The organism is Cupriavidus phytohabitans, assembly GCF_017815025.1.
Taxonomy (GTDB): domain Bacteria; phylum Pseudomonadota; class Gammaproteobacteria; order Burkholderiales; family Burkholderiaceae; genus Cupriavidus.
In genome coordinates this window covers 1-110642 of record NZ_JAGIQB010000005.1, presented here as the reverse complement: position 1 = coordinate 110642, position 110642 = coordinate 1, and the positions used below count along the sequence as shown (strand labels likewise).

At 66.9% G+C, this 110642-nt stretch carries 110 protein-coding genes, 2 tRNA genes and 1 riboswitch (1 of these 113 running past the window's edge); of the genes, 69 read left to right on the top strand and 43 right to left on the bottom strand.

Translation table 11 applies throughout. The features are described 5' to 3' along the window. The 5 genes from J8I34_RS05165 to J8I34_RS05145 form a co-directional block, all read right to left on the bottom strand. Positions 1-58 carry the beginning of an NUDIX domain-containing protein gene (locus J8I34_RS05165; protein WP_029045527.1) on the bottom strand. It extends 527 nt beyond the left edge of the window, so the window shows 58 of its 585 coding nt (coding positions 1-58); it begins with the start codon at positions 56-58; its stop codon lies beyond the left edge, outside the window. 50 nt (positions 59-108) lie between these two features. Next, positions 109-1152 carry a threonine aldolase family protein gene (locus J8I34_RS05160; RefSeq protein ID WP_209774127.1) on the bottom strand — a complete coding sequence of 348 codons (1044 nt, stop codon included), beginning with the start codon at positions 1150-1152 and terminating at the stop codon, positions 109-111. A gap of 22 nt (positions 1153-1174) precedes the next feature. Continuing rightward, positions 1175-1363, bottom strand: a complete 189-nt coding sequence (locus J8I34_RS05155) for a 4-oxalocrotonate tautomerase (RefSeq protein WP_029045525.1) — start codon at positions 1361-1363, stop codon at positions 1175-1177. A 53-nt stretch (positions 1364-1416) separates the two neighbouring features. Continuing rightward, positions 1417-2193 carry a class II aldolase/adducin family protein gene (locus J8I34_RS05150; protein ID WP_029045524.1) on the bottom strand — a complete coding sequence of 259 codons (777 nt, stop codon included), beginning with the start codon at positions 2191-2193 and terminating at the stop codon, positions 1417-1419. A gap of 139 nt (positions 2194-2332) precedes the next feature. After that, complete coding sequence (locus J8I34_RS05145; protein WP_029045523.1) at positions 2333-3595, bottom strand: YbfB/YjiJ family MFS transporter; 1263 nt, start codon at positions 3593-3595, stop codon at positions 2333-2335. A gap of 141 nt (positions 3596-3736) precedes the next feature. On the opposite strand from J8I34_RS05145, the gene J8I34_RS05140 reads away from it, so the two are divergent. The 3 genes from J8I34_RS05140 (at position 3737) to J8I34_RS05130 (ending at position 6964) form a co-directional block, all read left to right on the top strand. Further along, positions 3737-4633 carry a LysR family transcriptional regulator gene (locus J8I34_RS05140; RefSeq protein ID WP_209805500.1) on the top strand — a complete coding sequence of 299 codons (897 nt, stop codon included), beginning with the start codon at positions 3737-3739 and terminating at the stop codon, positions 4631-4633. A gap of 94 nt (positions 4634-4727) precedes the next feature. Then, positions 4728-6197: an NfeD family protein gene (locus J8I34_RS05135; protein WP_209805499.1), complete on the top strand. Its 1470-nt coding sequence runs from the start codon at positions 4728-4730 to the stop codon at positions 6195-6197. Between the two features lie 2 nt (positions 6198-6199). After that, complete coding sequence (locus J8I34_RS05130) at positions 6200-6964, top strand: slipin family protein (RefSeq protein WP_029045520.1); 765 nt, start codon at positions 6200-6202, stop codon at positions 6962-6964. Between the two features lie 60 nt (positions 6965-7024). Here J8I34_RS05130 and alaS read toward each other — a convergent pair whose 3' ends face one another. Then, positions 7025-9658, bottom strand: coding sequence for an alanine--tRNA ligase (gene alaS / locus J8I34_RS05125; protein WP_209805498.1), 2634 nt, complete (start codon positions 9656-9658; stop codon positions 7025-7027). Between the two features lie 307 nt (positions 9659-9965). On the opposite strand from alaS, the gene J8I34_RS05120 reads away from it, so the two are divergent. The 3 genes from J8I34_RS05120 to J8I34_RS05110 all read left to right on the top strand — a co-directional run bounded on the left by J8I34_RS05120 (position 9966) and on the right by J8I34_RS05110 (position 12792). Then, entirely contained in the window at positions 9966-11186 is a 1221-nt protein-coding gene (locus J8I34_RS05120; RefSeq protein ID WP_209774117.1) for a CaiB/BaiF CoA transferase family protein, read from the top strand. Between the two features lie 126 nt (positions 11187-11312). Then, positions 11313-11768, top strand: coding sequence for a DUF2214 family protein (locus J8I34_RS05115; protein ID WP_029045517.1), 456 nt, complete (start codon positions 11313-11315; stop codon positions 11766-11768). 28 nt (positions 11769-11796) lie between these two features. Then, the gene (locus tag J8I34_RS05110; RefSeq protein ID WP_029045516.1) at positions 11797-12792 is read left to right on the top strand and encodes a tripartite tricarboxylate transporter substrate binding protein; all 996 of its coding nucleotides are present in this window, start codon (positions 11797-11799) and stop codon (positions 12790-12792) included. Positions 12793-12928: 136 nt separating this feature from the next. Here J8I34_RS05110 and J8I34_RS05105 read toward each other — a convergent pair whose 3' ends face one another. Further along, complete coding sequence (locus tag J8I34_RS05105; protein ID WP_209805497.1) at positions 12929-14710, bottom strand: potassium/proton antiporter; 1782 nt, start codon at positions 14708-14710, stop codon at positions 12929-12931. A 373-nt stretch (positions 14711-15083) separates the two neighbouring features. On the opposite strand from J8I34_RS05105, the gene J8I34_RS05100 reads away from it, so the two are divergent. The 3 genes from J8I34_RS05100 (at position 15084) to J8I34_RS05090 (ending at position 17712) form a co-directional block, all read left to right on the top strand. Continuing rightward, positions 15084-15545: a tripartite tricarboxylate transporter TctB family protein gene (locus J8I34_RS05100; RefSeq protein WP_029045514.1), complete on the top strand. Its 462-nt coding sequence runs from the start codon at positions 15084-15086 to the stop codon at positions 15543-15545. 13 nt (positions 15546-15558) lie between these two features. Continuing rightward, positions 15559-17061, top strand: a complete 1503-nt coding sequence (locus J8I34_RS05095; protein ID WP_029045513.1) for a tripartite tricarboxylate transporter permease — start codon at positions 15559-15561, stop codon at positions 17059-17061. Positions 17062-17238: 177 nt separating this feature from the next. Next, a complete protein-coding gene (locus J8I34_RS05090) occupies positions 17239-17712 on the top strand; it encodes an aminoacyl-tRNA deacylase (RefSeq protein WP_029045512.1) in 474 nt (157 codons plus the stop codon). Between the two features lie 135 nt (positions 17713-17847). On the opposite strand, the gene katG is transcribed toward J8I34_RS05090, so the two are convergent. Further along, positions 17848-20112 carry a catalase/peroxidase HPI gene (katG, locus tag J8I34_RS05085; RefSeq protein WP_209774115.1) on the bottom strand — a complete coding sequence of 755 codons (2265 nt, stop codon included), beginning with the start codon at positions 20110-20112 and terminating at the stop codon, positions 17848-17850. A gap of 374 nt (positions 20113-20486) precedes the next feature. Beyond that, complete coding sequence (locus J8I34_RS05080; RefSeq protein WP_029045510.1) at positions 20487-21371, bottom strand: LysR substrate-binding domain-containing protein; 885 nt, start codon at positions 21369-21371, stop codon at positions 20487-20489. A gap of 171 nt (positions 21372-21542) precedes the next feature. On the opposite strand from J8I34_RS05080, the gene J8I34_RS05075 reads away from it, so the two are divergent. The 4 genes from J8I34_RS05075 to J8I34_RS05060 all read left to right on the top strand — a co-directional run bounded on the left by J8I34_RS05075 (position 21543) and on the right by J8I34_RS05060 (position 25943). After that, a complete protein-coding gene (locus J8I34_RS05075) occupies positions 21543-22520 on the top strand; it encodes a Bug family tripartite tricarboxylate transporter substrate binding protein (protein WP_209805496.1) in 978 nt (325 codons plus the stop codon). A gap of 70 nt (positions 22521-22590) precedes the next feature. After that, positions 22591-24216: a gamma-glutamyltransferase gene (gene ggt, locus J8I34_RS05070; RefSeq protein ID WP_209805495.1), complete on the top strand. Its 1626-nt coding sequence runs from the start codon at positions 22591-22593 to the stop codon at positions 24214-24216. Positions 24217-24385: 169 nt separating this feature from the next. Beyond that, on the top strand, positions 24386-25246 hold the full coding sequence (locus tag J8I34_RS05065; RefSeq protein WP_209805494.1) for a PhzF family phenazine biosynthesis protein: 861 nt from the start codon (positions 24386-24388) through the stop codon (positions 25244-25246). 79 nt (positions 25247-25325) lie between these two features. Further along, on the top strand, positions 25326-25943 hold the full coding sequence (locus J8I34_RS05060) for a pyridoxamine 5'-phosphate oxidase family protein (protein WP_209805493.1): 618 nt from the start codon (positions 25326-25328) through the stop codon (positions 25941-25943). On the opposite strand, the gene J8I34_RS05055 is transcribed toward J8I34_RS05060, so the two are convergent. After that, positions 25940-27376, bottom strand: a complete 1437-nt coding sequence (locus J8I34_RS05055; protein WP_209805492.1) for a CoA transferase — start codon at positions 27374-27376, stop codon at positions 25940-25942. The two genes, J8I34_RS05060 and J8I34_RS05055, sit on opposite strands and share 4 nt — an antisense overlap. 260 nt (positions 27377-27636) lie before the next feature. Between J8I34_RS05055 and J8I34_RS05050 the strand changes: the two genes are divergently transcribed. From J8I34_RS05050 to J8I34_RS05020, 7 genes are all read left to right on the top strand, one after another. After that, positions 27637-29394, top strand: coding sequence for a glutamine--tRNA ligase/YqeY domain fusion protein (locus J8I34_RS05050; RefSeq protein WP_029045504.1), 1758 nt, complete (start codon positions 27637-27639; stop codon positions 29392-29394). Beyond that, complete coding sequence (locus J8I34_RS05045) at positions 29394-29630, top strand: RNA-binding S4 domain-containing protein (protein ID WP_029045503.1); 237 nt, start codon at positions 29394-29396, stop codon at positions 29628-29630. Before J8I34_RS05050 ends, J8I34_RS05045 begins: the two co-directional genes overlap by 1 nt. Positions 29631-29693: 63 nt before the next feature. After that, entirely contained in the window at positions 29694-30077 is a 384-nt protein-coding gene (locus J8I34_RS05040; protein ID WP_029045502.1) for an MAPEG family protein, read from the top strand. Between the two features lie 3 nt (positions 30078-30080). Then, positions 30081-30674, top strand: a complete 594-nt coding sequence (locus J8I34_RS05035) for a YceI family protein (protein ID WP_029045501.1) — start codon at positions 30081-30083, stop codon at positions 30672-30674. A 100-nt stretch (positions 30675-30774) separates the two neighbouring features. Then, complete coding sequence (locus J8I34_RS05030; RefSeq protein ID WP_209774108.1) at positions 30775-31083, top strand: hypothetical protein; 309 nt, start codon at positions 30775-30777, stop codon at positions 31081-31083. Between the two features lie 139 nt (positions 31084-31222). Further along, the gene (locus J8I34_RS05025; protein WP_029045499.1) at positions 31223-31771 is read left to right on the top strand and encodes a YaeQ family protein; all 549 of its coding nucleotides are present in this window, start codon (positions 31223-31225) and stop codon (positions 31769-31771) included. A gap of 73 nt (positions 31772-31844) precedes the next feature. Next, positions 31845-32192, top strand: a complete 348-nt coding sequence (locus J8I34_RS05020) for an FKBP-type peptidyl-prolyl cis-trans isomerase (protein ID WP_018008195.1) — start codon at positions 31845-31847, stop codon at positions 32190-32192. A 73-nt stretch (positions 32193-32265) separates the two neighbouring features. Here J8I34_RS05020 and J8I34_RS05015 read toward each other — a convergent pair whose 3' ends face one another. Next, positions 32266-32586, bottom strand: a complete 321-nt coding sequence (locus tag J8I34_RS05015) for a hypothetical protein (protein WP_029045498.1) — start codon at positions 32584-32586, stop codon at positions 32266-32268. Between the two features lie 276 nt (positions 32587-32862). Here J8I34_RS05015 and J8I34_RS05010 point away from each other — a divergent pair, with 276 nt between their 5' ends. After that, positions 32863-33654, top strand: a complete 792-nt coding sequence (locus J8I34_RS05010) for a gamma-glutamylcyclotransferase (protein ID WP_245175785.1) — start codon at positions 32863-32865, stop codon at positions 33652-33654. 17 nt (positions 33655-33671) lie between these two features. Beyond that, positions 33672-34469 (top strand): ankyrin repeat domain-containing protein, encoded by a 798-nt coding sequence (locus J8I34_RS05005; RefSeq protein WP_084402364.1) that lies wholly within the window; start codon positions 33672-33674, stop codon positions 34467-34469. Between the two features lie 63 nt (positions 34470-34532). Here the strand turns inward: J8I34_RS05005 and J8I34_RS05000 are convergent, their stop codons facing one another. Beyond that, the gene (locus J8I34_RS05000) at positions 34533-36248 is read right to left on the bottom strand and encodes a long-chain fatty acid--CoA ligase (RefSeq protein ID WP_209805490.1); all 1716 of its coding nucleotides are present in this window, start codon (positions 36246-36248) and stop codon (positions 34533-34535) included. Positions 36249-36438: 190 nt separating this feature from the next. On the opposite strand from J8I34_RS05000, the gene trxA reads away from it, so the two are divergent. Continuing rightward, positions 36439-37284 carry a thioredoxin gene (gene trxA, locus J8I34_RS04995; RefSeq protein WP_209805489.1) on the top strand — a complete coding sequence of 282 codons (846 nt, stop codon included), beginning with the start codon at positions 36439-36441 and terminating at the stop codon, positions 37282-37284. A 17-nt stretch (positions 37285-37301) separates the two neighbouring features. After that, positions 37302-37679, top strand: a complete 378-nt coding sequence (locus J8I34_RS04990) for a cupin domain-containing protein (protein WP_209805488.1) — start codon at positions 37302-37304, stop codon at positions 37677-37679. Between the two features lie 21 nt (positions 37680-37700). On the opposite strand, the gene J8I34_RS04985 is transcribed toward J8I34_RS04990, so the two are convergent. After that, positions 37701-38138: a bacteriohemerythrin gene (locus J8I34_RS04985; RefSeq protein WP_209805487.1), complete on the bottom strand. Its 438-nt coding sequence runs from the start codon at positions 38136-38138 to the stop codon at positions 37701-37703. A 124-nt stretch (positions 38139-38262) separates the two neighbouring features. On the opposite strand from J8I34_RS04985, the gene J8I34_RS04980 reads away from it, so the two are divergent. Beyond that, positions 38263-38841, top strand: coding sequence for a P-loop nucleotide/nucleoside kinase family protein (locus J8I34_RS04980; RefSeq protein WP_029045492.1), 579 nt, complete (start codon positions 38263-38265; stop codon positions 38839-38841). Between the two features lie 14 nt (positions 38842-38855). On the opposite strand, the gene tcdA is transcribed toward J8I34_RS04980, so the two are convergent. After that, positions 38856-39749 (bottom strand): tRNA cyclic N6-threonylcarbamoyladenosine(37) synthase TcdA, encoded by an 894-nt coding sequence (gene tcdA, locus J8I34_RS04975; RefSeq protein ID WP_029045491.1) that lies wholly within the window; start codon positions 39747-39749, stop codon positions 38856-38858. A gap of 240 nt (positions 39750-39989) precedes the next feature. Between tcdA and J8I34_RS04970 the strand changes: the two genes are divergently transcribed. The 5 genes from J8I34_RS04970 to J8I34_RS04950 all read left to right on the top strand — a co-directional run bounded on the left by J8I34_RS04970 (position 39990) and on the right by J8I34_RS04950 (position 47191). Next, the gene (locus J8I34_RS04970) at positions 39990-42338 is read left to right on the top strand and encodes an AsmA family protein (RefSeq protein ID WP_209805486.1); all 2349 of its coding nucleotides are present in this window, start codon (positions 39990-39992) and stop codon (positions 42336-42338) included. A 335-nt stretch (positions 42339-42673) separates the two neighbouring features. Then, on the top strand, positions 42674-43864 hold the full coding sequence (locus J8I34_RS04965; RefSeq protein ID WP_029045489.1) for an MFS transporter: 1191 nt from the start codon (positions 42674-42676) through the stop codon (positions 43862-43864). Between the two features lie 157 nt (positions 43865-44021). Beyond that, complete coding sequence (gene pdxH / locus J8I34_RS04960) at positions 44022-44660, top strand: pyridoxamine 5'-phosphate oxidase (protein ID WP_029045488.1); 639 nt, start codon at positions 44022-44024, stop codon at positions 44658-44660. Between the two features lie 212 nt (positions 44661-44872). Then, positions 44873-46114 carry a class I SAM-dependent methyltransferase gene (locus J8I34_RS04955; protein WP_209805485.1) on the top strand — a complete coding sequence of 414 codons (1242 nt, stop codon included), beginning with the start codon at positions 44873-44875 and terminating at the stop codon, positions 46112-46114. 42 nt (positions 46115-46156) lie between these two features. Next, on the top strand, positions 46157-47191 hold the full coding sequence (locus tag J8I34_RS04950; protein WP_209805484.1) for a DUF72 domain-containing protein: 1035 nt from the start codon (positions 46157-46159) through the stop codon (positions 47189-47191). Between the two features lie 7 nt (positions 47192-47198). On the opposite strand, the gene msrA is transcribed toward J8I34_RS04950, so the two are convergent. The 5 genes from msrA to J8I34_RS04925 all read right to left on the bottom strand — a co-directional run bounded on the left by msrA (position 47199) and on the right by J8I34_RS04925 (position 52614). Further along, positions 47199-47741 carry a peptide-methionine (S)-S-oxide reductase MsrA gene (msrA, locus tag J8I34_RS04945; RefSeq protein ID WP_029045485.1) on the bottom strand — a complete coding sequence of 181 codons (543 nt, stop codon included), beginning with the start codon at positions 47739-47741 and terminating at the stop codon, positions 47199-47201. A gap of 115 nt (positions 47742-47856) precedes the next feature. Next, positions 47857-49398 (bottom strand): class I adenylate-forming enzyme family protein, encoded by a 1542-nt coding sequence (locus tag J8I34_RS04940; protein ID WP_209805483.1) that lies wholly within the window; start codon positions 49396-49398, stop codon positions 47857-47859. Next, on the bottom strand, positions 49395-50648 hold the full coding sequence (locus J8I34_RS04935) for an acyl-CoA dehydrogenase family protein (RefSeq protein WP_209774096.1): 1254 nt from the start codon (positions 50646-50648) through the stop codon (positions 49395-49397). The genes J8I34_RS04940 and J8I34_RS04935 overlap by 4 nt, the downstream gene beginning before the upstream one ends. 80 nt (positions 50649-50728) lie before the next feature. Next, entirely contained in the window at positions 50729-51547 is an 819-nt protein-coding gene (locus tag J8I34_RS04930) for an alpha/beta fold hydrolase (protein ID WP_209805482.1), read from the bottom strand. After that, positions 51544-52614 (bottom strand): 2,5-dihydroxypyridine 5,6-dioxygenase NicX family protein, encoded by a 1071-nt coding sequence (locus J8I34_RS04925; protein WP_209805481.1) that lies wholly within the window; start codon positions 52612-52614, stop codon positions 51544-51546. Before J8I34_RS04925 ends, J8I34_RS04930 begins: the two co-directional genes overlap by 4 nt. A 153-nt stretch (positions 52615-52767) precedes the next feature. On the opposite strand from J8I34_RS04925, the gene J8I34_RS04920 reads away from it, so the two are divergent. Then, positions 52768-53328, top strand: coding sequence for a flavin reductase family protein (locus J8I34_RS04920; RefSeq protein WP_209805480.1), 561 nt, complete (start codon positions 52768-52770; stop codon positions 53326-53328). A gap of 17 nt (positions 53329-53345) precedes the next feature. Then, on the top strand, positions 53346-53783 hold the full coding sequence (locus J8I34_RS04915) for a MarR family winged helix-turn-helix transcriptional regulator (protein WP_209805479.1): 438 nt from the start codon (positions 53346-53348) through the stop codon (positions 53781-53783). Here the strand turns inward: J8I34_RS04915 and J8I34_RS04910 are convergent. Then, positions 53780-54265, bottom strand: coding sequence for an Lrp/AsnC family transcriptional regulator (locus J8I34_RS04910; RefSeq protein WP_209805478.1), 486 nt, complete (start codon positions 54263-54265; stop codon positions 53780-53782). The genes J8I34_RS04915 and J8I34_RS04910 overlap by 4 nt on opposite strands. Before the next feature lie 148 nt (positions 54266-54413). Between J8I34_RS04910 and kynB the strand changes: the two genes are divergently transcribed. Genes kynB through kynA form a run of 3 tightly spaced genes read left to right on the top strand, consistent with a single transcriptional unit; the run spans position 54414 to position 57256 of the window. Then, positions 54414-55064 (top strand): arylformamidase, encoded by a 651-nt coding sequence (kynB, locus tag J8I34_RS04905; protein WP_209805477.1) that lies wholly within the window; start codon positions 54414-54416, stop codon positions 55062-55064. A 36-nt stretch (positions 55065-55100) separates the two neighbouring features. Continuing rightward, the gene (gene kynU, locus J8I34_RS04900; protein ID WP_209805476.1) at positions 55101-56357 is read left to right on the top strand and encodes a kynureninase; all 1257 of its coding nucleotides are present in this window, start codon (positions 55101-55103) and stop codon (positions 56355-56357) included. A gap of 14 nt (positions 56358-56371) precedes the next feature. Next, positions 56372-57256, top strand: coding sequence for a tryptophan 2,3-dioxygenase (gene kynA / locus J8I34_RS04895; RefSeq protein ID WP_209805475.1), 885 nt, complete (start codon positions 56372-56374; stop codon positions 57254-57256). 94 nt (positions 57257-57350) lie between these two features. On the opposite strand, the gene J8I34_RS04890 is transcribed toward kynA, so the two are convergent. Next, positions 57351-58160 carry an IclR family transcriptional regulator gene (locus J8I34_RS04890; protein ID WP_209805474.1) on the bottom strand — a complete coding sequence of 270 codons (810 nt, stop codon included), beginning with the start codon at positions 58158-58160 and terminating at the stop codon, positions 57351-57353. 223 nt (positions 58161-58383) lie between these two features. Between J8I34_RS04890 and J8I34_RS04885 the strand changes: the two genes are divergently transcribed. Beyond that, positions 58384-59577 carry an acyl-CoA dehydrogenase gene (locus J8I34_RS04885; protein ID WP_209805473.1) on the top strand — a complete coding sequence of 398 codons (1194 nt, stop codon included), beginning with the start codon at positions 58384-58386 and terminating at the stop codon, positions 59575-59577. A 168-nt stretch (positions 59578-59745) separates the two neighbouring features. On the opposite strand, the gene J8I34_RS04880 is transcribed toward J8I34_RS04885, so the two are convergent. Continuing rightward, positions 59746-60387 (bottom strand): peroxiredoxin, encoded by a 642-nt coding sequence (locus tag J8I34_RS04880; RefSeq protein ID WP_209805472.1) that lies wholly within the window; start codon positions 60385-60387, stop codon positions 59746-59748. A 251-nt stretch (positions 60388-60638) separates the two neighbouring features. On the opposite strand from J8I34_RS04880, the gene J8I34_RS04875 reads away from it, so the two are divergent. The 3 genes from J8I34_RS04875 (at position 60639) to J8I34_RS04865 (ending at position 62027) form a co-directional block, all read left to right on the top strand. After that, the gene (locus J8I34_RS04875; protein ID WP_022536174.1) at positions 60639-60965 is read left to right on the top strand and encodes an ElaB/YgaM/YqjD family protein; all 327 of its coding nucleotides are present in this window, start codon (positions 60639-60641) and stop codon (positions 60963-60965) included. 172 nt (positions 60966-61137) lie between these two features. Further along, positions 61138-61518, top strand: a complete 381-nt coding sequence (locus J8I34_RS04870; RefSeq protein WP_209805471.1) for a phage holin family protein — start codon at positions 61138-61140, stop codon at positions 61516-61518. Further along, on the top strand, positions 61515-62027 hold the full coding sequence (locus J8I34_RS04865; protein ID WP_029045470.1) for a DUF3318 domain-containing protein: 513 nt from the start codon (positions 61515-61517) through the stop codon (positions 62025-62027). Before J8I34_RS04870 ends, J8I34_RS04865 begins: the two co-directional genes overlap by 4 nt. Positions 62028-62923: 896 nt before the next feature. Here the strand turns inward: J8I34_RS04865 and J8I34_RS04855 are convergent. The 10 genes from J8I34_RS04855 to ybgC all read right to left on the bottom strand — a co-directional run bounded on the left by J8I34_RS04855 (position 62924) and on the right by ybgC (position 70638). Next, positions 62924-62999 (bottom strand) — tRNA-Lys (locus tag J8I34_RS04855). 58 nt (positions 63000-63057) lie between these two features. Continuing rightward, the gene (locus J8I34_RS04850) at positions 63058-64173 is read right to left on the bottom strand and encodes a YeeE/YedE family protein (RefSeq protein ID WP_209774047.1); all 1116 of its coding nucleotides are present in this window, start codon (positions 64171-64173) and stop codon (positions 63058-63060) included. A gap of 46 nt (positions 64174-64219) precedes the next feature. After that, complete coding sequence (queC, locus tag J8I34_RS04845) at positions 64220-64903, bottom strand: 7-cyano-7-deazaguanine synthase QueC (protein WP_209774044.1); 684 nt, start codon at positions 64901-64903, stop codon at positions 64220-64222. A gap of 126 nt (positions 64904-65029) precedes the next feature. Beyond that, complete coding sequence (ybgF, locus tag J8I34_RS04840; RefSeq protein ID WP_029045466.1) at positions 65030-65788, bottom strand: tol-pal system protein YbgF; 759 nt, start codon at positions 65786-65788, stop codon at positions 65030-65032. A gap of 18 nt (positions 65789-65806) precedes the next feature. Further along, positions 65807-66313, bottom strand: a complete 507-nt coding sequence (gene pal / locus J8I34_RS04835) for a peptidoglycan-associated lipoprotein Pal (protein WP_029045465.1) — start codon at positions 66311-66313, stop codon at positions 65807-65809. A 15-nt stretch (positions 66314-66328) separates the two neighbouring features. Next, positions 66329-67681, bottom strand: coding sequence for a Tol-Pal system beta propeller repeat protein TolB (gene tolB / locus J8I34_RS04830; RefSeq protein ID WP_209805470.1), 1353 nt, complete (start codon positions 67679-67681; stop codon positions 66329-66331). 206 nt (positions 67682-67887) lie between these two features. Next, positions 67888-68976 carry a cell envelope integrity protein TolA gene (gene tolA, locus J8I34_RS04825; protein ID WP_209805469.1) on the bottom strand — a complete coding sequence of 363 codons (1089 nt, stop codon included), beginning with the start codon at positions 68974-68976 and terminating at the stop codon, positions 67888-67890. 70 nt (positions 68977-69046) lie between these two features. Beyond that, the gene (tolR, locus tag J8I34_RS04820) at positions 69047-69490 is read right to left on the bottom strand and encodes a protein TolR (RefSeq protein ID WP_029045462.1); all 444 of its coding nucleotides are present in this window, start codon (positions 69488-69490) and stop codon (positions 69047-69049) included. 63 nt (positions 69491-69553) lie between these two features. After that, positions 69554-70237, bottom strand: coding sequence for a protein TolQ (gene tolQ, locus J8I34_RS04815; protein WP_195427295.1), 684 nt, complete (start codon positions 70235-70237; stop codon positions 69554-69556). Beyond that, on the bottom strand, positions 70234-70638 hold the full coding sequence (gene ybgC, locus J8I34_RS04810; RefSeq protein ID WP_029045460.1) for a tol-pal system-associated acyl-CoA thioesterase: 405 nt from the start codon (positions 70636-70638) through the stop codon (positions 70234-70236). The genes tolQ and ybgC overlap by 4 nt, the downstream gene beginning before the upstream one ends. Before the next feature lie 154 nt (positions 70639-70792). Next, a riboswitch (ZMP/ZTP riboswitch) is annotated at positions 70793-70894 on the top strand. Between the two features lie 133 nt (positions 70895-71027). Between ybgC and glyA the strand changes: the two genes are divergently transcribed. The 15 genes from glyA to J8I34_RS04735 all read left to right on the top strand — a co-directional run bounded on the left by glyA (position 71028) and on the right by J8I34_RS04735 (position 83802). After that, positions 71028-72275 (top strand): serine hydroxymethyltransferase, encoded by a 1248-nt coding sequence (gene glyA, locus J8I34_RS04805; protein WP_029045459.1) that lies wholly within the window; start codon positions 71028-71030, stop codon positions 72273-72275. A gap of 157 nt (positions 72276-72432) precedes the next feature. Next, entirely contained in the window at positions 72433-72900 is a 468-nt protein-coding gene (nrdR, locus tag J8I34_RS04800) for a transcriptional regulator NrdR (RefSeq protein ID WP_029045458.1), read from the top strand. Positions 72901-73238: 338 nt separating this feature from the next. Next, positions 73239-73397 carry a hypothetical protein gene (locus tag J8I34_RS04795; protein WP_245175784.1) on the top strand — a complete coding sequence of 53 codons (159 nt, stop codon included), beginning with the start codon at positions 73239-73241 and terminating at the stop codon, positions 73395-73397. A 129-nt stretch (positions 73398-73526) separates the two neighbouring features. Next, positions 73527-73886 carry a type IV pilus modification PilV family protein gene (locus J8I34_RS04790; RefSeq protein WP_029045456.1) on the top strand — a complete coding sequence of 120 codons (360 nt, stop codon included), beginning with the start codon at positions 73527-73529 and terminating at the stop codon, positions 73884-73886. After that, positions 73883-74797 (top strand): PilW family protein, encoded by a 915-nt coding sequence (locus J8I34_RS04785; protein WP_245175783.1) that lies wholly within the window; start codon positions 73883-73885, stop codon positions 74795-74797. The genes J8I34_RS04790 and J8I34_RS04785 overlap by 4 nt, the downstream gene beginning before the upstream one ends. Then, positions 74791-75396, top strand: a complete 606-nt coding sequence (locus J8I34_RS04780; RefSeq protein WP_209774035.1) for a pilus assembly protein — start codon at positions 74791-74793, stop codon at positions 75394-75396. Before J8I34_RS04785 ends, J8I34_RS04780 begins: the two co-directional genes overlap by 7 nt. Then, positions 75393-77183, top strand: coding sequence for a pilus assembly protein (locus tag J8I34_RS04775; protein ID WP_209805467.1), 1791 nt, complete (start codon positions 75393-75395; stop codon positions 77181-77183). Before J8I34_RS04780 ends, J8I34_RS04775 begins: the two co-directional genes overlap by 4 nt. Then, the gene (locus J8I34_RS04770) at positions 77180-77638 is read left to right on the top strand and encodes a type IV pilin protein (RefSeq protein ID WP_209805466.1); all 459 of its coding nucleotides are present in this window, start codon (positions 77180-77182) and stop codon (positions 77636-77638) included. Before J8I34_RS04775 ends, J8I34_RS04770 begins: the two co-directional genes overlap by 4 nt. Beyond that, entirely contained in the window at positions 77638-78204 is a 567-nt protein-coding gene (locus J8I34_RS04765) for a GspH/FimT family pseudopilin (RefSeq protein ID WP_209805465.1), read from the top strand. Before J8I34_RS04770 ends, J8I34_RS04765 begins: the two co-directional genes overlap by 1 nt. A 62-nt stretch (positions 78205-78266) precedes the next feature. Next, positions 78267-79382: a bifunctional diaminohydroxyphosphoribosylaminopyrimidine deaminase/5-amino-6-(5-phosphoribosylamino)uracil reductase RibD gene (gene ribD, locus J8I34_RS04760; RefSeq protein WP_029045450.1), complete on the top strand. Its 1116-nt coding sequence runs from the start codon at positions 78267-78269 to the stop codon at positions 79380-79382. Between the two features lie 38 nt (positions 79383-79420). Beyond that, positions 79421-80041 (top strand): riboflavin synthase, encoded by a 621-nt coding sequence (locus J8I34_RS04755; RefSeq protein ID WP_209774029.1) that lies wholly within the window; start codon positions 79421-79423, stop codon positions 80039-80041. A gap of 238 nt (positions 80042-80279) precedes the next feature. Beyond that, positions 80280-81389, top strand: a complete 1110-nt coding sequence (gene ribBA / locus J8I34_RS04750) for a bifunctional 3,4-dihydroxy-2-butanone-4-phosphate synthase/GTP cyclohydrolase II (RefSeq protein ID WP_209805464.1) — start codon at positions 80280-80282, stop codon at positions 81387-81389. Positions 81390-81472: 83 nt separating this feature from the next. Then, entirely contained in the window at positions 81473-81970 is a 498-nt protein-coding gene (ribH, locus tag J8I34_RS04745) for a 6,7-dimethyl-8-ribityllumazine synthase (RefSeq protein WP_029045447.1), read from the top strand. Further along, entirely contained in the window at positions 81963-82502 is a 540-nt protein-coding gene (nusB, locus tag J8I34_RS04740; RefSeq protein WP_209805463.1) for a transcription antitermination factor NusB, read from the top strand. Before ribH ends, nusB begins: the two co-directional genes overlap by 8 nt. A 118-nt stretch (positions 82503-82620) precedes the next feature. Continuing rightward, entirely contained in the window at positions 82621-83802 is a 1182-nt protein-coding gene (locus J8I34_RS04735) for a pyridoxal phosphate-dependent aminotransferase (RefSeq protein WP_209805462.1), read from the top strand. An 88-nt stretch (positions 83803-83890) separates the two neighbouring features. On the opposite strand, the gene J8I34_RS04730 is transcribed toward J8I34_RS04735, so the two are convergent. Beyond that, positions 83891-84961 carry a lytic transglycosylase domain-containing protein gene (locus J8I34_RS04730; RefSeq protein WP_029045444.1) on the bottom strand — a complete coding sequence of 357 codons (1071 nt, stop codon included), beginning with the start codon at positions 84959-84961 and terminating at the stop codon, positions 83891-83893. A gap of 672 nt (positions 84962-85633) precedes the next feature. On the opposite strand from J8I34_RS04730, the gene ubiD reads away from it, so the two are divergent. Together ubiD and J8I34_RS04720 are read left to right on the top strand one after the other, a co-directional pair. Then, the gene (ubiD, locus tag J8I34_RS04725) at positions 85634-87163 is read left to right on the top strand and encodes a 4-hydroxy-3-polyprenylbenzoate decarboxylase (protein WP_029045443.1); all 1530 of its coding nucleotides are present in this window, start codon (positions 85634-85636) and stop codon (positions 87161-87163) included. Between the two features lie 120 nt (positions 87164-87283). Further along, on the top strand, positions 87284-89308 hold the full coding sequence (locus J8I34_RS04720; protein WP_209805461.1) for an acetoacetate--CoA ligase: 2025 nt from the start codon (positions 87284-87286) through the stop codon (positions 89306-89308). 15 nt (positions 89309-89323) lie between these two features. Here the strand turns inward: J8I34_RS04720 and J8I34_RS04715 are convergent, their stop codons facing one another. Further along, positions 89324-89977: a glutathione S-transferase family protein gene (locus J8I34_RS04715; protein WP_209805460.1), complete on the bottom strand. Its 654-nt coding sequence runs from the start codon at positions 89975-89977 to the stop codon at positions 89324-89326. Positions 89978-90227: 250 nt separating this feature from the next. Between J8I34_RS04715 and J8I34_RS04710 the strand changes: the two genes are divergently transcribed. Both J8I34_RS04710 and J8I34_RS04705 read left to right on the top strand, forming a co-directional pair. Beyond that, a complete protein-coding gene (locus J8I34_RS04710; protein ID WP_209805459.1) occupies positions 90228-91442 on the top strand; it encodes a polyhydroxyalkanoate depolymerase in 1215 nt (404 codons plus the stop codon). Between the two features lie 80 nt (positions 91443-91522). Then, positions 91523-92425, top strand: a complete 903-nt coding sequence (locus tag J8I34_RS04705) for an aldose epimerase family protein (RefSeq protein ID WP_209805458.1) — start codon at positions 91523-91525, stop codon at positions 92423-92425. Positions 92426-92447: 22 nt separating this feature from the next. Here J8I34_RS04705 and J8I34_RS04700 read toward each other — a convergent pair whose 3' ends face one another. The 3 genes from J8I34_RS04700 to J8I34_RS04690 all read right to left on the bottom strand — a co-directional run bounded on the left by J8I34_RS04700 (position 92448) and on the right by J8I34_RS04690 (position 94474). Continuing rightward, a complete protein-coding gene (locus J8I34_RS04700) occupies positions 92448-92825 on the bottom strand; it encodes a DUF5594 family protein (protein WP_209774009.1) in 378 nt (125 codons plus the stop codon). 440 nt (positions 92826-93265) lie between these two features. Continuing rightward, positions 93266-93502: a hypothetical protein gene (locus tag J8I34_RS04695; protein WP_209774005.1), complete on the bottom strand. Its 237-nt coding sequence runs from the start codon at positions 93500-93502 to the stop codon at positions 93266-93268. 111 nt (positions 93503-93613) lie between these two features. After that, positions 93614-94474, bottom strand: a complete 861-nt coding sequence (locus tag J8I34_RS04690) for a phage integrase N-terminal domain-containing protein (protein WP_209774159.1) — start codon at positions 94472-94474, stop codon at positions 93614-93616. A 1613-nt stretch (positions 94475-96087) separates the two neighbouring features. Between J8I34_RS04690 and J8I34_RS35455 the strand changes: the two genes are divergently transcribed. The 5 genes from J8I34_RS35455 to J8I34_RS04665 all read left to right on the top strand — a co-directional run bounded on the left by J8I34_RS35455 (position 96088) and on the right by J8I34_RS04665 (position 100098). Beyond that, complete coding sequence (locus tag J8I34_RS35455; protein WP_348635757.1) at positions 96088-96438, top strand: helix-turn-helix domain-containing protein; 351 nt, start codon at positions 96088-96090, stop codon at positions 96436-96438. A 258-nt stretch (positions 96439-96696) separates the two neighbouring features. After that, a complete protein-coding gene (locus J8I34_RS04680) occupies positions 96697-97419 on the top strand; it encodes a S24 family peptidase (RefSeq protein WP_209774000.1) in 723 nt (240 codons plus the stop codon). Between the two features lie 674 nt (positions 97420-98093). Then, positions 98094-98384, top strand: coding sequence for a hypothetical protein (locus J8I34_RS04675; RefSeq protein WP_209805457.1), 291 nt, complete (start codon positions 98094-98096; stop codon positions 98382-98384). Between the two features lie 1235 nt (positions 98385-99619). Further along, the gene (locus J8I34_RS04670) at positions 99620-99787 is read left to right on the top strand and encodes a hypothetical protein (RefSeq protein ID WP_371748042.1); all 168 of its coding nucleotides are present in this window, start codon (positions 99620-99622) and stop codon (positions 99785-99787) included. A gap of 32 nt (positions 99788-99819) precedes the next feature. Further along, the gene (locus tag J8I34_RS04665) at positions 99820-100098 is read left to right on the top strand and encodes an XRE family transcriptional regulator (protein ID WP_209773991.1); all 279 of its coding nucleotides are present in this window, start codon (positions 99820-99822) and stop codon (positions 100096-100098) included. Positions 100099-100180: 82 nt separating this feature from the next. On the opposite strand, the gene J8I34_RS04660 is transcribed toward J8I34_RS04665, so the two are convergent. The 3 genes from J8I34_RS04660 to J8I34_RS04650 all read right to left on the bottom strand — a co-directional run bounded on the left by J8I34_RS04660 (position 100181) and on the right by J8I34_RS04650 (position 101631). Beyond that, a complete protein-coding gene (locus J8I34_RS04660; RefSeq protein ID WP_209773988.1) occupies positions 100181-100420 on the bottom strand; it encodes a hypothetical protein in 240 nt (79 codons plus the stop codon). A 67-nt stretch (positions 100421-100487) separates the two neighbouring features. Then, entirely contained in the window at positions 100488-100961 is a 474-nt protein-coding gene (locus J8I34_RS35390) for a pilin (protein ID WP_280920670.1), read from the bottom strand. A gap of 238 nt (positions 100962-101199) precedes the next feature. Next, positions 101200-101631, bottom strand: a complete 432-nt coding sequence (locus J8I34_RS04650; RefSeq protein WP_209805455.1) for a lysozyme — start codon at positions 101629-101631, stop codon at positions 101200-101202. A gap of 106 nt (positions 101632-101737) precedes the next feature. Between J8I34_RS04650 and J8I34_RS04645 the strand changes: the two genes are divergently transcribed. The 3 genes from J8I34_RS04645 (at position 101738) to trmB (ending at position 103038) form a co-directional block, all read left to right on the top strand. Next, entirely contained in the window at positions 101738-102022 is a 285-nt protein-coding gene (locus J8I34_RS04645) for a site-specific integrase (RefSeq protein ID WP_209773982.1), read from the top strand. A gap of 77 nt (positions 102023-102099) precedes the next feature. Continuing rightward, positions 102100-102174: transfer RNA gene (locus J8I34_RS04640), tRNA-Gly, on the top strand. Positions 102175-102249: 75 nt separating this feature from the next. Then, a complete protein-coding gene (gene trmB / locus J8I34_RS04635; RefSeq protein WP_209805454.1) occupies positions 102250-103038 on the top strand; it encodes a tRNA (guanosine(46)-N7)-methyltransferase TrmB in 789 nt (262 codons plus the stop codon). 70 nt (positions 103039-103108) lie between these two features. On the opposite strand, the gene J8I34_RS04630 is transcribed toward trmB, so the two are convergent. From J8I34_RS04630 to J8I34_RS04620, 3 genes are all read right to left on the bottom strand, one after another. Further along, entirely contained in the window at positions 103109-103990 is an 882-nt protein-coding gene (locus tag J8I34_RS04630; RefSeq protein ID WP_209805453.1) for an undecaprenyl-diphosphate phosphatase, read from the bottom strand. 88 nt (positions 103991-104078) lie between these two features. Next, entirely contained in the window at positions 104079-104639 is a 561-nt protein-coding gene (locus J8I34_RS04625) for a DUF1439 domain-containing protein (protein WP_209805452.1), read from the bottom strand. Positions 104640-104691: 52 nt separating this feature from the next. After that, positions 104692-104997, bottom strand: coding sequence for a YkgJ family cysteine cluster protein (locus J8I34_RS04620; RefSeq protein ID WP_209805451.1), 306 nt, complete (start codon positions 104995-104997; stop codon positions 104692-104694). Between the two features lie 312 nt (positions 104998-105309). Between J8I34_RS04620 and J8I34_RS04615 the strand changes: the two genes are divergently transcribed. The 3 genes from J8I34_RS04615 to J8I34_RS04605 are packed head-to-tail and all read left to right on the top strand — an operon-like array spanning position 105310 to position 110538. Next, positions 105310-106149, top strand: a complete 840-nt coding sequence (locus tag J8I34_RS04615; RefSeq protein ID WP_209805450.1) for a TetR/AcrR family transcriptional regulator — start codon at positions 105310-105312, stop codon at positions 106147-106149. After that, positions 106146-107258: an efflux RND transporter periplasmic adaptor subunit gene (locus J8I34_RS04610; RefSeq protein WP_209805449.1), complete on the top strand. Its 1113-nt coding sequence runs from the start codon at positions 106146-106148 to the stop codon at positions 107256-107258. Before J8I34_RS04615 ends, J8I34_RS04610 begins: the two co-directional genes overlap by 4 nt. A 43-nt stretch (positions 107259-107301) precedes the next feature. Continuing rightward, complete coding sequence (locus J8I34_RS04605) at positions 107302-110538, top strand: efflux RND transporter permease subunit (protein ID WP_209805448.1); 3237 nt, start codon at positions 107302-107304, stop codon at positions 110536-110538. The last annotated feature ends 104 nt before the right edge of the window (positions 110539-110642 follow it).

The window sequence follows — 110642 nt, the reverse complement described above, 5'->3', positions numbered from 1 at the left end:
CGGACAGCGGCAGCACCTCGAGCGGCGCGCCGCATTGCGGGCAGAATCGGTATTGCATTTGGTGGCTCCTGTAGGGGTCTCGTTATCAGTATGATCGCGCTGCCGTGTTCAGGCACCCATTGAGGCACCACATGCGGCGCGCATGTCGGCGGCCAGCGCCTCTACGGTCTGCGGCTGCAGGTCCCACGAACACATGAAGCGGCAGCCGCCGGCGCCGATGAAGGTATAGAAGCGCCAGCCCCTGGCGCGCAGCGCCTCGATCGCCGGCAGCGGCAGCTCGGCAAAGACGGCATTGGACTGCGTCGGGAACATGATGCGCACGCCGGGGATATCGGCAATGCGCTGCTGCAGCAGTTGCGCCATCGCGTTGGCATGGCGCGCGTTGGCCAGCCACACATCGTTCTCGAGCAGGCCCAGCCATGGCGCCGAGATAAACCGCATCTTCGACGCCAGCTGCCCGGCCTGCTTGACGCGGTAGGCAAAGTCCTCGGCCAGGCGGCGGTCGAAGAACACCACCGCCTCGCCCACCGGCAGGCCGTTCTTGGTGCCGCCGAAGCACAGCACGTCGACCCCCGCGCGCCAGGTGATCTCGGACGGATGCACGCCCAGCGACGCCACCGCATTGGCAAAGCGCGCGCCGTCCATATGCACGCGCAGCTGCCGGCGCTTGGCGATCGCGGCGATCGCGCGCACTTCCTCCACGCTGTACACCGTGCCGACCTCGGTCGACTGCGTCAGCGACACCACCTTGGGCTTGGGGTAATGGATATCCGAGCGGCGCGTCACCAGCGCCTCGATCGCATCGGGCGTGAGCTTGCCGTCCTCGCCCGGCGCGGTCAGCAGCTTGGAGCCGTTGGAGAAGAACTCCGGGCCGCCGCACTCGTCGGTCTCGATATGCGCCAGCTCGTGGCAGATCACCGAGTGGTACGACTGGCACAGCGCCGACAGCGCCAGCGAGTTGGCCGCCGTGCCGTTGAACACGAAGAACACTTCGCAATCGGTCTGGAACAGGTCACGGATGCGGTCGCAGACCTTCTGTGTCCAGCTGTCGTCGCCATAGGCCTGCTCATGGCCGCTGGCATTGGCTTCCAGGAAGTATTTGAGCGATTCCGGGCAGAAGCCGGCGTAGTTGTCGGAGGCGAAGTGCTGCATGGTGTTCAGGCCGTTCAGTGCCTTACTTCTTGTCGGCCCACAGCTCGCCGCCGGTAGCCCAGTTCTCGCGCTTGACATCCGTGATGATGATGTCGACGGCCGAGGCCGAACAGCCCAGCGTCTCGCAGGTGACGCGCGTCACTTCCTCGACGAACTTGCGCTTCTGATCGATGGTACGGCCCTCAAACATTTCAACGTGGAAAGTCGGCATGCAATGCTCCTTGTGATGATTGGTGTTCTGGAAATTCGCCGGGGACGCGGAAATCAGTCCCGGTAGGAAGGATCGATTCTATCGAGTTTGCGCAGCAACGCGGGCCACTCCATCACGCCCTCGACCGCGCCGTTGTCGAACAGTTGCTCGGATGTCTTGTGCGCGACCGCGTCATCCGGCTGCACCAGCGCGCCGCCCGCCTGCGCGGCGATCTGGATTTCGCAGGCCTTGACCAGCGTCGCCATCAGCACGTAGGCCTCGGCCACGGTGCGGCCGACGGTCAGCGTGCCATGGTTGCGCAACAGCATGGCGGGGTGCTCGCCCAACGACGCGGTCAGCCGCCCGCCTTCGGCCGGGCTGAAAGCCAGACCCTCGTAGTCGTGATAGGCGATGCGGCCGTAAAAGCGCATCGCGTGCTGCGACAGCGGCAGCAGGCCGGCGGCCTGCGCCGACACCGCGATGCCGGCGGTGTTATGCAGGTGCATCACGCACATCGCGTCGGGCCGGGCCGCGTGCACGGCGGCATGCAGCGCGAAGCCGGTGACGTTGACCGGGTGCACCGTCTCGCCGACGACCTCGCCGCGGCCGTTGATCTTGACCAGGTCGCCGGCGCGGATCTCGTCGAAGGCAAAGCCGAACGGGTTGATCAGGAAGTGGTCGGGCTCACCGGGCACGGTGGCGGAGATATGGGTGTAGATCAGGTCATCCCAGCCCTCGCGCGCAGCCAGCCGGTAGGCTGCGGCAAGGTCGACGCGCACGCGCTGCTCGTCGGCGGAGACAGGCTGCGGGGAGGCGCCCGCGGCACGCGCGGGCTGCAAGGCAAAAGACATGGGGCTCGCTCCTGCGCCGCCCGGTCTCGCGTGCCGGGATCGGCCCCGGCCTTCCGTGCTGCGCCACGGGCTGCGGCGCACGCGCGGCAGCCGCGATGCGTGGCGCGTCAGGCGGCAAAAGCGATACTGTAGCGCACCTTCACGATCCGCTCCGTGCGGGCGCCAGCGGCCAGGCGCGGCGCATCCAGGCAAACACCAGCGCACCCGCCAGCAGCGACGCCGCCGCGCATGCCAGCGAGCTGGCGAAGCCGCCCGTGCGCGCCACCAGCGCGGTCGCCAGCGGCGGTCCGGCGATCTGGCCAAGGCCGTACGACGCGGTCATCAGCCCCATCAGCCGCGGCGCGTGCGGGCCCCACAGCCGCCGGGCCTCGCGCATGGCGAAGGCCACCAGCGCGGTGAACGGCAGGCCGGCCAGCAGGCTGCTCAGCGCGAACCCGGCCACCGTCGGCCACAGCACCGCGATCGCCACCCCCAGCGCCTGCATGCCGTAGGAGAGCGTCAGCAGCTTGCGGCTGTCGTGGGCCATGCTCACCCGCGTCGCCAGCAAGGCGCCGAGCGCCACGCCGGCGCCGAAGATCGGCCAGAACAGGTCGGCCCAGACCGTGCCCGGCAGCGCTTCGCGCGCGATCACCGGCAGGAAGGTGGCGGTGATGATGTAGCCGAAGCCGGCCAGGCCGTAGGCCAGCGTCAGGGCCCAGGTCTGGGCGTCGAGGCGCGCGGCGGCAGTGGCTGGCGGCGCTGCGCCAGGTGCCTGGCTGGCGTCCGTGGCCATCGGGGTGGACACGAGGATGCGCCACACCGGCGCCACCAGCACCGCGGCCAGCACGGTGAAGGCCAGCCAGCCATGGTCGGCATGCCAGCCCACGCCAACCATGCCGGAGGCGCCCAGGCCCGTGGCGACGATGCCCAGCCCCGGGCCGCAGAAGATCAGCCCGCCCAGTTCCGGCGTGCCCAGTTCGGCCAGCCGCTGCAGGCACCAGCCGGCGGTATAGACCATCACCACCGCGCTGACCACGCCAGCGGCGAAGCGCCACAGCGACCACACCGGCATGCCGCCCGGCAGCGCCATCCCCAGCGTCAGCAGCACCGTCGCCACCAGGCCCCAGCGCACCATGCGCACGGCGTCGGGGCGGATAAACAGGCACAGCGCGGCGCCAAGGAAGTAGCCGATGTAGTTGACCGTCGCCAGCCAGCCGCCCTGATGGAGGTTGACGATACCGTCGTGCAGCATCATCGGCAGCAGAGGTGTAAAGGCGAAGCGGCCGATTCCCATCACCACCGCCAGCGACACCAGGCCGGCCATCGCTACCGCCACCGGACCAGCGTGACGCATCTGCGCGGCCGGTATCGGGCTGGCCGCGCCGGCGGCCTGGTCGGGGTCGAGGCTGTTGAGCTTGGACATTGGCTCTGGCTGTTGGGGCAGCGGTTGCATTGCGGTCCCTGTATGCTACGCTGTGCAAACCATCCCGAAAAATGAATTATGTAGATGCAATGCATTCTGAGTCGAGATGGATATCGGATTCACGCTCCGGAGCCAGTGGCCATGGACCTTGCCGCACTTGAAATCTTCCGAGCCGTCGTCGAAGCCGGCGGCATCACCCGCGCTGCCGAGCGGCTGCACCGGGTGCAATCCAATGTCACCACGCGCATCCGTCAGCTGGAGCAGTCGCTAGGGGTCGAGCTGTTCGTGCGCGACGGCCGGCGCATGGTGCTGACGCCGGCGGGACAGACCCTGTTCGACTACGCCTGCCGCATCCTGCAGCTGACCGAGGAGGCGCGCCAGGCGGTGCTGCCGGCACGGCCGAGCGGCCGCCTGCGCATCGCCTCGATGGAAAGCACCGCCGCCAGCCGGCTGCCCAATGTGCTGGCGGCGTATCACCAGGCGTGGCCCGAGGTGCAGCTCGAGCTGGTGACGCTGGCGACACGGCAGGCGCTCGATGCACTGGCGCGCTTCGAGGTCGATTGCGCCTTTGTCGCCGAGCCGATATCCGAAGCCGGACTGGAGGCCATTCCGGCCTTCGAGGAAGAGCTGGTGGTGATCGCGCGTGCGGGCCATCGCCCGATCCACGCCTCCGCCGACCTGGAAGTGCCGACGCTGCTGGCGTTCGAACCAGGCTGCAACTACCGCGCGCGGGTCGAGGCCTGGTATGCCGGCGGCGGAAGCGCGCCGCCGCCCCGCGTGCTGGAGCTGGGCTCCTACCATGCCATCGTCGCGTGCGCGGCGGCCGGCATCGGCGCCGCGATCGTGCCACGTTCGGTGCTGAGCCTTTACCGGGACCTGCCCGCCATCAGCCAGCACAGCCTGGGCCGCGCGGGCCGTGTGCGCACCATGCTGGCCTGGCATCCGGCCATGGCCGGCGCCGCATTGCATGCGCTGGCCGACATGCTGCCCGCTCCCGCGCCGGGGCCGCGGGGCGAGGCCGGACTCGCCGCCGCCTGAATCGGCCGTCACGCATCGCCGCCATACAAGATGTGCCCGGTGGCCTACACTGAAAGTGGCGCCACCCCGGCACCCTGCGTGCCCCGCCCTTGCGATGAAACCTGTCACCGCGCCCATGCGGGCGATTCGGCTGCTGGCCGGCCTTGTATTGGCGTGCAGCGCTGCATTGGCCGTCGGCTTCGCCGCCCTGCATGCGCGGGCCGCACCCGCTTCCGCTCCTGCGCCCGCCGCCACGGCCACCGCGCCGGTCTACGTGATCCCGCTCAAAGGCGCGGTCAGCCCGGCCAGCGCGAGCTTTATCGTGCGCGGCATGGCGCGTGCCCGCGAGGCTGGCGCGCAGCTGGTGGTACTGGAGATGGACACCCCGGGCGGGCTCGATGCCTCGATGCGCGAAATCATCCAGGCGGTCCTGGCGTCACCGGTGCCGGTGGCCAGCTACGTCTATCCGGGCGGGGCACGCGCAGCCAGCGCGGGCACCTACATCCTCTACGCCAGCCACATCGCGGCCATGGCGCCGGGCACCAACCTGGGCGCGGCCAGCCCGGTGCAGATCGGCATCGGCGGGCCGCAGAAGCCGGACGCCCTGCCGGGCGCGACGCCCGCCTCGGCGCCCTCCAGCGAACCCGCCGCGGCCGACACCATGGCCCGCAAGCAGATGCACGATGCCTCGGCCTATATCCGCGGCCTGGCCCAGTTGCGCGGGCGCAATGTCGAATGGGCCGAGCGCGCCGTGCGCGAAGCCGTCAGCCTGTCGGCCGACGAAGCACTGGCGCAGAAGGTGATCGACGTGGTCGCGCCAGACCTGCCGGCGCTGCTGCGCCAGGTCGAAGGCCGCAAGCTGGCCACCGCTGGCGGCAAGGCCAGCGAACTACGCACGCGTGATGCGCCGGTGGTAACGCTGGAACCTGACTGGCGCAACCGCTTCCTGGCCGTCATCACCGAGCCCAGCGTGGCGCTGATGCTGATGATGATCGGCATCTACGCGCTGATCTTCGAGTTCTCCACTCCCGGCATGGTGGTGCCCGGCATCGTCGGCGCGATCTGCCTGCTGCTGGCGCTGTTCGCGCTGCACATGCTGCCGGTCAACTATGCGGGGCTGGCGCTGGTGGTGCTCGGCATCGGCTGCATGGTGGCCGAGCTGTTCCTGCCGACCTTCGGCGCGCTGGGCGTCGGCGGCATCATCGCCTTTGCCTTCGGCGCGGTGATGCTGATCGACACCGACATGCCGGGCTTCGGCGTGCCGCTGTCGATGGTGGCGGCGCTGTCGGCGATGTCAGCGGTGTTCGTGTTCGGCATGTCGGCGCTGCTGCTGCGCTCGCGCAGGCGGCCGGTGGTCAGCGGCGCCGACACGCTGGTCGGCAGCCGCGGCGAACTGCTCGACGACATGCCTGGGGCACCCGGCCAGGAAGGCTGGGCCTCGGTGCGCGGCGAACGCTGGCGCGTGCGCAGCGCGAGTCCGCTGGCGCGCGGCACGCCGGTGGTGGTGACCGCGCGGCATGGGCTGGTGCTCGAAGTGGTCGCCGCGCCCTCTTCTGCTCAATCGACTCCAGACAAGGGAGCTTGAACATGGCATTCGGATTCAGCTTCGGCGGTTTGATCTTCCTGCTGGCATTGCTCATCATCACGTCGTTCCGCGTGCTGCGCGAATACGAACGCGGCGTGGTCTTCATGCTTGGCCGCTTCTGGAAGGTGAAGGGCCCGGGCCTGGTGCTGATCATTCCCGCCGTGCAGCAGATGGTCCGGGTGGACCTGCGCACGGTGGTGATGGACGTGCCGCCGCAGGACGTGATCTCGCACGACAACGTTTCGGTCAAGGTGAACGCGGTGGTGTATTTCCGCGTGGTCGATCCGGAGCTGGCGATCATCCAGGTGGCGAACTTCCTCGAGGCCACCAGCCAGCTTGCACAGACCACACTGCGTGCGGTGCTCGGCAAGCACGAACTGGACGAGATGCTGGCCGAACGGGAAAAGCTCAACCTCGATATCCAGAAGGTGCTGGATGCGCAGACCGATGCGTGGGGGATCAAGGTCTCGAACGTCGAGATCAAGCACGTCGACCTGAACGAGTCGATGGTGCGCGCGATCGCGCGGCAGGCCGAAGCCGAGCGCGAGCGGCGCGCCAAGGTGATCCACGCCGAGGGCGAGCTGCAGGCATCCGAGAAGCTGCTGGAAGCGGCGCAGATGCTCGCGCGGCAGCCGCAGGCGATGCAGCTGCGCTATATGCAGACGCTGACACAGATCGCCGGGGACAAGAGCTCGACGATCGTTTTTCCGATGCCGATCGATTTGTTGACGGTGTTGCGAAGTATTACGGAGAACACCAAGAAGTAGAAAAGCAGAAGGGGCGCCACTGGCGCCCCTTCCTCATCGGCTTGCGGTACGCTCAGGCCATCAGACCTTCGCCGCCACCCACTCGCTGACACCCGCCAGCGCCTGCGGCAGCTTGGCCGGCTCGGTGCCGCCGGCCTGCGCCATGTCCGGACGGCCGCCGCCCTTGCCGCCCACCTGCTGGGCGACAAAGTTGACCAGCTCGCCGGCCTTGACCTTGCCGGTCGCATCGGCGGTGACGCCGGCGATCAGGCTGACCTTGCCGTCGGCCACGGCCGCCAGCACGATCGCCGCGCTCTGCAGCTTGTCCTTGAGCTTGTCCATGGTCTCGCGCAGCGTCTTCACGTCGGCGCCGTCGAGCTGGGCAGCCAGCACTTTCAGGCCCTTGATGTCGACGGCCTGTGCCGCCAGCTCATCGCCCTGCGAAGCCGCCAGCTTGCTCTTCAGGCGCTCCAGCTCCTTCTCCAGCGCGCGCACCTGGTCCTGCACCTGGCCGATGCGCGGCACCAGCTCGGACGGCTGCGCCTTCAGCACGGCGGCGGCTTCATTCAGCTTCGCATCCAGGTTCTGCAGGTAGTGCAGCGCGTTGTCGCCGGTGATCGCTTCCACGCGGCGGATGCCGGCAGCCACGCCGCCTTCCACCACGATCTTGAACAGGCCGATGTCGCCGGTGCGGTGAACGTGCGTGCCACCACACAGTTCCTTCGAGGTGCCGATCGACAGCACGCGCACGTCGTCGGCGTACTTCTCGCCGAACAGCGCCATCGCGCCGCTCTTGACGGCGTCATCGAACGGCATGATCTCGGCGTGCGTATCTTCGTTGCGCAGGATCTCGGCGTTGACGATCTCTTCCACCCGGCGGATCTGGTCTTCGGTCAGCGCCGCGTTGTGCGAGAAGTCGAAGCGGGTCTTGTCCGCATCCACCAGCGAGCCCTTCTGCTGCACGTGCGTGCCCAGCACTTCGCGCAGGGCTTTGTGCATCAGGTGGGTGGCCGAGTGGTTGCGCACGGTGCGCGCGCGGCGCAGCGCGTCGACCTGGGCCGACACGGCGTCGCCCACCTTCAGCGCGCCGCCCGCCAGCGTGCCCTGGTGGCCGAACACGTCAGCCTGGACCTTGGTGGTATCGGCCACGGCGAAAACAGCACCATTGCCATTCGCGGCCTTCAGTACGCCCTGGTCGCCGGCCTGGCCGCCGGACTCGGCATAGAACGGGGTGTTGTCGAGCACCACCACGCCGGTCTGGCCCGGCTGCATGGCGTCGACTGCGGCGCCATCCACATACAGCGCGGTAACCGTTGCCTGCGGCAGTTCCAGCTTTTCGTAGCCATGGAACACGGTCTTGTCGCCCGTGTACTCCAGGCCGGCGGCCATCTTGAACTTGCCGGCGGCACGTGCCTGCTCGCGCTGGCGGCTCATGGCGGCGTCGAAAGCGGCTTCATCCACGCCGATTTCCTGCTCGCGGCACACGTCCTGCGTCAGGTCCAGCGGGAAGCCGAAGGTGTCGTGCAGCTTGAAGGCCAGTTCGCCGTCCAGCGTCTTGCCGCCCTTGAGCTTCAGCTCGGCCAGCGCGGCATCCAGGATCGACATGCCGTTCTCGATGGTCTCGAAGAAGCGCTCTTCCTCGGCCTTCAGCACTTCGGTCACGCGCGACTGGGCTTCGGCCAGTTCCGGATAGGCTTCGCCCATCTGCGCGACCAGGTCCGGCACCAGCTCGTGGAAGAACGGGGTCTTCTGGCCCAGCTTGTAGCCGTGGCGGATGGCGCGGCGCACGATGCGGCGCAGCACGTAGCCGCGGCCTTCGTTGCCGGGGATCACGCCGTCGACGATCAGGAACGAGCACGCGCGGATATGGTCGGCGATGACCTTCAGCGAGTTCTGGTTCAGGTTGTCGATATGCGTCTCGCGCGCGGCCGCCTTGATCAGTGCCTGGAACAGGTCGATCTCATAGTTGCTGTGCACGTGCTGCAGCACCGCGGCGATGCGCTCCAGGCCCATGCCGGTGTCCACGCACGGCTTGGGCAGCGGCGTCATGTTGCCCTGCTCGTCGCGGTTGAACTGCATGAACACCAGGTTCCAGATCTCGATGTAGCGGTCGCCGTCTTCCTCCGGCGATCCCGGCGGGCCGCCCCACACGTCCGGGCCGTGGTCGTAGAAGATTTCCGAGCACGGGCCGCAGGGGCCGGTGTCGGCCATCTGCCAGAAGTTGTCCGAGGCGTAGCGCGCGCCCTTGTTGTCGCCGATGCGCACGATGCGCTCGGTCGGCACGCCCACTTCCTTGGCCCAGATGTCGTAGGCCTCGTCGTCTTCCGCGTAGACCGTCACCCACAGCTTCTCCGCCGGCAGCTGGTAGGTCTTGGTCAGCAGTTCCCACGCGTACAGGATGGCGTCGCGCTTGAAGTAGTCGCCGAACGAGAAGTTGCCCAGCATCTCGAAGAACGTGTGGTGGCGCGCGGTGTAGCCCACGTTCTCCAGGTCGTTGTGCTTGCCGCCGGCGCGCACCGAACGCTGCGACGAGGTCGCGCGGGTGTACGGGCGCTTGTCGGTGCCCAGGAACACGTCCTTGAACTGCACCATGCCGGAATTGGTGAACAGCAGCGTCGGGTCGTTCGCCGGCACCAGGCTGGACGAGCGGACCACGGTATGGCCCTTCGATTCGAAGAACTGCAGGAACTTGCTGCGAATGTCTGAGACTTTCATGGGATGGCGGACGCTGCTGCGGCTGGGCCGGGCGCGACGAGTCAGTTTTGGATTTGCAAACCGTTGATTATACGGGCAAGGCAGCGCCAGCAGGGCATGCCGGGCAGGCCCGGCGCCATACCCCGGCACCGGCCGGCTATCGCCCAAATCAAATACTGAGGAGAGGCTTTTGCATCACCTCATGGCTTGCCTCGCCGGGCCCGGGTGATACAGTGCAGGCACCCCGCGCCGGCCCGTTGCGCGCCGCGGCGCCGGCAGCCGGTTTTCCGATTCTTCCCCGCACCACCTCAGAATTTCTTCTACCGCCATGGGAGCTTTAAGCCATCTCCGCGTGCTCGACCTGACCCGCGTCCTCGCCGGTCCCTGGTGCGCCCAGAACCTTGCCGACTTCGGCGCCGATGTGATCAAGATCGAGCGCCCCGGCGCCGGCGACGACACCCGCACCTGGGGCCCGCCCTGGCTCAAGGACGAAGACGGCCGCGACACCGCCGAGGCCGCCTACTACCTGGCCGCCAACCGCAACAAGCGCTCTGTCACCTGCGACATCAGCACGCCCGAGGGCCAGCAGATCGTGCGCGACCTGGCCGCGCAGAGCGACGTGGTGCTGGAGAACTACAAGGTCGGCCAGTTGAAGAAATATGGCCTGGACTACGACTCCCTGAAGCAGGTCAAGCCCGACCTGATCTACTGCTCGGTCACCGGCTTCGGCCAGACCGGCCCGTACGCCGCGCGCCCCGGCTATGACTTCATCATCCAGGGCATGGGCGGTTTCATGAGCCTGACCGGCGAGCGCGACGACCTGCCCGGCGGCGGCCCGCAGAAGGCCGGCGTGGCGATTTCCGACCTGATGACCGGCCAGTACGCCACCATCGCCGTGCTGGCGGCGCTGGCGCACCGCGACCGCACCGGCGAGGGCCAGTACATCGACATGGCGCTGCTCGACGTGCAGGTGGCCATGCTCGCCAACATGAACACCAACTACCTCGCCAGCGGCGAGGCGCCGCGCCGCTGGGGCAATGCGCACCCCAACATCGTGCCCTACCAGACCTTCCAGGCCGCCGACGGCTGGATCATCGTCGCGGTGGGCAACGACGGGCAGTTCCGCAAGTTCGTCGCCGACGGCGGCCAGCCCGAACTGGCCGACGACCCGCGCTTTGCCACGAACCCGCAGCGCGTGGCCAACCGCGACATCCTGGTGCCGATCCTGGCCGAGATGGTGCGCCCGCGCACCCGCGCGCAATGGATCCGCGACCTGGAAGCCGCGGGCGTGCCGTGCGGCCCGATCAACACGCTCGACGACGTGTTCGAGGACGACCAGGTCAAGGCGCGCGGCCTGCGCGTGGACCTGCCCCACCCGAGCGCCGGCGAGGTCAAGCTGGTCGGCAGCCCGATCAAGATGAGCGCGACGCCACCGCAGGCGCTGCGCCACCCGCCGCTGCTGGGCGAGCACACCGACGCGGTGCTGGCCGGGACCCTGGGCTACAGCGCCGGGCAGATCGCCGCACTTCGCGCAAAAGGTGTGCTGTAAGATTCTCCTCCTGCCTGCGGCGGGCCAGCCCTGCCGCAAGTGCTTTCCGGAAGTTCAGTTCCCACTGAAGTACTTTCCCCGGGCCCGCGCCGCCCGCGCTGGCCTGCGCAAAGCAAAGGAGAACCCATGCTGACCGACGCCATCCTGGCCTTCCTGCATTTCCTTGCGATCTTCGTGCTGATCACGCTGATGGCCGCCGAGGCCGTGGCGCTGCGCCCGGACCTCAACCCGGCCACCGTGCGGCGCCTGTCGCTGTACGACCTCTTCTATTTCCTGTCGGCGATGCTGGCACTGGCGACCGGCCTGCTGCGCCTGTTCTACGGCGCCAAGGGCGTCGACTTCTACCTGCACAACCCGTGGTTCCACGCCAAGATGGGCGTGTTCGTGCTGATCGCGCTGTGCTCGCTGCCGCCGACCTTTGCCATCGCGCGCTGGCGCAAGCAGGCGCGCAGGCTGCCCGATTACGTGCCGCCGCCGTCCGAGATCAAGGCGGCGCGGCGCTGGGTCATGATCGAATCGCATCTGGTGATCCTGCTGCCGCTGTGCGCCGTGATGATGGCGCGCGGCATCGGGGCCCGCTAGGAATCCCTATTCTTCTGTCATCCATAACATGCTGAAAAAACTGCTTGCCGCCGCGCTGACCGCGGCGCTGATGCCCGCCGCCGCCGTGGCGGCCACCAACGCCTATCCCACCAAGCCCGTGCGCTTCGTGGTGCCCTATCCCGCCGGCGGCCCGCTCGACACCGTGGCGCGCGCCATCGGCGACAAGCTGCGCGACAGCCTCGGCCAGCCGGTGGTGGTGGAAAACAAGCCGGGCGCCGGCGGCAACCTGGGCGCGGACTACGTCGCCAAGCAGCCGGCCGACGGCTACACCATCGTCATGGGCGCGGTGGCCACGCATGCCATCAACCCGACGCTGTTCAGCAAGATGCCGTATGACCCCGTGAAGGACTTCGCGCCGATCACGCTGGTCGCCGACGTGCCCAACGTGCTGGTAATGCACCCCGGCAAGGCCGCCGAGCTGCATATCAACAATGTGCGCGACCTGGTTGCCTACGCGCGCAAGAATCCGGGCAAGCTTGACTATGCCTCGGGCGGCAACGGCAGCGCCGGGCACCTTTCGGGCGAGCTGTTCAAGAGCATGGCGAAGATCAGCATGGTCCATATTCCCTACAACGGCGCGTCGCCCGCGCAGCTGTCGGTGCTGTCGGGCCAGACCGACCTGATCTTCGACAACCTCGCTTCGGCATCGGCCAATATCAAGGCGGGCAAGCTAAAGGCCTTCGCCGTGACCACCGCCGGCCGGGCGGCGGCGTTCCCGGACTTGCCGACCATTGCCGAGGCCGGCAAGGGGCTGGGGCTCGAAGGCTTCGATATCTCGACCTGGTTCGGCGTGTTCGCGCCGGCCAATACGCCGCGCGAAATCGTGGAGAAGCTGAACCACGAGATCGTGGCGATCCTGAAGACGGACGACATGAAGGCGCGCCTGGCCCGCATCGGGGCACAGCCGGCCCCAACTACGCCGGAGCAGTTTGGCGCGTTGGTGCAGAAGGAACTGAAGAAGTATGCGCAGATCGTGAAGGTGTCGGGGGCGAAGGTCGACTGAGGACAAGCACTCGCGGCACCAACGGTTTGGGGTGCTCCCAGGCCGCGCGAGCTTGCCTAAGTAAGGTAAGGTGTTCTCCCTCTCCCCCAGCCGCTCTCCCTCTCCCGCAGGCGGGAGAGGGGAGACAACCGGCGCATTACGTGCGCTCGCGGCCCGCTTCTTCCCTGCGCCGCCGCACCCACAGTTTCCCGCCGGAATCCCCCTCCAGCCGCGGCAGCAGCAATCCCACCTGCACGATCTCCGCGCCTTCCATCCGCGTGACCGTCAGCGGCACCCCCGCGATCACGACGCTGTCGCCCTCCACCGGCGGCGACGTGAACATGCGCTGCATCGCTTTTTCCAGCGTCAGCGGCTCTTCCTCCGGCGTCAGCTCGCGCGTGCCATAGAGCGCAGCCACGTCGCGCAGCGGCGCATCGCCTGACAGCAGGAAATCGTGCGACACCTGTTCCCACGTGGGCGCCCGGCCCGGGGTCTGGAACAACGCCGACAGCGTCGGCAACGAGGTGGCCGGCGCCAGCACGCAGACCGCGTCACCTGCGCGCAATACCGTCTGGCCCGGTTCGGCCAGCGTGTCGTCGCGCGCCACCGTCAGCAGGCGGCTGCGCGGCGGCAGCTCAAGCTGGTCGGCGCGTACGTTTTCCACTGGCGCGTTCGGGCCCACGCAGAACTGCATCACTTCCAGGATCGGCGCGCGCGTGCCGCGCAGCCGCGAACGCGCCACCGGCTCCGGATAGCCTGGCCGGCGCACGCGCGCCAGCCGCGCCGCGACCGATACGGTGGTGCCCTGGAACAGCAGGCTGGCCAGCACCACGGCAAAGGCGATGCGGAACAGCAGGCCAGCCTCCGGGGCCTGGCGCAGCAGCGGGAACAGCGCCAGCACGATCGGCACCGCGCCGCGCAGGCCCATCCACGCGATAAAGCCCTTTTCACGCGCATTGAAGCGGAACGGCAGCAGCGCCACCCACACCGCCACCGGGCGCGCCACCAGCATCAGGAACGCGGCGACCGCGACAGCGGGCCCGGCCACTTCCAGGATCCGATGCGGCGCCACCAGCAGGCCCAGCAGCAGGAACATCGCCGACTGCGCCAGCCAGGCCATGCCGTCCATCGCGCGCATCACGTCGGCGGTGACCGCGCGCTCGCGGTTGCCGATCAGCATGCCGGTCAGGTACACCGCCAGAAAGCCGCTGCCGCCGGCGGTCTGCACCAGCGCGAACACCATGGCCCCGCCTGCGCACAGCAGGATCGCCTGCAGGCCTTCGGCCACCTGGATGCGCTCCAGCACATGCGCCAGGCAATATCCCAGCGCCAGCCCGAGCGCACCGCCCACGCCGAACTGGACCAGCAGCCTCATCACCAGACCCAGCGGCGTCAGCCCGCCAGGTGCGGTGACCCATTCGATCAGCGTCAGGGTCAGGAAAATCGCCATCGGGTCATTGATGCCCGACTCGATCTCCAGCACGCTCGCGACCCGGTCCTTGAGGCGGATGCCACTGCTGTGCAGCATCGAGAAAACCGCCGCCGCATCGGTCGAGCCGACGATGGCACCGAGCAGCAGCCCGAGCCGCCAGTCGATACCGAGCAGCCACGCCGCGAACACGCCCACCAGCCCCGCCGTCACCAGCACGCCCACGGTCGCCAGCGACAGTGACGGCCTGAGCGCAACCCGGAAGGTGGCAAAGCGCGTGCGCAGGCCGCCGTCCAGCAGGATCACCGCCAGCGCCAGGTTGCCGACCAGGAAGCTGAGCCAGGTGTCGTTGAAGCGGATGCCACCCGGGCCGTCCACGCCGGCCAGCATGCCGACGGCCAGGAACACGAGCAGGAACGGCACGCCGAAGCGTGCCGAAAACGCCCCCAGCACGATGCCCAGCGACATCACGATGCCGCCGATCAGGATGACGTGGTCGATGCTCTCCAAGCTGCTCCTTGCCTCACCTATGTGTCCTTGCCGAAACCTTTCAAACCTTACAGGGCTTTCAGGCCGGCGCTCCCGCGGAGACCGCCATGCGAAGGCGCGGGCTGCTCCGGATGATAGCGCAGCACTTCCGCCACCTCACCCGCCAGCCCGCCTCCAGACTGGCTTTGCGAACCGGCGAGGCGCCTTTTAAGCGCCATCTCACTAGGGGATACCCGAACCATGACCCTGTTTGCAGACATCTGAAAGGTCGCTGAAAGGTCGCCCCCTTAACTTCCACCCTGCCCGCAGGAGGGCCCTTCGTTGCAGACCACATTGATGCGGCGCAACAAAGGGTCAACCGCAGATTTCAAGCGTCTTTTCGAGGAGATTCACTTTGCGCATACGTAGCCAAAAGGACTTCGCCTCCGGCCTGATGTTCATCCTGGTCGGATTCGGCTTTTCCTGGGTCGCACGCGGCTATTCCATGGGAACCGCCGCAAAAATGGGACCCGGATACTTCCCGTTCTGGCTCGGCATCGTGCTCGCCCTGCTGGGCGTGCTGGTGCTGTGGGGCTCGCTGTCTTCCAAGGCTGAGGAAGACCAACTGGCCCGCTGGGACATCAAGACGCTGTTGTGGATTCTCGGCTCGGTCGTGCTGTTCGGCCTGCTGCTCAAGCCGCTGGGCATGGTGCTGTCGGTGCTGGTGCTGGTGCTGGTGTCGTCGATGGCCAGCCACGAGTTCAGCTGGAAGGGCGCCATCCTGAACGCCATCATCCTGGTGCTGATCAGCCTGGGCGCGTTCGTGTACGGCATCAACCTGCAGATGCCGGTGTGGCCGGCTTTCCTGGCAAGCTAAGGAGGCCGCCAACATGGAACTACTCACTAACCTGGGCCTGGGCTTCTCCACCGCCCTGACCTTCCAGAACCTGGCCTACGCCTTCCTGGGCTGCGTGCTGGGTACCCTGATCGGCGTGCTGCCGGGCCTGGGGCCGCTGGCGACCATCGCCATGCTGCTGCCGGTGACCTACACGCTGCCGCCGGTGGCCGCGCTGATCATGCTGGCCGGTATCTACTACGGTGCCCAGTACGGCGGCTCGACCACTGCCATCCTGGTGAACCTTCCGGGTGAATCGTCCTCGGTGGTGACAACCATCGATGGCTACCAGATGGCAAGACGAGGGCGAGCGGGGGTGGCGCTTGCCACCGCCGGCCTGGGCTCGTTCTTCGCCGGCTGCGTGGCCACCATGATCCTGGCCGCGTTTGCCGCGCCGCTGTCGGAACTGGCCTTCAAGTTCGGCCCCGCCGAGTACTTCTCGCTGATGGTGCTGGGCCTGATCGGCGCCGTGGTGCTGGCCTCGGGCTCGCTGGTCAAGGCGATCGCCATGATCGTGCTGGGCCTGCTGCTGGGCCTGGTGGGTACCGACGTGAACTCGGGCGCAGCGCGCTTCTCGTTCGACGTGCCGGAACTGACCGACGGCCTGAACTTCGTCTCGGTGGCAATGGGTATCTTCGGCTTTGCTGAAATCATCGCCAACCTGGAGCAGAAGGAGCAGCGCGAAACCTTTACCGACCACATCACCAACCTGTTCCCGACCAAGGACGACTTCAAGCGCATGATCCCGGCCGTGCTGCGTGGCACCGCGCTGGGTTCGGCGCTGGGCATCCTGCCGGGCGGCGGCGCCTCGCTGGCTTCGTTCGCGGCGTACTCGCTGGAGAAGAAGACCTCCAAGTTCCCGCAGGAATTCGGCAAGGGCGCGATCGAAGGCGTGGCGGGTCCGGAATCGGCCAACAACGCGGCTTCGCAGACCTCGTTCATCCCGCTGCTGACGCTGGGCATTCCGCCCAACGCGGTGATGGCGCTGATGGTGGGTGCGATGACCATCCACAACATCCAGCCCGGCCCGCAGGTGATGACCAGCAATCCGGCGCTATTCTGGGGCCTGATCGCCTCGATGTGGATCGGCAACCTGATGCTGATCGTGCTGAACCTGCCGCTGATCGGCATCTGGGTGAAGCTGCTGAAGGTGCCTTACCGCTACCTGTACCCGGCCATCCTGACGTTCTGCTGCATCGGCGTGTACTCGGTCCAGAACACCACCTTCGACGTGTTCCAGACCGCCGCCTTCGGCGTGGTGGGCTACCTGTTCATCAAGCTGCGCTGCGAACCCGCTCCGCTGCTGCTCGGCTTCGTGCTGGGGCCGATGATGGAAGAAAACTTCCGCCGCTCGCTGCTGCTGTCGCGGGGTGACTTCAGCGTGTTCGTGACGCGTCCGCTGTCGATGGGCCTGCTGATCGCCGCCGCGGTGCTGGTGGTGATCGTGGCGCTGCCTTCGATCAAGGCCAAGCGCGAAGAAGCGTTCCAGGAAGAATAAGCAGGACTTGCCGCCGGCCTGTGGGCCGGCTCGCAATGCAACACTGAGGGCACCGCATGGTGCCCTTTTTTTGTTGCCCGGAATGGACACGGCGACACGCCTCCACCGGGCCCGCAGCGACCTATAGTATTAGCACCCGGACAACTGTCGCGATGAGCGCGTCGGAGGTTTGAGATCATGACCATGGCTAGTACGCTGGCGAAATGCCTGAGCACCAGGCACAGCCAGTTCGACACCGTTCGGCACCCCTACAGCCTGAGCAGCATGGCCACTGCACACGCTGCACACATTCCCGGAGACCGCCTGGCCAAAACCGTCCTGCTGGAAGACGACAGCGGCTATGTCGCTGCGGTGATTCCTTCCACGCACCACCTGAAACTGGCGGAGATCCGCGAGCAGACCGGACGCAACCTCTCGCTGGCGCACGAGGATGGCGTGCGCGAAGTGTTCAGGGACTGCGACCACGGCGCGATCCCGCCGGTCGCCATGGCGTATGGCACGCAGACCTGGCTTGACGACAGCCTGCTGACGCATGCCGACGTCTATTTCGAAGCGGGCGACCACCAGGAACTGGTGCACATGAGCACCGACCAGTTCATGGAACTGATGGCCGATGCAAAGCGCGGCCACTTCGCGCACAGGATGATGTAGGGCAATGCCACACCACCGCGGCCGGCGCATGCCGGCCGTTTTTTTTCGCGCCGCCTGTTGATGACGGCGCGCATGCGCCGACCCCGCCACGGCATGACACCGTGACAGGGTCGCGCTGCGCTCAAACAGCGGGCGTCAATCGAGCAGGTCGAAGCGGTCGAGGTTCATCACCTTGGCCCAGGCCGCGACGAAATCCCTGACGAATTTTTCCTGCGCATCCTCGCTGGCATAGACCTCGCAAAGGGCTCGCAACTGCGAGTTCGAACCGAACACCAGGTCGACACGCGTGCCGGTCCACTTCTTGTCGCCGGTCTTGCGGTCGCGCGCTTCAAACAGGTCGCGCTCGTCCGACAGCGGCTTCCATTCCAGTCGCATGTCGAGCAGGTTGCGGAAGAAGTCGTTGGTCAGCGTTTCCGGGCGGTCGGTGAGGACGCCATGCGCATCAGGCCCGGTATGCACGTTCAGCACGCGCAGGCCGCCGATCAGCACCGTCATCTCGGGCACGGTCAGCGTCAGCAGCTGGGCCTTGTCGATCAGCAGGTGCTCGGGGGGAATGCTGTACTTCGCCTTGACGAAGTTGCGGAACCCGTCCGCCTTCGGCTCGAGCGACGCCATCGCCTCCACATCGGTCTGTTCCTGCGAGGCATCCGTGCGGCCCGGCGAGAACGGCACTGTGACCTTGTGGCCCGCCTTCTGCGCCGCCTGCTCGATGGCCGCGTCGCCGGCCAGCACGATCAGGTCCGCCAGCGAGATCTTCTTGCCGCCCGACTGCGCGCCGTTGAATTCGGCCTGGATGCCTTCAAGCGCCTTGAGCACCTTGCCCAGTTGCTCGGGCTCGTTCGCGGCCCAGTCCTTCTGCGGCGCCAGCCGGATGCGGGCGCCATTGGCCCCGCCCCGCTTGTCCGAACCGCGGAAGCTCGATGCCGACGCCCAGGCGGTCTGCACCAGTTGCGAGAGCGGCAGGCCTGATGCCAGCACCTTCTGCTTGAGCGCGGCGACATCCTGGTCGTTGACCAGCGGATGGTCGACCTTCGGCACCGGATCCTGCCAGAGCAGATCTTCCTGCGGGACTTCCGGGCCCAGGTAGCGCGCGATCGGCCCCATGTCGCGGTGGGTCAGCTTGAACCAGGCGCGGGCGAAGGCATCGGTGAGCTCCTCGGGATGTTCCAGGAAGCGCCGCGAAATCTTCTCGTACTCGGGGTCGAAGCGCAGCGACAGGTCCGTGGTCAGCATCGTCGGCCGCAGCTTCTTCGACGGATCGAACGCATGCGGGATGGTTTCGCCGCCATTCTTGGCCACCCACTGGTTGGCGCCCGCAGGGCTCTTGGTCGGCTCCCAGTCATGGCCGAACAGGTTTTCCAGGTAGCTGTTGCCCCACTGCGTCGGCGTCTTGCTCCAGGTGACCTCCAGCCCGCTGGTGATGGTATCGGCGCCCTTGCCGGTCTGGAAGCTGCTCGACCAGCCCAGGCCCTGCAGTTCGAGATCCGCGCCTTCCGGTTCGGCCCCGACGTTGTCCGCCGGTCCGGCACCGTGCGTCTTGCCGAAGGCATGCCCGCCGGCGATCAGCGCGACGGTTTCCTCGTCGTTCATGGCCATGCGTGCGAAGGTCTCGCGGATGTCGTGCGCCGCGGCAAGCGGGTCCGGGTTGCCTTCCGGGCCTTCCGGGTTCACGTAGATCAGCCCCATCTGCACCGCGGCCAGCGGGTTCTCCAGGTTGCGGCCTTGATCGGTGCGGCTGGCCTCGGCGCCATGCATATCCTCGTCGGCGACAAGCACGCCGGCGTCATCGTACTTGCCCGCCGCACCCTTGCCGTAGCGCAGGTCACCGCCGAGCCAGGTCTTTTCATCGCCCCAGTACACATCGCCGTCAGGCTCCCAGGTGTCCTCGCGGCCACCGCCGAAACCGAAGGTCTTGAAGCCCATGGTCTCGAGCGCGACGTTGCCGGTCAGCACCAGCAGGTCCGCCCACGAGATGTTCTGGCCATATTTCTGCTTGATCGGCCATAGCAGGCGGCGCGCCTTGTCCAGGCTGACGTTGTCCGGCCAGCTGTTGAGCGGCGCGAAACGCTGCTGGCCGCGCCCGGCGCCGCCGCGGCCATCGCCGATGCGATAGGTGCCGGCGGCGTGCCACGCCATGCGGATGAACAGCGGGCCATAGTGGCCGAAGTCCGCCGGCCACCAGTCCTGCGAGTCGGTCATCAGCGCCGCCAGGTCCTTCTTCACCGCGGCGAGGTCCAGGTCCTTGAACGCTTTACGGTAGTTGAAGTCCGCGCCCAGAGGGTTGGACTTGCCGGAGTGCTGGGAGAGCAGGTCCAGCCGCAACTGCTTCGGCCACCACTCGCGATTGGTCGTACCGCCGCCAGCGGTATGCGTGAAGGGACACTTTGCTTCGTTAGACATACGTTCTCTCCTTGGTGGGGACGTACTGCATACGCCTGCCGCGATGGCGTCAGCGGTCGCTCGATTGCTTGTTGTTGCCCGATAGCTGCCTGACTTCGATGATCCCGCTCCGGCGCTTCGCTTCTTGCCGGACCTTCCTGCAATGCAGCCCGGCTGGTTGCCGCCGGTGCGCGGACGCGCGCGGGCGCGCACCGGCGTGACGATCCGGGCGCGCGCAGGGCGAAGCCGCAATGGTCTGACTGACTTCCGCGGCAGCTGTCCGCAACCAAAATATACGCACAGCCCGGCCCGAGGAGAATGCGATTCTGTCTATCTGGCCGATAGACCGTGCTTATGGCGCCAGGGCGACCTGCTCAGGTGGCACTCCGGTGCATTCAGGCGCCAAACAGTTCGCTGCACGCCGCCCGCACCGCAGCCGTCACCTGCCCGCGCGCGTGGTCGCGCCGCTCCAGCATGCCGATGTGGCGCATGACCGGCTCGCCGTTGACCAGCAGCGGCAGGATGCGCAGCGCCTCGTCGTCGTGCCAGCGCGCGCGCCGCAGCAGCGGCACCACCGTCACGCCCACCTCCTGGCGCACCAGCTCGACCAGCGCCTCGATGGCGTTCAGTTCCAGGAACTCGTTGACCTTCACGTGCGCGCGGCGCAGCGCGCGCTCGACCAGCACGCCGGTGCGCTGGCTGCGGTCGAAGCGCAGGTATGGGTTCTGCGCAAGCGCCTCGCGCGCGTCCCGGCCGGGACTGCCGCGTGCGGCGATCGCCACCAGCGGCTCCTGGTACAGCGGCGTCCAGCGCAGCGTGCCGGGAATCCGCGTGGCGCCTTCCACCAGGATCGCCGCATCGAGTTCGCCGGCCTCGACCTGTGCCGCCAGCTCGATCGACTTGGCGCCGACCAGGCGCACGTCGAGCGCCGGGTAGGTGCGCTTCATGCGGGCCACCGCGTGCGACAGGCCGCCCATCACCGAAACCACCGCGCCCACGGCCACGGCACCGGCCATGGCCTGGTCCGATGCCAGCGGCAGCCGCATCTCGTCGTACAGCGCGAGCAGGCGCCGCGCTTGCGGCAATAGCGCGCGGCCATCGGCATTGAGTACCGCAACGCGGCCGTTGCGGTCGAACAGTTCACGCCGCAGCTCGCTTTCCAGCGCGCGCATCTGCAGGCTGACAGCGGCCTGGGTCAGGGCCACCTGCCCGGCGGCCGCGGCGAAGGAGCCCTGCTCGGCTACGGCGACGAAGGTGCGGAGGAATCGGATAGTGCTCATCGGTGTTCGTGCGCAACGCCGGCGAAGCCGCGCCGATACTTAAATTTTTCTTGTGACATCGGAAAGAAATATTAGCTTTCTTTGTGACCGACGGCGCGGAATAATTAAGCCGGCTCATCAATTCCTGCCCGCTTATCCTTGCCCGCCCCAAGCCTGACTCCGGAGACAAGCATGAAATCCTGGCTGCGCCTCGCCGGCATCGCCGCCGCCTGCGGCATGTGCCTTGCCGCCACGCCCGCACTGGCCGACAACTATCCCGGCAAGCCGATCCGCCTGATCGTGCCGTTCCCGGCCAGCGGTGCGACCGACCTGCTGGCGCGCGCCATTGCCCAGAAGGTGGGCACCGACATCGGCCAGCAGATCGTGGTGGACAACCGCCCGGGCGCCGGCGGCGCGATCGGCTCCGACATGGCGGCCAAGGCCGCGCCGGACGGCTACACGCTGCTGATCGCGACCACCAGCACGCACGCGATCGGCCCGTACATCAACACCCGCCTGCCGTACAACACCGAGACCGACTTCACCCCGATCAGCCAGGTGGCGATCGCCACCAACGTGCTGGTGGTGCCGAACGGCCTGCCGGTGAAGAACGTGCGCGAGCTGGTGGACTACGCCAAGAAGCATCCCGGCGAGCTCAACTACGCTTCCAGTGGCAACGGCACCGTGGTGCACCTGACGGCCGAGGCGTTCAAGGCACAGGCGGGCGTGTTCATCACCCATATCCCGTACCGCGGCACCGCGCTGGCCGTGCCCGACCTGATCTCGGGCAAGGTGCAGGTGCTGTTCGACAGCATCGTCTCGGGCCTGCCGCACGTGAAGGACGGCAAGCTCAAGGCGCTGGCCGTGACCAGCGCGAAGCGCTCGCCGCTGGCACCGGAGATCCCGACGGCCAGCGAGTCGGGGCTGCCTGGCTTTGAGTCCGATACTTGGTTCGGCATCTACGGGCCCAAGGGAATGCCGGCGGATATCGTCAGCCGGCTCAATGCCGAGTTCAACAAGGCAATCCAGTCGCCGGAAGTCAGGGAGCGCCTGGGCAAGCTGGGCGCCGAGCCAGTCGGCGGCACGCCGGCACAGTTCGCCGCCATGGTAAAGAAGGACAGCGCCCGCTGGGGCAAGCTGATCAAGGATCGCAAGATCACGGCAGAATAACGGCGCCGCGTGCGCCCATGCGGCCGCCCCGACAATGGCCCCGGCCGCTTCCTGAAACGAAGACAAAGCCATGCAGAAATTCAACTGGACCAACCCCTACCCCTCCGTGCGCATCCCGCTGTTTGCGCGCAACGTGGTGTCCACCTCGCACCCGCTGGCCGCTCAGGCCGGCCTGCGCATGCTGCTCAAGGGCGGCAATGCCGTCGATGCCGCCATCGCCGCGGCGGCCGCCATCACCATCGTCGAGCCGGTATCGTGCGGCCTGGGCAGCGATGCCTTCGCCATCCTGTGGGACGGCAAGGAACTGCATGGCCTGAACTCCTCTGGCGTGGCCCCGGCCGCCTGGAACCCGGAGTACTTCAAGAACAAGTACGGCACCGACGCCAACGGCCTGGCCAACCGCCCGATCCGGGGCTGGGACTCGGTCACCGTGCCCGGCGTGATCGCCGGCTGGGCGGCGATGCACGAGCGCTTCGGCAAGCTGCCCTTCGCCGACCTGATGGAGCCGGCGATCGAGATCGCCGAGCGCGGCTACGCCGTGCCGCCGGTGGTGGCGCACAAGTGGGCCGCCGCGGTGCCCGAACTGAAGGACCAGCCGGGCTATGCGGAGACCTTCATGCCCAAGGGCCGCGCGCCGCTGGTCGGCGAGAAGTTCACGATGAAGGCCGCCGCCGACACGCTGCGCAAGATCGGCGAGACGCGCGGCCGCGCCTACTACGAAGGCGAAATCGCCGAGAAGATCGCCGCCTTCAGCAAGCAGTGCGGCGGCGCGATGACCCTGGACGACCTGCGCAACTACCGCCCCGACTGGGTCAAGCCGATCAGCAAGAGCTACCGCGGCTACGAGTTGCACGAGATCCCGCCCAACGGCCAGGGCATCGCCGCGCTGGTGGCGCTGGGCATCCTCAGCCAGTTCGACATGGCCTCGATCCCGGTCGACTCGGTCGATTCGCAGCACCTGCAGATCGAAGCGATGAAGCTCGCCTTCGCCGACCTGTACCGCTACGTCGCCGATCCGCGCAGCATGGAGGTCACGCCCGAGCAGATGCTGGACGATGCTTACCTCAAGTCGCGCGCCAAACTGATCGACATGCAGCGCGCCACGCACTTCAACTTCGGCATGCCCAAGGTGGGCGGCACCATCTACCTGACCGCCGCCGACGAGAATGGCATGATGGTGTCGTTCATCCAGTCGAACTACATGGGCTTCGGCTCGGGCGTGGTGGTGCCGGGCACCGGCATCAGCCTGCAGAACCGCGGCGTCGGCTTCTCGATGGATCCCAGGTCTGCCAACGCTGTGGCCGGCGGCAAGCGCCCGTTCCACACCATCATCCCGGCCTTCCTGACCAAGAACGGCCACCCGGTGATGAGCTTCGGCGTGATGGGCGGCGACATGCAGCCGCAGGGCCACCTGCAGACGGTGGTGCGCATGCTGGACTACAACCAGCAGCCGCAGGCCGCATGCTGCGCGCCGCGCTGGAAGGTCAACCGCGATTTCACGCTGGACGTGGAAGGCACCATGGACCCGGCCACGGTCGAGGGGCTGAAGGCGCGCGGGCACCAGTTGAAGTCGGTGGACGATCCATACATGGACTTTGGGTCGGGCCAGTTCATCTGGCGCCTGTCGGACGATCCCGAGCAAGGGTACGTGGCAGCCAGCGACAGCCGGCGCGACGGGCAGGCGGTGGGGTTCTGAGCCCGCCGGGCCTGCGCTGCCAGCGACATGCGGAACGCCCCGAAAGGGGCGTTCTTGCTTTCCGCCCCCCATCCCACAACTGGCCCGCTCGCGATCGCAGCAACTGTGCATGGCGCGGGCGCCACGGCTCCGTACACTGGTTCGCCGACAAGCCTCCGGAGCCCGCACCATGACCACCTACGCCTTCCGCCTGCTCAACGTCTTCGCCGAATCCACCTTCGGCGGCAATCCCCTGTGCGTGTTCGAAGACGCGCGCGGCATGGACGAAGCCACCATGCAGGCGCTGGCGCTGCAGTTCAACCTGTCGGAGACCACCTTTGTCCTGCCGTCGGACAATGCCAGCGCGCGCGTGCGCATCTTCACGCCTGGCTATGAGATGCGTTTCGCCGGCCATCCGACGCTGGGCACCGCGCACGTGGTCCGCGAACTGGCCGGCACCGGCGATGCGCTGACGCTCGAATTCCTCGCCGGCGTGGTCCCTGTGACGGCGCAGGGCGATGTCTGGACCTTCACCGCGCCGCACAGCGGCGAGCCGAAGACCGCGCCGGCCGGCCTCCCCGATGCCGACATGGCAGCCCTGCTCGGCCTGCACGAAAGCGACTTGCTGATTTCTCCGATGTGGGTCGACACCGGCGCCGACCAGCTGCTGGTGGCCGTGCGCAGCACCGATGCCGTGCGGCGCGCCAATCCTGACAGCGCGCGGCTCGACATCTGGCCGCAGAGCAGCCTCGGCCGCAAGACCGCGTACGTGTTCGCCCTCGATCCCGAGCAGCCGGGCGGCATCCTGTCGCGCTATTTCTTCACCAAGCAGGGCGGCGGCGTGGCCGAGGATCCCGGCACGGGCTCGGCCTGCGCCAACCTGGGTGGCTGGCTGCTGGCCACCAGCCGCGCGCTGCCGGCGGAATACATCATCGACCAGGGCGAGGCCGTCGGCCGCCCGTGCCGGCTGCGCCTGTCGGTCGGCTCGGACGGCGCGATCCGCGTGGGCGGGCGCGTGCTCGAGATTGGCCGCGGCACCGTGACACTCTGAGGGCCCTGCGCAGCCCTGCCGGCTGCGCTACATTGTCGGCTTGCCCCGCCAATCTCCCCGCCCATCGCCCCGATCCGCCATGACCTCGCACGCCATCACCTCCCTGGCCGAACTGGAAGCGCTCTACGCCCAACCCGCGGCGCCGTCGCTGTCCAAGGAAGTCGACTACCTGCACCCGCATTACCGCGCCTTTATCGAGGCCGCCCCGTTCTGCCTGCTGTCGACCGTCGCCGCGGGCTGGGCCGAATGCTCGCCGCGCGGCGACACGCCCGGTTTCGTGCAGGTGCTGGACGAGCGCACGCTGCTGCTGCCCGACCGGCGCGGCAACAACCGCATCGACAGCCTGCGCAATATCGTGGTCGACCCGCGCGTGGGCCTGCTGTTCGTGATCCCCGGCGTCAACGAGACCATCCGCGTCAACGGCACCGCGCAGATCAGCGTCGAGCCGGCGCTGATCGCGCGCTGCGTGGCCAACGGCAAGGCGCCGACCACGGTGCTGGTGATCACGGTGCAGTCGGTGTTCTTCCAGTGCGCCCGGGCGCTGATCCGCTCGCGGCTGTGGTCCGCGGATGCGCAGGTCGCACGGCAGACACTGCCAAGCAATGGCGAGATCCTGGCCATGCTGAGCGAGAACGCCATCGACGGTGCCGCCTACGACCGCGAACTGCCCGAGCGGCAGCGCAACACGCTTTACTAACGCGGCAGCCACTCCGGCGCGTGGGTGCCGAGCGGCTCGGACGGCAGCGTCCAGCGCGCCGGCGTCTCGGACAGCTGCGCCGCGTGGCGCACCACGGTCAGCATGCCGAAGCCGGACGGCACCGCTTCGAGCAGGTCGGCGACATCGTCGATCTTCTGCTCGGGCGCCTTCAGCCCCTGCGGCACCCGCCCCAGCCCGCGCAGCCACTGCCCCACCTGCGCCAGCGATACGCGCACGTGCCAGCTGCCACCTTCCAGCGCGCGCCGGTGCAGCGCGGCCATCGCGCCGAATGCCAGCAGATAGCCCGCGGCATGGTCCAGCACCTGTGCCGGCAACGGGCGCGGCGTGTCGCCGCCGGCCGCTTCCGCCTCGGCCTGGTTGAAGCCGGTGGCGGTCTGCACCAGCGAATCGAAGCCGCGCTTGTGCGCCCACGGCCCGACGTGGCCATACGCGCTCAGCGACACATAAACGATGCCCGGCCGCGCCCGTGCCGCGGCTTCCGGGCCGATGCCCAGTTCGGCCAGCCCGCCAGGCCGGTAGCCCTGCACCATCACGTCGGCGCCGTGCAGCAGCTTGTGCAGCGTGCGCTTGTCGTCGGGATCGCGCAGGTCGAGCTGGCAGCTGCGCTTGCCGCGGCCGGTGTCGATCACCAGCGGCGCGATCGACGGCAGGTGCGCGGCGGTCACCAGCAGCACATCGGCACCGTGCGCGGCCAGCGTGCGCCCGGCGACCGGGCCGGCGATGATGCGGGTGAAATCGAGCACGCGCACGCCTGACAGCGGTTGCGCATCGGTCGACGCGGGCGGTGGTAATGGCTGTGGCGGTGCGTCGCCGATACGCTCCAGCGTCACCGGCGGCAAGCCGCGCAGCGCCGCGGCCTGCGGATGGCGGTCCCATTCGTCGAAGCTGCGCAGCGCGGCGACCACCAGGCCGGCGTCGGACGCGGCGGTTTCGAAAGTCTCGGCTTCCCACTTTTCCAGCGCCGCCTGCACCGCCGCCTTGTCATAGGCACAGCCCAGCAAGCGCAGCACGCCGTCACGGTGGTGCGGGAAATTGGTGTGCAGCCGGACCCAGCGGCCGTCGCCGCAGCGGTAGATGCCGGCGATCTTGTCCCACAGCTCGGGCGCTGGACCGCCGTCGACGCGCAGGTAACGCTCGCTGCGGAACTCGGTGATGGCATGGCGCATGTCAACGCTGACGTCCTGCCAGCGGCCGCCGCGGCCTTGCCACAGCGTGGCGGCGGCCAGCGCCGAAGCGGCGAGGCTGGCCTGCGCAGCGGTCCCCACGGCAAAGCTTGAAGGCAGCACCGGATCGGCGCCGTCCAGGCGCAGGTGGGACAGCGCCTCGGCCGGCAGGCCGGCATCGCGCCACAGCGCGGCAACGACATCGTGGGGCATGGGCGGCACTTGTGCCGCATCGGGGTGGGCGTTCATGGGCGTTCCTGCAGCGATGGGTGACTGGTGGCCGTAGCCGGCCGGCACGGGTCTCCATGCTACTCCGACACATCACTTTCGGTGCGGCCAACCTGTGCCGGCGGCGGACAAGACCATAAATGAGCCGAGGCTCACGGCGTGCGGCGCCGCCGGCACGGTAAAATCCCCTTATTGGCATTCCGCCACGCAATCTGACGACCCGACCGGCCACCGTATCGATCCCTACCATCGATCCATCCGGCCGGCCAACCGGCGCCACCATGAGCCACGACAACAAGCCTACCGACAGCACCCCAGCCGCCTCCAACTTCCTGCGGAGCATCATCGACCAGGACCTCGCCGCCGGCACCTACGCCGGCCGCCAGGACAAGCAAGGCGAGCCGCTGCCGACCGTCATCACCCGCTTCCCGCCGGAGCCCAACGGCTACCTGCATATCGGCCATGCCAAGAGCATCTGCCTGAACTTCGGGCTGGCGCGCGACTACGGCGGCCGCTGCCACCTGCGCTTCGACGACACCAACCCGGTCAAGGAAGATACCGAATACGTCGATTCGATCATCGACGCCGTGCACTGGCTCGGCTTCTCCTGGGACAGCGAAGGCAAGGACGGCCAGAAGCAGCCGCACCTGTACTACGCCAGCGACTACTTCGACCAGCTCTACGCCTTTGCCGAGACGCTGATCGAGCGCGGCGCCGCCTACGTGGACAGCCAGTCGGCCGAGCAGATCGCCGCCAGCCGCGGCAACTTCTCCGAGCCGGGCAAGCCCTCGCCCTACCGCGACCGCACTGTCGAGGAAAACCTGCAGCTGTTCCGCGACATGCGCGCGGACAAGTACGGCGACGGCGAGCACGTGCTGCGGGCGAAGATCGACATGACCGCCCCCAACATCGTGATGCGCGACCCGGTGCTCTACCGCATCCGGCACGCCCATCACCACCGCACGGGCGACAAGTGGTGCATCTATCCGATGTACGACTTCACCCACTGCATCTCCGACGCGCTGGAGAACATCTCGCACTCGCTGTGCACGCTGGAGTTCGAGAACAACCGCCCGCTGTACGACTGGGTGCTGGAGCACCTGCGCGACGCCGGCGTGTTCCGCGACCCGCTGCCGCACCAGTATGAGTTCGCGCGCCTGAACCTGACCTACGCGATCACCAGCAAGCGCAGGCTCAAGCAGCTGGTCGACGAGAACCGTGTCGACGGCTGGGACGACCCGCGCATGCCCACGCTGGTCGGCGTGCGCCGCCGCGGCTATACGCCGGAGTCGATCCAGCTGTTCTGCGACCGCGTCGGCGTGGCCAAGGCCGACAGCTGGATCGACATGAGCACGCTCGAAGGCGCGGTGCGCGACGACCTGGACGGCCGGGCCGCGCGTGGCGTGGCCGTGCTGGACCCGCTCAAGCTGATCATCGACAACTACCCCGAAGGCCAGAGCGAGGAATGCTCGGCCCCGGTCCATCCGAAGAAGCCGGAACTGGGCAAGCGTGTGTTCCCGCTGTCGCGCGAACTGTGGATCGAGCGCGAGGACTTCAACGAGACCCCGCCCAAGGGCTATTTCCGCCTGTTCCCGGGCAACAAGGTGCGGCTGAAGTACGGCTACGTGATCGAGTGCACCGGCGTGGACAAGGACGCCGACGGCAACGTCGTCGCCGTGCACGCCAGCTACCTGCCCGACACCAAGAGCGGCACGCCGGGCGCCGACAGCGTCAAGGTCAAGGGCGTGATCCACTGGGTCAGCGCCGCTCACGGCTACGAGGCCGAGGTGCGCCTGTACGACCGCCTGTTCAACGACCCCAACCCGGACGCTGGCGGCAAGAACTTCCTGGATGCGCTCAACCCCGACTCCAAGAAGGTGGTCACCGCCTACCTGGAGCCGGGCCTGCGCGAGGCGCGGCCGGAAGACCGGTTCCAGTTCGAGCGCCACGGCTACTTCGTTGCCGACCGCAATGATTCGCAGCCGGGCAAGCCGGTCTTCAACCGCATCGTCGGGTTGAAGGACAGCTGGGGCAAGTGATGGGCAAGGCAACTCCGGTACAGACCATCACCTTCCCGCTCGAGGGCGAGTTCATCGCCCTCAACGACCTGCTCAAGCTGGCTGGCGTGTGCGACAGCGGCGGCGCCGGCAAGGCGCTGGTCGCCGCCGGTGAAGTCTCGGTGGACGGCGCGCCCGAATCGCGCAAGACTGCGAAGATTCGCGCCGGACAGGTGGTAGGCCTGGCGGGCATCGAGATTCGCGTGGTCGCCGCCTGACCGCGCTACCGGCCGCAGCGGCAGCTGAGCCGCTCCGGCGCTGTAACGGAGAGGACCGAAACCATGCCGATCGCGTTCTGGTGCGTCTTGTTGGCCGGCGTGCTGCCGCTCGCCACGGTAGCCATCGCCAAGGCCAGCGCGCCCGGTTTCGACAACCACGACCCGCGCGGCTGGCTCGACAAGCAGTCCGGGCGCGCGCGGCGCGCCGACATGGCGCACCGCAACCATTTCGAGGCCTTCCCTTTCTTTGCCGCAGCGGTGCTCACCGCCAGTTTCCTGCAGGCGCCGCAGGCGCGCATCGACGAGCTGTCGATGGTCTTCATCCTCACCCGCATCCTCTACACCGCGTGCTACGTGACTGACCGGGCCACGCTGCGCACGCTGTGCTGGACCATCGGGTACCTGTCGGTGGTGGGGATTTTCCTGCTGCCGGTGTTCGTGCACTGAGCCATGGCGGCACCCGTTCGTCTTCTGGCCGCCGTTGCGATCGCCATGCTGGGCAGCGCCAGTGCCGCGCCGGTGGAATACACGCTTGACCCGGTCCACACCTCCGTCTATTTCGGCGCCAGCCATTTCGAGCGCAGCTCGGTGCGCGGGCGCTTCGGCAAGATCGACGGCCGCATCGTCTACGACGCCGACAGCGGCGCCGGCGCGATCGACGTGACCGTCGAGCTGGCCTCGGTCGACACCGGCAACCGCACGCTCGACGGCGTGCTGCGTTCGGCACAGTTCTTCGATATCGCGCAGTTTCCGCAGGCGCGGCTGCGCGCCGATCGCTTTATCAGCGACGGCGGCCGGCTTGTGGCGGTAGAAGGCGAGCTGAGCCTGCACGGCGTCACCCGTCCGGTCCGGCTGCAGGCCGAGCGCTTCCGCTGCGGCGAGGTCACGCTGTTCGGCGTGACGCGGCAGGTGTGCGGCGGCGACTTCCGCGCCGAAGTGCCGCGCAGTGCCTTCGGCATGACCCGCTTCGTGCCCGATGCGGGCGACATCGTGACGCTCCATGTGGCGGTCGAGGCATCGCCGGCGAGCAACGCCGCGCGCTAGCCCAATGCGTCACCTGCCGGACAGATTTCTCTTGTAGAATCAGCGCTTTGTCGAATCCCTGCCACGCCCGCCGCGTGTGCGGCAACGCGAGACAGAGACCATGTTCGAAATCCATTCCGGCGACATCGTCGCGGCCGCCCTGGCTGCCGCTGGCGCCTGCCTGCTGTGCAGCATTCCGGGCGATTTCCTGCGCCGCTTCCCGCTGTGGGCGGTGCGCACCTATGGCCGCGGTGCCCTGCTGATGCCGTTCCTGGCCATGATGGTCGGGACCTGGCTGTTCCGCCTGGGCGTGGCCGGCCAGCTCGATACCGATGCCGGCCAGGCGCTGGTGGTGGCAGCCGGCTTCCTGACCACGCTGCTGCTGTCGGCGCTGCTGCGCTTCTACCTGAAGGAATACCGCAAGCGCTGAGGCGTCTCCGGCCGGCCGTTTGTGCCGGCTGGCCCACCTTGCCCTGCCCACGCGCGTACGGCGGCGCCGCCGAATCGCGTATGATGCGGCCTTTCGCGTTCCGCGCCGCCGTGCCGGACGCAGCCGCAGACCTCACTTCATGGCGCTCAAGTCCACCATCTTCAAAGCCGAGCTGGCCGTCTCCGACATGGACCGGCCCTACTACGGCAGCCACAGCCTCACCATTGCCCAGCATCCGTCCGAGAACGACGCGCGCATGATGGTGCGCCTGCTCGCCTTCGCCTGCGAAGCCACCGAGACGCTCGCCTTCACCCGCGGCCTGGACGAGCCGGACGAGCCCGACCTGTGGGACAAGCGCCTGACCGGCGACATCGCCCATTGGGTCGAGCTGGGCCAGCCCGACGAAGCGCGCCTGAAGCGCGCCGCCGCCCGCTCCGAGCGCGTGACCGTCTACACCTACAGCGGCGCCAGCGCGCGCGAGTGGTGGAAAGGTATGGCGGGCAAGGCCGGCAAGCTGCGCAACGTCACCGTCTACAATGTCCCGACGGAAGCGGTCGACGCGCTCGCCGCGCTGGCGCAGCGCGCGATGCGCCTGTCGGTGACGATCCAGGACGGCGATATCTGGGTCGCCGACGACGACCGCAACGTGCAACTGCAACTGGACGTGCTGCAGCGCGCCCAGGATTGAACGAGGCGGCCACCGCCGCGCTCCCGATTCACCTCGACTGGTCCCTGCCAGTCTTTATCGGAAGGAAATCACCATGCAAACCACGCCCTCTGGCCTGCAATACGAAGACACCACCGTCGGCTCCGGCGCCGAAGCCACCGCCGGCAAGCACGTCACCGTGCACTACACCGGCTGGCTGTACGAGAACGGCCAGGCTGGCCGCAAGTTCGATTCGAGCAAGGACCGCAACGACCCGTTCGTGTTCCCGCTGGGCGCCGGCCACGTGATCCGCGGCTGGGACGAAGGCGTGCAGGGCATGAAGGTCGGCGGCGTGCGCCGCCTGGTGATCCCGGCCGATCTCGGCTACGGTGCGCGCGGCGCCGGTGGCGTGATCCCGCCGAACGCGACGCTGCTGTTTGAAGTGGAACTGCTGGCGGTTTAACGACTGTGGCTCCCGCGAAGGCGGGAGCCACAACCAAGGGTCTTGTCAGATCCGGGGGCCTGCCCAGGCCCCCTCAGAAACCGATGGCGGCGTTGCCGACGTCGACGCGGACCTTGTCGCGGTCCAGCAGCCGCGCCGCATGGCGCGCATATTCCTGCGCCCAGGCAGGATCGCCGGAGAAGCGTGACTCTCCGGAAAACTTGGCGACGTTCAGGATCTTGTCGATGACCAGCACCTTGCCGACCGGGCTCGACGCCTGGCAATCCAGCTCGGTGTACTCGCGGTCGAACCAGCGCCACGCCGCATCCTCGGCCACCGCGGCCAGCTCGTCCGCGCCGATCGTGAAGTCATATTCCTTGCCGCTGCCGAACACCACCGTAAGCGTACGCGTCATCGCAGGTTCCTCCTGGTCGGATGAAGCTCCCATTGTAAAGACTGCCCGCCACCGCGTGCCAGCAAAACGCCCCGGGCTGACCGCGGACAAGCTTGCGCGGGCACGCATCGGTCCCGGCATCGCGCGGGGTGGCAAGAGTGGCAAGGCCGCCGTGCGGCGGCGACCGTTGCCTAACACCCACACCGATGCCGCCGGCTCAGGCATTTCCGGGAAAAACTGGCACTTATGTCATTTTCCCCACCTGCCCGGGACGCTGCTTTGATTTATGCTTGCAGCATGGCCATTACGCGACAGGACCTCGAATCCGACCGGCTGCGCACCTCGCTGTGCAGTACCCCGGTCGCGTCCTCGCTGTTGCCCGAGCACGTGCTGGAGCAGTCCCTCTGCGACGCGCTGGCACGCAAGCCCGACGACCCCGCGCTCGACGGCGATGTCTGGGTGTTCGGCTATGGCTCGCTGATCTGGAACCCGATGGTGGTGCACACCGAGCGCCGGCGCGCAACCGTGCATGGCTACCACCGCGGCTTCTACCTCTATTCCCGCATCAACCGCGGCACGTGGGACAACCCGGGGCTGGTGCTGGGCCTGGATCGGGGCGGCTGCTGCCACGGCATGGTGTTCCGGATCCCCAGCCACGTGGTCGAGCAGGAGTTCCGCGTGCTATGGCGCCGCGAGATGCTGACGGGCGCCTACCACCCGCGCTGGCTGCGCATCCGCACCGGCGGGGATGGCCATGGTGATGGCGATGAGGGTCCGGAGCAACGCGCCCTGGCCTTCGTCATGAACCGCGCGCACGAGTCCTACGCCGGCCGGCTGCCGGACACCAGCGTGGTCGAGCGGCTGCGCCACGCCGCCGGACTGTACGGCCCGGCGCGCGAATACCTGCAGCAAACCCTGCTGGGGCTGGCCACCAACGGCGTCGACGATCCCTACCTGGGACGGCTGTGGCGCCAGCTCCAGGCGGGCGATGCCGCCGACGCCGAAAGTGCCGCCGCCAAAACTGGCCCCGCCGGCACCCGCGCGGACGATACCCCGCCCTTGCCGGCCCGGCCTCGCGAAACCGCCTGAGCCCAGGAGCTGCCGCCATGACGCGCCCCGCCACCCGCAGCCGCAGACAAGCACTCAATGAGATGCTGGGCCTGATGGGCTTGCTGGTCGGGGGCAGCCTGCTGGCGGCACAGGGCGGCCAGACTTTGGCGGCACGCCCCGGGGCCGGCGCCGCCAGCCAGCCCGGCGCCGCGCGGCCGCGCGGCACGGCGCGCGCCCCCGTGCGCAGTGAAGGCCTGAGCGCACTCGACCGCAACCTGATCACCGCCGCCGGTATCGGCGACCAGGACATGGTGGCGCGCCTGCTGGCCGCGGGCGCCACCGCGCGCGCTGCCGACGAACGCGGCCGCAGCGCGCTGCTGGCCGCCGTGCAGAGCCGCCACGTCGAAGTCGCGCGGATGCTGATGCTGGCCGGCGCGGACGTGAACCACAAGGACGCCGACGCCAACAGCCCCTTCCTGCTGGCCGCCGCCAGTGGCCAGGCCGAGATCGTCCGGCTGGCGCTGGCGCATGGCGCGGACCTGGCCAGCACCGACCGCTACGACGGCACCGCGCTGATCGGCGCGAGCCAGCAGGGCCATGTGGAAGTGGTGAAGCTGCTGCTGAAAGCGGGCATTGCCGTCGACCACGTCAACAACCTCGGCTGGACGGCACTGCTCGAGGCGGTGGTGCTGGGCGATGGCAGCACGCGCTACGAGGAAACGGTGCAGCTGCTGCTGGATGCCGGCGCCGACGCCAACCTGGCCGACCGCGAAGGCGTGACCCCGACTCGCCACGCGCGCGAGCGGGGGTACAAGACCATGGTGAAGATGCTGATGCGGGTGCGGGGGCATTGAGCCTTGCCCTGGGCGGTTCGCATGCGATGGGAACCCGCCCCGGGCATAGGCTGGCAGCATAGATCAGGCCGCTGCGGGCTTCTGCTCTCCCTCAGCCCGAGCGTTTTCGCTCTCCTGCAGTTGCCGCCACATCACCTTTCCGGTTCCCGACTTTGGCAGCGCGTCCACGAGTTCCACCACCCGCGGATACTTGTACGCGGCCATGTTCTCCTTGGCCCAATCGATGATCTCGTCCGGCGTGGTCTTGCCCCTGGCATGGGCGCGCAGCACTACCACCGCCTTGACCGTCTCGCCGCGGTACGGGTCGCGCGTGCCGATGATGCAGGCCTCCTGCACGTCGGGGTGCTTGTACAGCAGGTTCTCCACCTCGGCCGGCCATACCTTGAAGCCCGACGCGTTGATCATGCGCTTGAGGCGGTCGGTGATGAAGTAGTAGCCCTCCTCGTCCATGCGCCCCAGGTCGCCGGTGCGGAAGAAGGTCTTGCCCTCGAATTCGATGAAAGACTCGCGCGTGGCGTCTTCCTTGCCCCAGTAACCCTTGAACACCTGCGGGCCGCAGACGATGATCTCGCCGATCTCGTTGGGCGGCAGTTCCTTGAGCGTGACCGGGTCGATCACGCGCGCGTCGGTGTTGAAGGTCGGCACGCCCAGGCACTGCAGCTTGGGCCGGTCCGACGGATTGCTGTGCGTCGGCGCCATGGTTTCTGACAGCCCGTAGCCTTCCAGGTAGCTCAGCCCGAACTGCTCGCGCAGCCGTTCGGCCACTGCCTGCGGCATGGCCGCGCCGCCACCGCCGATATAGCGCAGGCTGGACAGGTCGAACTGCTCCAGGTTGGGGCTGGCCAGGAAGTCGATGACCATGGTCGGGATATTGGTCCAGTGCGTGACCTGGTAGCGCGAGATCAGGCGGCCGGCCACCTCGCGGTCCCAGCGCGGCAGCATCACCACGGTGGCGCCGCTGTAGATCGGGCCGTTCATGCCGTACTGCATGCCGGTAACGTGGAACAGCGGCAGCACCGACAGGATCACCGACTCGGCGCCCGAGCCCGACCAGGTCGCGCCGCCGACGATGTTGTGCATGACCGAGCGATGCGTATGGATGCAGCCCTTGGGAAAGCCGGTGGTGCCGGAGGTGTACGGCATCACGGCCATGTCGTCAGGCCCGGCGGTATGCGGCCCCGGCTGCAGGCCGGCGCCCAGCGCTTCGGCCCATGCGGTCGCGCCGGCGGGCAGCGCGTGCGGCGTGGCCAGCCACGCGGGCGGTGCGTCTTCGGGATGCTCGTGCGTGGGCGGCAGCGCGTCGGCGTACTGCGTCACCAGCAGGTGCTGCAGGCGCTCGGCCGGCGCCAGTTCCGCCACGGCCTGATCCACGCCGGCGGCTAGGTCGGCCGTGCAGATCGCCACGCGCGCCTGACCATCGGTGACGTAGTGCTTGAATTCCTCGGTGCGGTTCATCGGGTTGACCGGCACCACCACCGCATCGGCGCGCAGGATCGCGTAGTAGCTGACGATGAACTGCGGGCAGTTCTGCATGTACAGCAGCACCCGGTCGCCCTTCTTCACCCCAGCCCTCTGCTGCAGCCAGCCGGCCAGCGCGGTGGCCTGCGCTTCCAGTTCGCGGAAGGTGATGGCGTTGCCGAAATAGCGGATCGCCGCCTTGTCGGCATAGCGCAGCGCAGACACTTCCAGGTTGTACCAGAGCGACGTTTCGGGCAGCACAATGGCGGTCGGCAGGCGCTTTGGCCAGAACTGCAAATGCGGGCGGGCTGGGTTCTGCATGAAACGTCTCCTGTGCGTCGGTCTTCGGACCGGGTCTGTCGGTATGGTCAAGGACTATAACCGAACGATCGTTCTATTTTCAACCGGTGGCTTTCCCGAACGCCAGGTGTGCGGCGACTGCGCGCAGCCGTTGTATTTGGCGCCTCCGCCCTCACAATAGAAGGATCTCCGCCTCTTTCCAGGACTGTTCATGAGCGACGTCAACCTGCAGAATTTCGAGACCGAAGTGATCGACGCCTCCCACCAGGCGCCGGTACTGGTCGATTTCTGGGCACCCTGGTGCGGCCCCTGCCGGACGCTGGGCCCGATGCTGGAACGGCTGGAGGCCGAAGCGGAAGGCCGCTGGAAACTGGTCAAAGTCAATGTCGACGAGAACCAGGAGCTGGCCGCGCATTTCGGCGTGCGCAGCATCCCCCATGTGGTGGCGATCGCCGGCGGCCAGGCCGTGGACCAGTTCACCGGCGTGCTGCCGGAGTCGGGGCTGCGCGAGTTCCTGGACCGGCTGGCGTCCGGCCAGGCCAGGTCGCCGCTGGCCGAGGCGCAGGAACTGGCCGCCGCCGGCAACCGCGACGGCGCCGAGACGCTGTTCGCCGACGCGATTGCCGCGGATCCGGAATCGGACGCCGCGCGGCTGGCGTATATCGGCTTCCTGCTGGACGGCAACGCCGTCGACCGGGCCAGGGCGGAGTTCGCGGCGCTGTCGCCGCGCGCCGGGCAGGAAGATGGCTACGGCGCACTGCGCACGCGCATCGAAGCCATGGAAAACGCCGCCGGCCTGCCCGACGAAGCCACCCTTGCCGGCCGCATCGACACCGATCCGCGCGACCTCGCGGCGCGGATGGACCTGGCGCGGCTGATGATCGCGCGCCAGCAATACGAGCCGGCGCTGGAGCAGCTGCTGGCGATCGTACGCACCGACCGCGGCTTCGAGGACGATATCGGCCGCAGGACCATGCTGTCGGTATTCGAGATGCTGGCCGACCGGCCCGAGGTGGTGTCGCGCTGGCGCCGCCAGCTAAGCACGTCGCTGAACTGAGCGGGGAGCCAATCGCCATGTCCACGCCCCGCCTGGTCGATTTCAAGACCGAACCCGCCCCGACCCACGACCGCCCGCGGCCCGACCGGCTGGTGTCGGGCAACCCCGACCGCACCACCTGGACACACTACAGCGCCGAACAAGGCGATTTCGACTGCGGCATCTGGGCCTGCGAGCCCGGCGCGTGGCGCATCGCCTTCCCGGCAGGCAAGGAAGAGTTCTTCCATGTGATCAGCGGCCGCATCCGCATCAGCGACGAGGCGGGCGAGGCCCGCGAATTCGGCCCGGGCGACGCCTGCGTGATCCCGGTGGGCTTCACCGGCCTGTTCCAGGTGCTGGAGCCGGTGCGCAAGTATTTCGTGGTGATCGACCGCGACGCGGCGCGGCCTGCCTGATCCCGGCTGGCTTCGCGGGCGTCAGGCCGCGGCCGGCCCTTCCACCAGCGTGAAGCCGTGCTCGCGCATATGCTCGACCATCATCGTGTCCATCGACTTGACGTGATGGTCGAACCAGCCTGACAGCTCGGACACCAGCCGGCGGCCCAGCCCGAATTCGCCGTCGGTATGGACCTTGTCGCGCACGGCGACGGCCACGGCCAGCACCTGCTTGTGCTCGCCCGCGTGGCAATGGCGCGGGCCGAAGCCCATCGCCTCCATCCACTGTTCTTCCTGCGCGAAATGGTGGCGCGTATGGTCGATCCACTCGTCCATCGCGGCCAGGAAGCCGGCATCGTCCGCACTGGCCACTGCGGCCAGCAGTTGCACGAACTCGGCGTGGGTGGCATCGGTGACCGGTTCGCCGAGATGGAGGTCTTCGGGCAGGCCGGCGGAGGAGAGCTGGTCTTTGGCGTCCATGGGGAGCGGCGGCAATCGTTGGAAAACGGCAAGGATACCGAATCGACGCGGCCCGGACCTGATCTTGCGCAAGCCGGGCGGGTATGCTGTGGGGTATGCGCCCCGCCCGCCACCTCTATCGCCCATGCCACGACTGATCTTCTTCTGCGGCCATGCCGGCACCGGCAAGACCACCCTCGCCCACCGCCTGATCGGCCCGCTGATGCAGGCCACCGGCGAGCCCTTCTGCCTGCTCGACAAGGACACGCTGTACGGCCGCTACAGTGCCGCGGCCATGGCCGCCATCACCGGCGACCCCAACGACCGCGACAGCCCGGCCTACCTGGACAATCTGCGCGACCCCGAATACCAGGGCCTGCTCGATACCGCGCGGGAAAACCTGGCGCTGGGCATCAGCGTGCTGGTGATCGGCCCGCTGTCGCGCGAGATTCGCTCGCACCTGCTGAGCGACCCGGAATGGCTGCAGGTGCCGCAGGGAACCACCGTCCGCATCGTGTGGGTGCACCTGCCGGAAGACGAGGCGCACGCGCGCATCATCCGGCGCGGCAACCCTAACGACGCCTACAAGCTGCAGCACTGGGACGCGTACCGCACGCGGCGCTTCATGCCGAGCGCGGACGAATTTCCCGAACTGATCTTCTTCGACAACCTGGCGCCGGGCGAGGCCGAGGTCGACGGCCTGCTGCGCGCGTTGAGCGCCTGAACGTCGGCCCGGCTTCAGCCGCGCGCGATCGCGCCGATCGCCGCCGACGCCGCCACGAAACCGAACACGGCCGTCACCGCCACCGACGAGCCGAAGCCCGCACAGGCCAGCCCCTGCGGCCCGCTCGCAGCCGGATGGCCGGCGTGCCCATCGTGCGGCGGCGCCTCGTCGATCTCGCAGGCCTGCTGCCCGGGCTCCGGATATTGCAGCGGCTCGTCGGAATAGACCGCGGCAATGCCGAACTTCTTTTTGGGGTCGCGGGTGAAACCCCACTGCTTGCGCAGCCCGGCGCGCACCTTGGACAGCAGCGGATCCTGGATCGTACGCGCCAGGTCGTCGATGCGCACGCGCGTGGGATCGAGCTGGCCGCCGGCGCCACCGCAGGTGATCACCGGCACGCCCTGGCGCCGCGCCCAGCCCAGCATTTCGGTCTTGACCCGCACGGCGTCGATGGCGTCGATCACGTACTCATAGCCGGCACCGAGCAGCGCGGGCACGTTGTCGGTGGTGACGAAGTCGTCGACCTGCGTCACCCGGCAGCGCGGGTTGATGTCAACGATGCGCTCGGCCATGGCCTCGACCTTGGCGCGCCCGTAGGCATCGCCCAGGGCGTGGATCTGCCGGTTGGTGTTGGACAGCGCGATATGGTCGAGGTCGATCAGGGTGATGCGCCCGACCGCGTTGCGCGCCAGTGCCTCGGCGGCCCAGCTGCCCACGCCGCCGATGCCGACCACGCACACATGGGCCGCTTCCAGCCGCGCCAGCCCCGCGGCGCCATACAGCCGCGCGACGCCGCCGAAGCGGCGGTGGTAGTCGTCGTCGGCCGGGCTTTCATGGGTCAGCGGCTCGGGCAGGCCAGGCAGATGGCCGGGGAGATCGCCGGGCAAGGGGTGTGCGGCATCGTTCATGCTGAGGGCTCGGAGCGTGGGGGACGAGGCGGCCGCGGCCGGGGCCGCGCCGGCGAAAAAATCCGGCATTATCCGGCGGCGATGTCAGCCAATCCCCGACAAAGACGGGAAGCGCGCAACTATACAATAGACCTGCAGTGTTCCGTTCGCCGCCCCACGCAAGCCCAGGCAAGCCTTTGAGGGCCCATTGAGGGCCGGCCGGTACCAGCGGACCTGCCCCGCCATAGAGGAGCCCGCCTCATGCCCGTGCGCCGCAAGGTCGTCCTGTGGAGTGTGCTGACACCGATCGCGCTGATCGCGCTGCTGTTGGTCCTGTTCCTGACCTTTGACTGGAACCGCGCCAAGCCCTGGCTCAACAACAAGGTTTCCGAGGCCATCGGCCGTCCCTTTGCCATCAACGGCGACCTGACCGTGACCTGGCGCCGCGGCGAAGGCGAGACCGGCTGGCATACGCTGGTACCGTGGCCGCGCCTGTCGGCACGCGACATCACCATCGCCAATACCGACTGGGCCAGCCAACCCAACCTCGCCACCGTACGCGAACTGATCTTCGTACTGCGCCCGATCCCGCTGCTGGCGCACCAGATCGCCGTGCCCACCATCGTCGTCGACAGCCCGGCGGTATGGCTGGAGCGGCTGGCCGATTCGCGCAACAACTGGACGCTCGAGTTCGGCCCCAAGAAAGGCCCGTCGAAATGGGAGCTGGATATCGGCGAGATAGTGCTGGCGCGCGGCAACCTGGCGCTGTCCGACCAGCTCAAGAAGATCGAGTTGCAGGCCCAGCTCGATACCATCGGCGAAAACCCGCTTTATGACAAGGCGCGCGACGGCGCGCTGGTCGGGCCGCAGGCGTCCGCCGTGCCGCCCGGGCCGCCGGCCAGCGCGGCGGCGGCATCCGCGCGGTCCGCGTCGGCCCCATCCGCATCGGGGCCGCCGGCTTCGGCCACTGCCGGCACCGACCGCTACGGCTTGCGCTGGAAAGCCACCGGCCGCTACAACGATGCCACCATCAATGCCAGCGGCAAGGCAGGCACCGTGCTGAGCCTGCGCAATACCGATGTGCCGTTCCCGTTCCTGGCCGATGTGCGCGTGGGCACCACGCGCGCGCTCATTGAAGGCACCGTGACCAATCCCGCCCACCTGGCCGCTGTCGATGTACACCTGACGCTGGCCGGCGACAGCATGGCCAGGCTGTACGCGCTCACCGGCGTGGTGCTGCCGTCGACGCCGCCTTATGAAACCCGCGGCCGGCTGATGGCCACGCTGCGCAAGGAAGGCTCGATCTACGAGTACCAGAAGTTCACTGGCCGTGTCGGCGGCAGCGACCTGTCCGGCACGCTGACCTTCACCAAGCGCGAGCCGCGCCCGCTGCTGGCCGGCACCCTTCTGTCGAACCAGTTGCGCTTCGTCGACCTGGCGCCCCTGATCGGCGCTGACGCCAAGCCCGGGCGCCCGGCCAAGGACAGCGCGGTCCGGCAGCCGCCCGACAAGGCACTGCCGGCGGCGCCGTTCCATACGGAACGCTGGGACAAGATCGATGCCGATGTGCACTTTGCCGGCAAGCGCATCATCCGCGACGCGGAGTTGCCCATCACCAACCTGGTCACCCACCTGAAGATGCAGGATGGCGTGCTGCTGCTCGATCCGCTCAACTTCGGCGTGGCCGGCGGCAACCTGGTGTCGACCGTGCGCCTGGACGGCAAGCGCGAGCCGATGGGCGCGGTGCTCGACATGACCGCGCGCCACATGAAGCTCAAGCAGTTGTTCCCCACCATCGACCTGATGCGCGCCAGCATCGGTGAACTCAATGGCAGCGCCAAGCTGACGGCGACCGGCAATTCGGTCGGGGCGCTGCTAGGGTCGTCCAATGGCGAGGCCAAGCTGCTGGTAGAGAACGGCACCGTCAGCAAGTTCATCCTGGAAGCGATCGGCCTGAACGTGGGCAGCCTGGTGATCAACAAGCTGTTCGGCGACAAGCCGGTGCAGATCAACTGCGGCGTCAGCGACTTTGCCTTTACCAACGGCATCGCGCGCGCGCGCACCTTCGTGCTCGATACCGACGACGCAGTCATCGAGACCACCGGCGGCATCGACCTGCGCAGCGAGCGGCTGGCACTGACCATCCACCCGGACTCCAAGGGCCTGCGCGTCTTTTCCCTGCGCTCCCCGCTGTACGTGGGCGGAACCATGAAGAAGCCGACGGTCAGCCCCGACATCGGCGTGCTGGCGCTGCGCGCCGGCGGCGCGCTGTCGCTGGCGCTGCTGGCGCCGGTCGCCACCGCGGTGCTGCCGCTGGTGGACCTGTCGCCTGGCGGCGACAGCAGCAAATGCGCCGCATTGCTGGCTGATCTGCGCAAGCGCCCGGTCGCGCCGCCTCCCGGCAAGACCTATAAGGATCCAAAGACAGGCGGCACCGCGGGCATGACCGCCGGCAAGCCGATTCCGCCGGAAACGCCCGGCACTGCCGCACAGGCGGAGGCGCAGGCCGGCCGCGCTGAACGCCCGGAACGCCCGGAACGCCCGGCCGAGCGCGAAGCGCGCAAGCCATTGCGCCCGGACAACGAGGCGGCGCTGTACAAGGGCGGTTGAGCAGACGCCACCACCGGCTCCTCGCCGGGAATGTCGCCGCGTGGCGACATGTCTGCAGTTGTCTGAAGCGAAACCGCAACACTTCCGCTGGCTGCGACATCCCGTCGCAGTTTGCCGTTGTAACTCGCCCACATGCGGCGCATAATTAAACGGCCATTTACAAGAAGTTTAAGCATGGCAAGCATCGGATGCGATGCGGGTTCGCCCGTCCGCATCCTTCGGAAGGCGCGGCTGCGGCCGCCCTTTGTTTCCGCTTCTTTCCGTTTTGTTGTCCGCCTCGGCGCGGCCGCCGGCCACCCGCGAGCGCGGTCCCACGACGCCACTCGCCCGCCCCCATGTCGCTGCCGCACGCCGCCGTCCCGCCGATCACCTGGCTGATCGCGCTGACGGTGTGCAACCACGTGGCATTCAACGCCAGCCGCGTGGTGGTGTCGCTGTTCGCGATTTCCCTCAAGGCTTCCACCGTCACGCTCGGCGTGCTGATGTCGCTGTACGCGCTGCTGCCGATGCTCCTGGCCATTCGCGCCGGCAAGCGCATCGACGAGATCGGCCCGCGCAAGCCGATGACCGCCGGCTCGCTGATGGTAGTGGCCGGCACGCTGCTGCCCGCGGTGTGGCATGAACTGGATGCGCTGTACCTGTCGTGCGCACTGATCGGAGTGGGTTTCATGCTGGTCCAGGTGGCCATGCAATTGCTGATCGGCCAGGTCTCTACCAACGACACGCGGCTGCGCAACTACACCTGGCACGCGCTCGGGCTGTCGGTGTCGGGCACGCTGGGACCGGTGGCGATGGGCTATGTCATCGAGCATGCCGGCTTCCGCCCCGCCTTTGCCGTGCTGGTCGCGGTGGCGCTGGTCGGCCAGGCCGGCCTGCAGTGGGTGCGGCCGCGGCTGCCGGCGCAGGGCGGCAATGCCAGCCGCATCGCCATCGAGGACGGCACCCGCCGTTCCACGCTGGGCCTGCTGCAGTATCCCGAACTGCGCGCCGTCTTTGTCGCCAGCGCGGTGCTGTCGGCGGCCTGGGACCTGCATGCCTTCCTGATCCCGATCCAGGGCTCGCGCATCGGGTTGTCGCCGTCGTCGATCGGCTGGGTGCTGGGCGCCTTTGCCATGGCAACCCTGATCATCCGCGTGGCGATGCCGGTGGTGTCGCGCCGCCTGTCGGAGTGGAAGATCATCCGCACCGCGCTGCTGGTGGGCGCGCTGGCCTACCTGGCCTACCCCTTCATCACGCATTTCTGGCTGATGTGCGGCCTGGCCTTCGTGCTCGGGCTGGCGCTGGGCAGCGCCCAGCCCAATGTCATGAACATCCTGCACACGGTGTCGCCGCACGGACGCGCCGGCGAGGCGCTGGGCCTGCGCTCGGCGGTGCTCAATACCAGCCAGGTGGTGTGGCCGCTGACCTTCGGCGTGGTCGGCACGGCGCTCGGCATGCTGCCGATCTTCCTGTCGATGGCCGGCGCGATGGGCGCGGCCGGCTACTACTCGCGGCGCCAGGGACGCAGGACGCTGCCACCGGCGTGAACACCGGCGCGCCCCCTGGCCGCTGTGACGCCGCCGGCACGCCTTGCCGGCGCGCAAATGCGGCCCCCGATGCATTCGCTATACTCGAATCAGCCGGACCTGCGCCCCCGCCCCCGGGCACGCCGCGCACCCCGACCGATTCTTTGATGATTGCGACATGACTCAACTCGCCGACCTCCGCCGTACCTATGTCCTGGGCTCGCTGTCCGAAACCGACGTGGCCCCCGACCCGATGAGCCAGTTCAAGCGCTGGTTCGACGAGGCGGTCACGGCCAAGCTGCCCGAACCCAATGCCATGACGCTGGCCACCGTCAGCGCCGATGGCCAGCCCTCGGCACGCATCGTGCTGCTCAAGGGCATCGACGACCGCGGTTTCACCTTCTTCACCAACTACGAGAGCCGCAAGGGCCTGGACCTGGCGGCAAACCCCCGCGCCGCGCTGCTGTTCCACTGGGTGCAGCTGGAGCGCCAGGTGCGGGTGGAAGGCATCGTTGAAAAAGTTGCCGACGACGAGAGCGACGCCTATTTCGCCTCGCGCCCCCTCGGCTCGCGCGTGGGAGCGTGGGCTTCCGAACAAAGCCGCGAAGTACCCGGCCGCGACGTGCTGGAACAGCGCGAGCTGGAATACCGCAGCAAGTTCGGCGACAACCCGCCGCGCCCGCCGCACTGGGGCGGCTACCGGCTGGTGCCGACCGCACTGGAATTCTGGCAGGGGCGTCCGTCGCGCCTGCATGACCGCATCGTCTATCGCGTCCACCCGGGCGGCGCCTGGCAGATCGTGCGCCTCTCGCCCTGACGCGCTGGCCGCGGAGGTCCGAACGGGTCTGTCCCGGGGGCTTCCCGAGGGTGCGCTGCACTGCCCGCAGAATTCGACTAAAGTGGGACTGGCGTCGCTTGGTGATTTTTACGCAAGCGCTCGCGACGGACTCGGGTCAAGGCTCGGGGCAGTACCTGCCTTGTCCGGAGGATCGGTCGAGCGTGTGCCGCAACCATCGGGAGGTGAAACGCATGTTCTTCAAGCAAGCCCTGGAAAAGCAACTCGACAACTGGATCGCCGACCTGCGTGACAATGCCAACCTGCCGGTCTGCTTGCGCCTGTGGGATGGCACCGAATATGCCCTTGGCCATTTCGACAAGCCGCAGGTCACGCTGACCGTGCGCGAGGCCGCAGCACTGCCGCTGCTGCTGACGCCAAGCCTGGACAACCTGGGCGAGGCCTACGTGCAGGGCAAGATCGACTTTGACGGCAGGCTGGCCGACATCATCAAGGTCGGCTACGGCCTGTCGGCGGCCGCCACGCGGCGTGCCGGCGGCGCGCTGGCCAAGGTGGCGCAGCATTTCTCGCACACCAGGCAGGAAGACAGGAAGTCGATCCAGTATCACTATGACGTCTCGAACGACTTCTACAAGCTCTGGCTCGATCCCAACATGGTGTACTCGTGCGCCTATTTCGAGAACGGCGACGAGGACCTGGCCACTGCGCAGCTCAAGAAGATCGACCATATCCTGACCAAGATCCAGGTGCAGCCCGGGCAGACACTGCTGGACATCGGCTGCGGCTGGGGCGCGCTGGTGCTGCGCGCCGCGCAGAAATACGGGGCGCGCTGCGTGGGCATCACGCTGTCGCAGAACCAGTTCGACCTGGCCACCGAGCGCGTCAAGGCGGCAGGGCTGTCCGACCGTATCGAGATCCGGCTGCAGGATTACCGCGACACTTCTGGCACCTTCGACCGCATCACCAGCGTCGGCATGTTCGAGCACGTGGGCAAGGACAACCTGCCCGGGTATTTCCGCCGCATGCGCGAACTGCTGGCCGATGACGGCTATGCGATGAACCACGGCATCACCTCGCCCGACCCCGACAACGGCCATACGCCGATGGACGGCGCCGAGTTCATGGACCGCTACGTGTTCCCGCAAGGAGAGCTGCCGCACATCGGGCTGGTGCTGAAGACGATGGAGCAAGGTGGCCTGGAAGCGCTCGACGTGGAACTGCTGCGCCGCCACTACGCGCAGACGCTGCGCCACTGGGCCGATAATTTCGAGGCAAAGGGCGAGACCATCCGTGATATGGTCGGCGAGAAGAAGTACCGCATCTGGCGCGTGTACCTGGCCGGCTGTTCGCATGCCTTCGAGACCGACAAGATGTCGATCTACCAGGTGGTCTGCCACAAGGCGGGGATGTCGTCGGCCATGGTGCCGTGGTCGCGCCGCTATATCTATGAGCAGCCCATCGGGGGCAACGGCTGAACGATACCGAACCCGACATTGACCGATTGACCGATTGACCGATTGACCGAAGACCTCTTTGGCGGGCTGCCCGTGCCCGCCCCGCAACAAGCTCCCGCCCCTCCCGCAAAGGCAGTCCGTGCCCAGGGCGTGCAACCCGCGCCGCCGGACGAGGCACTGCGCGCGCTGTCGGCGCGCCTGCCCGCCAACCTTTACTTCGGCACCTCGTCGTGGGCGTACCCCGGCTGGGACAAGCTGGTCTACGACGGCGAGTATGGTGACAGCATGCTGTCGCGCAAGGGGCTGGCCGCGTACTCGCGCCATCCGCTGCTGCGCGCGGCGGGCATCGATCGCGGCTTCTACGGGCCGATCCCGCTGGCGGACTACCTTTTCTACGCAGGGCAAGTGCCGGACGGTTTCCGCTTCGTGGTCAAGGCGCCGGCCAGCGTCTGCGACGCCTGGCTGCGCGGCTCGGACGGCGCAGGCCGGCTCGCCAATGCGGCGTTCCTGGACACGGAGATTGCGGTGCGCGACTTCATCGCCCCGGCGACCGCAGGCCTCGGCAGCAAATGCGGGCCGCTGCTGTTCCAGCTGTCGCCGATGGGCAGCCTGGCGGACAGCGGCATGTTCCTGGAGCAGCTCGACGCGTTCCTGGGCGCGCTGCCGCCGCTGGACCCGTCCATCACCCCGCATGCCTGCTATGCCGTCGAGCTGCGCGACCCGGCGCTACTGACGCCGCGTTATATCAAGCTGCTGCGCCGCCATGGCGCGCGCTTCTGCCTGTCGGCGCGCGACCGGCTGCCGGCGGTGCCGCGCCAGGCCGCGGCGCAGGCCTTGATGGATGAAGCCGGCCCAGGGCCGCTGCTGCTGCGCTGGATGCTGCACGCGGGCCGGCCATACGCGTATGCCGAGAAGCTGTACACGCCGTTCGACCGCATCGTCGACGACGATCCCGGCACGCGCGACGCCATCGCCGACGTGGTGGCGCGCACCGTGCGCGCCGGCCAGCCCGCCATCGTCATCGTCAGCAACAATGCCGAAGGTTGCGCGCCGCTGAGCATCGCGCGGCTGGCCGAGGCCATCGCCGCACGGCTGTAGGCGCCGGCTACACCCGCAGCCTGGCGGCGAACTGCTTGCGGAACTTGGCCAGCTTGGGCGAGATCACGAAGGCGCAGTAGCCCTGGCTCGGATGGTCCTGGAAGTAGTTCTGGTGGCCCTCTTCCGCGCGCCAGTACGGCTGCTCGGGCTCGACCTGGGTCACGATCGGGGCATCGTAGACCTTGGCCGCGGCCAGTTCGCGCATGACGTACTCGGCAACGGCGCGCTGCGCTTCCGAATGCGTGAAGATCACCGAGCGGTACTGCGGCCCGACGTCGTTGCCCTGCCGGTCCGGCGTGGTCGGATCGTGGATGGCAAAGAAAATCTCGACGATCTCGCGGAAAGTGATCACGGACGGGTCGAAGGTGACGCGCACCACTTCGGCGTGGCCGGTATCGCCTTCGCACACCTGCTGGTAGGTCGGATGATCCACATGGCCGCCGGTATAGCCCGACTCCACCGCGACTACACCCTTGACCTGCTGGTAGACCGCCTCCAGGCACCAGAAGCACCCGCCCCCCAGCGTGGCCGTTTCATATCGATGTTCCATGTTGCGCCGCCCCCTTGGCTGGTCTATGTCAATGTCGTGATTGTCCGGTGTCACGGACCTCAAGCATAAGCGCAGTCGGGCGCGCGCGCATCGGCCATGCGGCTGGACTGCCGCGTCAGCCGGGTTGCCGTTGCGATTCCAGCAGCGCCCGCAGCTGGGGCTTCATCACCTTGCCCAGCGCGCTGCGCGGCAAGTCATCGAGCAGCACCACCTCCCGCGGCAGCTTGAAGCGGGCGATGCGGGCGGCCAGCGCCTCGCGTACCGGCGCCGGGGCCAGCGGCGCGCGGTCGGCGCCCGGCGCCGGCACGATCACCGCCACCGGCACCTCCCCCCAGCGCGCGTCGGCCACCCCCACCACCGCGCACTCCTGCACGCCGGGCAGCCCGAGCAACACGTTTTCGATCTCGGCCGGATAAATGTTCTCGCCGCCGGAAATGATCATGTCCTTGCTGCGGCCGACCACTTCGATGCAGCCGTCGGCATCGCGGTGGGCCAGGTCGCCGGAATGGAACCAGCCGCCGGGCAGTCCGCCGGCAGGCTGGTTCCAGTATCCGGCCATGACGTTGGCGCCGCGCACCCACAGTTCGCCGACCTCGCCCTGAGCTACCTCGGCGCCGTCGGGGCCGGCCAGCCGCACCGTCACCTCCGGCACCGGCCAGCCGGCATAGCCTGGCCGCGCCATGGCGTCTTCCAGCTTCAGCACCACCGACACCGGTCCGGTCTCGGTGGCGCCATAGACCTGGCCGAGCGGCACCCCACGCGCGTGGAAAGCGTCGATATAAGACAGCGGGATCGTCGACGAACCGGCCATCACGCCGCGCAGCGGCGACAGGTCGGCGCTGTCCCAGCCGGGATGCTCCAGCACCGCCCGCAGCGTGGCCGGCACCATCAGCGACAGGCTCGGTCGCGCTTGCGCGACCGACGCCAGCCATGCGCCGGGCGCGAAGCGGTCATGCAGCGTCACCTGCGCCCCGGCCAGCAGCGCCGGCAGCGTCTGGATGCACAGGCCGCCGACATGGAAGGTCGGCAGCACCGACAGCACATGGTCGTCCCGCGTCATGCCGTGCGCCCACCAGCTGGCCCGCGCATTGGCCAGCAGCCCGGCCTGCGTATGGACCGCGCCCTTGGGCTTGCCGGTGGTGCCGGAGGTATAGGCCAGCAGCAGCGGCACGGCGCCGGCAACGTGCGGGAAGCTGGCAACGAGCGGCGCCGGGTGATCGACGATGCGTTCCAGATGCGCCAGCCGGCACTGGCCATCGCTGGCTTCCTGCGCCAGCGCGGCATGCGCGTCGTCGTGGAACAGCAACGCCAGCTGCGCATGGCCGGCGATGGCGTGCAGTTCGGCCGCGGCGAGCCGGTAGTTCAACGGCACGAACATCGCTCCGACCCGCGCGCAGGCGAACAGCAGCACCAGCTGCAATTCATGGTTCAGGCACAGCGTGCCGACGCGGTCGCCGGCGCGGATGCCCCAGGTCGCCGCCAGGTGGGCGCTGGCGCGCTCCACGCGGCGCCACAGCTCGCCGTAGCTCAACGTGCGGCCGAGGTAATGCAGCGCGGGCCGCTGCGGCGCCGCGTCGGCGTGCGCCCACAGCAGGGATGGCAGCGCGCCGGGTCCGGCGGCGCCGCAACGGGACGGGCCAGTGCTGGCGCCGCTCATTCGTCGCGCTCGCCGGATTCGTACAGCGTTTCGCGGCCCATGCGGTCCAGGATCAGCTCGGCGGTCCAGGGCAGCATCAGCGCACCGCAGCGCGAATCGCGGTACAGGCGCTCCAGCGGCAGGTCCTTGAGCATCGACTGCCCGCCGCAGGTACGGATCGCCAGCCGCGCGATATCGTTGGCGCCTTCCATCACGGTGTAGTGCGCGGCGTACAGGCGCAGGCGCTCGTCCCTGGAGGGGTTCGGCTTCGCTTCATGGATCACGCGCCAGAAGATCGAGCGCATGGTCTCGAGCTGGATGCGCATCTGCGCCACCGCGATCTGCTTGGTCGGGTACATGCGGCGCTTGACCGGCGGCTGGCCCGGCACCTCGCCGCGCAGGTACTGCACGGTGAAGTCGTAGGCGGCCTGCGCCACGCCGAGGTAGGTCGGCGACAGCGTGAAGAACATGGCCGGCCAGGTCTGCGCGGCGCGGTAGTAGACCCCGCGCGGCATCAGCTGCTCCTGGTCGGGCACGAACACGTCCTTGAGCAGCAGCGTGCGCGAGACCGTGCCGCGCATGCCCATCGGATCCCATTCGCCGGTGACGGTGAGGCCGTCGGCCTTGCCCGGCACGGCGATATAGAGGGTATCGCGCATGTCGGGATGCTGGTCGCCGCGGTCCTCGGTGCAGAGGATGCCGTAGTAGTCGGCGGCGCCAGACAGCGAGGCGAAGATCTTGCGGCCGTTCAGCACCCAGCCGCCTTCGACCTTGCGCGCGGCGGTGCCGAACGGCGCCTTGCCGGCGGCCGCGGCCGAGCCTTCCGAGAACGGCTGCGCGTAGACCGCGCCGTCGCGCACCACGCGCGCGAAATGCAGGGCGCGGCGGGCCTCGTGCTCGGCACGCTGTCCGGGCGTCATCTCGATGCCATCGGACAGCGTGCCGGTCCACATGGTCGAGCAGATATGCATGTTGTACGTCAGCGCGGTCGCGCCGCAGAAGCGGCCGATCTCGGCGCCCACCATGCAATAGGTGGCGAAGTCCGCGCCTTCGCCGCCGAAGGCTTCCGGCACGCACAGCCCCAGCAGGCCGGCTTCGCGCAGGTCGTCGTAGTTGGCGAAGGGAAAGCTGGCCTCGCGGTCCCAGGTGGCGGCGCGCGCGGCGAAGCGTTCGCGGCCCAGGCGGTTGGCCAGCGCCAGCAGGCGCGCCTGGCGCGGGGTGAAATCCGCCGTACCGACGGCAGGGATGAAGTCGAGCTGGCCGGATGGCATGTCGCGGTCTCCTTGGCGCCGGTCGATATGAACCTGCGCCGTTGATCTGGTTTTCAGGGACTTCGGGACCGGCGCGCGCGTCAGCGCACCGGGAAATGCCGTTGGAGGAAAGCGAGTACGGGAGCGTTGAAGGCCGCCGGCCGCTCCATGCAGGCCAGGTGGCCGACATCGCGCAGGCAGTGGTATTCGGCGCCGGGGATGCGCTGCGCCATGCGCTGCATCACTTCCGGCGAGGCGTTGGTGTCGTGCTGGCCGGCCAGCGCGAGCACCGGCACGGCGATGCGCGCAAGCGCGTCGCGCTGGTTGAAGCGCACCAGCGCACCCAGCGCGGCGCGGTAGGCGGGCGCGGGCACGGCAGCCATTACCGCGGTGGCGAAGGCCACGGCGGGCGCATCAGCATCCGGCGCGACCATGGTGCGCACCAGCCCTGCCGCCATCTCGGCCATGCTCTTGCCGGCATCCAGCGGCGCGGTGCGCGCGGCGACGAACTCGCGCTGCCACGGCCCGTCGCCCTTGCCGAACGCGGGCGAGGTGCCCGACAGCACCATGCCGTCGACCAAGGCCGGCGTGGCGGCATACGCCTGCTGCGCCACCATGCCGCCCATGCTGTGGCCGAGCAGCACCACGCGCCGGCCGGCATCGCGCTCGGCCTGTAACAGCGGCGCCAAAGCGCGGGCCAGGCCGTCGAAATCGTAAGGATCGATCATGGCGCTGTCGCCATAGCCGGGCATGTCCCACGCCAGCGCGCGGTAGCCCGCCTGCGCCAGCGCTTCGCCCTGCGCCGGCCACGCGGCCTTGCCGCCGCCGATGCCGTGCAGCATCACCACCACCACCGGGCCGTCGCCCCAATCAAGCGTGGCGATGCCATTGGGGTGCTTATGGAGGGTGGGCACGCTCATGCCGGCACCTCCACCAGCTGGCCTGCCTCGACTTCATTGCGGCCGTCGAGCGAGACCGTGCAGTTGCGCAGGGGCAAATCGAAATGGCCCAGCGTATGGCGGCCCGCCACCTCGTTGGCGCCCGTGGAGAACAGGAAGTTGCCGCCGAATGCGCGCAGCTCGGTGCCGTTGCAGTCGCGCTTGTCGTAGAAGGTCAGCGCATCCCAGCGCGCCGCCCGGTTCAGGCCCCAGCCGACGTGCGAGACCGCGTAGGCGTCGCGCGTGCCCTCGCGGTCGGCCCAGGCCTGGTAATAGCCGCGCATCATGTCGGCGTCGACGCCCTGCCCTTCCACGGCGACGATGTAGTCATCCTCGATATGGCAGACCACGGTGTCGCGCAGGTAAGTCTTGAAGGTCAGGTTGACGTCGCCCGGTGCCAGCACCAGCGTGCCGTTGACCTGGCGGCTGGCCGGGAACGCCAGGCACAGGCCGCCCGGCCAGTGCGAGACCTGCCCCGGCTTGTTGCAGAAGCCCCAGACGCCACCCACGCGGGCGTCGGCCAGGCCGATACGCAGCTCGGTGCCGGCCGCGGAATGCACGCGCATTTCCTTCGCGCCGCGCAGACGCTTCATCGCGGCGCGCACGGTGCCTTCCAGCGCGGGGTCGGGCTGGCAGCGCTCCAGGATCTCCGGGTGTTCGTTGCTGACCATCAGCATGCGCGGCATGACGCCGTCGGCGCCGCGCAGGATCAGCGGCAGTTCGGGGGCGTGCAGCAGGCCTTCGACGGTGCAATCGAGCACCAGGTGGCAGCGGGACAGCGCGGCGACGACCGGCGCGAGGTTTTGCAGGGCATCGCTGGCGCCGGTCGAACGTACCGGGGCGGGCGCACTGAGTGCCGGTGTCGGCACCTGGATCCGCACCGGCGTGGCACCCAGCGAGTGCACCGCCAATTCGGCCAAGGCCACGTTGACAGGGCGGGATTGCGACTCCGTTACAATTCCAACGACTTCCGCGCCTTGCAGGGCACAGAGTTCCAGAGTGCGCCGGAACGCCGCCAGCCAGCGGTGTTCGATCTGCTCGATGAGCATGTCTTGTCTCCTGCTTGTTATCCTGGCGGCATGCGCCGCGCTGTTTTTTGCGCCTCGACCGACACCCGCCGCAGGCGGCGTATCAGCGGACTTGGTTGAAGTCCCTGGCGCGAATAATATATATGAAATTTCATGAACTCCAGTGGAGCCCCCATGGGCATGCCTGAGGCCCAGCCACGGATCGCCAGCGTCGCCGCCGCACCGGACTTCGATACGCAGCATTTCCGCCGCACGCTGTCACAGTTCGCGACCGGCGTGACGGTCATCACCACGCGTGCCAGCGCTGAATCGGTCGCGGCCGGCGCGCCGCCGTTCATTGGCATCACCGCCAGTTCGTTCAACTCGGTGTCGCTGGATCCGCCACTGGTGCTGTGGAGCATGGCCACGCGCGCCAACAGCCTGCCGATGTTCCGCGACGGCACCCACTACATCATCAATGTGCTGTCGGCATCGCAACTGGACCTGTGCCAGCGCTTCGCCACGCTGAAGGGCGACCGCTTCGCGGGCGTCGACTACCGACTGTCGGCCACCGGCCTGCCGATCCTGGCCAATGCGCTGGCGTGGTTCGAATGCCATAACCGCAGCCGCTACGACGAGGGCGACCATGTGATCTTCGTCGGCGAAGTAGAGCGCTGCGGCGTGCTCGAAGGCCCGGACGGACCGCTGGTGTTCCAGGGCGGGCAGTTTTCCACCACCACCCCGATCGAGCCCTGAGCGAGCGCGGCTCCATCATGGCGGACCAGCCTTTTGTCGACGGCTACCTGGCCTACCTGCTGGCCCGCGCCAGCCACCTGATTTCCGGCGAATTCCACCGCGAGGTCGAAGCCCGCGGCCTGTCCGTGCCGGAATGGCGCGTGCTGGCGACGCTGGCCGACCGCGCCGACTGCACCATCGGCGCGCTGGCCGAAATCACGCTGACCAAGCAGCCCACGCTGACCAAGCTGGTCGACCGCATGGCCGCCGAGGGGCTGGTCAGGCGCACCGCCGGCACCGCCGACCGCCGCCATGCGCTGATCTCGATCACGCCGCGCGGGCTGGCGCTGGCCGGGCCGCTGCTGGAGCGCGCCGCGCAGCATGAACGCGCGGTGCTGAACGATTTCGGCCCCGACCAGGGGGCGCAGCTCAAGGAAACGCTGCGGCAGCTGATCGCGCTGCACACGCGGCGTTAGGCCTCCTCCCCGCCCGCCTTCAGGATCGCCAGCGGCGAGCTGTCGGTCTTGATCCGCTGCAGCACGATGTTCGAGCGGATATCCATCACGCCCTTGGTGCGGTACAGCCGGTTCACGATGAAGTCCGAGTAGTGCTTCAGGTTGCGCGCCTGCACACGCAGGATGTAATTGCTGTCGCCGGTGATGATGTAGGCCGACAGCACTTCGGGCCAGGACTGCACCGCGGCGATAAAGGTGTCGTGCCAGCCCTCCACGTCATGGCGCATCGACACCTGCACGATGGCCTCCAGCTCCAGCCCGAGTTGCTCGGCAACGAACCAGGCGCGGTAGCCGCCGATCACCCCTGACTCTTCCAAGAGCCGCACGCGGCGCAGGCATGCCGAAGGCGACAGCGCCACCCGGTCGGCAAGATCCTGGTTGCTGATGCGGCCGTTCTCCTGCAGGCACGCGAGGATGCGCAGATCGATAGGATCGAGGGTCATTCGAATTTCCTGCGATGAATTGTGTGATATTAGAATTTTATGCGAAAGATGACGTACCGGACCGCTCATTTCGCAAGCCTCTTCCCGGGGAATTTGTCTAATATGCCGACATCGAGGCAGACAATAAACGGCACCGCCGCCCCATTCCATGATCGCCCCCAGACAAGACCCGCGCCAGCTGTGGGACATCAGCCCGCCGCTGTCACCGGCCACCCCGGTGTGGCCTGGCGACACCCCATTCCAGCAAGCGCCCGCTTGGCAGATGGACGAACACTGCCCGGTGAATGTCGGCCGCATCACGCTGTCGCCACATACCGGAGCCCACGCCGACGCGCCGCTGCACTACGCCGCCGATGGCGCACCGATCGGTGACGTGCCGCTGGCGCCCTACCTCGGCACCTGCCGGGTGATCCACTGCATCGGCGCGGCGCCGGTGGTGGAGCCGCGCCATGTCGAACACGCGCTGCAGGACCTGCCGCCGCGCGTGCTGCTGCGCACCTACCGGCAGGCGCCGCTGGCGCACTGGGATCCCGCTTTCTGCGCCGTTGCCGCCGAGACCATCGCGCTGCTCGCATCGCATGGCGTGCAGCTGGTCGGGATCGATACCCCGTCTCTCGATCCGCAGGAATCCAAGACCATGGACGCGCACCGCGCCGTGCGCCGGCATGGCCTGGCGATCCTGGAAGGCATCGTGCTGGACGACGTTGCCGAAGGCGACTACGAACTGATCGCGCTGCCACTGCGCTTTGCCGGGCTCGATGCCAGCCCGGTGCGCGCCGTGCTGCGCAGCCTGGACTGAACGCCTCAGAATTTCACGCCTACCCACTATCAAGACATGACGACCATTGACCGCGAGCACTGTCTACAGCTCGACCAGCAAGACCCGCTGCGCCCCCTGCGCGAGCAGTTCGCCCTGCCCGAGGGCGTGATCTACCTCGATGGCAATTCGCTCGGCGCCCGCCCGCGCGCCGCCGCCGCGCGCGCTGCCCAGGTAGTGGCCGAGGAATGGGGCGATGGCCTGATCCGCAGCTGGAACACCGCCGGCTGGTTCGAACTGCCGCAGCGGCTGGGCAACAAGCTCGCCCCGCTGGTCGGCGCCGGCGAGAATGAAGTGGTGGTGACCGACACCACCTCGATCAACCTGTTCAAGGTGCTCGCCGCCGCGCTGCGCGTGCAGCAGACGCGCGATCCGGCGCGCAAGGTGATCGTCTCCGAATCCAGCAACTTCCCGACCGACCTCTATATCGCCCAGGGCCTGGCCGACCTGCTGCAGCAGGGCTACTCGCTGCGACTGGTCGACTCGCCGGCCGAGATCGACGCCGCCGTCGGCGCCGATACCGCGGTACTGATGCTGACGCACGTCAACTACAAGAGCGGCGAGATGCTCGACATGGCCGCGCTCACCGAACTGGCCCATGCCCGAGGCGCGCTGACCGTCTGGGACCTGTGCCACTCCGCCGGCGCCGTGCCGGTCAACCTGAAGGCATCCGGCGCCGACTACGCCATCGGCTGCACCTACAAGTACCTGAACGGCGGCCCGGGCTCGCCCGCGTTCGTGTGGGTCGCGCCGGCGCTGCGCGATGCGTTCTGGCAGCCGCTGTCGGGCTGGTGGGGCCATGCCGCGCCGTTCGCGATGGAACCGCAGTACCGCCCGGTGGAAGGCGTGCGCCGCTTCCTGTGCGGCACGCAGCCGGTCACGTCGCTGGCGATGGTCGAATGCGGGCTGGACATCTATGCCCAGACCAGCATGCAAGTGCTGCGCGCCAAGTCGCTGCTTCTGACCGACCTCTTTATCGAACTGGTGGAAGCACGCTGCGGCCAGCATCCGCTTACGCTGGTCACGCCGCGCGAGCACGCGCGCCGCGGCAGCCAGGTGAGCTGGGAGCATCCGGAAGGCTATGCCGTGGTGCAGGCCCTGATCGAGCGCGGCGTCATCGGCGACTACCGCGAGCCGCGCATTGCGCGCTTCGGCTTCACGCCGCTGTACACCAGCTTTACCGAAGTCTGGGATGCGGTGGAAATCCTGCGTGATGTGCTGGACAGCGGCACGTATCGCGATGCGCGCTTCCAGGTGCGCGGCCAGGTGACCTGATCGGGAGTTCCATCATGAGTGAAATCAAGGGATGCCCGTTCTCGGGCGCGGCGAGCGTATCGCAAACGGCATCGCAGGGCGATGACTGGCATGGCGCGCAGATGGATTTCGCCAAGGACATGAGCTATGGCGATTATCTGGGCCTGGACCAGATCCTGAGCGCGCAGCACCCGCTGTCGCCGGACCATAACGAGATGCTGTTTATCGTGCAGCACCAGACCACCGAGCTGTGGATGAAGCTGATGCTGCATGAGCTGCGCGCGGCGCGGGAATCGGTCAAGACCGACAGCTTGCCGCCGGCATTCAAGATGCTGACGCGCGTATCGCGGATCATGGACCAGCTGGTGCAGGCGTGGAACGTGCTGGCGACGATGACGCCGCCAGAGTATTCGGCGATGCGGCCTTATCTGGGGATGTCGTCTGGCTTCCAGTCGTACCAGTATCGGGAAATCGAATTCATCCTCGGCAACAAGAATGCGGCCATGTTGAAGCCGCATGCGCATCGGGCCGAGCATCTGGCGCTGGTGGAGACCGCGTTGAAGACGCCTTCTCTTTATGACGAAGCGATCCGGCTGATGGCGCGGCGTGGGTTTGCCATCGATTCGCAATGCGTCGAGCGCGACTGGACCCAGCCTACCGCCTACAACGCTTCGGTTGAGGCGGCTTGGCTTGAGGTCTATCGCAATCCTTCTGCGCATTGGGAGCTGTATGAACTTGGCGAGAAGTTCGTCGACCTGGAGGATTCGTTCCGGCAATGGCGATTCCGGCATGTGACTACGGTTGAACGCGTAATCGGGTTCAAGCGTGGCACTGGCGGCACCGAAGGTGTCAGCTATTTGCGGAAGATGCTGGACGTGGTGTTGTTTCCGGAGCTTTGGAAGCTGAGGACGGATCTTTAAGCCCTGGTGCCCCGCATTCCGGGATTTGCGGCGGCCTGCGGCCGGGCATCCACCAAATGCCCGGCCGCAAGGCAAAGACACCAACGGGAAACCCCTAAACCCCGTCCGACAACCTCCCGGCCAACGCCACCATTGCCGGCGCAAGCGTCCGGTGAAAAACCTCTTCCTCCACCGCCCCATAAGAAGCACTGCAACTCAACATATGCAGATCCTTCTCCCCGACGGGCCGAAACGCCACCGCGCAAGCATGAATCGCCGGATGCCAATCCCGGAATGACGACGCATAGCCCCGCTGCTGCGCTTCGGCCAGCGCCACCCGCATTGCCCCTTCCTGCTGCTTCCACTGTTCCGGAAACGCCTGGCTGAACTCGGCCAGCACCCGGTCCCGCCGCGGCGCAGGGAGCGCAGCCAGATACGCCCGTCCCATCGAACTGGACACCAGCGACAGCCGCGAGCCCACCCCCAGGCCCAGCATCACGCCCGCGTCATTGCGGATCGATTCGAGGTAAATCACCTCCATCCGCTCACGCTTGCCAAGCGATACCGACACGCCATACGACTGCGCAAACGCCAGCATATGCGGCCGCGCCAGCGTCACCACGTCGGACGCCGACAGGTACGCATATCCCAGCGCCAGCACGCCGGCATCGAGCGCGTACTTGCCAAGGCTGTCGTCATAGCGCAGGTAACCCAGCTGCACCAGCGTGCCGGCCAGCCGGCTGACAGTGGCTTTGGGAAACCCGGTGCGGCGCACGAACTCCTGGTTGCCAAGCATCGCTTCGCCGGTACGAAAACAGCGCAGCAGCTCCAGCCCGCGCGCCAGCGCCGTGACGAAATTGGGATCGCTCTCACGTACCGGTGTGTCCGGCGCCGGTGCGTCGTTCGAAAGTGACGGACTGTTCAAGATGTGCTCCTCTCAGGTCGGCGGTTGTCCGCTCATCGCACAAGGCATCGGTGACTCGGGGTTTTGCCTGTTGCACGGAAGATCCATTGCGATATACTAATTCAACGGAACACAGTTCCGCAATGCGGAACCGCAAAATCCTCCGCAAGATTACCGAACCCGATACTCCGGAAGCACCCGCGCAAGTCGCCCCGCTTCCACCGCGCCACCGAAGGAGACCTGCATGGCTGCCAACGCCGAATTCCACTGGGCCGATCCCCTGCTGCTCGACCAGCAACTGACCGCCGACGAACGCGCCGTGCGTGACGCCTCCGCGGCGTACTGCCAGGACAAGCTGATGCCGCGCGTGCTGCAGTCGTTCCGCAACGAGAAGACCGACGTCGAGATCTTCCGCGAGATGGGCGAACTGGGGCTGCTCGGCCCCACCATCCCCGAGCAATACGGCGGCCCCGGCCTGAACTACGTCAGCTACGGGCTGATCGCCCGTGAAGTCGAGCGCGTCGATTCGGGCTACCGCTCGATGATGAGCGTGCAGTCGTCGCTGGTGATGGTGCCGATCTATGAATTCGGCACCGAAGCGCAGAAGCAGAAGTACCTGCCCAAGCTGGCCACCGGCGAATGGATCGGCTGCTTCGGCCTGACCGAGCCGAACCACGGCTCCGACCCGGGCTCAATGGTCACGCGCGCCAAAAAGGTCGACGGCGGCTACGAGCTGACCGGCGCCAAGATGTGGATCACCAACTCGCCGATCGCCGACGTGTTCGTGGTCTGGGCCAAGCTGGCGGGCGAAGACGGCAAGGAAGACATCCGCGGCTTTATCCTGGAAAAGGGCTGGAAGGGCCTGAGCGCTCCGGCTATCCACGGCAAGGTCGGCCTGCGTACGTCGATCACCGGCGAAATCGTCCTCGATCAGGTCTTCGTGCCGGAAGAGAACATCATGCCGGACGTGAAGGGTCTGAAGGGCCCGTTCACCTGCCTGAACTCGGCCCGCTACGGCATCGCCTGGGGCGCGCTGGGCGCCGCCGAGTTCTGCTGGCACACCGCGCGCCAGTACACGCTGGACCGCAAGCAGTTCGGCCGCCCGCTGGCCCAGACGCAGCTGGTGCAGAAGAAGCTGGCCGACATGCAGACCGAGATCACGCTGGGCCTGCAAGGCTGCCTGCGCCTGGGCCGCATGAAGGACGAAGGCACCGCCGCGGTCGAAATCACCTCGATCATGAAGCGCAACTCGTGCGGCAAGTCGCTGGACATCGCCCGCGTGGCGCGCGACATGCTGGGCGGCAACGGCATCTCGGATGAATTCGGCGTGATCCGCCACGTGGTGAACCTGGAAGTGGTCAACACTTACGAAGGCACGCACGACATCCACGCGCTGATCCTGGGCCGCGCCCAGACCGGCCTCCAGGCATTCTTCTGAAGCATCCGGAACCAGGCCCTTACGGACAGGATCTCCTGAGATGAAAAAAGCCCGGCTGCAAAGCCGGGCCAAGCACACTACCAAGGAGACGACGAGGCTGCCCCCGTCGATAAAACACCTGTTCTGGACGCCGGCCCCGCATATTGCGGGGCCGCTTTCATTTGATCGTCATGCCTTGTCGGGCTGCGGCGTCAGCCGCAGGTACGGCCGCACGGCCGTGTAGCCCTTCGGGAATTTCTCGCGGATCACGGCCTCGTCCTTCAGCGAGGGCACGATCACCACGTCGTCGCCGTCCTGCCAGTTGCCGGGCGTGGCCACGCTATGGTTGTCGGTCAGCTGCAGCGAGTCGATAACGCGCAGGATCTCGTTGAAGTTGCGCCCCGTGCTTGCCGGGTAGGTGATGATCAGGCGCACCTTCTTCTTCGGATCGATGATGAACAGCGAGCGCACCGTCAGGGTCTCGCTGGCGTTCGGGTGGATCATGTCGTACAGCTGCGAGACCTTGCGGTCGCCGTCGGCCAGGATCGGGAAATTGACCGTGGTCGACTGGGTCTCGTTGATGTCGCGGATCCAGCCGTGGTGCGATTCCACGCCATCGACCGACAGCGCGATCGCCTTGACGCGGCGGCGCGCGAACTCTTCCTTCAGCTTTGCCGTCAGGCCCAGTTCGGTGGTGCACACCGGCGTGTAGTCGGCCGGGTGCGAAAATAGCACGCCCCAGCCGTCGCCGAGCCACTCATGGAAGCGGATGCGGCCTTCGCTCGAATCCTGCTCGAAGTCCGGGGCGATATCGCCGAGACGCAATGCCATGTTCAGATCTCCTGATTTCGATGTGGAACCAGCGTATCCCGATTGATATCCAACCCAAACGAATATAAAGTCACGACAAAATCACTCGTAGTCATATAGACATTTTCTGACAGCCTTTTCACGCGCTTTCGGGCATGCTGGCAATGGCCTCGCCGATACCGGCGTTGACGCACGTGGCCTTGAAACCACCGTCGCCCGCCACATATGCTAAGTATCAGACAGACAATGCCGTTAGCCTCGGAGCGTAGAAAATGTCAGAATCCGCACAAACCGAACCAACCGCCCGCAAACAGGAGAAACTGATGAGCGATGTCAAGACCGTACTGTCCGACGCCGAGGAGCTGCTGAAGCAAGCCGCTTCGACCACCGGCGAAAAAGCCGCCGAACTGCGCGAGCGCGGCATGGGTCTGCTCAAGCAAGCCAAAGAAAAGGCCCAGGACCTGCAGGATGCCGTCGTGACCAAGAGCAAGGCGGCAGCTCGCGCCACCGACGACTACGTGCACGACCACCCGTGGCGCGCCGTGGGCGTGGCGGCCGGCGTGGGCCTGCTGGTCGGTCTGCTGCTGAACCGCAAGTAAGCGGCTGTAGTCCCGGTGCGGCTCCAGGTGCCGCACCAGAGCGGCAACCTGCGCGAGGCACGGGTTGCCAGAGGCCCGGGGGCCCGCACAGCGGCGCCCGGCCCCGTCCGCAGAAAGGCGCGCACGGCCAGGCCGGCGTGCCGCTTTCACGCCGGAGCCGCCGAGCGAATCCATGAGCGAACCCACCCCCTCTCCCAAATTGCTGGAATCCGTGCGCAACCTCCTCAACTCGGTGGTTGCCATGGTCCAGACCCGCCTGGAACTTGCCAGCGTCGAATTCGCCGAGGAACGCACGCGCCTGATGAAGGTCGCCCTGCTGGCCTGCTTCGGGCTGGTGTTCTTCGGCATCGCGCTGGTCACCTTTACCGCGCTCGTCGCCATCCTGTTCTGGAACAGCTACGGCTGGCAGGCGCTGGGCGTGCTGGTGATCGTCTACCTGCTGCTGTGCGCCGGCTGCCTGGCGTACGCGCGCAACCTGGTGCGTAACGCCCCGCCGATGTTCGAGGCCACGCTCGCCGAAATCGACAAAGACCGGGAGATCCTGCGCCGATGACCACCCTGGAACCCGAAGAAGGCGCGAACGAGCGCAACCGCCGCGAGCACACACGGCCCGTCCGCTTCACGCAGGAAGTCCGTTTGCCGCTGGAGGTGCGCAAGGAACTGCTGCTCACGCGCGCGGCGCTGGAACGCCACGACTGCCTGCAGGCGCTGCACCAGGTACGCGGCGGCGCGCGCCGGCTGGGAAACTTTGCCAGCTGGCTGCCGCGCATCGCGCGGCCCGGCTCGCTGATGAAAGTGGCGGGCATCACCAAGGACTACCCGCTGCTGAGCACCGCCGTCACGCTGGCGCTGCCGCTGCTCCGGCGCACGCCGGTGCTGCGCTGGACCTGGAAGCTGTCCAAGGTCGGCCTGGCGGCCGGCGCGGCGTACTGGGTCTACAACACCTGGCGTGACGCCAAGCGGCAGGCGATTCCGCCTGCCACCGCGCCGGACACCACGGCTTCCCCCTCGCCGGGCGCGGCTGCGGCCGACACCGGCTTCCGCGACCCGCTCGTTCCCTGAGGCTCGCGCTTGCGCCTCAGCCCGTCCGCGCCGTCGCGGATGGCACCGATCTGCGCGATCCGGCGCAGCACGGGCGCCACGCAATCGTCGTCGCAGCCAGGCCGGTCGGCCAGCCGGCGCAGTGCCAGCGCCTGCTCGTGCAACGCGGCGATCTCTTCGTCGCCGGCGGCCCACACGCGGATCGCGGCATCGACCTCGTGGATATGGCGGAAATTGCGGTAAAGCCGGACCATCCGCGGGATGTCTTCCGGGTGGTTGCCGCCTGCAAGCAGCCCTTCGCGCACGCGTTCCAGGCCCGGCTCGTCGCGGTCGAGCTCCAGCCGGGCGCGATGATCGCCCAGCGGAATCGCAATGGCGGCCAGATAAGCGGTGAAATCTGCGGGATTGCGGTCTTCGCCGTAGCGCAGCAGATGCAGCACCGCATTCTTCTGGCCCTTGGACCACTGGCTCTCGCCGGCGACGAAGGCGCGCGCGGCCGAGAACAGGTCAAGGCTGGCGATGCTGAACAACGCCAGCGCGACCACAACCGGAACGAACGGCCAGATGATGCGCAGCACGTGGCCACTGGCTGGTAACGATTCACCCGCTTGCCGCATATGGAATCCTGCCGGGTGGTGGCCCGGCTCAATTCATCTGGGTCTCCCGCCGCGCCTGCCATGGCAGGTCCGCTGCTCATTCTCATGTGGATAAGACAACAAGTCTCTAACTCGATCTGGTTAAACCAATGATTTCGCGGGCTTTTGCGCTGGAATCTGCACGCCGGCGGCTGCGGCGGCATCGCGTGTGGTTTGCGCAACGCGAGGAGACGGAGACCCGGATCCCTTGGAGGATGCGTTTTGCAACCTGAAAACGACGAAGGCCTGCGCATTGCGCAGGCCTTCGTGTACTTCGAATGCTGGTGGGTCGTGCGTGACTCGAACACGCGACCAACGGATTAAAAGTCCGCTGCTCTACCGACTGAGCTAACGACCCGAAAAAACAGAACCGCGATTATAGTGACACAGCTTCCCGACTGTCAAGCGTTCGCCATTCACACCATGCGCTCCAACCGCCACATTTGGTAGCGGAACGCCAGCACTGCACCCAGAAGGATGCCGGCCAGCGCGATAAAGGACCCGATTGCCAGCGTCGACACGCCTGACAGCCCCTGCCCCACCGTGCAGCCCAGCGCGGTCACGCCGCCCGCTCCCATCAGGATACCGCCGACCATATGGTTGGCCACGTCCTCGGCATTGCCGAAGCCTTCCCAGCGGAACGTGCGCGTGGCCAGCGCATAGACCGCCGCGCCGGCAATTACGCCGAACACGCTGACGATGCCGATGGTCAGCACCTTGCTCTTGTCGCTGAACATCATCAGCCAGTCGAGCGTATAGGCGTACGGCGCGACGAAGCTCAGGCTTTCCATGCGGCCCGAGTTGGTCGACATGAACAGTTCTTCGAGCGTGTTCGGATCCTCGGCGACGTAGCCCAGGTGGCCGGATACGTACCACATCGCCACGATGATCAGTCCGACGCCGATACCGCCGAGCAGGTTGTCGAACGAGCGGAAGCCGCGGCCCGCCAGCGCCCACACCACCAGCACGCCGCCGAGCAGCAGCCCGAGGCCGAGCTGCAGCACGCCGCGCCCCATGCCCGTGCCCTGCGCCAGCACCGACGGCAGGTCCTGCGTGGTTGGCAGCGTGACCGCCACCGCGTCGACGGTATTGACGCGTACCACGCCGAACAGGCCACGCAGCGTCATGTAGGCAGACAGCCCCAGGAACACGAACACCACCAGCGACTTCAGGTTGCCCGCGCCGATGCGCACCAGCGTCTTGCTGCCGCATCCCGATGCCAGCACCATGCCGAAGCCAAACATCAGCCCGCCGGCCAGCGCCGAAAGCCATCCCAGCTTGCTGGCGGCGTAGATGGTCTTGGTCGGATCGACTGCGCCGCTCCAGGCCAGCACGCCGGTGCCGATCATGGCCACGCCGATGGCCAGGCCCCACATGCGCGCGCGGGTCCAGTCGCCCATGTTGACCACGTCGGAGACTGCGCCCATGGTGCAGAAGTGCGTGCGCTGCAGGACAGCGCCGAACAGGAAGGTCAGGACGAACGTGCTCAGCAGCACAGTGCGCGAGAGCGCGGCAAGGTCGATTTCAGGCATGTCGTTGGGAGGGGGACGGCTTCTGGCGGCGTTCAGTTCGGTATGTTCAGGCGGCGCCCTGATAGCGGGTCGGATCGGGCACGCCTGCGGCCTCGAAGCCGGCGCGGCGGATCCGGCACGAGTCGCACAGGCCGCAGGCGCGGCCGTCGTCGTCGGCCTGGTAGCACGACACCGTCAGGCTGTAGTCGACGCCCAGGCCGATGCCGGCGCGGATGATCTCGGCCTTGGTCATGTCGATGATGGGCGCGTGCACGCGGAAGCGGTCGCCCTCGACGCCCGCCTTGGTGGCGAGGTTGGCCAGGGTTTCGTAGGCGGCGACGTACTCGGGCCGGCAATCGGGGTAGCCGGAGTAGTCCACCGCATTGGCGCCGAAGAAGAGGTCGCGACCACCCACGGCCTCGGCCCAGCCGAGCGCCAGCGACAGCATGATGGTGTTGCGCGCCGGCACGTAAGTGACGGGGATGCCGCCGGTGGCGCCGTCGGTGGGCACTTCCAGCGCGTCGTCGGTCAGCGCCGACCCGCCGAAGCGGCGCAGGTCGAGGTCGACGATTTCGTGGCGGGTGGCGCCCAGCGCCGCAGCCACGCGCTTCGCGGCCTCCAGTTCAGAAGAGTGGCGCTGGCCATAGCGCATCGACAGCGCATAGGTCTCGAAACCCTGGGCGCGGGCCATGGCAAGTACGGTGGCGGAGTCGAGTCCGCCGGAAAGCAGGACGATGGCGCGTTTGGTCATGGTGCGGGAGGCGCACCGGGGCGGCGCGCAAGAACATTCAGGCGAATCGCATATTCTAGCGCGACAAACGAGAAAGGCCCGCCGAAGCGGGCCTTGCAGCAGCGGGCGGCGCGCCGCCGCCGACGCTTATTTCAGCGTCTTGAGCCGGTTGCTCGCCGCCTGTGCGCCTTCGGTGCCAGGATACTTGGCCACCACCTGCTCCAGCGTCTTGCGCGCGGCCGCCTTCTGGCCGGACTCGAGCTGGTTGTTGGCAATGGCGATCATCGCGTCCGGCACCTTGGGGTGCGTCGGGCTGGCGTTGACCATGTTCTGCAGCACGAAGGTGGACCCCTTGTAGTCGCGCTGCGCATACAGCGAGTTGCCGAGCCAGTACTGCGCCAGCGGCAGGTACGGGCTCTGCGGGTACTTCTTGACGAACGCCGAGAACGAATTCCCTGCGCTCTTGAAGTCGCCCGCCTGGAACTGCTTGAGCGCGGCGTCATATTCGGGCTTTTCGCCCGGCTGCGACACGCCTTCGCGGCCTTCGACCGTGACCTGTTGCGGCTCGAATTTCTTCAGGCGCGCATCGAGGTCGGCGTAGTAGTCTTTCTGCTGCTTCTGCAGCGTGTCCACCGTGTTCTGCAGCACTTCGTTCTGGCCGCGCAGCCGCGCCACTTCCTGGCGCATGCCCTCGAGCTGGTTCTGCATGTCGAGCGTGGTGCGGCTGTTCTGCTCGATGCGCTGCGTGGCGGTCGCCTGGAAACCGTTGAACTGGTCGCGCAGGCCGATGACCGCCTTGCGGGCCTCGTCATCGTCGAACACACCGGCCTGCGCCTGCGTGAGCGGGAGCATGCCGCCGCCGGCGACGGCGGCAAGCCACAACAGGGTGGATACGCGTGCTTTCATGGAGGGTCAGTCCGCAGATCAGTAGTTGATGTCCGCGCGGCGGTTTTCCGCCCACGAGGCTTCATCGTGGCCGGTGGCCTTGGGCTTTTCCTTGCCCAGGCTCACGGCTTCCATCTGGCCGTCGGGCACGCCCATCGAGGCCAGCGAACGGCGCACGGCTTCGGCGCGCTTCTGGCCCAGCGCCAGGTTGTACTCGCTGGTGCCACGCTCGTCGGTGTTGCCCTGGATCAGGATCTTGCGGCCCTTGTTGCCGCCCAGGTACTTCGCGTGCTCGGTCAGCATGCCCTGGTAGTCGGACTTGACGGTGTAGCTGTCGAAGTCGAAGTACACGCTGCGCTTGGCCAGCGGGCTGTTCGGGTCGTTCAACGGATCGGCAGCGGTCACCGGCGTGACGGCGCGCGGGTCCGCACCCGTGCCGGCCTTGCCGGCGCCGTTGGCGGTGTCGTCCAGCTTGACGCCGGAGCTGCAGGCGCCCAGGGCCAGCAGTGCGGCGACGGCAAGGGTTTTGCTCATCAGTTGGGGCATGGTGAATGACTCCTGTTATTGCATGAAAGGACCCCAGGACGGCTCGCGAACATCGCCGGACTGGAGGGACAGAACCTGCCGGGTACGCCCGTCAGTGGACACCGCCGCCAGCACCGCGCGACCGCCCACGCGGGTGGCATAGAGAATGTACTTGCCGTTGGCGGCGAAGCTCGGGGCCTCGTCGTTGGCCGTATCCGTCAGCGACGTCACGTCGCCGTTGCTCAGGTCCTGCAGTTGCAGCTTGAAGCCGCCCGCGCGCGAGATGTACGCCAGGTACTTGCCGTCCGGCGAGACGCGCGGGCTCACGTTGTAGCTGCCCTTGAAGGTGACACGCTGTGCCGCGCCGGCTTCTTCGCCGCCGGCGGGCATGCGATAGACCTGCGGCGCACCGCCGCGGTCGCTGGTGAAGTAGATGCTGCGGCCATCGGGCGAGTACTGCGGCTCGGTGTCGATGGCGCTGCTGCGCGACAGGCGGCGGATGCCCGAACCGTCGGCGTTCACCTGGTAGATCTGGGTATTGCCGTCGCGCGACAGCGCCAGCGCCAGGCGCTGGCCGTCAGGCGACCACGACGGCGCGCTGTTGTTGCCCTTCTGGTTCGACACCAGCGTGCGCTTGCCGCTGGCGAGATCGTGCACGTACACGACCGGCTTCTTGGCTTCGAACGAGACATAGGCCACGCGGCGGCCGTCCGGCGACCACGACGGCGAGATGATCGGCTCGTTGCTGGTCAGCGCCACCTGCGAGTTCTGGCCATCCGAGTCCGAGATCAGCAGCTGGTATTTGCCGCCCACCTTGGACACGTACGACAGGCGCGTGGCAAACACGCCGCGCTCGCCCAGCAGCTTTTCATAGATGTAGTCGGCGATCTTGTGCGCGGTCACGCGCAGCTGGGCCTGGTTGACGGTGAAGGCCAGCCCGCCCAGGCTCTGGCCCTTGACCGTGTCGTACAGGCGGAAACGCACCTCGTACTGGCCGCCGCCTGCCGGGGTCACGCTGCCGGCGACGAAGGCGTCGGCGCCGCGCGACTTCCAGCTGCCCAGGTCGACATTGGCGGATTCCGCCACCGTGGCGCCGCCCGGGTCGACATTGCGCAGGCGGCCGCTGCGCGCCAGGTCGGCACGGATGATCGCGGTCAGGTTTTGCGGGGCCTGGGCCTCGCCCTGGAAATTGGCGGTAGCGACCGGGATCTGGCTGGAGCCGACCCCGGAGATTTCAACGTTGAGCTGCGCGTGCGCGGCGCCGGCGGCCACGGTCAGTGCCGCGGCCAGCCACGCCATCAGCGCGCGGCGTCCCGCCCGGCGGGCGGCTCGTTGGTTTGCATGGTGCCGCCTCTCGGACAGCCAGTTGGGGGCCCAAAGCTTTCGCATGCTGCTCCTCAGTCGATTTCAAGATTCGTCGGGCACGGCAGGAATCAGGCAGACGGCAACACGGGCAGGACCGCGCATGGCGCATCCCCGTTGTGCGTGCGGTCTGCACACTGCCGGCTGCGTCAGGCAACCTGCCATCGTAGCGTTGGGACTAAAAGCCGGCGATGAAGGTTGCATTATGTTGCAAATCATGGCGTGCCGGTCACTCAGTCCTTCGGCCGGAAGGTGATAGTAAAGCTGGCCGGCGCCTTGCCGTCCTCGTCGCGCGGCAGCGGGTCAGAACGCTCGACCGCGCGCAGCACGGCGTTGTCCCACGCCGAATTGCCGCTGGACTTGGACAGCCGCGCAGACATCAGCGAGCCGTCCGGTGCCAGTCGCACCGATACCACCGCGCTCGGATTGCCTGGCACGTCTTCCGTGAACACGATGTTCGGCTTCACCCGGCGGCGCACGCGGTCGGCATAGCCCGGCGACGCCTTGCCGCCGCCACCGGCGCCCGCGCCGGTCGTGCTGCCCACGCCGCCGCCGCCGGCGCCGCCACCGGCCAGCGCCTGCAGGCGCGCCAGCTCGCTCTTGCGCTGTGCATTGGCAGCCGCCTCCGACTGCGCCTTGGCCTTGGCATCGGCCTGTGACTTGGCCTTCGCCTCGGCCTGGGCCTTCGCCTTGGCGTCGGCCTGCGCCCTGGCCTTGGCGTCGGCGGCTTCCTTGCGCTCGCGCTCCGCCTGTTCCTTGCGGTCCTGCTCCTGCTGCGCGGCCTTTTTCTTCGCGTCTTCCTTGCGCTGCGCTTCCTTGCGTTCAGCTTCCTTGCGCTCGGCCACTTTGCGTTCGGCCTCTTTCCGCTCGGCTTCCTTGCGCGCTTCTTCCTTGCGCGCTTCTTCCTTGCGGGCCTCTTCCTTCCGGGCCTCTTCCTTGCGCGCGGCCTCCTTGCGGGCCGTTTCCTTGCGCTCGGCTTCCTCGCGCGCGGCAGCCTCGGCCTGGCGCTTCTTCTTTTCGAGCGCGATGTCGGCGTCTTCCTCGACCTTGCTCTTCACCTGCGGCGCCGGCGGCGCGGGCACGGGGCGCGGCTGCACCACCGGCTCGGGCTCGGGCTCGCGCTGCGGCGGTGGCGGCGCGGTGGCGGCGGGAATCTCTTCCCACAGCTCGGCCTCGGCGCCGACCGGCGTGCTGCTCTGCCAGTGCACGCCGTAGTACAGCACGATGCCCAGCAGCAGGTGCATGACGAGCGCGAGCGTGAAGGAACGCATGGTTCCCCGCTCTTTCACCGGCTGGTAGGGATAGGCGGCGACGGTATTCATCGGGCGCAACGGCAATCGCAAAGGCTGTCAGTCGGGCGCATCAATGCGGCTTCTATACGGGTTCAACGCGTCAGGAAGTCTTGGACTTGACCATCAGGCCCACGCGCTTGATGCCGTCGGCCTTCAGGACCGACATGACATCGAGCACGGCTTCATACTTCACCGAACGATCGGCGGCGATCACCACCGGCTGGTCCGGGTTCTCGTTCTGGCGCTGGTGCACGAAATCGAGCAGGCCCTGCTTGTCGAGCTTGCGCTCGAAGGCATTGCCGGCGTTGTCCTTGCCGCGCGCGGTCAGGTCGCCATTCTCGTGCACGGTGACGACGATCGGGGGCGCCTTCTGCTGCGGCGTGGCGTTGGCCACGGTGGGCAAGTCCACGGTGGCGGGGCTCACGATCGGCGCTGCCACCATGAAGATGACCAGCAGCACGAGCATGACGTCGATATATGGCACGACATTGATGTCGGCGCTTGCCCGGCGGCGCGAACCGCCGCGGCGCTGAATGGCTGCCATTGCAGGACTCCTGGAAACGACGGGAACCAGGCCGCTCGCCTGTGCCACCCGTGCTGGATTCGGTTAGCGCGCCTGCCGTTGCAGGATGTTCAGGAACTCTTCCATGAAGCTTTCGAAACGGATCGCGAGGCGGTCGATTTCGGTGGCATAGCGGTTATAGGCGATCACCGCCGGGATCGCCGCGAACAGGCCGATCGCAGTGGCCACCAGCGCCTCGGCAATGCCGGGGGCCACCGATGCCAGCGTGGCCTGCTGCACATTCGACAGGCCGCGGAACGCGTTCATGATCCCCCACACCGTGCCGAACAGGCCGATGTACGGGCTGACCGAGCCCACCGAGGCCAGGAACGGCAGGTGCGACTCGAGCACATCCATCTCGCGCTGGTAGGCGGCGCGCATGGCGCGGCGGGCCGCGTCGAGCAGCGCGCCGGAATCGTTGCCGCGCTCGCGCGCCTTCAGGAACTCGCCCATGCCGGATTCGAAGATCCGCTCGAGCGCGCCGGTGTTGTGGCGGTTGTTGACGGCACTGTTATATAGCGCCTGCAGGTCGCCGCCAGCCCAGAAGTCGCGCTCGAACCCCTCTGTCTGGGTGCGCGCCGAGCGCAGCGCCAGGTGCTTGCGGAAGATATAGGTCCACGAAAACAGCGACATGACGAGCAACAGCGCCATGACGGCCTGTGCCAGCAGGCTGGCGTGGAGCACCAGCGTTACGATCGACATGTCTTGCGTGACGGTCACGGGATTCATCGGGCGGACTTGATGGTAGCTAGGACGGGGGCGGGGATCGGGGCGGGACGGAAAGTGCTTCGATCGACACATCCGACGCGGATGGCGCCGGATGCAAGCATCAACTCGTCACGCCAGGCTTCCTGCGTGAACTGGACCGAGGCCGGGCCGACCCGGTCGATGCGCGTTCGGATCTCGAGCTGGTCATCGAGGCGGGCGGGCGCATTGTAGTCCACCGCCGTGCTACGGACGATGAAGACCACGCCGGCCTCGTCGGCCAGCGCCTGCTGCTCGATACCGAGCGAACGCAGCCACTCGGTGCGGGCCCGTTCGAAGAACTTGAGGTAGTTGGCGTAGAACACTACGCCACCCGCGTCGGTGTCTTCCCAGTACACCCGCAGGGTCCAGACAAAGTTTGTCATGGCCGCGATTGTAACGGAGAGCGAACGCGGTTTCGTGTAAACCCGCGGTACGAGTTTGCAACAGCAAGTTGCTGGCCAGCCCTTGACCAGCCTTGGCTGGCGGGTTGACGGCTTGCGGCGGGCGCACTCTACGCGCTACACTGCGCGCAACCATTCCACCTTGCGCGACTGGCGAAGTCAGTGGGCACTACCACGAGGAAGCGCAAGTTCTCTGGCGTGTCGTTTCACACGCCTGCCGCTCGCCTGGGCAGCGAATGGGAAGCAGGGTGCGCCCTGCGCCGACGGCTGCAAAGTGCCGCCAGCGCCGGTCGCCGCTAGCCTTCCCCGCGCGCCCTAACCGATGCTCCCGATGCTTGAATCGGATTCCCTTTTTTCAGACGAGTCTCGCCATGTTCGAACGCAGCCGTTTCACGATCGACCAGATCGACCCTGAGGTCTTTGCCGCCATCCAGAAGGAAAACCAGCGGCAGGAAGACCACATCGAGCTGATCGCCTCCGAAAACTACACCTCGCCGGCCGTGATGGCCGCGCAGGGTTCGCAACTGACCAACAAGTACGCCGAGGGCTATCCCGGCAAGCGCTACTACGGTGGCTGCGAGTTTGTCGACATGGTCGAGCAGCTCGCCATCGACCGCGTCAAGCAGCTGTTCGGCGCCGAAGCCGCCAACGTGCAGCCCAATTCGGGTTCGCAGGCCAACCAGGGCGTGTACTTCGCCGTGCTCAAGCCGGGCGACACCATCATGGGCATGAGCCTGGCCGAAGGCGGCCACCTGACCCACGGCATGGCGCTGAACATGAGCGGCAAGTGGTTCAACGTGGTCAGCTATGGCCTGAACGCGCAGGAAGACATCGACTACGACGCGCTGGAAAAGCTGGCGCAAGAGAAAAAGCCCAAGCTGATCATCGCCGGCGCCTCGGCCTTCGCGCTGCGCATCGACTTCGAGCGCATCAGCCGCGTCGCCAAGTCGATCGGTGCCTATTTCATGGTCGACATGGCCCACTACGCCGGCCTGATCGCCGCTGGTGTCTACCCGAACCCGGTGCCGCACGCCGACTTTGTCACCACCACCACGCACAAGAGCCTGCGCGGCCCGCGCGGCGGCGTGATCCTGATGAAGGCCGAGCATGAGAAGGCCATCAACTCGGCGATCTTCCCTGGCATCCAGGGCGGCCCGCTGATGCACGTGATCGCCGGCAAGGCGGTGGCGTTCAAGGAAGCGCTGACGCCCGAGTTCAAGGAATACCAGCAGCAAGTGGTGAAGAACGCCGCCGTACTGGCCGAGACCCTGATCGCGCGCGGCCTGCGCATCGTCTCGGGCCGCACCGAAAGCCACGTGATGCTGGTCGACCTGCGCGCCAAGAACATCACCGGCAAGGACGCCGAGCGCATCCTGGGCGAGGCGCACATCACCGTCAACAAGAACGCCATCCCGAACGATCCGGAAAAGCCGTTCGTGACCTCGGGCATCCGCCTGGGCTCGCCGGCCATGACCACCCGCGGCTTCAAGGAAGAAGAAGCGCGCATCGTCGGCAACCTGATCGCCGACGTGCTGGAGAACCCGCACGACGCCGCCAACATCGCCAGCGTGCGCGAGCAGGTGGCTGCCCTGACCAAGCGTTTCCCGGTCTACGGCTGATGCTTCCAGGCCACCCGCGAGGGTGGCCGGCAGCCCCGCAAGCCGCGCCCTGTCACATGACACAGGCGGTCCGGCTTGCGGGCCTCGCCAACCCGCCCCGCCTCCGCGGAACACCCACGCGGAACAGGCGGCGGAATTCAACTGAAGGTGGTCAGGCATGAAATGCCCCTTTTGCGGTCATTCCAATACCCAGGTGCTCGACACGCGCATGTCGGAAGACGGCGATGCCGTACGCCGGCGCCGCCGCTGCGAGTCCTGCGACCGCCGCTTCACCACCTATGAGCGGATCGAGCTGTTCTTCCCCGCCATCGTCAAGAAAAACGGTTCGCGCGTCGACTACGCGCGCGCCAAGCTGAAGGATTCGATGCGCCTGGCGTTGCGCAAGCGTCCGGTCTCGGCTGAAGCCATCGATGAAGCCATCACCCGCATCGAGGAAAGACTGCTGTCGCTGGGCGAGAAAGAAATCGCCAGCAGCCAGGTCGGCGAGTTGGTGATGCGCGAGCTGCGCAAGCTCGACAAGATCGCCTATATCCGCTTTGCGTCGGTGTACCGGAGTTTCGAGGATGTGTCGGAATTCCGCGACGTACTGGACGAGTTCGCGGCGTCCACCCCTCGGAAGGGGTAGCAAAAGTAACGAATTACTAGTTGTTTAATCCCCGTTGCATTCCATTCGAGCCCGTGCAAAGACACAAAAAGGGCCGGAATGCAGGCTGAAATAAGCAGTCCGAAATAACAAGATAACGAAGTCGGAACGCCTTTTTCGTATGTCGGCGCGTCCACGGTCGACAAGAACTACCTGAACCAGTTTGGCCGCTCCGGCGTGTACAAGTCGCTCGACCCGGTCAGCGAGCTGTACTACGAAAGCATCCGCTACCTGCAAGGCCAGCAGCCGACGCCGGAAGCGATTTCGAGCTATGCGTCCTACAAGGACGGCTTCCCGGTCTACACGCAGTGGACCGACTCTTGCCAGTCGGCTATACGCGCACGCTGGCGGATGTCATGCAATCCGCGCAGTTGCTGCTGACGCTGGGCAACGGCAACCAGCGGCTGGTCGACATCAGCCAGCTCGGCCGGGTGCGTGTCCGCCGGCCGCAGGCGACGCAGACGACAGCGTGCCAGTGAGGCGAGTTGCAGCCAGCCCTCGCCGGCGCTGAACCGACACAACATTCCGCAGATTCTTCACGCTCGGAAACGTAGCCGCGCACGTCCGGCAGCTATCTTGGGGGTCCCTGCCAGCCACGGTGACTCCCCATGCCGCATCTGCATCGCTACCGTACGTCCACGCCACAGCTCGCCAGTACCCGCCGTGGACCAGATGGCTTCACGCTGCACGATTCGCTTTGCGCGTTGTTCGTCCTGGGCACAGGGCTGCTGCCTTTGATGGGCCTCGCGCCCCAGGCAATGGGCCATCTGCGCGAGCAGGAAACCATCAACCGGTCAGCGCGCCTTGCGCTTGAGTTCGCCGAGACCGACGCTGCCGTGGCGATACCTGACCGGTGCGCCGGAACGCCGACGCTGCGCCTTTGCGCGGAAGCTGACAAGCTGGTTACCGCAACATGGAGCGGCGGCACGGATGGCCTGTCAGGCATGGCATTGTGGGTGCGGCCTTGAGACTTCGCACCATGCCGGGATACACGCTGGTGGAGCTGTTGGTCGGCATGACGCTCGGACTGGTCATTGCCGCAGCCGCGGTATCGACATTCCTCGCGGCACAGGCGGCATACCTCGTGATCGCCGACCGCATCCTGCTCGAAGAGCGCGGCCAGCGCGCGCTGGCCGTCATCACGCTGTTGCTGCGGCAGGCCGGCTGGCGGATGGCACCGGCGGGCGCGGCGACCGCCGCAGTGACGGCATTCCCTGCCGTCAGCGGTGCCGACAATTGCGGCCAGCCAGCCATCGGTCCCCTGCCGTCCTGCGCCAGGGCCGGGGTCGGACGCAGCGATGCGCTGCTGGTGCGTTTCGACGGCAGCGGACTGCCGGGAGCGCTGGCGCAACCGGACCAGACCATGACCGACTGCAGCGGCTATGGCGTCGCCGCGCAACAGGCCGGTCCCTACGGGACGCCTGACTACGTCGCGGCCAACCTGATCTACGTCGCAGCCGGCAGCGACGGCGTGCCGCAGCTGCTGTGCCGCTACCCGACCCGCCGCCAGGGAACGATCGATGGCACCGGCTGGACTTCCGGCGCGCTGGTCCGCGGCGTCGAGTCGCTGCAGTTCCGCTACGGCCTGGACACCGACGGCGACGGCGTGGCCGACCGCTATGAACCGGCCGCCACGATCCAGGCGCAGGGCGCAGCGGCATGGGAGCGCGTACTGGCCGTGCAGGTCGCGCTGGCCGTGCGTGGCGACCGGCCCGGCTCGGCGGCGGGCCAGGAGAACGCCGAGCCGCCGCCACCCGCCGGGAGCGCCGCCGCCGACCTGGATGCCGCCGGCCCGGGCGTGCCAGGCACCGCCCGCCGCGTCTTCGCCACCACGGTACGGCTGCGCAACCTGCCACGCTGCCAGGACACGCTATGCTGACCCGACAACCGCTGCCCGCGCGCCAGTCAGGCGCCGCCACGCTGCTGCTATGCGGCACGATGCTGCTGCTGGTCCTGCTGCTGGCCGCCGCCACGCTGCAGATGCTGATGGCCGGCCGGCAACTCACGGTCATGCAACTGGATCGCGAGATCGCATTCCGGGCGGCCGAGGTCGCGCTGCTCGATGGCGAAGCCGACTTGCTGGCGGCGGCGGCAGGCAAGGGCCAAAGCGGCCGTCTTGACCCCATGCCCGAACCCGGCCACTGCGGCACCGGACTGCAGGCCGGCATCTGCCTGCCTGCTGCAGGCGGCACGCCGGTCTGGCAACCATGGCTGCTGGACGGTGCCGACGCCGATGCGGTCGGCGTGCCGCTGGGCCGCTTCACCGGCGCGACGCTGCCCGTGCTGCCGCCAGGCACCGCCGGGACGCGCGACTTGCCCCGCTACGTCGCCGAGCTGCTGGACCAGGCGCCGGCCGGCCATGCGGTAGCGGACAGTCCGGCCACCAGCCAGCCGGGCCCAAGGATCCGGATCACGGCCATCGGCTTCGGGCGCAGCCGGGCCGTACGCGCGGTCGTGCAGAGCGAGGTCCAGCCATGAGACACCTTGCCGTGATTGTGCTTGCCTTCACCTGGCTGAGCGCCGCCGCTGCCGACACCGATGCCGGGCGGTTGCCGCTCGCTTACCGCACCACAGAGGGGGCCTACCCATGGACCGGCCGCCTGTTCGCGCTCGGCTGGCAGGGGGCGGCAGGCGCTTCGCCGGCGTCTTACCTTTGGGAAGCCGGCAACCTGCTGGACCAGCGCCCCCCGGCATCGCGTCGCATCGTTACATCGTCGGCGCCCACCGATGAAGCACCGGAACAACTGGTGGAGCCAGCCGCGGCAACGAGCGGCAACGGCGATCAGAGCGCCCGACTGGACTGGCTGCGCGGCGCACAGTCCGTGTCGGGACTGCGGCCGCGCGACACAGCCCTCGGCCATGCCGCGGGGGCCCGCGTGCGCGTGGTGGCGCCACCGGCATGGGCACCCGGCAAACCCGGGCACACCGCCTTTCGCGTGCGCTACGGGCTGCGCCGGCACATGGCCTGGCTGGGCACCGCCGACGGCCTGCTGCATGCCTTCGATGCGGTCACCGGCGACGAGCGCGCGGCCTACCTGCCGCGGACCTTGTTGCCCTATGCCCTCGCACTGCCGCAGGCCGGTGCGCCGCTGCTGCCGGCGCCCTGCCCACGCCCCGAAGCGCAGGACGTGACCGTGCGCGGCGAATGGCGCACGGTATTGCTTTGCGGCATCGTCGGCAGCCCTGCCACCGGCAACCCGGCCGCGGTGCTGGCGCTCGACGTGTCAGATCCGGAGGCACTGCAGCCCTTCGGCATGCTGTGGGAAGCCACCGCCTCCGACACGCTGCCCATCTCCGCGCGCGGCCCGATACGTGCGGCGGGCATTCCCGATACGGCTGGCGTGCGCTGGCATGCCGTCGTCACGCTGGACCGGGCGCTTTATGGCCGCTCCGGCCTGTTGCTGCTGCCCCTGGACAAGCCCGCGGGCGCGGCATGGGCGGGGAAGTACGCGCCTCGCTTGCTGCCGCTGCCCGAGCGCGACTGCGCGGACAAGCCGGCAATGGCCGACCTCATCGCCGTCAGCGTGCTGGCCGACATGGCAGGCCAGGCAGTCGCTGCCTATGCCACGGACGACGCCGGGCAGCTGTGGCGATTCCCGCTGGCGGGCGCGGGCGTGGCCGCTTGCCTGCACAGCACGCCGGGCCAGGCCCAGCCTCCGGTGGACGAGGCACCGGTGCTGCTCGGTTCGCCGACGGCGCCGGTCGTGGTCTATGGCGGTGGTAACGGCCTGTCGGCCGTTCCGGACCCGGCGCAGGGCAGCACGCCGGGCGCTGTGCCTGCGCAGATCGCAATACAAGCCAGCGACGGCGGCTACATCCTGCGCGCGCCCGCGGCAAAGGCCGACGCCGCGCCATACGCCGGCTGGCAGTTGACGCTGCTCCATCCCGGCGAGCAGGTCGAGCAGCTCGAATCCGTGTTTCCCGGCCACCTGATGTTTGTGACACGCACGCCTGACGGCGTCCGGCGTGGCTACCTCGTACTTGCCGCGACCGGCGACTCCGTGGTTCGGGACAGCCGTGGGCAAGCCGTGCACATGGCAACAGGCCAGGTGCTGCCGGCGGGGGCAACCGTCTTCGTCAACACTACGCCAGTGCCAGGCGGAGCCACAACGCCGGGCCTGTCCGCGAGCGAGGCGTACGCACTGTCGCTGTGGGCGGCCGACGGCAAGGGGGCCACGCTGCTGACGCAAACGTTGGCCAGCCGTCGGACCGGCAGGCTGCGGTGGCGCGAGATCATCGGACCGGCAACCGAGGACAAGCCATGAGCCTTGCCTATAAACATTGCCGCCAGGGACATGGCTTCAGCCTGATCGAGCTTGCCACGGCGTTGGCGATCGTTGCCGTGCTCGCGGCCATTGCCTTGCCGGCATGGCACCACTATTTGCAGCGGGGCTGGCGCGCACAGGCCCGCGCGGCGCTGACCGAGGCGATGCTGCAACTGGAGCGCCACGCCGCAGGCGCCATGACATTCGCCGCGGAACCTGGCGCAGACGTCCCCGCCGGCCAATGGCCGCGGCAGATACCCGCCACCGGCACCGTCCGACACACGTTGACGGCCGGTGCGTGCGCGGAGGAAACACTGGATGCCTGCGTCGAATTGCGCGCCAAGCCCCGGCAGCCCGACCCGCAATGTGGTGTGCTGATCCTGCGCAGCACCGGTCAATGGCTGGTGCTGCCCGCCGGCCAGGCCACGGCACAGGCAAGACCCCCGGAGTGCTGATGACCGCCCGCCCTGCCAGCATCCACCGCATCCACCGCGGCGAGTGCGGCCTGACCCTGGCGGAGCTGCTGACCGCGCTGGCCGTCATGGCCATCCTTGCCGCGGCGGCCTATCCGACATTCCAGGACCTGCTCGCCCGCCAGCAGGTCGCACTCGCCGCCGACCGCCTGGCGGCGTCGCTGGCGCTGGCCCGGGCCACGGCGCTGGGACGGCGCACGGAAGTGATGCTTGAACCGCTGGCGGGGGAGACTACGCTGGATCATGGCTGGCAGTTGGTCGCGAACCCCGGCGCCATAAAGGGACGCACCGTACTGTCCGTCGTGGAGCCCGGCATGGCCTGCCTGTCAGTCACCCTGCGCCAGACCGCCCGTGGCACCAATGGGCTGAAATTCCTGCCTGTGGGATACTCTCGGTCTGAGCAAGGCGGCTTCCAGGCCGCCACCTTCGCGCTCAGCTGCCGCGGCGCGCAGCGCCAGGTGCGGCTTGGCGCCCAGGGCCGCATCCGGCTCTGCACGCCGGGCCGCGACAGCGATTGCGACGCGGCGGACGGCCCTGAGCCGCCGTAACCCTGGACCCCCGGACAGACTCTCCTCCATCCACCGCAAACCGGCCACGAGCTACAGGCGCCATGTTTTCCGATACCGACCACGCCGCCATGCAACAGGCCCTCGCGCTCGCCGCGCGGGGCATGTTCACCACCACGCCCAATCCGCGCGTCGGCTGCGTGCTGGTCAAGGACGGCAAGGTCATCGGCCAGGGCTACACCCAGCCGGCCGGACAGGACCATGCCGAGATCCAGGCGATGAAAGACGCGCTGTCGCGCGGGCTGGATCCGGACGGCGCCACCGCCTACGTCACGCTCGAGCCGTGCAGCCACTTCGGCCGCACGCCCCCATGCGCCGATGCGCTGGTGCGCGCCGGCGTGGCGCGGGTGGTGGCGGCCATGGAAGACCCAAACCCCTCGGTATCCGGACGCGGCCTGCAGCGGCTGCGCGATGCCGGCATCGACGTGCGCTGCGGCCTGCTGGAAAAGGAAGCGCGCGATCTCAATATCGGCTTCGTGTCGCGCATGACACGCGGGCTGCCGTGGGTGCGGGTCAAGGTGGCGGCGTCGATGGACGGCGGCACCGCGCTGCATGACGGCACCAGCCAGTGGATCACCGGCCAGGCGGCTCGCGACGACGGCCATGCCTGGCGCGCACGCGCCTGCGCGATCCTGACCGGCATCGGCACGGTCCGCGACGACGACCCCGCGCTGACCGTGCGCGCGCTCGCCACCCCACGCCAGCCGCAGCGGGTCCTGGTCGATTCGCGGCTGGAAGTGCCGCTCGACGCAAAGATCCTGACCCCGGACGCCGGCGAGTTCGCCAAGCCGGTACTGGTGTTCTGCGCGGTGGAAGACCGCGAACGCCAGCGGGCGCTGGAAGCGCGCGGCGCCGAAGTGGTGGTCCTGCCCAACCCGCATGGCAAGGTCGAGCTGCCCCGGATGCTGCAGGAACTGGGCCGGCGCGGCATCAACGAATTGCACGTCGAAGCGGGCTTCAAGCTCAATGGCTCGCTGGTGCGCGAACACTGCGCCGACGAGCTGCTGATCTACCTGGCGCCCAAGCTGCTCGGCGATGCGCAGGGCATGTTCAACCTGCCGCCGCTGGCGCGGCTGCAGGATGCCGCGCAGTTCCGCTGGCATGAAATCCGGCAGATCGGCGATGACCTGCGGCTGATCGCGCGCCGCAACGACGCCTGATCGCCCAACCCAGATTGACCAAGACAGAAGACACCACCATGTTCACAGGCATTGTCGCGGCCGTCGGCCGCATTGAAACCGTAACCCCGCTGGGCGCCGCCGATGCCGGCGTGCGCCTGCATATCGCCGCGGGCGGCCTGGACCTGTCCGATGTGATCATCGGCGACAGCATCGCGATCCAGGGCGCCTGCATGACGGTGATCGCCATGGACGCGGACAGCTTCGACGTCGAGGTCTCGCGCGAGTCGCTCGACAAGACCGTCGGCCTGGAGCGCGCCGGGCGCGTCAACCTGGAGAAGGCGCTGCGGCTGGCCGATCGCCTCGGCGGCCACCTGGTCTCCGGGCACGTCGACGGGCTGGGCGAAGTGGTGCATTTCGCGCCCGTCGGCGAATCGCATGAGCTGCGCATCCGCGCTCCGCGCGAGCTGGCCCGCTACCTGGCCTACAAGGGCTCGGTGGTGGTCAACGGCGTCTCGCTGACCGTCAACCGCGTCAGCGACGAAGCCGACGGCTGCGTGTTCTCGATCAACCTGATCCCGCACACGGTCGAGGTCACCACGCTGCAGGAGTTGAAGCCCGGCGCCCGCGTGAACCTGGAGATCGACCTGATCGCGCGCTATGTGGAGCGGATGCTGTCCACCGCCGACGCCGGCAAGTAAGTCCCTGAGTTCGCCAGGCCCGGCCCCGCGCCGCACTTTCCCGCGGCACGGCCGCCCGTGCGACCTGCCTTGGCGTACAATAGCGGGCTTGACTGGGCACCCTGCCGGGCGTATATGCCAAGGCCGGCCGGCCCGACGCCCCGCCTCAGTCCGGCCGCCTTCCGACGCGGCCACCGTTCCCGTCCGCCTTATTCGCGGCATTTCGCTCGTTTCGCCTCAATTTGCCGTCCTGCACGCCATGACAATCGCCCGTACCGAAGACATCATTGCCGACATCCGTGCCGGCCGCATGGTCATCCTTGTCGACGAGGAAGACCGCGAGAATGAAGGTGACCTGGTGCTGGCTGCCGACTTCGTCACGCCGGAAGCGATCAACTTCATGGCCAAGCATGGCCGCGGCCTGATCTGCCTGACGCTGACCGCCGAGCGCTGCCGCCAGCTGGACCTGCACCCCATGGTCACCCGCAACGGCACCCAGCACGGCACCAATTTCACGGTGTCGATCGAGGCCGCCGAAGGCGTGACCACCGGCATCTCGGCCGCCGACCGCGCCCGCACCGTGCAGGCCGCTGTGGCCCGCGACGCCAGGCCGGCTGACCTGGTCCAGCCCGGCCACATCTTCCCGCTGACGGCCCAACCCGGGGGCGTGCTGATCCGCGCCGGCCATACCGAGGCCGGTTGCGACCTGGGCGCGCTGGCCGGCCTGACGCCCGCCGCCGTGATCTGCGAGATCATGAAGGACGACGGCACCATGGCGCGCCTGCCCGACCTGATCGAGTTCGCCCGGGAACACGAACTGAAGATCGGCACCATTGCCGATCTGATCCACTACCGCAGCCGCACCGAGAGCATCATCGAGCGGGTCGGCGAACGCGACATGCAGACGCCATACGGCACCTTCCGCAGCATCGCCTACCGCGACAAGCCGACCGGCCAGGCTCACCTGGCACTGGTGCGCGGCACGCCGACGCCGGACAAGGAAACGCTGGTGCGCGTGCACGAGCCCTTCTCGGTGCTGGACCTGCTGGAAGTGAAGTCCACGACGCACTCGTGGAGCATCCCGGCGGCGATGCAGGCCATCGACCAGGCCGACAGCGGCGTGATCGTGCTGCTGAACTGCGGCGACACCGTCGAGCAGCTGTTCACGCAGTTCACCGCGCTGGACGCGCCGCAAACCCGCCCCCGCCGCAAGCCGGACCTGCGCACCTACGGCATGGGCGCGCAGATCCTGAAGGATGTCGGCGTCGGCAAGATGTGCGTGCTGGCCGCCAAACAGCGCATGCCCAGCATGACCGGCTTCGACCTGGAAGTGACCGGCTACCAACCCATGAACGGCCAGGCCGACTGAGCCTTCCCGGACTAAGCTTCCCCCAATACCCCGGCCGCGGCGCCACGCCGCCGCGGCCGCCCCGAAAACTGGAGAACTGAACAATGGATCACGGCTTCTACCCCAGCAACCTCGACGGTGAAGGCCTGCGTATCGGCATCGTGCAGGCCCGCTTCAACGAGCCTGTCTGCGCCGAACTGCTCGAAGCCTGCGTGGCCGAGCTGGAAAAGCTCGGCGTCGAAGGCGAGGACACCCTGGTGGTGACCGTTCCCGGCGCGCTGGAAGTGCCGCTGGCACTGCAGAAGATGGCCGAGAGCGGCCAGTTCGACGCGCTGGTCGCGCTCGGCGCCGTGGTGCGTGGCGAGACCTACCACTTCGAGCTGGTCTCGAACGAATCCGGCGCTGGCATCACCCGCGTCGGCCTGGATTTCAACGTGCCGGTCGCCAACGGCATCCTGACCGTCGATACTGACGAGCAGGCCCATGCCCGCACCCGCGAAAAGGGCCGTGACTGCGCCCGCGCCGCGGTGGAGATGGCTAACCTGGTCGATGCGCTGGACTCGCTGCGCGGCCAGGAAGACGATGAGGACGATGATGAGTGATACGTCCAACGCCCCCGACAACGCGGGCGGCAATGACGGCGGCAAGCCCGCCGGCAATAACGCTGGCAACAAGCCCGCGGCCCGCGCCGAAGCCAAGGCACCGCCCAAGAGCGCGCGCCGCCGCTCGCGCGAGCTGGCATTGCAGGGCCTGTACCAATGGCTGCTGAACCGCAACGACATCGGTGCGATCCGGGCCCACCTGCATGACGCGCAAGGCTTCAACAAGGCCGACCGCGAGCACTTCGACGCGCTGCTCAACGGCGCCGTGCGCGAAGAGGCCCGCCTGACCGCCGCGTTCGAGCCGTTCCTGGACCGCACCGTGGACGAGCTGTCGCCGGTGGAGCGCGCCGCGCTGCTGGTCGGCAGCTACGAGCTGGTGCACTGCATCGACATCCCGTACAAGGTCGTGATCAACGAAGCGGTCGAGCTGACCAAGACCTTCGGCGGCGTCGAAGGCTACAAGTACGTCAACGGCGTGCTGGACAAGCTCGCCGCCCAGGTGCGCGCGGCCGAGGTCGCGGCGCGCCGCTAAGGCGGTCACCGGCCGGCTTCCGCGCCGGCCAGGACCTGACGAAACACCCGCCGCGGCGGGTGTTTTCGTTTAAACGTATTTTTTTGTGATCGGGCTCCGCCCGCCTCTCCCCATCGCCATGGACATGCAACGTCTTGCCACCGCCGCCCGCGTCGCCAACATCAATGCCTTCCACGTGATGGAACTGGCCAAGCAGGCCGCCGAGCTTGAGCGCGCCGGCCGCCATATCGTGCACATGGGCATCGGCGAGCCTGACTTCACCGCCGCCGAGCCGGTGGTGCGCGCGGCCGAGGCGGCGATGCGCCGCGGCGTCACGCAATACACCGGTGCGCTGGGCATCCACCCGCTGCGCGAGGCCATCGCCGGCTATTACAAGACGGCCTACGGCCTGGACATCCCGGCGCGGCGCGTGATCGTCACGGCGGGCGCTTCCGGCGCGCTGCTGCTGGCGTGCGCGGTGCTGGTCGAGATTGGCGCCGAAGTGCTGATGCCCGATCCCAGCTACCCGTGCAACCGCCACTTCGTCGCCGCCTTCGACGGCGCGGCGCGCATGATCCCGAGCGGCCCGGCGGAGCGCTTCCAGCTCACCGCCGCACAGGTCGAGGCCAACTGGCGCGAGCAGACCCGTGGCGTGCTGCTGGCCACGCCGTCCAACCCGACCGGCACCTCGATCCTGCCCGACGAGCTCGGCCGCATCCTGCAGGCGGTGCGCGCCCGCAACGGCTTCGCCATCGTCGACGAGATCTACCAGGGCCTGTCGTACGACGCGGCGCCGGTCTCGGCGCTGAGCCTGGACGATAACGTGGTCACGGTGAACAGCTTCTCCAAGTACTTCAACATGACCGGCTGGCGGCTGGGCTGGCTGGTGGTGCCGGATGCACTGGTCGAGGCGTTCGAGAAGGTCGCCCAGAACCTCTTTATCTGCGCCTCCGCCGTGGCCCAGTACGCGGCGCTCGCCTGCTTCACCCCCGAGGCGCTGGCCATCTACGACGAGCGCAAGGCCGAGTTCCGCCGCCGCCGCGACCTGATCGTGCCGGCGCTGGAATCGCTGGGCCTGCGCGTGCCGGTGCGCCCGGACGGCGCCTTCTATGTCTATGCCGACTGCCGCGGCGTCAACCACCCTGCCGCCGGCGACGCCGACCGGCTGACGCAGGCGATGCTGCACGATGCGGGCGTGGTGATGGTGCCGGGGCAGGATTTCGGGCCGCATACAGCAAGCGACTACATCCGCATCTCGTATGCGACCTCGCGCGAGAACATCGAAGAGGCAATGTCCCGGCTGGCCAGGCTGTTCCGCTGAGCCAGTGCCCGGACAAGGGCTCCAAAGGGCTCCAGGTAAAGAAAAAGCACCCCGCGGGGTGCTTTTTCTTTACAGGCTGGTGCAAACCTCAGGCGTTGTGCGGCCCGTTGTTGGCTTCCAGCTTCTGGGTCGGGGCCACTTGCTCGGCCGGCGCCTTGCTGTCGACCCCCGCCTTGCCGTTGCCGGCCGGCGCCGCGCGCACGCCGATCAGCTGGCGCAGGCGGGCACGCTCGGCCAGCACCTTGGCGCCGTAGCCGCCATCGGTCGCCGTGGTGGCGCCGACGTAGTACTTCAGGCCGCCCTCGAGCGAGCCGGCACGGGCGATGCAATCCTTCAGCACCAGCGCACCGATCTTGATATTGGCGTACGGGTTCAGCGCCGCAGCGACGCCGCCCACGGCCTCGTACTTGTCCTGGTGGACCTTGGTCATGACCTGCATCAGGCCCTGCGCGCCCACGCCGCTCTCGGCGTACGGGTTGAAGCTGGACTCGATCGCGATCACGCCCAGGATCAGCAGCGGGTCGATGCCGACCTCGCGGCCGGTCAGGTAAGCGGCCTTGACCAGTTGCGCGGTGGCCTGCGCCGCCACGCGGTACTTGCGGGCGATGTAGTCGGCCACGGCCGCCTGCTCGCGCGCGGTGCCGAGCGTGGCGCTGTTGCGGGCGTCCGCCGCCACGCGCGTGACCGGGATCCGCTCGGCCAGGTGCGCGACCGACGGCACCTTGGCGTTCGCCGCCAGGCCCCATTCGTCCACGCCGGAAACCGTCGGCAGGCCGCCCTTGCCGCGCGCCAGCCGGGCGGCAGCAGCGTCGGCCGACAGGGCCGGCACGGCTGCGCTGGCCACAGCCGGCGTAGCTTCAGCTGCCGGCATGGCGGCGCTGACCAGCACCGCCGGTGCTTCGTCGCCAGCCAGCAGTGCCGCCAGCGTGGTGCGCCATTCCTGGCTCAGCCACAGCGACACGGCCGAGACGACCGCCACCACGCCAAGGCTGTTCAGCGCGTACTTCAGCGTTGTGCGGCCACCGCGCAAGGCGCGGCCCGCGACCGGATGCGCGAGACGGACCTGCAATGCCCGACTCACTCCGGGTACCGGCTGTCGGAGGCGAACCTGCAAGGCGCGTCCTATGCCGGGAAGATGAAGGGTTTTCCAACCGCTCATGCTTACCTCCATCCGTTGCCCGCTTCGCATGCCAGACTGCGGCATACGCCCGATCTCAACGTACTCAAGTAAGGATGCCGCGCCGTCTAGCAGTGACAGCCAAGCATCTGTTGGCAGGCGCTCCCCATGCGCCCAACTGGAAACAGGGTCGACTCTGGGGGAGCCCACCCTGCCACGACTAATCTCGACAACCGCAAAACGCTCCGGCTCCCTGCCGGAGGCAACCGCCTCGGCCCGCTATTGCATCGGGCCGGTAACCTCGGTCTGTTCGATCTGACTGGAGCGAATCGTGCGATCCCCCCGCACTTTTTCTATGTGCACCCCTTGACACAAGGGTGAAATCTATGTTGCAACGCAACACTCCATCAGCAAGACCGGATTGTAGGAACGGTGTTATACCTCGTCAAGAATAAGAATAACGATTCACACTACTTTTGGTTATTTGTAACAAGCCTTATCTTGTCGTGCCCGCATCACTCGCGGACCCGCAAACGTAGTCCTGGCCTAGCCTTGTCGACCTTGACGCCACGCTTGCGACGACAAAAAACTTACAATTTCCCCCACCCCGATTTGCTGATTTTTTTGCCGGGGCGCCGGTGTATGTGTATCGTCACCGACCTGGATGCCGCCTTACGCCGGCCGCACACGGCCCGCGCCACAACCGAATTCACTATGCAATACAAAGACTTGCGCGACTTTATCGGCCAGCTCGAGCAGATGGGCGAACTGCGCCGGGTGTCCCGCCCGGTTTCGCCCAACCTGGAAATGACCGAGGTCTGCGACCGGCTGCTGCGTGCCGGCGGCCCCGCCGTACTGTTCGAGCGGCCCGCCGGCGCGGGGGCCGGTGACGGTATCTATAGCGTCCCGGTACTGGCCAATCTGTTCGGTACGACACACAGGGTCGCACTTGGCATGGGCGCCGAATCGATGGAAGACCTGCGCGACATCGGCCGCGTGCTGTCAGCCCTGAAGGAACCTGAGCCGCCGCGCGGACTGCGCGAGGCGGGCAAGCTGTTCACGCTCGTCAAATCTGTGTGGGATATGGCACCAAAGCGCGTCAGCAGTCCCGCCTGCCAGGAGGTGGTCTGGGAAGGCAATGACGTCGACCTGGCGCGCCTGCCGATCCAGACCTGCTGGCCCGGCGACGCCGCGCCGCTGATCACCTGGGGCCTGGTCGTCACCAAGGGCCCGCACAAGAAGCGCCAGAACCTGGGCATTTACCGCCAGCAGGTGATCGGCCGCAACCAGGTCATCATGCGCTGGCTGGCGCACCGCGGCGGCGCGCTCGACTTCCGCGAGCATGCGCTGGCCAACCCCGGCAAGCCGTTCCCGATCGCGGTGGCACTGGGCGCCGACCCGGCCACCATCCTGGGCGCGGTGACGCCGGTGCCCGATACGCTGTCCGAGTACCAGTTCGCCGGCCTGCTGCGCGGCAGCCGCACCGCGCTGGCCGGCTGCGTGACGCCGACCCTGTCCGAACTGAACGTGCCGGCGTCGGCCGAGATCGTGCTGGAAGGCCATATCCAGCCGGACCCGAACCACCCGTCCGGCTACCAGCATGCGCTGGAGGGCCCGTTCGGCGACCACACCGGCTACTACAACGAGCAGGACTGGTTCCCGGTGTTCACCATCGACCGCATCACCATGCGGCGCGACCCGATCTACCACTCCACCTACACCGGCAAGCCGCCCGACGAGCCCGCCGTGCTGGGTGTGGCACTGAACGAGGTGTTCGTGCCGCTGCTGCAGAAGCAGTTTCCGGAAATCACCGACTTCTACCTGCCGCCCGAAGGCTGCAGCTACCGCATGGCGCTGGTGCGGATGAAGAAGCAGTACGCCGGCCATGCCAAGCGCGTGATGTTCGGCGTCTGGAGCTTCCTGCGCCAGTTCATGTATACGAAGTTCATCGTCGTCGTCGACGACGATGTCGACGTGCGTGACTGGAAGGAAGTGATCTGGGCCATTACCACCCGCGTCGATCCAAGCCGCGACACGGTACTGGTCGACAACACGCCGATCGACTACCTGGACTTCGCCTCGCCGGTGTCGGGCCTGGGTTCCAAGATGGGCATCGACGCCACCGACAAGTGGCCCGGCGAAACCACGCGCGAATGGGGCACGCCGATCGCCATGGACGCGGCGGTCAGGGCCAGGGTCGACACCATGTGGGAAAGCCTGTTCGACCGGTCCGCGACGCCCTGAACCGCAGCCGCCTCCATCCCCGGCTATCATGTCACGCTGATGCCCGGGTGCCGCCACAGGCGCCCGGGATCCCATCGACCACCATCCGATGCCCGCGACAGACGGGCCCAAGGAGGAGACATGCGCAGCACTGCCCCTTTGACCGAAGGGAACCTGATGTGGACGCCGTCCGAAGCGTTCCGCGACAGCAGCCAGATCGCCGCCTTCATGCGCTGGCTGCGCGCCGAGCGCGGCCTCGCCTTTGACGACTACGACAACCTTTGGCAGTGGTCGGTCACCGAGCTGGAAGCCTTCTGGGAAGCGGTGCGCGCCTATTTTGATGTCCGCTTCGACACGCCCGCGGCGCAGGTGCTGGACCGGCGCGCCATGCCGGGCGCGCGCTGGTTCGAGGGCGCCACGCTGAACTACGTGCAGCAGGTGTTCCGTCATGCCGGCACCGGCGCGGCCCGCGAGCGCACCGCCATCCGTTACGCGGGCGAGGCGCAGCCGCTGGCGGAAATGAGCTGGGCCACGCTCGAAGCGCAGGTCGCCTCGCTGGCGCACGCGCTGCGCCAGATGGGCGTTCAGCGCGGCGACCGCGTCGCCGGCTACCTGCCCAATATCCCCGCCACCATTGTCGCCTTCCTGGCCACCGCCAGCCTGGGCGCGGTCTGGTCCGGCTGCGCGCCCGACATGGGCCAAGTGGCGGTGATCGACCGCTTCCGCCAGATCGAGCCGAAGGTGCTGATCGCCGTCGACGGCTACCGCTACGGCGGCAAGGTCTACGACCGCGGGCCGGTGGTGGCGGAGCTGGTAGCCGCCCTGCCCTCGCTGACTGACCTCGTGCTGGTGCCGCAAATCGGTGCCAACGTCCAGGCGCTTTCCGGCGTGCGCACCCACGCATGGCCTGACGTGCTCGCGCACGACGTGCCGCTGGCGCTCGAGCCGGTGCCATTCGACCATCCGCTGTGGATCGTCTACTCCTCCGGCACAACCGGCATGCCCAAGCCGATCGTGCATGGCCACGGCGGCATCGTCATCGAGCAGCTCAAGCTGATGGCGTTCCACAACAACCTCGGCCCGGACGACGTCTTCCACTGGTACAGCAGCAGCGGCTGGATCATGTGGAACGCACAGGTTGCCGGGCTGCTGCTCGGCACCACCATCGCGCTCTACGACGGCAACCCGGCCTGGCCCGACGCCGGCGTGCTGTGGCGCTTTGTCGACGATGCCGGCGTGACCATGTTCGGCGCCGGTGCGGCATTCTTTACCAACTGCATGAAGGCCGGCATCGAGCCGGCGCGCATCGCCGACCTGTCTCGCTTGCGCGGCCTGGGCTCGACCGGCTCGCCGCTGCCGGTGGAGGCCTACGACTGGATCTACCGCCATGTGCGCGAAGACATCTGGCTGGTGCCGATGTCGGGCGGCACCGACTTTGCCGGGTCGTTCGTGGCCGGTTGCCCGCTGCTGCCGGTCTATTCGGGCGAGATGCAGTGCCGCTGCCTGGGCGCCAAGGTGGAGGCGTTCGACGATAACGGGCAGCCGCTGGTCGACCAGGTCGGCGAGCTGGTCTGCACCGAGCCAATGCCGTCGATGCCGCTCTTCCTGTGGGGCGATGCCGACGGCAAGCGCTACCGCGACAGCTATTTCGACACCTATCCCGGTGCCTGGCGGCATGGCGACTGGATCAGGATCACGCCGCGCGGCGGCGCGGTGATCTACGGGCGTTCGGACGCCACCATCAACCGCCACGGCATCCGCATGGGCACCAGCGAGCTGTACCGCGTGGTGGAAGACCTGCCGGAAGTGCTCGACAGCATGGTGGTCGACCTGGAATACCTGGGCCGCGAATCCTATATGCCGCTGTTCGTGGTGCTGCGCGAAGGGCTGGTGCTGGACGACGCCCTGCGCGACACCCTGCGCGCGCGCATCCGCGAGGCGCTGTCGTCGCGCCACGTGCCCAACGAGATCGTGCAGGTGCCGGGCGTGCCGCGCACGCTGTCGGGCAAGAAAATGGAAGTGCCGATCAAGAAGCTGCTGCTCGGCCACGCGCCCGCCGGCATCGCCAACCGCGATGCCATGGCGAACCCGGACACGCTCGACTGGTACTTCGACTACGCCGCGCGCTTCCTGCAGGCGCGGCAAGCCGAGTCCGCCACGGCGTAGGCGCGGCGGCGGCCGCTAGAACTCGACGTCCAGTTCGCTGATCTCGTCGGGTTCCGCGCGCGCCGCCGCGATCCACTCCTGCAGTTCCGGCATCGCCAGGATCTGCTTGCAGTAGGAAACCGGCTCCGGGTCGAGCATCACGCCGTAGGTGACAAAGCGCGTCACCACCGGCGCATACATGGCGTCGGCCATGGTGCGCTGGCCAAACAGGTAAGGCCCGCCGTAGCGTGTCAGGCACTCGGTCCAGATTGCCGTGATGCGGTCGATGTCCGCCTGCGCGCGCGACCACACCTTCATCCCCGGGAAATTCCCCTTCAGGTTCATCGGCAGCGCCGAGCGCATCGCCGCAAACCCGGAGTGCATCTCGCCGCAGATGGCGCGGCAGTGCGCGCGCGCGGCGCGGTCCTCGGGCAGCAGGCCGGCCTTGGGGCGGATCTCGTTCAGGTATTCGGCGATGGCGAGCGTGTCCCATACCGTCACGCCCTGGTGGCGCAGGCAAGGCACCAGGATCGACGGCGACAGCAGCAGGATCTCGGCGCGCGCGGCGGCGTCGTCCGGCGGGATCAGCACTTCCTCGAACTCCAGGCCGGCAAAGCGCGCCAGCAGCCAGCCTCGCAGCGACCACGACGAATAGGTCTTGCTGCTGATGGTGAGTGTGGTCTTGCTCATTACGCCTCCTTAGCGGCGCACCTGGACAGTGCGCTGGTGCGGCACCGTTCGTTCTATCGGGCACCAGTCTGATGCCTGCGCCCCCGCGCACAGCATGAGAGGATGCCCAGCCGGTGCGGCGGGCGCAGCTTGCACAACTTTGCGCAGGAATCGCTGCCTTGCGCGTGGCACCGCGCAAAGCGCATGCCAGGCGCGCACCAATGGCATATATATTGCGGCATGGGGACACCAGAACCACGGGGGCCCAGCCATGCTGTACTACGCGTACCAGACTTACGCGGACATCATACTGCCGGCATGTACGCTGGCGGAACTGGCCGCGGCAACACTGGCCGCCCATCCCAGGGCGAGCGGCTTCGATACCATACGCACGCTGCACGCCGCCTGCGAGATCGTCGCGCTCGGGCGCCTGACGCACCATCGCCCGGCCTTCGGCATCGACAGCGCGATGGTCGCCGGCCAGCCGGTGCCGGTCACTGAGGAAGTGGTGCTGCGCACGCCGTTCTGCTCGCTACTGCACTTCCGCCGCCACGGCATCGGCGGCCAGCCGCGCGTGCTGCTGGTGGCGCCGATGTCCGGCCACTTTGCCACGCTGTTGCGTGGCACGGCGCAGACCATGCTGGCCGACCATGACGTCTATATCACCGACTGGCACAACCCGCGCGATATCCCGCTGATGGCCGGGCGCTTCGGCTTCGATGAATTCGTGCAGCACCTGATCCACTTCCTGCAGGCGCTCGGCGGCGGCACGCACGTGGTGGCGGTGTGCCAGCCTACCGTGGCCGCACTGGCGGCGGCGGCCATCATGGCCGAGGACGGCGATCCCGCCCAGCCACCCAGCCTGACACTGATGGCCGGCCCGATCGACGCGCGCGTCAACCCGACCAGGGTCAACGAACTGGCTACCAGCCAGTCGATCGACTGGTTCGAGCGCACGCTGATCGGCATAGTGCCGCTGCGCTTTGCGGGGGGCATGCGGCGCGTCTACCCTGGCCATGTGCAGCTGCTGGCCTTCATGAGCATGAACCTGGAGCGCCATGAGCAGGCGCTGCGCGAACTCTATGCGTGCCGCGAGCGGGGCGAGCACGAGAAGGCCGACGCCATCCGCGACTTCTATGTCGAATACTTCGCCACCATGGACCTGACGGCGGAGTTCTACCTGGAAACCGTCAGCCTGGTATTCCAGCGCTTCCTGCTGGCGCAGGGGCTGCTCGATGTCGCCGGACGCCGCGTGTGCACGCGCGCCATCCGCCGCACCGCGCTGCTCACGGTCGAGGGCGAGCGCGACGACATCTGCGCCATCGGCCAGACCATGGCCGCCCAGGACCTCTGCCCGAGCCTGCGGCCTTACATGCGCATGCATCACGTGCAGACCGGGGTCGGCCACTATGGCGTGTTCAACGGCCAGCGCTGGGAAACGCAGGTGTACCCGCTGGTGCGCAATACCATCTACACGAGCAGCTGAGCATTCCGCCCCGTCACGGCCTGGCATCGCGCTGGCTTATCATGGCGGCTGCCCGCGCCGGCACGGCGCCCAGGACCACCATGCCACTGCTTCCGACACAAGACTTCCAGGGCCAGACACTGGTCCGGATCGGCGCTGCCGACAACTTCCTGCTGCTCGCCCCGCAATACGGCGGGCGCCTGGTGCGCTGGGTGCACCGCGGCGAGGACATGCTCCATTGGCCGGACAACGCTGACTGGACCCGCCCGGCCAAGGTGCGTGGCGGCAATCCCCTGCTGTTCCCGTTTATCGGCCGGCACTTCGTGGATGGCGTCGCCGGGCAGTGGCGCGACCGGCAAGGCACCGGGCACACACTGGCGCAGCATGGCTTTGCGCGCGACCTGCCATTCGAGGTCAGCACGGTCGATGCCGCCGGGTCGGTCACCATGACGCTGCGCGACAGCGCGCAGACGCGGCCGGGCTACCCCTATGCCTTTGTGTTTGACGTGGTGTACGCCCTGTTGCCCGACGGGCTGGAGGTTACGCTGCGCACCACCAACACCGGGGACCAGCCGCTTCCCTGCTATCCCGGCCACCACTTCTACTTTGCGCTGCCGCATGCGCAGCGTGCCGCGTCGACACTGGCCTTGCCGCCGGCCGATCGCGTGCGCCAGTTGCCCGACGGCGCGCCGGGCCCGGCCGAAGCGGGCGAGCCGGCCTACCGGCTCGACGACCCGCGCCTGCAGGACACCTGCCACGTCTTCCGCGACGCTGCCGGCGCCATGCTGTCGATGCCGGCGCGCACCATCGCCTTCGAACTCGACGTTGCCGACAGCGTGCGCTGGCACGCCGTTACCACGTGGTCGGAAAGCGACCAGTCTGATTTCTATTGCGTGGAACCATGGGTGGGATTGCCCGATGCGATCCACCACGGCCAAGGGCTGCGCTGGCTAGCGCCGGGCCAGTCTGAGAGCGCCGTGTGCCGGTTGCGCGTAACGGCCTGAGCCAGGGCGACCGGGCGGCAGTTCAGTGCTCGAAATCCAGCCCGCCGATCAGGATGGCCGGATCCGCCTGCGACAACGAGCCAAAATCGATGCCGCGCGGCTCCTGCCATGCGCGCAGCTTGGCTGGCAGCGCCGCCAGATAGCCGGCGAAGCGGGCCTCGCCCCCGGCGGCAAACAGGCGCTGCACTTCCAGCCCATCCCACGCCAGCGTGACATCGAGCGCATATGGATGGCGCCGCAATTCCGCCGGCCCGTCCCCCGTCATGCGCAGGCGCGGCGGGCGGTTCGGGGCCTCGGCGGGCAAGGCATGCAGCTGCACGCGCCGGTGCTGCTTGCCGATGGCATCGGCGATGCGGGGCAGGCATTCCGCTTCAAAGCGGGCGTAGAAGTCCGTGGTCAAGGTGGGGGTGTCCTGACGTTGCGAGTCGAAGGCGCCGGTTGCCCGAAATGGCGCGCCGGCGCTGCCGGCCACTATACGCCGTCGCGCGCGCCAGCGGACGACCGGTACACCTGGAAGCCCAGCCCCGGCGACAGCACCTCGGTTTCCCCCTCCTCCAGGGTCACGGCCCGCAGGCTGCCGTTCGCCATCGACTCCGCCGCAAACTCGGCGACGTTGCGTAGCCGGGCGGCCGGGATGAATAGGGGTCAACATTTTGGCTTCTATGGCACCGCGGGCTCTTCGGTTTGAGAGCGAGAGCCTTAGCCTCAAAGAGGGCGCCACGATGAATTGCGGTATGAACCGCCCCCGGGAACCCCACCCAAATATTTGGCCGTCCTACTTTGGAGAACCTGACCACCACAAGGGCGGAGTTCAAAATGCCCGTCGGGACTTGGAGCGAACTATGACGCGTCTGGCCAAGCGCTCACATCCACCATCACGCGCGTGCAGCCCAACTCGCGCAGGTACGCCAAGGTCCTTTCTAGTCTGTCAAATCGGCGCAGCCCGTTACGAGAGCGCAACCACTGGAAGCCATTAATGCGCACGCACCAACCTTCCGGTGCTGGCAAAATCTCTACAAATCCCACCAAACCGCGTTCAAGCAAGGCGATGACCTGGCTTTCGAATAGATCTGTCAAGGGTCTCTCCTTCGAATAGATTAGATCAAACACGGAAACACGCACCGATGCCTTTAAATAAGCTAACAGCGTGATATCCCGAAAGCTTTGAGCAATGAGGGCAGCGGCGCTCTAACGGCCCAGATAAACGGCGGTAATCTCCTCCCGATTGTGGCCCAACTCCGCTGAAATCTGCAGTCGCGCTGAGTTATCCACTACCCGTTGTTGCGACGTTAGTTGTGATGAAACTGGGCCCCCTGCTGCAGGAGCTGGCCAGCCAGTCAGTTGCTGATAGCGACGCTGGGCGTACTCATGCCGAAGCCCATGCAACTTCGACATGCCAGCCTTTTGTACAGCCGAAACATAGCGACGAAGCTGGTCGACATACTTGAGGTTCTTCGGAATCATGGAGCCGTTCCCACAGAACGTAACCGCACGCGCAAGCACCGCACGCTGATGATCGTCCGTAATAGGTACGGCACGTGCCCGACCTCCCTTACACCACGTCGGCTTTAGTTGAATCTCGCGCGCTACATCGGCCGTCAGCCCTGCCAACGCATACCTCGCCTGAAATTTGAGGCACTCTTCTCGACGCAGTCCAAAGGCCTGCTGCAACTCAATGGAGCAGCGCAGACGCTCATCGATAATCTTCTCGAGATCCCCCGACGCAAGCACAAGCGCCTTTGAGATGTTGGTCACATAGCGGCGCCTGCCAATGCCCAGTTCAGCATTGGTGCGTGGAATGCAATTCTGTTTGCCGACTTTCTCAGCCCACCACCTCACATGTGCCATGCGGTTTTTCATGGTGCCCACAGCAATACCAGAGGTCTTCCAACGCTCGACTAACGCGGCAACATGCTTTGGCTTCAACCCCGTAGCGGGAAGTGTCCGGAAGCCCATGTCTTTAAGGTCATGAGCCACCTGCCCGAGCACCTCCCTGCGGGCCGCTCGGGTCGCATATGAGCCATCGCGATTGCGTTCAACCAAGCGCATCAAGTCTACGAATATATCGATCTTCACCGGTATCCTCACTCGGTCATTGTTAACTTTGGTCAGTGTTAACTGCGACTGGCTAAACCAGCCCTAGCACCGTGACCCTCAGGTACGCGGTACGGGTACTGCGACCAGCCACGGCATTACCAGCCGGCCTGCGTGTCCCGTCGGGCACACACAGACGTTCTGGCGACAACATGCCGTGACTACGTGAGGCGGAGCACTAGATCCGCCTTCGTTACTCCCCAAACAGGCAACCAGTTGGTCTCCGTTGGATGTCTGCTTTGAGAGTGCAGACGAACTCGCCAGATAACTTCTGGCTATGCTCAGGTGTACTGAGAAAATAAGGAGCGAGGAAGGCCGTTGATCCCCTTATCAAGGCTGCCGGATCGGCTATAGGGAAAGGGCAAGAATGACGTGGCAGCGAGGCATGAAAAGCCCTCGCAAGGTCAGGCCAGATAACTTCTGGCTATGTTCAGGTGGACTGAGAAAGTAAGGAGGGGGAAGGGCGTTGAATCCCTTATCAAGGCTGCCGGATCGGCTATAGGGAAAGGGCAAGAATGACGTGGCAGCGAGGATGCGAAGCCCTCGGCCAAGGCAGGAAAGGCTGGAGAACCAGTGAAAGGCGGGAAGGGAATGACCTCCTTCGCTGCTATGGAGCGAAGGAGGTTGACCAGAAGTTGGACGGACTTAGACAGCCCAGCCAATCAGCCAAAAAAATTAGACGGGTTGTGACTAGAATAGTAGTTACAGCGCTAAGCGCCTCACCATATAGTAGTCACGCCACGTCCAGATGTGGCATGCAATGCCAATGTCGATGCCCGAAGGGCGAGAAGTATTCGGTAGATTAATGTGTCAGATCGATTTTGGCAAGCCCGTCAGTATCCCGCAGTTATTCGGAGACCTTCTCGTGCTATCAAAACGCATCCGCGCTGCGCGTGTCGGGGCATTTGCCGAGCCATGAGCCCTTCGAGTTGCTCGATTTCTACGGTCCTCGTGCCGTCTGGTGTGCTCTGTCGCTACGCACTGAATGACTCTATGGTGATGGGCTATGAGGACAAATCGTGATCTGCACGGTCCTGGCTACATCGACAATGGCACCCTCGCAGATGGCGCTCCTCCCGCTCTTTCTCCTGGGCGCGAAGACTGTTCCGAGCAATCCAAATGAAGAAGGCCGCGATGGGGACCCCTATCACCAAGACAGCTAAGCCGATTGACATAGCATTCCTCCAGAACTTCAGTGTGAGATATAGGGATATAGCTCCTGCCTAACTGCGTAAATGCGGCTCGACAGAAAGAGGGGACGTGCTAGGCTGAATTCGAAGCGCAGCACGTGGTTTCGTATCCTGCGCCAGTGGCAAGGCAACATGCCCTTGCCATGCCAATAGGCAGTACATGCGGCAACGCATTGCACAGCTGACTGATAGTGGGCGAGCTTGCCCTCCTCGTATTGCAGGTACGCTGCCACGAGCGAGTGGAGCTGCAGGGCAATTGCCTCCTGGGAAGCAGGAAGGCGAAAAGGCCGATGCGCCAAGGTAGCACCTAGGGCGTGATACGGTGCAGCCGCCCGGGCGAAATTGCCGGCTTGGCGCGCCGTTTGCCAGAGGACAAACATGCCGCTCATAGTAAGAGTTGTTCCGGTTCAGCGCCGCCGAGGATGCCGACGCAGATGTAGCATACCCAATCCGGCCCAAAATGTCACGATTAGTGTGTGGCCGATCAGTGTTCACGCTTCGACAGTGTGGGGTATGAAAAGAACCCTACGCCATCGCTTCGGCAAGCGCATACGTGAACTCCGGCAAGCCACGGGCCTCTCCCAAGAAGCATTTGCGGACCATGTAGGCTTTGCGCGTACCTACATGAGCCGTATCGAAACCGGCGCTGCCAACCCCTCGCTAGATGCGATCGAAACATTGGCCACGGCGCTTCGGATTAGTGTGGCGGAACTCTTCAGCACGCTTTGAGCGTAGCGATCTCCAATTTCCGGGTTCCGAAGGGCTGTTGAAAGCATCGCGAAGACTTGTCCTGCGATGGCAAGCGGCAAGGGGCACAGTCACGATGTCAGCTGGCCTGTTGGCGACGTCGGATCGCCGCGAATACCCTGCGGTGATCGTCGCGGTAGGCGCCTTTGACTGAAAAGAACCTGCATTCCGCCGGCAGCGACTAGCCGGCCCACACCTTCCACGCCAGGCCTTATATGCCCGTTTTGGACATAGGTCAGGATGACTTATTACCCAACCGGCCCATTTACCTTTTTGGTCAACCCGAGTCCAATCACGCGCATGAAGTCAATCAAGGAAATCCGCCGCGAGAAGCTGGCCGTGGTGATCGACGAAAAGTGCGAAGGTAACCAGTCTCGCGCCGCGGACACGCTTGGCTACTCCACCCCATCCCTGGTTAACCGGTACGTGACCGGCGCCAAAGACATCGGCGATCGCACCGCACGCAAGATCGAGGAGACCTTTGGGTATCCGCAATTTTGGATGGATTCGGACATCCACGCGCCCACGAAAGGCGCACCCGCCTCCCCGCCGGATGCCTTCAAAAAGATTCCCGTCAAAGGGATGGCGCAGCTAGGTGACGACCGATCGTTCGTGAGCGTCGAGTACGCTGTCGGAAACGAAGACGGCTACGTATATTTTCCCACCAAGGATCCGGACGCGTACGCACTTCGCTGCACTGGTGAGTCAATGCGGCCGCGTGTGAAGCACAACGAGTTCGTGGTGGCCGAGCCAAATGCGCAAGTCCAGAACGGAGACGAGGTTCTGGTGAAGTCCTTGGACGGCCGGGTGATGGTCAAAGAGCTTGCTTACATTCGCGACGGCATTGTTCATCTATCATCGGTGAACGACAAACACGGCATGCTGCGGATCCTGGAGGTCGAAATCAAACAGATGCATTTTGTAGGAGGCATCGTCAAGCAATCGGCTTGGCATCCCGACTAACACGCCCGGGATGGGCATCATAGCCATGATCTTGCAGCCGTTTTTTGACTTCCGGCTGGCCCGGGTGGATGTGTCGGGCGCCTGAGGCGCCGGATTATTGTCCTTCTGGGGCGCACAGAACCGTGCCTGCCTTCGTAAGGTCTTTGGTCAGGGCCAGTACCTATAGAAACCGGCACCCAAATTTTCCAAAGCGATGCGCAAATATTGAAGTCCAACGCCGGATGCAGTCGAGCATCTGCCAGCAGGCCACTATAGTCCCGGTTGCAAACGGGACTCGAACGCGCAGCATGACCCATGCGTACGTCTCCAGGCAAGCACAAGACAACTGAAAGGGCCTTAGTTTAGGCTGCTACCACCGATTCCTGCCACGGCCGAGAGGACGAACTAAGGAAGCTGGGTAACAGATGGTAGCTATGTCGCAGGCTAAAGAAACGCCTGGCATGCTAGTCATCCCTCAGCATCAAATCGAGCGCATGCATTTCGTGGGCGGCATCGCGAAGCCGGTCCTCTTGCGCCCGGGCTAAGGCCGCACGAAGGATTCGCCCCGCGGGATATTGCCGCTATCGCTATTACTATATCAGTAATAAAAATCAATCACACGGTGCCAGCATCCCGCGCCGGGGAGTTGTTACTATTTTGGTAACAGCAACCCACCACTCATCGTTGGAGTCGCAATGAAACACCTCTCCACCTACGCCGAAGTCCTGGGCCGGTTGCTGCAGCACGCAAACCACCGGGAGCACGCCATAGTGCTTGTCGCCGGCCTGCACTGGTCGGTTTTCGGCGAATTTACCACCTCGCCATCGGGCAGTACCGCCACCTTCATTGCCAGCGATGTGCGCCTCGTGAATGACGACGGCAGCGAGACGACCGACATGTTGGACCACCTCGCGCCGATGTTCGTTGCCCAGCTCGAGCAGCAGGTCATCGATTCTTTACTGGAAGGGCGGCGGGCCGCGCCATAATCACATACACGGAGCTCTTCCCCCGGCATGAGCGCGACCGGACGTACGCCCCGTCCGTTCGCATTTGCCTCGACCGCTATTCATGCCTGGTAGCCCGGCCTGACGGCCGTTCACCCACAGCGGCTGGACTACTGGAGAAAGGCGGATGCCATGGCCCAGGTATTGAGTCGGACGGCAATGGCAGAAGGTCCTACGACGGCGGCTCTTGTGGAGCCTTTTCCTTTAACGGGGATCTGGTGAAGCTAAAGGCGCTGGTGGACCGGCTCAACGTCCGCAATGCCGTGTATGATGCCAGCGCCATCTACCTGCTGGTCAGCGAACCTGCCTGAAGCTGAGCCGGCCGGCGTTGCGCTAGAACTTCCACAACGCCAAGGACGCGAAGGCGTAGGAACGCCCCAGCCACGCCGAGCGCCTGGCCAGCTTCTGGCTGTACGATCGCGAAGGCAGCAGTGACCGGATGGCCATCACCGCGGTGGCCGATCTCCTGGGCATGCCGACATACGCCGCCACTACTAGCAGCGCGGCAAGCGGGTGACGCCGACGAAGTGAGTTGCGAATCGGGCGTTCGGTTGCTGAGCATGGGCTACCGCCAGAATCGTGCTAGATTCCGCTCCCGGTAAGCGAGCGTCGTATAATGGCCATTACCTTAGCTTCCCAAGCTCTCAAGGTTTCTAGCACTGGCGCGAGTTTCCGGTGGATTCCTGCTCCGCAATCACCGGATTTTCATCGCCCGCTATCCCGCTTCCCTTCTAAACTCCCTTCCGAATTGCGGAGCAAAAATCAGCTCGCCTTATGACGTTGGAAGAAGGCATTTTCGCGCGTCGCGCACCTACCGGCTCGAGACCGGGTAATGGTTGGCATACCTGACGGCGTCTCCATCCGCTGGACAAGCGCCAGCATTGAGGTCCTAGACCTTTTCGACGGATTCGAGGGTGGCGACAAGGTGAGCGATGCTCTAGCGAACGCAGTCGAAGAATTCCGATTCGGTTCCATGAAATCGGCCGTACTGCTCACGCAGACTGTCGATTCGTCCTACGCTGTGCTCGTTCTAGGCCCGACCCACCTTTCATCGGTTTCGGAACTGATGATGAGCGCCTCGAAGCAGTTCTTAGCTCGCTACGTCCACTAGCCCGAACAAGCCCTTGACATTAGCCCCTTTGGTGCTAATATACGTCTCAGAGGTAGCGCACCGCGCGGCCCGACAACCCGAAAGGACGACGCAGATGGAAAGGACCTTGGACATCCTCAAGACCGAAGCCGAAATCGGCAAGCTGATGGCTGAGACGATGAAGCTCAACGCCGAGGCAGCGAAGCTGAACCGCGAGCACCGCTGGTTGCCCGTGGTCTACGCCACCGGCCTGATTGCCGCCGCAATGGCCCTCGCCAAACTGTTCTTGAACTGATCCCAAGGCTCGCCGCACGGCGGGTTTCTTCTATGCGCTACACCCCACCGAAACCGGAAGACCTTCAGCGCCTGAAAAACGAACTCGACCGAACCGGCGAGCAGATGGCGGAACTGTTCGGCGTGGCCGGCGGCCAGCAATGGCGCAAGTATACAGGTGGCGCACAGCCACGGGAAATGGCGCCGCAGATGCTGTTCTTCGGCGCGGCGCGCCTGGCGCTATCGGAAGACGAGATGCAGCGCGTACTGGCGCGCATGCGAGACATAGGTGCTGACGTTGAACTTGACGCCGGTCCTGGAGACGCGGAATAATCCATGTGCCGATTCGTCGGCAGGCCCGCCGTAATACTGACCCCTCGAAGAGTCTAGTGTTGCATCAGCGGGCCTTTTGCATTCATTTGCCCTTCCATTGCTTCTGCGCTTCTATCAGCGCGAGCGCCATCGCCTCGCCCACCTCGGGCGGCACATGGTAGACCGCAGCGATACCCCGCATGCGCTGCACAGCCTGATTGATCTCGGTCGGCGTGCTCGGTACCTGAACGTACGCGGCCAGCTTCAGGCGCTCGTACAGAAGATCCATCAGTTCGTTGTCGAGCGAGTCGATAAGCTCGGGCACTGTCGGAAGGGACAACATGCTCTCCGTAAAGCAAAAACGCCCCGCAACACGGGGCGTTCGGTAGTCCAGGTGGGTGCTATTCCGATCAGGCACCAGCGCACTTGATGCCGCGCCCCGGAGTGGTGATATCGCAGCCGGTGCCGGTGATCGCCCACTGAACAACACCATTGGCAAGACTCGGTGTGTATTTCAGGGCCATCTTAGCACCGGCCGAGGTCGTACCGGTGGACACCACATCAATAATTCCGTCTAGCGTGGTGACCTGGTCAACGTATGCAATCTTGACCCCATTGTCGCCCGCCGCAATGTTCGCCGGAATATCGCCAACAGCCGTGCTGCAGCCCGTCAGAGTGCCCTTATCTTGCGCACACATCGCGACAGCGGTCTTCCATGCAGCAATACCCGTGGCGGCACCCGAAACCTTGGTGCGCTGCTGGTAATCCGCATACTGCGGAATCGCAATCGCCGCCAAGATACCGATGATCGCGACCACGATCATCAGTTCGATCAGCGTGAAGCCTTTTTGTACCCGTTTTCCCATCCGCGCTTTGTTCAGCATGAGTTGACCCCCAGAATTTTTAAAGTTACGCAGCGAATTTGCTGCTGCGGAGCCAAAGAGCATGAGGTGTGCCAGGTACCTCGAATGAGGTAAAAGCAGGGGGAAAGTGACAATTTTTGTCAGTTCGAGTATCTAGACGGCGAGGAAGTGACAATTTTTGTCACTCACATTGGAACGTCGAGGTGACAAAATTTGTCACCCGCCGCACAGACGAGATGACAAGAATTGTCACCCTAACTCAGATGAGTGAGGTTTCGGCTTCGCGCCTGAGTACCAGCCCGCGCAACACGCGCCCTCCACCACGGTTCCACTTACGGATCTCGGCCGGCACGTCCGCCCGTCGGTTCGCATTGATCCGCTTGCGCAGTGTGGAAGCTTTCAAGTTGCCAGCGCCGAGGTTGAACGTCCAGTCGATGATCGCAGCCAGGCGCTCAGGCGTGTCGATACCCGGGCAGAGTTTCAGCCCGCAGGCAAGTAGATTGTGCGCACCTGGTCGAGCAGCATCACCTCTGCGACCACCCGGGTGATGGGCGGGTCGTTCAGGGTCACCGCGCGACCGTCCAGGTACCGGGTCGCCCCATAGCCGATCAACGCCGGCCGGGCACAGGTAAGGGCGCAGGTATAGCCCCTCGAAGCGCTTGGCCAGCGCGCGAAACTCGGCGGGGGTCATGTCGCACCTCCGCCCTCAATGATGTCCGGCAGGTCCACGACCTGATCCGTCAGCGCGTGCGTGCAGTCGCCAAGACCGGATCAGGGCGCATAAGGCCGAACTGACGGTGAGCTCGATCTACCTGCTGGTCAACGACAAAGGCTTGAAGCTCAGCCAGCCCACCCTGCGCAGACGGTTCACCGCGGCCAAGGAGGCGGCGAAGAAAGCGCACCCCGACCAGGCCGAACGCGTCGAAAGCTTCTGGATCTACGACCTGCGGGCGAAGGCAGCCGACGACACTTCGGACGAAAAGGGAGATGCTGCCGCAGCCGATCTGTTGGGCCACGCGGACGTGCGCACGACCAAGCGGCACTACCTCCGTCGCGGCAAGCGCGTGGCGCCCACAAGGTGAATTGCGGAGCAGGCAACCGATTGCGGAGCATAGACAGACCCGCTGACCGTGCTACAATCCGCACCCAGTATGCCTTAGCGGGCGTCGTATAATGGCCATTACCTTAGCTTCCCAAGCTAAAGACGTGGGTTCGATTCCCATCGCCCGCTCCACCTCAAGTCGAGACAAGCCGCCTTTGCCACCGTTAACACTGTTACGGTGATCTGCCCGGCGGCTTTTTTGTTGCCATGCTTCCCCAAGACCCCAGCACCGGACCGACGCCGGCCGATGACGCCGCGCCGGTGGACAACGCCCAGCAGCCGTCCGCCCCCTCCCCTGCCGATCCCGAAGGCGTCGCGCATCCGCGCCGTATCCGCTCGTTCGTGCGCCGTGCCGGGCGGACGTCGACCGGGCAGCAGCGTGCCATCGACGAAGTCGGCCCGCGCATGCTGGTCCCGTACGCGCCGCAACCGCTGGACTGGGAAGCCACGTTCGGCCGCCAGGCGCCGTCCATCCTGGAGATCGGCTTCGGCATGGGCGAGACCACCGCGCATATCGCCGGCTTGCGGCCGCAGGACAATTTCCTGGGCTGCGAGGTGCATGAGCCCGGCGTCGGCGCCCTGCTCAAGCTGATCGACGAGCGCGGCCTGGACAATGTCCGCATCCTGCAGCACGACGCGGTCGAGGTCATCGCCCATATGCTGACCGACGACAGCCTGGACGGCGTGCATATCTATTTCCCGGATCCGTGGCACAAGAAGCGCCACAACAAGCGCCGGCTGGTGCAGCCGCCGCTGGTCAAGCTGCTGGCGGCGCGGCTGAAGCCTGGTGGCTATATCCATTGCGCGACCGACTGGGAAGAGTACGCTCACCAGATGGTCGAAGTGCTGGCGGGGGAGCCGCTGCTGGAAAACACCTCCGGCGCGCCGGGCGGCTTTGCCGAGCGGCCGGACTACCGGCCGGTGACCAAGTTCGAGCGGCGCGGCGTGCGGCTCGGGCATGGGGTATGGGACGTGGTGTTCCGCAAGCGAGCCTGAACGCGGTCGCAAGCGCAAACAAAAAAGCGTGGCAAATGCCACGCTTTTTTGTTGTCCGGATGTCCCCCGCTTATGCGTGCCAAGACACCAGGCCGGAGTAAGCCGTGAACAACACCACGATGCCGAACGCAATGCGATACCACGCAAACGGCTTGAAATCATGCGTGGCGACAAAACGCAGCAGCCAGCGCACGCACAGGAACGCGGACAGGAAGGCGAAAACAAAGCCGACCGCGAAGATGCCGAGGTCGTCGGCGTTCAGCAGCGCACGCGCCTTGTACAGTTCATAGACCGTCGCACCGAAGATCACCGGGATCGCCAGGAAGAACGAGAACTCGGTCGCCACCTTGCGCGACAGCCCGAACAGCATGCCGCCGATAATGGTGGCGCCCGAGCGCGAGGTACCCGGCACCAGCGCAAAGCACTGCGCCACACCCACCTTGAGGGCATCGCGCCAGTTCATGTCGTCGACCGATTCGATGCGCGGCGCGCCCGCCTTGGCCGCCTCCAGCAGCGCATTGCCCTGCGGATGCGAGACCGTGCCGCGGCGCGCGTCACGCCATTCGGCCAGCAGGATCACCACGCCGCCGACGATAAAGGCCAGCGCCACCGAGATCGGGTTGAACAGGTGGGCCTTGATCCATTTGCCGAAGATAAAGGCCAGGATGATCGCCGGCGCGGAAGCGATCACGACGTTGACGGCAAAGCGCTGCGCCTTCGGCTCCGCACCCAGGCCGCGCACCACGCTGCCGATGCGTGCACGGAATTCCCAGCAGACTGCCAGGATGGCGCCGAACTGGATCACGATCTCGAAGATCTTGCCCTTTTCGTCGTTGAAGTCGAGCAGTTGACCCGCCAGGATCAGGTGGCCGGTACTCGAGATGGGAAGGAACTCGGTCAGTCCTTCGACAATGCCGAGGATCACGGCTTTCAGGGCAAGTGCGATGTCCATGCGGAACGGAGAAACGTTGTCATCGGCGTTGCCCGGCAATGCGCCGGACCGCCTGGTTTGTTGTTCGAGCCCCGATACGCTGGGGCGATCAGGGGCGGTTGACCTTGACGTTGATGCCGTCAGGCAAAACGGTGATTGTACCGGGCTCGACTTGCGTGCCGGCAACCCGCAGCTGGTCGTCCCGGAACGTATAGAGCGGATAGTCCTGCAGCAGCTGCTCGGCCAGGATGCCGCCCAGCGCATTGAGCTGGCGCGAGAACTGCGCCGGCATGCCCTGCACGTCGAAACGCTGCACTTCAGGATCCTGCAGCACCACCGAGCGCGTCGGCGCGTCATAGCGCAGCCCGCTGTCCAGCGCGAAGCGCCCCGTCAGCGCCTGGCGGAAAAACAGTTTGTTGTCGATGGCGGCATCGAATTGCACGTTGACGCGGTTGCGCGCCGGGTCAAGCGTCAGCTGCGGATTGGTGAGCTGGATATCGAACAGCTCCATATAGCGCTTGTTGAACGGGAACTTGCGCTCCAGCGCGGCCTGCAGCTGGCTTTGCGAGAACGTGTACTCGTTGCGGAACGCGCCGCAGGCGGCGAGGCCGGCGGCCAGCGCGGCCGCGCCGGCGACGGCCAGCCAGTGCCGTCGGGAAGTCCGGATCATGTTGCCTCCGAGTTCAGGAGTTGGGACGGACGCGCCGGCACGGTTGCCGATGTCACCCGCGCGAGCCAGGCCGTGCAGGGGTGGCCTGCGGCGCGGTCAGGATTTCGAGTCGGGTCAGCCAGTGCAGCGCGGCTTCGCGCGAGTCGCCGCACATTTCCGCCGAGGGCTTCAGGCCGGCGCAGAACGCCGGCCGGTCAGGGCGGCCGAACACCGCGCAGCGCATGTCGGGCAGCAGCTGCGCGCACGGCACGCCCGCGGGCTTGCCCTCAGGCATGTCCGGCAGGGCCGAGGCAATCGACGGGGCAATGCAACAGGCGCCGCAGCCAGCGCGGCAGGAAAGGTGTGACCGGCAACTCATCGCGTGGTTCAGGGAGGCCGCTGGGTTGCCTTGGCAGGCAAGGCGGCTGACAACAAGACGCCATTGTGCCCGAAGGGCCGCCATCCTCCTGTAAGAAAAGGAAAGCGCCCGCGCGCCATCGCACCGGACCCACGCCGCAAGCCGCGCCTTACGCGCCCTTAGCATCACATGTCTCGGATTCGCCTCGGTGCGTACCCTAGCCCGCCCCGGCCGCGCTTGACCCTCATATGGCACTACTCTACATTACTGACCCATAAGTTATTAACATACAGCCCCCGCCCCACCGTGCCCCGCAGTCCTCGCAAGACACCCATGAAAACACCCGCCGAACCGCACAAGGAGGCCGATGTGCCGCGCTGGAGCCGGCGCAAGGCAGCGCGCCCGCAGGAGCTGGTGGCGGCGGCGCTCGACCTGTTCGTGGAGCGCGGCTACGCGGCCACGCGCCTGGAAGACGTGGCGGCGGCCGCGGGCGTGTCCAAGGGCACGGTCTACCTGTACTTCGCCAACAAGGAAGAGCTGTTCAAGTCCGTGGTGCGCGCAAACCTGGTCCCGGCGCTGTCGCGCGGCACCGAGCTGGTCGACCGCTACGAGGGCAGCACGCCGGAACTGCTGCGCGAGCTGCTGCGCGGCTGGTGGGGCCTGATCGGCGCCACGCCGGTGGCGGGGCTGACCAAGCTGATCATGGCCGAGTCGGCCAACTTTCCAGACATCGCCCGCTTCTATAACGAAGAGGTGGTGGTGCCTGGCGACGAGCTGTTTGCCAGGGTGCTGGCGCGCGGCGCGACGCGCGGCGAATTCCGCCCGATGCCGGCCAACCCCACCACCACGCTGATCTGCGCCCCGCTGATGTTCCTGATGCTGTGGCAGCGCTCACTGCGTGCCACCTCTGGAAAAGACCTCGACCCCGAGGTCTTCCTTGACCAACTGCTCGACACACTGCTGTTCGGCCTGACCACCGGCGAGGCGCGCGAGCGCCCCCTGCCGCCGCAGCAAGGCCCCTACATATGGGAGCGCATCCGCGACGAGATGCTGGCGCAAGGCGCCGGGGATGCGGACGGCGGTGCGGACGGCGGTGCGGACGGCGGTGCGGACGGCGATGCGGACGGCGATGCCGCCAACGACCCGGGCGCGCGCCCGGGAAAGCCAGCATGAAACGAAAGACCCTGCTGATCGCCGTGGCCTGCGCCCTCGCGGTGCTGAGCGCCGTGGCCGCCGTGCGCAAGGCCGGCAGCGCGCGCCAGCCGCAACCGCCAGCACAGGCCGCCGCGAACGTAGTGGAATTCTTGCAGACCGACCTCGTCAGCGTGGGCCGCCAGGACCTGCAGGTCTCGCTGCCGCTGTCAGGCAGCCTGCGCGCGCTGAACCAGGCGTCGGTCAAGGCCAAGGTCTCGGGTGAAGTGCAGCAGGTGCTGGTGCGCGAAGGCGAGCCGGTGCGCGCCGGTCAGGTGATCGCGCGCATCGACCCGACCGAATACGAGGCCAGGGTGGCGCAGGCCCGCGGCCAGATGCTGGCCATGGAGGGTCAGTTCCAGAATTCGCGCCAGACCTGGGAGCGCAACCGCGAGCTGGTCGGCAAGGGCTTTATCTCGAAGACCGCGTTCGACAAATTCCAGTCCGACCTCGACGTGGCCCGCGCCAATCTCGATGCCGCCCAGGGCGGCCTGGCGGTGGCGCAGAAGGCGCTGGCCGACACCGTGGTCAAGGCCCCGCTCGACGGCATGGTCGCCGCGCGCGCGGCGCAGCCGGGCGAGAAGGTGTCGCCCGATACGCGCCTGGTCGATGTGGTCGACCTGCGCGTGCTGGAACTGGAGGCGCCGGTGCCGATGGCCGACGTGGCGCGCGCCAGCGTCGGCCAGGCGGTCGAGCTCGACGTGGAAGGCGCCGGGCGCTTTACCGGCAAGCTGGTGCGGATCAACCCGGCCGTCATGCAGGGCACGCGCAGCATCATGGTCTATGTCCGCGTGGAGAATAACGACACGAAGCTGCGCGCCGGCATGTTTGCGCGCGGCGCGCTGGTGCTGGGCCAGCGCTCCGGCGTGGTGGCCGTGCCCGTCTCGGCGGTGCGTATGGAAGGCGAGCGTGCCTTCGTCTACGCCATCGACAAGGACGTGCTGGCCGAGCGCCCGGTGCAGCTGGGCGTGCGCGACGAGAGCAGCGGGCTGGTGGAGATCGTCTCCGGCCTCGACGCCGGCACCGAGATCGTGCGCAGCAACCTCGGCACGCTGCGCAGCGGCAGCCAGGTGCGGCGCGTGAAGGCTTGACGAAGTAAAGGCCTGACGTCTAGCGACGAAACGGAACGCGCCCATGTGGTTCACCCGCCTGTCCATCCGCAACCCCGTGCTGGCCACCATGATGATGATGGCCTTCATCGTGGTCGGGCTGTTCTCTTACCAGCGCCTGCCGGTCGACCAGTTCCCCGACATCACCTTCCCGGTGGTCGTGGTGCAGACCGAATACCCGGGCGCCGCGCCGGAATCGGTCGAATCCGACGTCACGCGCAAGGTCGAGGAGATCGTCAACACCATCTCCGGCATCGACGAGATCTTTTCGCACTCCTACCAGGGCACCTCGGTCGTCGTCATCAAGTTCGACCTGAGCGTCGATGTCGGCCAGGCCGCGCAGGACGTGCGCGACAAGATCGCGCTGATCCGGCCGCAGTTCCGCGACGAGGTCAAGGACCCGCGCGTGCTGCGCTATGACCCGTCCGACGCGCCGATCTTATACCTGTCGGTGTCCAATGCCCCGGGCGCCAGCCGCAGCCAGCGCGAGCTGACCACCATTGCCGACCAGATCGTGCGCAAGCGGCTGGAGACGGTGCGCGGCGTGGGCGCGATCAATATCGTCGGCGGCACCAAACGCGAGGTCGAGATCCGCATCCGCCCCGCGCAGCTGGAGGCGTTGGGCATCGGCGTCGACCAGGTGATGAACGCGATCCGCAACGAGAACCAGGAGCTGCCCGCGGGCGAGCTGCGCTCGTCGTCCACCGAGACCGTGGTGCAGATCAAGGGCCGCGTGCCCACGCCCGACGCCTTCCGCCAGATCATCGTGGCGCGCCGCGCCGGCCAGCCGGTCACGCTGGGCGAGATCGCCGACGTGCGCGACGGCCAGGAAGAGCAGGAAAGCCTGGCGCTGCTCGACGGCAAACGCGCCCTCTTCCTGTCGGTGGTAAAGGCGCAGGGCCAGAACACCGTCGATACCGTCGACGGCCTGGTGCGCATGACCGACGAGGTGCGCAAGCTGGTGCCCGCCGGCGTGCAGCTCAACGTCGTCAACGACACCGCGCGCGGCATCCGCAGCAGCGTGAAGGAGGTGCGCTCAACGCTGCTGGAAGGCGCGTTCCTGACCGTGGCGATCGTGTTCCTGTTCCTCGGCTCGTGGCGCAGCACGGTGATTACCGGCCTGACGCTGCCGATCGCGCTGATCGGCACCTTCGGCGTGATGTATATGTGCGGCTTTACGCTCAACGTGATCACGCTGATGGCGCTGTCGCTGTGCGTGGGCCTGCTGATCGACGACGCCATCGTGGTGCGCGAGAACATCGTGCGCCACAACCTGATGGGCAAGGACCACCGCGGCGCGGCGCTGGACGGCACCAACGAGATCGGGCTGGCGGTGCTGGCCACCACCTTCTCGATCGTCGCGGTGTTCCTGCCGGTGGGCTTCATGGGCGGGATCATCGGGCGCTTCTTCCACCAGTTCGGCATTACGGTGGTGGCGGCAGTGCTGATCTCGATGTTCGTGTCGTTCACGCTGGACCCGATGCTGTCGTCGGTCTGGCACGACCCCGACCTGCACGGCACCGGCAACAAGAAGAGCTGGTACGGACGCACCATCGGCCGGATGCTCGACTGGTTCTCGGCGCGCATGGACCGCCTCGGCAACGGCTACGCCGCGATGCTCGGCTGGGCGCTGAAGCACCGGCTGGCGACCGCGATCATCGCGGCGGTGACCTTTTTCGGCAGCTTTGCACTGGTGCCGCTGATCGGCACGGAATTCGTGCCCAATGCCGACCTGGGCGAGACGCAGGTCGGTTTCACCACGCCGGTAGGCACGTCGCTCGAAGTCACCGAAGCCAAGGTGCGGCAGGTTGAGGCCGCGCTGAAGTCCTTCCCGGAAGTCGCCTACACCTACGCCACCATCAACTCGGGCAACGCCTCCGGCCGCAACAACGCGCTGGTTTCGGTGCGGCTGACCGAGCGGCGCGCGCGCAAACTCTCGACCGCGCAGCTCAACCCGCTGATCCGCGAGCGGCTCGCGGGCATTGCGGGCATCACGCTGACGATGGTCGGCATGCCCGATGGCGCCGGCGGCCAGAAGGCGATCCAGGTTTCGATCCAGGGCGACGACCTCAGCGAGCTGCGCCGGCTGTCGCAGGAAGCCAGCAAGCGCATGCGCGCAATCCCCGGCCTAGCCGACCTCGATTCCAGCATGAAGGACGACCGCCCCACCATCGAGATCCGCATCCGCCGCGAGCTGGCCTCTGACCTGGGCGTGGGCGTCGCGCAGATCGGCAACGCGCTGCGCCCGCTGCTGGCGGGCGATGCGATCAGCTCCTGGCGCGCGCCCGATGACGAGAACTACGACGTGCGCGTGCGCCTGCCGAAAGATGCGCGCACCGGCATGGCCGACCTGAGCGCGCTGATGATCGCCAGTAGCCAGACCAACGGCGACGGCTCGCCGAAGATGGTGCCGCTGCGCCAGGTCGCCGAGCTGGTGCCGACCACCGGCGCCAACCAGATCAGCCGGCGCGACCTGAACCGCGAGGTCGAGCTGACCGCCAACGTCGCCGGCCGCTCAGCCGGCGAAGTGGCGCGCGACGTCAAGGCCACGCTGGACGGCATGAACTGGCCGGCGGGCTACAAGTACCGTTTCGGCGGCTCGACCAAGTCGATGAACGAATCCTTCGGCTACGCCGTGTCGGCGCTGGCGCTGGCGGTGATCTTCATTTACATGATCCTGGCCTCGCAGTTCGCCAGCTTCTTCCAGCCGATCGCCATCATGACCTCGCTGCCGCTGACGCTGGTCGGCGTGTTCGCCGCGCTGCTGCTGTTCCGCTCGACGCTGAACATGTTCTCGATCATCGGCTTCATCATGCTGATGGGGCTGGTGACGAAGAATGCGATCCTGCTGGTGGACTTTGCCAACCAGGCCCGGCACGGCCATGTCGATGGCGCTGACGGCCGCCAGCCGCTGTCGCGCGAGGCCGCGCTGGTCGAAGCCGCGCGCGTTCGCCTGCGCCCGATCCTGATGACGACGCTGGCGATGATCTTCGGCATGGTGCCGCTGGCCTTCAGCCTGGGCGAAGGCGCCGAGCAGCGCGCACCGATGGGACAGACCGTGATCGGGGGGATCATTACCTCGTCGATCCTGACGCTGGTGGTGGTGCCTGTGATCTATACGTATCTTGATGATTTTGGCGCGTGGTTGCGCCGGCTGTGGCAAGGCAAGACGGCCGCGGCATCACCGACCCACGCTGCGGCCGCACCCCCCCGCCCGGCCACGCAGGAATTGCCGGGGCCCACGGAGGCCAGCGCGGAATGAACCCGACGGCTTCCGCAAGGTTAAAATCATGTGGTTATACACAATTGTCCCCGTCGTCGACGGCTCGTAAGCCTCGCAGTGTCTTCGCCGCGACATGAACTTCT

Bases quoted from the DNA above. Each gene is read 5' to 3' on its own strand.
- J8I34_RS05160 (WP_209774127.1), bottom strand. From the start codon at position 1,152: ATGCAGCACTTCGCCTCCGACAACTACGCCGGCTTCTGCCCGGAATCG.
- J8I34_RS05155 (WP_029045525.1), bottom strand. From the start codon at position 1,363: ATGCCGACTTTCCACGTTGAAATGTTTGAGGGCCGTACCATCGATCAG.
- J8I34_RS05150 (WP_029045524.1), bottom strand. From the start codon at position 2,193: ATGTCTTTTGCCTTGCAGCCCGCGCGTGCCGCGGGCGCCTCCCCGCAG.
- J8I34_RS05145 (WP_029045523.1), bottom strand. From the start codon at position 3,595: ATGTCCAAGCTCAACAGCCTCGACCCCGACCAGGCCGCCGGCGCGGCC.
- J8I34_RS05140 (WP_209805500.1), top strand. From the start codon at position 3,737: ATGGACCTTGCCGCACTTGAAATCTTCCGAGCCGTCGTCGAAGCCGGC.
- J8I34_RS05135 (WP_209805499.1), top strand. From the start codon at position 4,728: ATGAAACCTGTCACCGCGCCCATGCGGGCGATTCGGCTGCTGGCCGGC.
- J8I34_RS05130 (WP_029045520.1), top strand. From the start codon at position 6,200: ATGGCATTCGGATTCAGCTTCGGCGGTTTGATCTTCCTGCTGGCATTG.
- alaS (WP_209805498.1), bottom strand. From the start codon at position 9,658: ATGAAAGTCTCAGACATTCGCAGCAAGTTCCTGCAGTTCTTCGAATCG.
- J8I34_RS05120 (WP_209774117.1), top strand. From the start codon at position 9,966: ATGGGAGCTTTAAGCCATCTCCGCGTGCTCGACCTGACCCGCGTCCTC.
- J8I34_RS05115 (WP_029045517.1), top strand. From the start codon at position 11,313: ATGCTGACCGACGCCATCCTGGCCTTCCTGCATTTCCTTGCGATCTTC.
- J8I34_RS05110 (WP_029045516.1), top strand. From the start codon at position 11,797: ATGCTGAAAAAACTGCTTGCCGCCGCGCTGACCGCGGCGCTGATGCCC.
- J8I34_RS05095 (WP_029045513.1), top strand. From the start codon at position 15,559: ATGGAACTACTCACTAACCTGGGCCTGGGCTTCTCCACCGCCCTGACC.
- J8I34_RS05090 (WP_029045512.1), top strand. From the start codon at position 17,239: ATGACCATGGCTAGTACGCTGGCGAAATGCCTGAGCACCAGGCACAGC.
- katG (WP_209774115.1), bottom strand. From the start codon at position 20,112: ATGTCTAACGAAGCAAAGTGTCCCTTCACGCATACCGCTGGCGGCGGT.
- J8I34_RS05080 (WP_029045510.1), bottom strand. From the start codon at position 21,371: ATGAGCACTATCCGATTCCTCCGCACCTTCGTCGCCGTAGCCGAGCAG.
- J8I34_RS05075 (WP_209805496.1), top strand. From the start codon at position 21,543: ATGAAATCCTGGCTGCGCCTCGCCGGCATCGCCGCCGCCTGCGGCATG.
- ggt (WP_209805495.1), top strand. From the start codon at position 22,591: ATGCAGAAATTCAACTGGACCAACCCCTACCCCTCCGTGCGCATCCCG.
- J8I34_RS05065 (WP_209805494.1), top strand. From the start codon at position 24,386: ATGACCACCTACGCCTTCCGCCTGCTCAACGTCTTCGCCGAATCCACC.
- J8I34_RS05060 (WP_209805493.1), top strand. From the start codon at position 25,326: ATGACCTCGCACGCCATCACCTCCCTGGCCGAACTGGAAGCGCTCTAC.
- J8I34_RS05055 (WP_209805492.1), bottom strand. From the start codon at position 27,376: ATGAACGCCCACCCCGATGCGGCACAAGTGCCGCCCATGCCCCACGAT.
- J8I34_RS05050 (WP_029045504.1), top strand. From the start codon at position 27,637: ATGAGCCACGACAACAAGCCTACCGACAGCACCCCAGCCGCCTCCAAC.
- J8I34_RS05045 (WP_029045503.1), top strand. From the start codon at position 29,394: ATGGGCAAGGCAACTCCGGTACAGACCATCACCTTCCCGCTCGAGGGC.
- J8I34_RS05040 (WP_029045502.1), top strand. From the start codon at position 29,694: ATGCCGATCGCGTTCTGGTGCGTCTTGTTGGCCGGCGTGCTGCCGCTC.
- J8I34_RS05035 (WP_029045501.1), top strand. From the start codon at position 30,081: ATGGCGGCACCCGTTCGTCTTCTGGCCGCCGTTGCGATCGCCATGCTG.
- J8I34_RS05030 (WP_209774108.1), top strand. From the start codon at position 30,775: ATGTTCGAAATCCATTCCGGCGACATCGTCGCGGCCGCCCTGGCTGCC.
- J8I34_RS05025 (WP_029045499.1), top strand. From the start codon at position 31,223: ATGGCGCTCAAGTCCACCATCTTCAAAGCCGAGCTGGCCGTCTCCGAC.
- J8I34_RS05020 (WP_018008195.1), top strand. From the start codon at position 31,845: ATGCAAACCACGCCCTCTGGCCTGCAATACGAAGACACCACCGTCGGC.
- J8I34_RS05015 (WP_029045498.1), bottom strand. From the start codon at position 32,586: ATGACGCGTACGCTTACGGTGGTGTTCGGCAGCGGCAAGGAATATGAC.
- J8I34_RS05010 (WP_245175785.1), top strand. From the start codon at position 32,863: ATGGCCATTACGCGACAGGACCTCGAATCCGACCGGCTGCGCACCTCG.
- J8I34_RS05005 (WP_084402364.1), top strand. From the start codon at position 33,672: ATGACGCGCCCCGCCACCCGCAGCCGCAGACAAGCACTCAATGAGATG.
- J8I34_RS05000 (WP_209805490.1), bottom strand. From the start codon at position 36,248: ATGCAGAACCCAGCCCGCCCGCATTTGCAGTTCTGGCCAAAGCGCCTG.
- trxA (WP_209805489.1), top strand. From the start codon at position 36,439: ATGAGCGACGTCAACCTGCAGAATTTCGAGACCGAAGTGATCGACGCC.
- J8I34_RS04990 (WP_209805488.1), top strand. From the start codon at position 37,302: ATGTCCACGCCCCGCCTGGTCGATTTCAAGACCGAACCCGCCCCGACC.
- J8I34_RS04985 (WP_209805487.1), bottom strand. From the start codon at position 38,138: ATGGACGCCAAAGACCAGCTCTCCTCCGCCGGCCTGCCCGAAGACCTC.
- J8I34_RS04980 (WP_029045492.1), top strand. From the start codon at position 38,263: ATGCCACGACTGATCTTCTTCTGCGGCCATGCCGGCACCGGCAAGACC.
- tcdA (WP_029045491.1), bottom strand. From the start codon at position 39,749: ATGAACGATGCCGCACACCCCTTGCCCGGCGATCTCCCCGGCCATCTG.
- J8I34_RS04970 (WP_209805486.1), top strand. From the start codon at position 39,990: ATGCCCGTGCGCCGCAAGGTCGTCCTGTGGAGTGTGCTGACACCGATC.
- J8I34_RS04965 (WP_029045489.1), top strand. From the start codon at position 42,674: ATGTCGCTGCCGCACGCCGCCGTCCCGCCGATCACCTGGCTGATCGCG.
- pdxH (WP_029045488.1), top strand. From the start codon at position 44,022: ATGACTCAACTCGCCGACCTCCGCCGTACCTATGTCCTGGGCTCGCTG.
- J8I34_RS04955 (WP_209805485.1), top strand. From the start codon at position 44,873: ATGTTCTTCAAGCAAGCCCTGGAAAAGCAACTCGACAACTGGATCGCC.
- msrA (WP_029045485.1), bottom strand. From the start codon at position 47,741: ATGGAACATCGATATGAAACGGCCACGCTGGGGGGCGGGTGCTTCTGG.
- J8I34_RS04940 (WP_209805483.1), bottom strand. From the start codon at position 49,398: ATGAGCGGCGCCAGCACTGGCCCGTCCCGTTGCGGCGCCGCCGGACCC.
- J8I34_RS04935 (WP_209774096.1), bottom strand. From the start codon at position 50,648: ATGCCATCCGGCCAGCTCGACTTCATCCCTGCCGTCGGTACGGCGGAT.
- J8I34_RS04930 (WP_209805482.1), bottom strand. From the start codon at position 51,547: ATGAGCGTGCCCACCCTCCATAAGCACCCCAATGGCATCGCCACGCTT.
- J8I34_RS04925 (WP_209805481.1), bottom strand. From the start codon at position 52,614: ATGCTCATCGAGCAGATCGAACACCGCTGGCTGGCGGCGTTCCGGCGC.
- J8I34_RS04920 (WP_209805480.1), top strand. From the start codon at position 52,768: ATGGGCATGCCTGAGGCCCAGCCACGGATCGCCAGCGTCGCCGCCGCA.
- J8I34_RS04915 (WP_209805479.1), top strand. From the start codon at position 53,346: ATGGCGGACCAGCCTTTTGTCGACGGCTACCTGGCCTACCTGCTGGCC.
- J8I34_RS04910 (WP_209805478.1), bottom strand. From the start codon at position 54,265: ATGACCCTCGATCCTATCGATCTGCGCATCCTCGCGTGCCTGCAGGAG.
- kynB (WP_209805477.1), top strand. From the start codon at position 54,414: ATGATCGCCCCCAGACAAGACCCGCGCCAGCTGTGGGACATCAGCCCG.
- kynU (WP_209805476.1), top strand. From the start codon at position 55,101: ATGACGACCATTGACCGCGAGCACTGTCTACAGCTCGACCAGCAAGAC.
- kynA (WP_209805475.1), top strand. From the start codon at position 56,372: ATGAGTGAAATCAAGGGATGCCCGTTCTCGGGCGCGGCGAGCGTATCG.
- J8I34_RS04885 (WP_209805473.1), top strand. From the start codon at position 58,384: ATGGCTGCCAACGCCGAATTCCACTGGGCCGATCCCCTGCTGCTCGAC.
- J8I34_RS04880 (WP_209805472.1), bottom strand. From the start codon at position 60,387: ATGGCATTGCGTCTCGGCGATATCGCCCCGGACTTCGAGCAGGATTCG.
- J8I34_RS04875 (WP_022536174.1), top strand. From the start codon at position 60,639: ATGTCAGAATCCGCACAAACCGAACCAACCGCCCGCAAACAGGAGAAA.
- J8I34_RS04870 (WP_209805471.1), top strand. From the start codon at position 61,138: ATGAGCGAACCCACCCCCTCTCCCAAATTGCTGGAATCCGTGCGCAAC.
- J8I34_RS04865 (WP_029045470.1), top strand. From the start codon at position 61,515: ATGACCACCCTGGAACCCGAAGAAGGCGCGAACGAGCGCAACCGCCGC.
- J8I34_RS04850 (WP_209774047.1), bottom strand. From the start codon at position 64,173: ATGCCTGAAATCGACCTTGCCGCGCTCTCGCGCACTGTGCTGCTGAGC.
- queC (WP_209774044.1), bottom strand. From the start codon at position 64,903: ATGACCAAACGCGCCATCGTCCTGCTTTCCGGCGGACTCGACTCCGCC.
- ybgF (WP_029045466.1), bottom strand. From the start codon at position 65,788: ATGAAAGCACGCGTATCCACCCTGTTGTGGCTTGCCGCCGTCGCCGGC.
- pal (WP_029045465.1), bottom strand. From the start codon at position 66,313: ATGCCCCAACTGATGAGCAAAACCCTTGCCGTCGCCGCACTGCTGGCC.
- tolB (WP_209805470.1), bottom strand. From the start codon at position 67,681: ATGCGAAAGCTTTGGGCCCCCAACTGGCTGTCCGAGAGGCGGCACCAT.
- tolA (WP_209805469.1), bottom strand. From the start codon at position 68,976: ATGAATACCGTCGCCGCCTATCCCTACCAGCCGGTGAAAGAGCGGGGA.
- tolR (WP_029045462.1), bottom strand. From the start codon at position 69,490: ATGGCAGCCATTCAGCGCCGCGGCGGTTCGCGCCGCCGGGCAAGCGCC.
- tolQ (WP_195427295.1), bottom strand. From the start codon at position 70,237: ATGAATCCCGTGACCGTCACGCAAGACATGTCGATCGTAACGCTGGTG.
- ybgC (WP_029045460.1), bottom strand. From the start codon at position 70,638: ATGACAAACTTTGTCTGGACCCTGCGGGTGTACTGGGAAGACACCGAC.
- glyA (WP_029045459.1), top strand. From the start codon at position 71,028: ATGTTCGAACGCAGCCGTTTCACGATCGACCAGATCGACCCTGAGGTC.
- nrdR (WP_029045458.1), top strand. From the start codon at position 72,433: ATGAAATGCCCCTTTTGCGGTCATTCCAATACCCAGGTGCTCGACACG.
- J8I34_RS04790 (WP_029045456.1), top strand. From the start codon at position 73,527: ATGCCGCATCTGCATCGCTACCGTACGTCCACGCCACAGCTCGCCAGT.
- J8I34_RS04780 (WP_209774035.1), top strand. From the start codon at position 74,791: ATGCTGACCCGACAACCGCTGCCCGCGCGCCAGTCAGGCGCCGCCACG.
- J8I34_RS04775 (WP_209805467.1), top strand. From the start codon at position 75,393: ATGAGACACCTTGCCGTGATTGTGCTTGCCTTCACCTGGCTGAGCGCC.
- J8I34_RS04770 (WP_209805466.1), top strand. From the start codon at position 77,180: ATGAGCCTTGCCTATAAACATTGCCGCCAGGGACATGGCTTCAGCCTG.
- J8I34_RS04765 (WP_209805465.1), top strand. From the start codon at position 77,638: ATGACCGCCCGCCCTGCCAGCATCCACCGCATCCACCGCGGCGAGTGC.
- ribD (WP_029045450.1), top strand. From the start codon at position 78,267: ATGTTTTCCGATACCGACCACGCCGCCATGCAACAGGCCCTCGCGCTC.
- J8I34_RS04755 (WP_209774029.1), top strand. From the start codon at position 79,421: ATGTTCACAGGCATTGTCGCGGCCGTCGGCCGCATTGAAACCGTAACC.
- ribBA (WP_209805464.1), top strand. From the start codon at position 80,280: ATGACAATCGCCCGTACCGAAGACATCATTGCCGACATCCGTGCCGGC.
- ribH (WP_029045447.1), top strand. From the start codon at position 81,473: ATGGATCACGGCTTCTACCCCAGCAACCTCGACGGTGAAGGCCTGCGT.
- nusB (WP_209805463.1), top strand. From the start codon at position 81,963: ATGAGTGATACGTCCAACGCCCCCGACAACGCGGGCGGCAATGACGGC.
- J8I34_RS04735 (WP_209805462.1), top strand. From the start codon at position 82,621: ATGGACATGCAACGTCTTGCCACCGCCGCCCGCGTCGCCAACATCAAT.
- J8I34_RS04730 (WP_029045444.1), bottom strand. From the start codon at position 84,961: ATGAGCGGTTGGAAAACCCTTCATCTTCCCGGCATAGGACGCGCCTTG.
- ubiD (WP_029045443.1), top strand. From the start codon at position 85,634: ATGCAATACAAAGACTTGCGCGACTTTATCGGCCAGCTCGAGCAGATG.
- J8I34_RS04720 (WP_209805461.1), top strand. From the start codon at position 87,284: ATGCGCAGCACTGCCCCTTTGACCGAAGGGAACCTGATGTGGACGCCG.
- J8I34_RS04715 (WP_209805460.1), bottom strand. From the start codon at position 89,977: ATGAGCAAGACCACACTCACCATCAGCAGCAAGACCTATTCGTCGTGG.
- J8I34_RS04710 (WP_209805459.1), top strand. From the start codon at position 90,228: ATGCTGTACTACGCGTACCAGACTTACGCGGACATCATACTGCCGGCA.
- J8I34_RS04705 (WP_209805458.1), top strand. From the start codon at position 91,523: ATGCCACTGCTTCCGACACAAGACTTCCAGGGCCAGACACTGGTCCGG.
- J8I34_RS04690 (WP_209774159.1), bottom strand. From the start codon at position 94,474: ATGCGCTTGGTTGAACGCAATCGCGATGGCTCATATGCGACCCGAGCG.
- J8I34_RS35455 (WP_348635757.1), top strand. From the start codon at position 96,088: ATGCCGCTCATAGTAAGAGTTGTTCCGGTTCAGCGCCGCCGAGGATGC.
- J8I34_RS04680 (WP_209774000.1), top strand. From the start codon at position 96,697: ATGACTTATTACCCAACCGGCCCATTTACCTTTTTGGTCAACCCGAGT.
- J8I34_RS04675 (WP_209805457.1), top strand. From the start codon at position 98,094: ATGAAACACCTCTCCACCTACGCCGAAGTCCTGGGCCGGTTGCTGCAG.
- J8I34_RS04665 (WP_209773991.1), top strand. From the start codon at position 99,820: ATGCGCTACACCCCACCGAAACCGGAAGACCTTCAGCGCCTGAAAAAC.
- J8I34_RS04660 (WP_209773988.1), bottom strand. From the start codon at position 100,420: ATGTTGTCCCTTCCGACAGTGCCCGAGCTTATCGACTCGCTCGACAAC.
- J8I34_RS35390 (WP_280920670.1), bottom strand. From the start codon at position 100,961: ATGCTGAACAAAGCGCGGATGGGAAAACGGGTACAAAAAGGCTTCACG.
- J8I34_RS04650 (WP_209805455.1), bottom strand. From the start codon at position 101,631: ATGACCCCCGCCGAGTTTCGCGCGCTGGCCAAGCGCTTCGAGGGGCTA.
- trmB (WP_209805454.1), top strand. From the start codon at position 102,250: ATGCTTCCCCAAGACCCCAGCACCGGACCGACGCCGGCCGATGACGCC.
- J8I34_RS04630 (WP_209805453.1), bottom strand. From the start codon at position 103,990: ATGGACATCGCACTTGCCCTGAAAGCCGTGATCCTCGGCATTGTCGAA.
- J8I34_RS04625 (WP_209805452.1), bottom strand. From the start codon at position 104,639: ATGATCCGGACTTCCCGACGGCACTGGCTGGCCGTCGCCGGCGCGGCC.
- J8I34_RS04620 (WP_209805451.1), bottom strand. From the start codon at position 104,997: ATGAGTTGCCGGTCACACCTTTCCTGCCGCGCTGGCTGCGGCGCCTGT.
- J8I34_RS04615 (WP_209805450.1), top strand. From the start codon at position 105,310: ATGAAAACACCCGCCGAACCGCACAAGGAGGCCGATGTGCCGCGCTGG.
- J8I34_RS04610 (WP_209805449.1), top strand. From the start codon at position 106,146: ATGAAACGAAAGACCCTGCTGATCGCCGTGGCCTGCGCCCTCGCGGTG.
- J8I34_RS04605 (WP_209805448.1), top strand. From the start codon at position 107,302: ATGTGGTTCACCCGCCTGTCCATCCGCAACCCCGTGCTGGCCACCATG.